90 protein-coding genes and 2 tRNA genes (1 of these 92 running past the window's edge) are annotated in these 115343 nt (G+C 72.1%); 32 read left to right on the forward strand and 60 right to left on the reverse strand.

Annotation, left to right across the window (positions count from 1 at the left end; translation table 11 throughout):
• Positions 1 to 4 precede the first annotated feature (4 nt).
• The 3 genes from AC3EVP_RS18425 to AC3EVP_RS18435 all read right to left on the reverse strand — a co-directional run bounded on the left by AC3EVP_RS18425 (position 5) and on the right by AC3EVP_RS18435 (position 3670).
• Complete coding sequence (locus AC3EVP_RS18425) at positions 5 to 724, reverse strand: transglycosylase family protein (RefSeq protein ID WP_435131162.1); 720 nt, start codon at positions 722 to 724, stop codon at positions 5 to 7.
• 505 nt (positions 725 to 1229) lie between these two features.
• Positions 1230 to 2237 (reverse strand): transglycosylase family protein, encoded by a 1008-nt coding sequence (locus tag AC3EVP_RS18430; RefSeq protein ID WP_488179807.1) that lies wholly within the window; start codon positions 2235 to 2237, stop codon positions 1230 to 1232.
• Positions 2238 to 2407: 170 nt separating this feature from the next.
• Positions 2408 to 3670: a cytochrome P450 family protein gene (locus AC3EVP_RS18435; RefSeq protein ID WP_335971295.1), complete on the reverse strand. Its 1263-nt coding sequence runs from the start codon at positions 3668 to 3670 to the stop codon at positions 2408 to 2410.
• A 190-nt stretch (positions 3671 to 3860) separates the two neighbouring features.
• Here AC3EVP_RS18435 and AC3EVP_RS18440 point away from each other — a divergent pair, with 190 nt between their 5' ends.
• Positions 3861 to 4487 carry a Uma2 family endonuclease gene (locus tag AC3EVP_RS18440; RefSeq protein WP_488179808.1) on the forward strand — a complete coding sequence of 209 codons (627 nt, stop codon included), beginning with the start codon at positions 3861 to 3863 and terminating at the stop codon, positions 4485 to 4487.
• A 10-nt stretch (positions 4488 to 4497) separates the two neighbouring features.
• Here AC3EVP_RS18440 and AC3EVP_RS18445 read toward each other — a convergent pair whose 3' ends face one another.
• The 6 genes from AC3EVP_RS18445 to AC3EVP_RS18470 all read right to left on the reverse strand — a co-directional run bounded on the left by AC3EVP_RS18445 (position 4498) and on the right by AC3EVP_RS18470 (position 10190).
• Positions 4498 to 5202: an endonuclease V gene (locus AC3EVP_RS18445; RefSeq protein ID WP_435131165.1), complete on the reverse strand. Its 705-nt coding sequence runs from the start codon at positions 5200 to 5202 to the stop codon at positions 4498 to 4500.
• 5 nt (positions 5203 to 5207) lie between these two features.
• Positions 5208 to 6203 carry a nucleoside triphosphate pyrophosphohydrolase gene (locus tag AC3EVP_RS18450; protein WP_435131332.1) on the reverse strand — a complete coding sequence of 332 codons (996 nt, stop codon included), beginning with the start codon at positions 6201 to 6203 and terminating at the stop codon, positions 5208 to 5210.
• A 96-nt stretch (positions 6204 to 6299) separates the two neighbouring features.
• Entirely contained in the window at positions 6300 to 6980 is a 681-nt protein-coding gene (locus tag AC3EVP_RS18455) for a SurA N-terminal domain-containing protein (protein ID WP_335971067.1), read from the reverse strand.
• Between the two features lie 205 nt (positions 6981 to 7185).
• A complete protein-coding gene (locus AC3EVP_RS18460; RefSeq protein WP_435131167.1) occupies positions 7186 to 7902 on the reverse strand; it encodes an HNH endonuclease family protein in 717 nt (238 codons plus the stop codon).
• Between the two features lie 54 nt (positions 7903 to 7956).
• Positions 7957 to 9492, reverse strand: coding sequence for a serine/threonine-protein kinase (locus AC3EVP_RS18465; protein ID WP_335971063.1), 1536 nt, complete (start codon positions 9490 to 9492; stop codon positions 7957 to 7959).
• A complete protein-coding gene (locus AC3EVP_RS18470) occupies positions 9489 to 10190 on the reverse strand; it encodes a hypothetical protein (protein WP_435131169.1) in 702 nt (233 codons plus the stop codon). The genes AC3EVP_RS18465 and AC3EVP_RS18470 overlap by 4 nt, the downstream gene beginning before the upstream one ends.
• Positions 10191 to 10474: 284 nt before the next feature.
• Between AC3EVP_RS18470 and AC3EVP_RS18475 the strand changes: the two genes are divergently transcribed.
• A complete protein-coding gene (locus tag AC3EVP_RS18475; RefSeq protein WP_435131171.1) occupies positions 10475 to 12079 on the forward strand; it encodes a DUF2079 domain-containing protein in 1605 nt (534 codons plus the stop codon).
• An 18-nt stretch (positions 12080 to 12097) separates the two neighbouring features.
• On the opposite strand, the gene mfd is transcribed toward AC3EVP_RS18475, so the two are convergent.
• The gene (gene mfd / locus AC3EVP_RS18480; protein ID WP_435131172.1) at positions 12098 to 15688 is read right to left on the reverse strand and encodes a transcription-repair coupling factor; all 3591 of its coding nucleotides are present in this window, start codon (positions 15686 to 15688) and stop codon (positions 12098 to 12100) included.
• Positions 15689 to 15953: 265 nt separating this feature from the next.
• Here mfd and AC3EVP_RS18485 point away from each other — a divergent pair, with 265 nt between their 5' ends.
• A complete protein-coding gene (locus tag AC3EVP_RS18485) occupies positions 15954 to 19148 on the forward strand; it encodes an N-acetylmuramoyl-L-alanine amidase (protein WP_435131173.1) in 3195 nt (1064 codons plus the stop codon).
• A 125-nt stretch (positions 19149 to 19273) separates the two neighbouring features.
• On the opposite strand, the gene AC3EVP_RS18490 is transcribed toward AC3EVP_RS18485, so the two are convergent.
• The 3 genes from AC3EVP_RS18490 to AC3EVP_RS18500 all read right to left on the reverse strand — a co-directional run bounded on the left by AC3EVP_RS18490 (position 19274) and on the right by AC3EVP_RS18500 (position 23585).
• Positions 19274 to 21844 carry an ABC transporter permease gene (locus AC3EVP_RS18490; protein WP_435131175.1) on the reverse strand — a complete coding sequence of 857 codons (2571 nt, stop codon included), beginning with the start codon at positions 21842 to 21844 and terminating at the stop codon, positions 19274 to 19276.
• Positions 21841 to 22629: an ABC transporter ATP-binding protein gene (locus AC3EVP_RS18495; protein ID WP_335971051.1), complete on the reverse strand. Its 789-nt coding sequence runs from the start codon at positions 22627 to 22629 to the stop codon at positions 21841 to 21843. The genes AC3EVP_RS18490 and AC3EVP_RS18495 overlap by 4 nt, the downstream gene beginning before the upstream one ends.
• Before the next feature lie 350 nt (positions 22630 to 22979).
• A complete protein-coding gene (locus tag AC3EVP_RS18500) occupies positions 22980 to 23585 on the reverse strand; it encodes a TetR/AcrR family transcriptional regulator (RefSeq protein WP_435131176.1) in 606 nt (201 codons plus the stop codon).
• Between the two features lie 149 nt (positions 23586 to 23734).
• Between AC3EVP_RS18500 and AC3EVP_RS18505 the strand changes: the two genes are divergently transcribed.
• Positions 23735 to 24490, forward strand: coding sequence for an SDR family NAD(P)-dependent oxidoreductase (locus AC3EVP_RS18505; protein WP_435131178.1), 756 nt, complete (start codon positions 23735 to 23737; stop codon positions 24488 to 24490).
• A 74-nt stretch (positions 24491 to 24564) separates the two neighbouring features.
• Here AC3EVP_RS18505 and AC3EVP_RS18510 read toward each other — a convergent pair whose 3' ends face one another.
• On the reverse strand, positions 24565 to 25026 hold the full coding sequence (locus tag AC3EVP_RS18510; RefSeq protein ID WP_435131334.1) for an SUKH-3 domain-containing protein: 462 nt from the start codon (positions 25024 to 25026) through the stop codon (positions 24565 to 24567).
• Between the two features lie 32 nt (positions 25027 to 25058).
• Positions 25059 to 25568, reverse strand: a complete 510-nt coding sequence (locus AC3EVP_RS18515) for a YwqJ-related putative deaminase (protein WP_435131180.1) — start codon at positions 25566 to 25568, stop codon at positions 25059 to 25061.
• 547 nt (positions 25569 to 26115) lie between these two features.
• On the opposite strand from AC3EVP_RS18515, the gene AC3EVP_RS18520 reads away from it, so the two are divergent.
• From AC3EVP_RS18520 to AC3EVP_RS18535, 4 genes are all read left to right on the forward strand, one after another.
• Positions 26116 to 26787 carry a hypothetical protein gene (locus AC3EVP_RS18520; protein WP_435131182.1) on the forward strand — a complete coding sequence of 224 codons (672 nt, stop codon included), beginning with the start codon at positions 26116 to 26118 and terminating at the stop codon, positions 26785 to 26787.
• A 213-nt stretch (positions 26788 to 27000) separates the two neighbouring features.
• Entirely contained in the window at positions 27001 to 28011 is a 1011-nt protein-coding gene (locus tag AC3EVP_RS18525) for an HNH endonuclease (protein WP_435131184.1), read from the forward strand.
• A gap of 5 nt (positions 28012 to 28016) precedes the next feature.
• Positions 28017 to 30611, forward strand: coding sequence for an SUKH-4 family immunity protein (locus AC3EVP_RS18530; protein WP_435131185.1), 2595 nt, complete (start codon positions 28017 to 28019; stop codon positions 30609 to 30611).
• 224 nt (positions 30612 to 30835) lie between these two features.
• Positions 30836 to 31744, forward strand: coding sequence for a DivIVA domain-containing protein (locus AC3EVP_RS18535; protein WP_335971039.1), 909 nt, complete (start codon positions 30836 to 30838; stop codon positions 31742 to 31744).
• A 125-nt stretch (positions 31745 to 31869) separates the two neighbouring features.
• On the opposite strand, the gene AC3EVP_RS18540 is transcribed toward AC3EVP_RS18535, so the two are convergent.
• A complete protein-coding gene (locus tag AC3EVP_RS18540) occupies positions 31870 to 33189 on the reverse strand; it encodes a sensor histidine kinase (RefSeq protein ID WP_435131187.1) in 1320 nt (439 codons plus the stop codon).
• 200 nt (positions 33190 to 33389) lie between these two features.
• Here AC3EVP_RS18540 and ppc point away from each other — a divergent pair, with 200 nt between their 5' ends.
• A complete protein-coding gene (ppc, locus tag AC3EVP_RS18545) occupies positions 33390 to 36122 on the forward strand; it encodes a phosphoenolpyruvate carboxylase (RefSeq protein ID WP_335971037.1) in 2733 nt (910 codons plus the stop codon).
• Between the two features lie 319 nt (positions 36123 to 36441).
• Positions 36442 to 37236 (forward strand): LuxR C-terminal-related transcriptional regulator, encoded by a 795-nt coding sequence (locus tag AC3EVP_RS18550; RefSeq protein WP_335971035.1) that lies wholly within the window; start codon positions 36442 to 36444, stop codon positions 37234 to 37236.
• Here the strand turns inward: AC3EVP_RS18550 and AC3EVP_RS18555 are convergent.
• Positions 37204 to 37701 carry a MarR family winged helix-turn-helix transcriptional regulator gene (locus AC3EVP_RS18555; RefSeq protein ID WP_335971034.1) on the reverse strand — a complete coding sequence of 166 codons (498 nt, stop codon included), beginning with the start codon at positions 37699 to 37701 and terminating at the stop codon, positions 37204 to 37206. The two genes, AC3EVP_RS18550 and AC3EVP_RS18555, sit on opposite strands and share 33 nt — an antisense overlap.
• A gap of 132 nt (positions 37702 to 37833) precedes the next feature.
• On the opposite strand from AC3EVP_RS18555, the gene AC3EVP_RS18560 reads away from it, so the two are divergent.
• Together AC3EVP_RS18560 and AC3EVP_RS18565 are read left to right on the forward strand one after the other, a co-directional pair.
• The gene (locus AC3EVP_RS18560) at positions 37834 to 38667 is read left to right on the forward strand and encodes a trans-aconitate 2-methyltransferase (protein WP_435131189.1); all 834 of its coding nucleotides are present in this window, start codon (positions 37834 to 37836) and stop codon (positions 38665 to 38667) included.
• A complete protein-coding gene (locus AC3EVP_RS18565; RefSeq protein WP_435131191.1) occupies positions 38664 to 39029 on the forward strand; it encodes a VOC family protein in 366 nt (121 codons plus the stop codon). The genes AC3EVP_RS18560 and AC3EVP_RS18565 overlap by 4 nt, the downstream gene beginning before the upstream one ends.
• 78 nt (positions 39030 to 39107) lie before the next feature.
• Here AC3EVP_RS18565 and pth read toward each other — a convergent pair whose 3' ends face one another.
• The 5 genes from pth to AC3EVP_RS18590 form a co-directional block, all read right to left on the reverse strand.
• On the reverse strand, positions 39108 to 39701 hold the full coding sequence (pth, locus tag AC3EVP_RS18570; RefSeq protein WP_335971027.1) for an aminoacyl-tRNA hydrolase: 594 nt from the start codon (positions 39699 to 39701) through the stop codon (positions 39108 to 39110).
• A gap of 156 nt (positions 39702 to 39857) precedes the next feature.
• Positions 39858 to 40472 (reverse strand): 50S ribosomal protein L25/general stress protein Ctc, encoded by a 615-nt coding sequence (locus AC3EVP_RS18575; protein ID WP_335971025.1) that lies wholly within the window; start codon positions 40470 to 40472, stop codon positions 39858 to 39860.
• Between the two features lie 212 nt (positions 40473 to 40684).
• Positions 40685 to 41662, reverse strand: coding sequence for a ribose-phosphate diphosphokinase (locus AC3EVP_RS18580; protein WP_335971024.1), 978 nt, complete (start codon positions 41660 to 41662; stop codon positions 40685 to 40687).
• 145 nt (positions 41663 to 41807) lie between these two features.
• Positions 41808 to 43271, reverse strand: coding sequence for a bifunctional UDP-N-acetylglucosamine diphosphorylase/glucosamine-1-phosphate N-acetyltransferase GlmU (gene glmU / locus AC3EVP_RS18585; protein WP_335971022.1), 1464 nt, complete (start codon positions 43269 to 43271; stop codon positions 41808 to 41810).
• 79 nt (positions 43272 to 43350) lie between these two features.
• Positions 43351 to 43422: transfer RNA gene (locus AC3EVP_RS18590), tRNA-Gln, on the reverse strand.
• 290 nt (positions 43423 to 43712) lie between these two features.
• Here AC3EVP_RS18590 and AC3EVP_RS18595 point away from each other — a divergent pair.
• Both AC3EVP_RS18595 and AC3EVP_RS18600 read left to right on the forward strand, forming a co-directional pair.
• Positions 43713 to 44717 (forward strand): acyl-CoA desaturase, encoded by a 1005-nt coding sequence (locus AC3EVP_RS18595; protein ID WP_335971020.1) that lies wholly within the window; start codon positions 43713 to 43715, stop codon positions 44715 to 44717.
• A gap of 7 nt (positions 44718 to 44724) precedes the next feature.
• Positions 44725 to 45405, forward strand: a complete 681-nt coding sequence (locus AC3EVP_RS18600; RefSeq protein WP_435131195.1) for a TetR/AcrR family transcriptional regulator — start codon at positions 44725 to 44727, stop codon at positions 45403 to 45405.
• 170 nt (positions 45406 to 45575) lie between these two features.
• Here AC3EVP_RS18600 and galK read toward each other — a convergent pair whose 3' ends face one another.
• The 11 genes from galK to rsmI form a co-directional block, all read right to left on the reverse strand.
• Positions 45576 to 46733: a galactokinase gene (galK, locus tag AC3EVP_RS18605; protein ID WP_335971018.1), complete on the reverse strand. Its 1158-nt coding sequence runs from the start codon at positions 46731 to 46733 to the stop codon at positions 45576 to 45578.
• Positions 46730 to 47728, reverse strand: a complete 999-nt coding sequence (galE, locus tag AC3EVP_RS18610; protein ID WP_435131197.1) for a UDP-glucose 4-epimerase GalE — start codon at positions 47726 to 47728, stop codon at positions 46730 to 46732. Before galE ends, galK begins: the two co-directional genes overlap by 4 nt.
• A complete protein-coding gene (galT, locus tag AC3EVP_RS18615; protein ID WP_435131199.1) occupies positions 47725 to 48768 on the reverse strand; it encodes a galactose-1-phosphate uridylyltransferase in 1044 nt (347 codons plus the stop codon). The genes galE and galT overlap by 4 nt, the downstream gene beginning before the upstream one ends.
• A gap of 328 nt (positions 48769 to 49096) precedes the next feature.
• Entirely contained in the window at positions 49097 to 49774 is a 678-nt protein-coding gene (locus AC3EVP_RS18620) for a helix-turn-helix transcriptional regulator (RefSeq protein ID WP_335971014.1), read from the reverse strand.
• 164 nt (positions 49775 to 49938) lie between these two features.
• Positions 49939 to 51705, reverse strand: coding sequence for an outer membrane protein assembly factor BamB family protein (locus tag AC3EVP_RS18625; RefSeq protein ID WP_435131201.1), 1767 nt, complete (start codon positions 51703 to 51705; stop codon positions 49939 to 49941).
• A gap of 283 nt (positions 51706 to 51988) precedes the next feature.
• Positions 51989 to 53854 (reverse strand): ABC-F family ATP-binding cassette domain-containing protein, encoded by a 1866-nt coding sequence (locus AC3EVP_RS18630; RefSeq protein ID WP_435131202.1) that lies wholly within the window; start codon positions 53852 to 53854, stop codon positions 51989 to 51991.
• Positions 53855 to 54032: 178 nt separating this feature from the next.
• Entirely contained in the window at positions 54033 to 54941 is a 909-nt protein-coding gene (locus AC3EVP_RS18635) for a 4-(cytidine 5'-diphospho)-2-C-methyl-D-erythritol kinase (RefSeq protein WP_435131336.1), read from the reverse strand.
• Between the two features lie 91 nt (positions 54942 to 55032).
• Positions 55033 to 55902 (reverse strand): 16S rRNA (adenine(1518)-N(6)/adenine(1519)-N(6))-dimethyltransferase RsmA, encoded by an 870-nt coding sequence (gene rsmA / locus AC3EVP_RS18640; RefSeq protein WP_335971008.1) that lies wholly within the window; start codon positions 55900 to 55902, stop codon positions 55033 to 55035.
• Between the two features lie 23 nt (positions 55903 to 55925).
• Complete coding sequence (locus AC3EVP_RS18645) at positions 55926 to 56801, reverse strand: TatD family hydrolase (protein WP_435131204.1); 876 nt, start codon at positions 56799 to 56801, stop codon at positions 55926 to 55928.
• A gap of 10 nt (positions 56802 to 56811) precedes the next feature.
• Positions 56812 to 57357, reverse strand: coding sequence for a hypothetical protein (locus tag AC3EVP_RS18650; RefSeq protein WP_435131206.1), 546 nt, complete (start codon positions 57355 to 57357; stop codon positions 56812 to 56814).
• Between the two features lie 310 nt (positions 57358 to 57667).
• Complete coding sequence (rsmI, locus tag AC3EVP_RS18655) at positions 57668 to 58504, reverse strand: 16S rRNA (cytidine(1402)-2'-O)-methyltransferase (protein WP_435131338.1); 837 nt, start codon at positions 58502 to 58504, stop codon at positions 57668 to 57670.
• A 323-nt stretch (positions 58505 to 58827) separates the two neighbouring features.
• On the opposite strand from rsmI, the gene AC3EVP_RS18660 reads away from it, so the two are divergent.
• Positions 58828 to 60537: a dolichyl-phosphate-mannose--protein mannosyltransferase gene (locus AC3EVP_RS18660; RefSeq protein ID WP_435131340.1), complete on the forward strand. Its 1710-nt coding sequence runs from the start codon at positions 58828 to 58830 to the stop codon at positions 60535 to 60537.
• A 114-nt stretch (positions 60538 to 60651) separates the two neighbouring features.
• On the opposite strand, the gene AC3EVP_RS18665 is transcribed toward AC3EVP_RS18660, so the two are convergent.
• The 3 genes from AC3EVP_RS18665 to AC3EVP_RS18675 form a co-directional block, all read right to left on the reverse strand.
• Positions 60652 to 61440 (reverse strand): SDR family NAD(P)-dependent oxidoreductase, encoded by a 789-nt coding sequence (locus AC3EVP_RS18665; protein WP_435131207.1) that lies wholly within the window; start codon positions 61438 to 61440, stop codon positions 60652 to 60654.
• Between the two features lie 4 nt (positions 61441 to 61444).
• Positions 61445 to 62725, reverse strand: coding sequence for a serine hydrolase domain-containing protein (locus AC3EVP_RS18670; protein ID WP_435131209.1), 1281 nt, complete (start codon positions 62723 to 62725; stop codon positions 61445 to 61447).
• A 186-nt stretch (positions 62726 to 62911) separates the two neighbouring features.
• Positions 62912 to 64717, reverse strand: coding sequence for a glycoside hydrolase family 6 protein (locus AC3EVP_RS18675; protein ID WP_435131210.1), 1806 nt, complete (start codon positions 64715 to 64717; stop codon positions 62912 to 62914).
• Between the two features lie 615 nt (positions 64718 to 65332).
• Between AC3EVP_RS18675 and AC3EVP_RS18680 the strand changes: the two genes are divergently transcribed.
• Complete coding sequence (locus AC3EVP_RS18680) at positions 65333 to 67021, forward strand: FAD-binding dehydrogenase (protein WP_435131212.1); 1689 nt, start codon at positions 65333 to 65335, stop codon at positions 67019 to 67021.
• A gap of 133 nt (positions 67022 to 67154) precedes the next feature.
• Positions 67155 to 70763 carry a S41 family peptidase gene (locus AC3EVP_RS18685; RefSeq protein WP_435131214.1) on the forward strand — a complete coding sequence of 1203 codons (3609 nt, stop codon included), beginning with the start codon at positions 67155 to 67157 and terminating at the stop codon, positions 70761 to 70763.
• Positions 70764 to 70861: 98 nt separating this feature from the next.
• Here AC3EVP_RS18685 and AC3EVP_RS18690 read toward each other — a convergent pair whose 3' ends face one another.
• The 4 genes from AC3EVP_RS18690 to AC3EVP_RS18705 form a co-directional block, all read right to left on the reverse strand.
• Positions 70862 to 71086 (reverse strand): hypothetical protein, encoded by a 225-nt coding sequence (locus AC3EVP_RS18690; protein ID WP_335970996.1) that lies wholly within the window; start codon positions 71084 to 71086, stop codon positions 70862 to 70864.
• A 106-nt stretch (positions 71087 to 71192) separates the two neighbouring features.
• The gene (locus tag AC3EVP_RS18695; RefSeq protein WP_435131215.1) at positions 71193 to 72095 is read right to left on the reverse strand and encodes an SDR family oxidoreductase; all 903 of its coding nucleotides are present in this window, start codon (positions 72093 to 72095) and stop codon (positions 71193 to 71195) included.
• Positions 72092 to 73054 (reverse strand): alpha/beta fold hydrolase, encoded by a 963-nt coding sequence (locus AC3EVP_RS18700; RefSeq protein ID WP_435131217.1) that lies wholly within the window; start codon positions 73052 to 73054, stop codon positions 72092 to 72094. Before AC3EVP_RS18700 ends, AC3EVP_RS18695 begins: the two co-directional genes overlap by 4 nt.
• Positions 73051 to 74574, reverse strand: a complete 1524-nt coding sequence (locus tag AC3EVP_RS18705) for a flavin-containing monooxygenase (RefSeq protein WP_435131218.1) — start codon at positions 74572 to 74574, stop codon at positions 73051 to 73053. The genes AC3EVP_RS18700 and AC3EVP_RS18705 overlap by 4 nt, the downstream gene beginning before the upstream one ends.
• A gap of 252 nt (positions 74575 to 74826) precedes the next feature.
• Here AC3EVP_RS18705 and AC3EVP_RS18710 point away from each other — a divergent pair, with 252 nt between their 5' ends.
• The 5 genes from AC3EVP_RS18710 (at position 74827) to AC3EVP_RS18730 (ending at position 78483) form a co-directional block, all read left to right on the forward strand.
• The gene (locus AC3EVP_RS18710) at positions 74827 to 75624 is read left to right on the forward strand and encodes a MerR family transcriptional regulator (RefSeq protein ID WP_435131220.1); all 798 of its coding nucleotides are present in this window, start codon (positions 74827 to 74829) and stop codon (positions 75622 to 75624) included.
• 127 nt (positions 75625 to 75751) lie between these two features.
• Complete coding sequence (locus AC3EVP_RS18715; RefSeq protein ID WP_435131341.1) at positions 75752 to 75961, forward strand: DUF2630 family protein; 210 nt, start codon at positions 75752 to 75754, stop codon at positions 75959 to 75961.
• Positions 75958 to 76278, forward strand: a complete 321-nt coding sequence (locus AC3EVP_RS18720; protein ID WP_435131222.1) for a GNAT family N-acetyltransferase — start codon at positions 75958 to 75960, stop codon at positions 76276 to 76278. The genes AC3EVP_RS18715 and AC3EVP_RS18720 overlap by 4 nt, the downstream gene beginning before the upstream one ends.
• A gap of 135 nt (positions 76279 to 76413) precedes the next feature.
• Positions 76414 to 77937, forward strand: a complete 1524-nt coding sequence (locus AC3EVP_RS18725) for an AlkA N-terminal domain-containing protein (RefSeq protein ID WP_435131224.1) — start codon at positions 76414 to 76416, stop codon at positions 77935 to 77937.
• Between the two features lie 21 nt (positions 77938 to 77958).
• Complete coding sequence (locus tag AC3EVP_RS18730; RefSeq protein ID WP_435131225.1) at positions 77959 to 78483, forward strand: methylated-DNA--[protein]-cysteine S-methyltransferase; 525 nt, start codon at positions 77959 to 77961, stop codon at positions 78481 to 78483.
• Positions 78484 to 78594: 111 nt separating this feature from the next.
• Here AC3EVP_RS18730 and AC3EVP_RS18735 read toward each other — a convergent pair whose 3' ends face one another.
• The 11 genes from AC3EVP_RS18735 to galU all read right to left on the reverse strand — a co-directional run bounded on the left by AC3EVP_RS18735 (position 78595) and on the right by galU (position 89526).
• Positions 78595 to 80811: an MMPL family transporter gene (locus AC3EVP_RS18735; RefSeq protein ID WP_435131227.1), complete on the reverse strand. Its 2217-nt coding sequence runs from the start codon at positions 80809 to 80811 to the stop codon at positions 78595 to 78597.
• Between the two features lie 188 nt (positions 80812 to 80999).
• Complete coding sequence (locus AC3EVP_RS18740) at positions 81000 to 81599, reverse strand: TetR/AcrR family transcriptional regulator (protein ID WP_335970985.1); 600 nt, start codon at positions 81597 to 81599, stop codon at positions 81000 to 81002.
• 264 nt (positions 81600 to 81863) lie between these two features.
• Positions 81864 to 82499 (reverse strand): GTP cyclohydrolase II, encoded by a 636-nt coding sequence (locus tag AC3EVP_RS18745; protein WP_435131229.1) that lies wholly within the window; start codon positions 82497 to 82499, stop codon positions 81864 to 81866.
• A gap of 122 nt (positions 82500 to 82621) precedes the next feature.
• The gene (locus AC3EVP_RS18750; RefSeq protein ID WP_435131342.1) at positions 82622 to 83494 is read right to left on the reverse strand and encodes a putative RNA methyltransferase; all 873 of its coding nucleotides are present in this window, start codon (positions 83492 to 83494) and stop codon (positions 82622 to 82624) included.
• A gap of 687 nt (positions 83495 to 84181) precedes the next feature.
• Positions 84182 to 84255: transfer RNA gene (locus tag AC3EVP_RS18755), tRNA-Ala, on the reverse strand.
• Between the two features lie 70 nt (positions 84256 to 84325).
• A complete protein-coding gene (sepX, locus tag AC3EVP_RS18760) occupies positions 84326 to 85414 on the reverse strand; it encodes a divisome protein SepX/GlpR (RefSeq protein ID WP_435131231.1) in 1089 nt (362 codons plus the stop codon).
• A 128-nt stretch (positions 85415 to 85542) separates the two neighbouring features.
• Positions 85543 to 86163 carry a GNAT family N-acetyltransferase gene (locus AC3EVP_RS18765; protein ID WP_335971279.1) on the reverse strand — a complete coding sequence of 207 codons (621 nt, stop codon included), beginning with the start codon at positions 86161 to 86163 and terminating at the stop codon, positions 85543 to 85545.
• Positions 86160 to 86726, reverse strand: coding sequence for a MogA/MoaB family molybdenum cofactor biosynthesis protein (locus tag AC3EVP_RS18770; protein ID WP_435131233.1), 567 nt, complete (start codon positions 86724 to 86726; stop codon positions 86160 to 86162). The genes AC3EVP_RS18765 and AC3EVP_RS18770 overlap by 4 nt, the downstream gene beginning before the upstream one ends.
• Complete coding sequence (gene moaC, locus AC3EVP_RS18775) at positions 86723 to 87205, reverse strand: cyclic pyranopterin monophosphate synthase MoaC (protein WP_435131235.1); 483 nt, start codon at positions 87203 to 87205, stop codon at positions 86723 to 86725. Before moaC ends, AC3EVP_RS18770 begins: the two co-directional genes overlap by 4 nt.
• Before the next feature lie 87 nt (positions 87206 to 87292).
• Positions 87293 to 88615, reverse strand: a complete 1323-nt coding sequence (glp, locus tag AC3EVP_RS18780) for a molybdotransferase-like divisome protein Glp (RefSeq protein ID WP_435131237.1) — start codon at positions 88613 to 88615, stop codon at positions 87293 to 87295.
• Positions 88612 to 89526, reverse strand: coding sequence for a UTP--glucose-1-phosphate uridylyltransferase GalU (galU, locus tag AC3EVP_RS18785; protein ID WP_435131239.1), 915 nt, complete (start codon positions 89524 to 89526; stop codon positions 88612 to 88614). The genes glp and galU overlap by 4 nt, the downstream gene beginning before the upstream one ends.
• 87 nt (positions 89527 to 89613) lie before the next feature.
• Between galU and AC3EVP_RS18790 the strand changes: the two genes are divergently transcribed.
• Entirely contained in the window at positions 89614 to 90228 is a 615-nt protein-coding gene (locus AC3EVP_RS18790) for a 5-formyltetrahydrofolate cyclo-ligase (protein ID WP_435131240.1), read from the forward strand.
• Here AC3EVP_RS18790 and AC3EVP_RS18795 read toward each other — a convergent pair.
• Positions 90218 to 92959 (reverse strand): penicillin acylase family protein, encoded by a 2742-nt coding sequence (locus tag AC3EVP_RS18795; protein WP_435131242.1) that lies wholly within the window; start codon positions 92957 to 92959, stop codon positions 90218 to 90220. The two genes, AC3EVP_RS18790 and AC3EVP_RS18795, sit on opposite strands and share 11 nt — an antisense overlap.
• Positions 92960 to 93137: 178 nt before the next feature.
• Here AC3EVP_RS18795 and AC3EVP_RS18800 point away from each other — a divergent pair, with 178 nt between their 5' ends.
• From AC3EVP_RS18800 to AC3EVP_RS18815, 4 genes are all read left to right on the forward strand, one after another.
• Positions 93138 to 94634 carry a potassium/proton antiporter gene (locus AC3EVP_RS18800; RefSeq protein WP_435131343.1) on the forward strand — a complete coding sequence of 499 codons (1497 nt, stop codon included), beginning with the start codon at positions 93138 to 93140 and terminating at the stop codon, positions 94632 to 94634.
• A 235-nt stretch (positions 94635 to 94869) separates the two neighbouring features.
• Positions 94870 to 96174 carry an MFS transporter gene (locus tag AC3EVP_RS18805; RefSeq protein ID WP_435131345.1) on the forward strand — a complete coding sequence of 435 codons (1305 nt, stop codon included), beginning with the start codon at positions 94870 to 94872 and terminating at the stop codon, positions 96172 to 96174.
• Positions 96175 to 96240: 66 nt separating this feature from the next.
• Positions 96241 to 96555 carry an FmdB family zinc ribbon protein gene (locus AC3EVP_RS18810; protein WP_435131244.1) on the forward strand — a complete coding sequence of 105 codons (315 nt, stop codon included), beginning with the start codon at positions 96241 to 96243 and terminating at the stop codon, positions 96553 to 96555.
• 102 nt (positions 96556 to 96657) lie between these two features.
• Positions 96658 to 97512, forward strand: a complete 855-nt coding sequence (locus tag AC3EVP_RS18815) for an S-methyl-5'-thioadenosine phosphorylase (protein ID WP_435131246.1) — start codon at positions 96658 to 96660, stop codon at positions 97510 to 97512.
• A gap of 174 nt (positions 97513 to 97686) precedes the next feature.
• Here AC3EVP_RS18815 and AC3EVP_RS18820 read toward each other — a convergent pair whose 3' ends face one another.
• Positions 97687 to 98622 (reverse strand): glycoside hydrolase family 11 protein, encoded by a 936-nt coding sequence (locus tag AC3EVP_RS18820; RefSeq protein ID WP_435131346.1) that lies wholly within the window; start codon positions 98620 to 98622, stop codon positions 97687 to 97689.
• A 667-nt stretch (positions 98623 to 99289) separates the two neighbouring features.
• Here AC3EVP_RS18820 and AC3EVP_RS18825 point away from each other — a divergent pair.
• Positions 99290 to 103690, forward strand: coding sequence for a carboxypeptidase regulatory-like domain-containing protein (locus tag AC3EVP_RS18825; RefSeq protein ID WP_435131248.1), 4401 nt, complete (start codon positions 99290 to 99292; stop codon positions 103688 to 103690).
• Between the two features lie 182 nt (positions 103691 to 103872).
• On the opposite strand, the gene AC3EVP_RS18830 is transcribed toward AC3EVP_RS18825, so the two are convergent.
• Complete coding sequence (locus AC3EVP_RS18830) at positions 103873 to 104886, reverse strand: helix-turn-helix domain-containing protein (RefSeq protein ID WP_435131249.1); 1014 nt, start codon at positions 104884 to 104886, stop codon at positions 103873 to 103875.
• A 1534-nt stretch (positions 104887 to 106420) separates the two neighbouring features.
• The gene (locus AC3EVP_RS18835) at positions 106421 to 106669 is read right to left on the reverse strand and encodes a hypothetical protein (RefSeq protein WP_435131251.1); all 249 of its coding nucleotides are present in this window, start codon (positions 106667 to 106669) and stop codon (positions 106421 to 106423) included.
• Between the two features lie 113 nt (positions 106670 to 106782).
• Between AC3EVP_RS18835 and AC3EVP_RS18840 the strand changes: the two genes are divergently transcribed.
• Positions 106783 to 107964, forward strand: a complete 1182-nt coding sequence (locus AC3EVP_RS18840) for a PLP-dependent cysteine synthase family protein (protein ID WP_435131252.1) — start codon at positions 106783 to 106785, stop codon at positions 107962 to 107964.
• A 76-nt stretch (positions 107965 to 108040) separates the two neighbouring features.
• On the opposite strand, the gene AC3EVP_RS18845 is transcribed toward AC3EVP_RS18840, so the two are convergent.
• Both AC3EVP_RS18845 and AC3EVP_RS18850 read right to left on the reverse strand, forming a co-directional pair.
• Complete coding sequence (locus AC3EVP_RS18845; protein WP_435131254.1) at positions 108041 to 108808, reverse strand: VIT1/CCC1 transporter family protein; 768 nt, start codon at positions 108806 to 108808, stop codon at positions 108041 to 108043.
• 117 nt (positions 108809 to 108925) lie between these two features.
• Positions 108926 to 109921 carry a sigma-70 family RNA polymerase sigma factor gene (locus tag AC3EVP_RS18850; protein ID WP_335970960.1) on the reverse strand — a complete coding sequence of 332 codons (996 nt, stop codon included), beginning with the start codon at positions 109919 to 109921 and terminating at the stop codon, positions 108926 to 108928.
• A gap of 217 nt (positions 109922 to 110138) precedes the next feature.
• On the opposite strand from AC3EVP_RS18850, the gene AC3EVP_RS18855 reads away from it, so the two are divergent.
• Positions 110139 to 110648: a GNAT family N-acetyltransferase gene (locus AC3EVP_RS18855; RefSeq protein WP_435131255.1), complete on the forward strand. Its 510-nt coding sequence runs from the start codon at positions 110139 to 110141 to the stop codon at positions 110646 to 110648.
• Between the two features lie 110 nt (positions 110649 to 110758).
• Positions 110759 to 111544, forward strand: coding sequence for a dioxygenase family protein (locus AC3EVP_RS18860; protein ID WP_435131257.1), 786 nt, complete (start codon positions 110759 to 110761; stop codon positions 111542 to 111544).
• A gap of 136 nt (positions 111545 to 111680) precedes the next feature.
• Here the strand turns inward: AC3EVP_RS18860 and AC3EVP_RS18865 are convergent, their stop codons facing one another.
• Together AC3EVP_RS18865 and AC3EVP_RS18870 are read right to left on the reverse strand one after the other, a co-directional pair.
• Positions 111681 to 113189 carry an MFS transporter gene (locus AC3EVP_RS18865; RefSeq protein ID WP_335970956.1) on the reverse strand — a complete coding sequence of 503 codons (1509 nt, stop codon included), beginning with the start codon at positions 113187 to 113189 and terminating at the stop codon, positions 111681 to 111683.
• A gap of 248 nt (positions 113190 to 113437) precedes the next feature.
• On the reverse strand, positions 113438 to 114097 hold the full coding sequence (locus tag AC3EVP_RS18870) for a TetR/AcrR family transcriptional regulator (protein ID WP_335970955.1): 660 nt from the start codon (positions 114095 to 114097) through the stop codon (positions 113438 to 113440).
• 210 nt (positions 114098 to 114307) lie between these two features.
• On the opposite strand from AC3EVP_RS18870, the gene AC3EVP_RS18875 reads away from it, so the two are divergent.
• Positions 114308 to 114784 (forward strand): MarR family winged helix-turn-helix transcriptional regulator, encoded by a 477-nt coding sequence (locus AC3EVP_RS18875; protein WP_435131259.1) that lies wholly within the window; start codon positions 114308 to 114310, stop codon positions 114782 to 114784.
• An 87-nt stretch (positions 114785 to 114871) separates the two neighbouring features.
• Here AC3EVP_RS18875 and AC3EVP_RS18880 read toward each other — a convergent pair whose 3' ends face one another.
• Positions 114872 to 115343, reverse strand: partial view of an ABC transporter ATP-binding protein gene (locus AC3EVP_RS18880; protein ID WP_335970952.1) — the 3' portion only. The gene runs 353 nt beyond the window's last position; 472 of the gene's 825 nt are visible here — the last part of the coding sequence; its start codon lies off the right edge, out of view; its stop codon occupies positions 114872 to 114874.

Consider the following 115343-nt stretch of genomic DNA (forward strand, 5'->3'; position numbering starts at 1 on the left):
GCGTTCAGCTCAGGTGCAGGTGCTGGCCCGGGTAGATCAGGTCGGCGTCCTTGACGATGTCCTTGTTGAGCGAGAACAGCTTGTGCCAGCCGCCGGACACGTGGTGCGCGGCCGCGATCTTGGCGAGGCTGTCGCCCTTGACCACGGTGTACTCGCCGTCGCCCTTGGGGATGGCGGTCGGCACGGCGTGCCGCGGGGTGCTGCGGGTGCTGTGCGTGGTGCCGGTGTGCGCGGTGGTCGAGGTGCCCGACGTCGACTTCGGGGTGGACGTGCTCGACGAGGACGTGCTCGACGAGGACGTGCTCGACGAGGAGGTCGAGGACGACGACGAGCCGGACGGGTTGATGTCCGGGGACGGGCCGCCGGCGGTCAGGCCGCCGGCCGACGCGCAGGACCAGGCGCTCGGGCCCTGGAGGGCGAGCAGCTTCTCGGCGACGGCTATCTGCTGGTCCTTGGTGGCCAGGTCGGCGCGGGCCGCGTACTGCAGACCGCCGGCGGCCTCCCAGCTGGACTGCGAGAACTGCAGCCCGCCGTAGTAGCCGTTGCCGGTGTTGATGGACCAGTCGCCGCCGGACTCGCACTGGGCGACCTTGTCCCAGGTGGCGACCGAGGCGGCGGAGGCGGACGTGCTGGCGATCAGCGGAACGGTGATCGCGGTGCCGGCGACTCCGGCGAGCGTGGCGATGCGGACAAACCTCTTCGAGGCACGACGGTGCTTACCCATGTTGATATCAGCCCTCACCGACGCCTACGAGGTGAGCTGTCGGGTTCGGACGTGAGTTGCCCGGCCGGGCCGCCCCAGGCGGCGTATCGGCTTCACCCCGAGCCGGACCGTGCTGCCGCAAGGGCCGCGACGGTTGCTGTCCGTCGCCGCGGCGTGCGGCCGGTCCGGCGGAAGACCTTGGGTCCCCCGCTCCTGCCTGCGGCGCTTTCGCGTCGACCGTTCCCGTCGGGCGGCGGCAGGACTCGGCGTTCCGCTCCGGACGGGGCCCGCTGTGGCGAGCGGTAAGACGGTAAGCACACCGCGGCGGGTTCTTCAAACATTCCGATGCTGAGCGCCAACTGTGCCCGCGCGCTCGGCCGGTGGACATCGGCCCAGGTCGGAAGGGTGGCATTCGCGAGTTGACGGACAGCCGCCCGCCGCGGGGCGGGAGACCCTTGTCACATCGACGGCGGCGGCCGGGAGTTGATACGTCCGGTTTGTCTTCCGGCCGCCACGCGCCTTTGCCTCACGCGAGGTTGAGGATCTGTCCCGGTTTGATGAGGTTGGGGTCGTCGCCGATGAGGTCGCGGTTGGCCTCGTACAGCGCCCGCCAGCCGCCCGCGACGTGCTCGGCGGAGGCGATGCCGGAGAGCGACTCGCCGGAGCCGACCCGGTAACCGCCGGCGGTCTTCCCGCCCGACCCGCCCGACCCTGCGTCCCCTGCGTTCCCGGACGACTTGGCGCGGTGGCCGCTCTTGGCGCCGCTGCCGGTCGCGGCGCCGACGGTCGAGAGCACCTCGGTTCGGGTCGCCCGGTCCTTGGCCGCCATTTCCTCGTCGGTCGGGTCGTACGGCTTGCCGTGCCGGCCGGAGCCGGTGGTGGCCGAGCCGTCGGTGGTGGTGGGGGTGGGGCTGGCGCCGGCGCTGGGGGTGCCGGAGCCGGTCGGGTCCGACGGGGTGGCCGGGTCCGAGGGCGTGGCCGGGTCCGAGGGGGCGGTCGAGCCGTCGGTCGTGGTCGGCGCGGGTGTCGCGGTCGCCGTGCCGGAGTCGGTCGGCGCGGTGGTCGAACCGGCGCTGGGCTGGATGCCGGTGGGGCCCGAGGGGTCGGGCGCCGGGGTGGTGCTCGGGTCCACGTCGGGGGTGGAGGTGTCGAGGAGCAGGCCGGTGGTGATCTCGCAGCCCGGCCAGGCGTTGGCGCCGAGGTCGCCGAGGACCTTCTCGGCCACGGTGATCTGCTGGTCGCGGGTGGCGAGGTCGGGCCGGCTGGCGTAGGCGTCGCCGCCGTACTGGTCCCAGGTGGCCTGGGTGATCGCCAGGCCGCCGAAGAAGCCGTTGCCGGTGTTCGCGCTCCACGCCCCGCCCGACTCGCACTGGGCGACCTTGTCCCAGGTGCTCGCGCTGGCCGCCTGGGCGGAGCCCGCGCTGATCAGCGGAAGCGCGATGCCGACACCTGTCGCGGCGGCGGTTGCCACGGTCACCACTGCCGCCGGGGCCTGCCGGGGGCGTCGGTGCCGGCCGTTACCGGACGAGAGCATGCGGTCGCCTTTCGTTCAAGCCGTAGGCCGTTCGCCGCGCCCGGCCACGCGTCGTGCCATGGGCCGCGCCGTGAACGTCCTTGCGTTGACCGCAGAACGTAGCGGCCTTGGCCATGCGTCACAAGTCGATGTAGCGCTCATCACGTCGCGATCACGGCACTGACGCGGCGTCACTTCTCTTGCGGCGCCGCCGGGGTGAACTCCACCGGCAGCGTACGCAGCCCGCGCATGATCAGGCCGCCGCGCCAGCGCAGCTCGGCCGGATCGACGGCGAGCCGCAGGTCGGGCAGCCGGGTCAGCAGCGCGGCGAACGCGGTGCGCGCCTCCAGCCGGGCCAGCGGGGCGCCCAGGCAGTAGTGGATGCCGTGGCCGTAGCCGAGGTGCGGGTTGTCCCGGCGGGCGAGGTCGGGGGTGTCCGGCGCGGTGAACCTGGCCGGGTCGCGGTCGGCCGCCGCCAGCACCACCAGGACCGGGTCGCCCGCCGCCACGGCCCGGCCGCCGATCTCCAGCGGCTCGGTGGCGTACCGCCAGGTGGCCATCTCCACCGGGCCGTCGTAGCGCAGCAGTTCCTCGACCGCGGTCTCCAGCAGGTCGGTCTCGCCGGCGGCCAGCGCGTCCTGGAGGGCGGCGCGCTGGGCGGGGTGGGCGAGCAGGGTGTGCACGCCGTTGCCGATCAGGTTGACGGTGGTCTCGAAGCCCGCGAAGAGCAGGATGAACGCCATTGCGGCGGCCTCGTTCTCCGTCAGGTGCTCGCCGTGGTCGCTCGCCCGGATCAGCGCCGAGATCAGGTCGTCGCCGAGGTCGCCGCGTTTGCGGTGGATCAACTCCACCAGGTAGGCGCGCATCCGCTTCACCGCCCGGGCCACCCCGCCGCGCGGTCCGCCGCCCTGGCCGGGCACGGCGTGACGCACCATCATCCCGGCCCAGTCCCGGAAGTCGTCCTGGTCCTCCCGCGGCACCCCGAGCAGGTCGCAGATGGCGTAGATGGGCAGCGGGAAGGCGAACTCGTGGATGAGGTCGGCCTGTCCGCGGCCGGCGAAGGCGTCGATGAAGCCGTCGGTCAGCTCGCGCACCCGGGGTTCGAAGAGCGCCACGGTGCGCGGGGTGAACGCCTTCGACACCAGCCGGCGCAGCCGGGTGTGGTCGGGCGGGTCGATGTTGAGCAGATGCGTCGTCAGCTCGGCGGTCCGCTCCCCCGGGATGCCGGTCCGGCCCTTCGCCCCGGCCTCCCCGGCGTGGTGCACCGGGTTCTTGCTCAGCCGCCCGTCGGCCAGCGCCTGCCGCGCGTCGGCGTACCGCGTCACCAGCCACGCCTCCACGCCGCTCGGCAGCGTCGTCCAGCGCACCGGCGCGTGCTCCCGCAGCCACGCGTACGCGGGGTAGGGGTCGGTGGCGAACTCCCACGAGAACAGGTCCGGCGACGGCCGCGTCATATCGCTCACCCCCTGACGCTACCGGGGCGCCCCCGCCCCGGTACGACCCGGGCGGACGCCCCTGCCGCGGTCGCGTCATCGCAGGTCAGAGCGGTTCCCCGAGGGGGGATTCACCCTTTCGAGTGATCGATCTTCTTTCCGTCTGGGTACGCTTCTGGTACGCGCCACAATCCGTCGCATGGGAGCGCTGATGAGTACCGCAGCCGAAGGCGATCAGAGCACGGGCTTCACCTGGCCCATGCCTCCGTCCGGTGGGTGGACCGCGGATGACCTGGACAGCATTCCGGGCCTCCCGTCACACACCGAGATGATCGACGGAGGGCTGTTCTTCGCGAGTCCGCAGACCTACTTCCACATGGCCGTGCTCCGGCTCCTGGAGACCACGCTGCTGGACCAGGCGCCTGACGAGTACGACGTGGTCCGGGAGATGACCGTCACGCTGGACGGGCGGGACCGGCCGGAACCCGATCTGATGGTCGTGCCGTACTCCGCGCTGGGCCAGCTGCGGCAGACGTCCTTCGACCCCGCGCAGATCCTGCTGGCGATCGAGGTCGTCTCGCCCGAGTCCGTCGACCGCGACCGCGACATCAAGCCGAGGAAGTACGCGAAGGCCGGCATCCGCCACTTCTGGCGGGTGGAGGAGAACGACGGCGCACCCGTCGTGTACGTCTACGAGATCGACCCCGCCACCGCCTCCTACGCGATCACCGGCATCCACCACGACCGGCTCAAGGTCGCGGTGCCCTTCGTCATCGACGCCGACCTGACCAGGCTCCGGCGCCAGCCCCGCGGCGACGGGACCGGGCAGGGCAACTGAACCGGGCGCGTCAGCCAGCCGTCGCCGCGCGCAGCGCCTCGCGGCTGAGGTGGTCGGCCTGGCGGGTGGTCTCCGGGAGGCGGTAGTGGGGGGCGAGGTCGAGGACGCGGGCGCAGGCGGTGGGCAGGTCGATGAGGTGGCCGGTGGAAACGTAGACCGGCTTGACGCCGGCGCGGGTGCGCAGCGCGCGGCCGACGACCTCGCCGTCGTCGAGCAGGTCGGCGTGGGCGCCGCGGTGCCCGGCGAGGGCGGCGGGGTCGTGGCGGCCGGTGAAGGGGGTCTTGGCGACGCCCGCGGTCGGCAGGCCGGTCAGCACGCCGAGGTGGCAGGCGAGGCCGAAGCGGCGCGGGTGCGCCCGGCCGTGTCCGTCGCACAGCAGCAGGTCGGGGACGGCCGTCAGCTCGCGCAGCGCGGCGACGAGGGCGGGCAGCTCGCGGAAGGCGAACAGGCCCGGCACATAGGGGAAGGTGGTGGCCGCGGTGGCGGTGGCGCGCTCGACCACCTCGAGGGTGGCGCTGTCGACGACCACGACGGCGGCCGCGACGAGGTCGCCGGTGCCGCGCCCGTCGCCCGCGTAGGCGACGTCGAGGCCCGCGACGAGGCGGGGTGCGGCCGGGCCGGGGCCGCGGTGGTCGGCGAGCGGCCGCAGCCGGGCCTGGAGGGCCAGCGCCTCGGCCTCGTCGGCCGGCCAGGCGTAGGGGACGTCTACGCGCACCGGCGTCAGCCGCTCTCGGCGGTACGGTCCCGCGGTCCCGCCGCCTCCTGCGCCGCCCGCGCCGTCTCGGCCTCCTGGGTCGCCGCCCGGTAGCGGCGGGCGGCCTCCCGCAGCGCGCGCTCCGGGTCGAGGCCGGCCGCCTGGGCCGCGGCGGCCAGCGCCAGCAGCTGCGCGCCGAGCGCCTCCTCGCCGTCCGGCACGGGCCCTTCGGGCGCGGCGGGCAGCGGCAGCCGCGCCGCGCCCGCCCGGGCGGCGAGCTTCGCGGCGAGCGCGAGGGCGGGCTGCGCGAGCGGCACGCCCTCGGTGACGGACTCCCGCCCCTTCTCCGCGTGCTTGCGCCGCATCCAGATCTCCCGCACCTCCTGCGGGGTGTGCGCGGTCTCGTCGCCGAAGACGTGCGGGTGGCGGTGGACCAGCTTGGTGATCAGGCCGGCGGCGACGTCGTCGATGTCGTACGGGTCCTCGGGGTCGTCCGCGGCGATGGCCGCGTGGAAGGCGACCTGGAGCAGCACGTCGCCCAACTCCTCGCGGACCGCGGTCCGGTCGCCCTCCTCGATCGCCTCGACGAGTTCGTACACCTCCTCGACGGCGTACGGGGCGAGGTCCTCGTGGGTGCGCACCGAGCTCCACGGGCACTCGGCCCTGATCCGGTCCATCACCTGCACCAGGTCGAGCAGGCGCGCGCCCGGCAGGTCGTACGACCCGGGCAGCAGCTCCAGTTCGGGCATCGCGACGCGGCCGGAGCCGCCCAGCCGGGCCAGTTCGTCGGTGACGGCCCGGTCCGCGCCGGCGTCGGGCGGCAGGTACGCCACGGTGCGGCCGCCCGCGGTGGCGTCCACCAGCTGCTGCCCGGTGGGCGTCGCCGTCTCGACGGCGATCCCGGCCTGCCGCAGGTAGGGCAGTTGGGGGTGCTCCGGGTCGGCGCACAGCACGCGGTCGGCCGCGCGCAGCACCTGCCAGGCGGGCCAGGACAGCAGGCCGGGCGCGACCCGGTGGCTCATGGTGAGCAGCACCAGGCGTCCGGCGGGCACGGCGTGGGGTTCTTCGGTCACCCCACGAACGTACCTCGCGGCGCCGGGCGGACGGCGGGCGGCCCGTCAGGCGAGGCCGGTGGCGGCGGCGGTGTCCTCGGTGCCCGCCACCGGCGTCTTGTCGACCACCCAGGGGTTCTTGACCTTGCCGATGGACGCGCTCTTGCCGTCCCAGGCGCCGTACCGCGGGTTGATGTGCACATGGAGGGACTTGGCGGTCGTCACCATGTAGTCCTCCAGCGCCTTCTCACCGCCGTCGCTGCCGGGTTGGTAGCCGAGCGCCGAGATGATCTTCGTGATGCCGATCTTCTCGCGCAGGTAGCTGTCGATCTGGTCCGGCGGGGTGCCGTACTGCGCGAGCATGCCCGCCTCGTAACTCTTGCGGCTGCCGCCGGCGAGCTGCCGCACCTCCGCGTCGTACTCCCGCTGCACCTCGCCCGCGGTCACCGTCAGGTGCTTGCCGGCGAGCGCCTTGTCGACGACCTGGTTCTGCACCATGACGTTGAGCACCTGGGTGGGCAACTGGGTGGCGGCGGCCACGGCCTGGGCGGCCTGCGGGTCGCCGCTCGCGGCCGTGCGCAGGTCGGCGACGCGCGCCTGCACGCTGGAGACGGCGATCCGCTGGTCGCCGACGACCGCGGCGGCGCCCGTGCGGTTGGGCCCGGACCCGCACGCGGTCAGGGCGGGCGACGCGAGCAGCAGTGCGACTGCGGCGGTGGAGACGGCGGCGGTGCGGCGGCGGACCATGTGTGCCTCCCGGCGGGTGACGGCGGAGCGCCGCGGGGAGGTCGTCCCCGCGTCCCGCGTCTCGCGTTCCTGGCGTGACGGATGATCGGGCACGAGGATATTGACCAACTGCGGCCGATATCCAGCACTGTGCACAACGTGATCCACGCCGGGAGGTCACCGCCTCGCCCGCCGGGCGCCTTGTGCTCCACCGTCCGGCCGCCGCTCAGCCGGCGGGCAGCGCCTCCTTCGGGCAGGTGCCGAGCACCTTGCGCATGGCCGCCTTCTCCGCCGAGCTGACCCACAGCCCGTACTTCTTCTTCACCGCGACCTGGCGGGCCACGTACGGGCAGCGAAAGGCGGTGTTGGGCGGCAGCCAGGTCGCGGTGTCGCCGTCGCTCTTGCGGCGGTTGGTGGACGAGTCGACGGCGAGCAGGTTCAGCGGGTCGTTGGCGAACTGCTCGCGGCGGTCCTTGGACCACTGCTGCGCGCCCTTCTGCCAGGCGTCGGACAGCGCCACCGCGTGGTCGATGTCCACCTTGCTGGCGCCGCGCTTGTAGACGATCCGCGTACCCGTGTACGGGTCGGCGAGGGTGCCGCCGGTCACGATGCAGTCCTTGGTGCCGACCCGGTAGGTCCGCTGGGTGAGGTCGCGGGTCAGTATGTCGTCGCGGGTGTCGCAGTGGTTGTGGTCCACGTCCGCCCAGGCGGGGCCGAACTGCTCGCGGGAGTAACCGGTCTTCGGGGCGCGGCCCTTGACCGTCAGGGCGTCCGCGGCGGCCAGTGCGCTGCCGGGGGCGGCGCTGGTGGCGGCGCTGCCGGTGGCGGTGGTGCCGCCGGTGGGGTCCGCGCCCTGGGCGGTGGCCTTGCATCCGGCGACCGAGAGCGTCGCGGCCGCCACCGCGGTGCAGGCCAGCAGCGCCTGCGTCGTACGTATCCCCATCACACACCTTCGAAGAAGTCGTCGGGACGCCAACCGCCCCTGCCACCATGTCCCTTACCCCTGGACATGCCCCAACCAGGCGAGGGTACGGCGGACTTCCGCCGGGAAGGGGTGGTGGGGGCCGCGCACCCGCTCGGCGTCGTACAGCAGGCGGGTCAGCACGTCGTGAGCCGCCCGCCGGTCGCCGACGGACAGCAGCAGGTGCGCGATCCGCCGCCGGATCTCCAGCGGCGGCCCGGGGTCGGCGGACGCCCAGCTCTCGAAGTACGGCAGCAGGACGCGGTACTCCGACAGCGCGGTGGCCGCCTCGCCCAACTGCTCCAGGCACTGCGCCGCTTCGTAGCGGTACTGCAGGGCGGTGCGGTCCGCGCCGCCGTACTGCGAGGCGAACTCCTGTGACAGGCGGCGCAGTTCGGGCAGCGCGCGGCGGTACTGGCCGTCCTCCATCAAGGTGGCGGCGTACTGCCGGCGCAGGCTGCGCAGCACCGTGGAGTGCTCGCCGTGCTTCTCGGCGGCGGCCGGCAGCAGGGCGCCGAGCACGTCGACGGCCTGGGTGATCCGGCCCGCGGCCAGCAGCCGGCGCACCTCGTCGACGGCGGTGGCCAGGTCCGGGCCCGCGGAGGCCACCGCGGGCGGGTGGGCGGGGCGTTCGGGCAGCGGCGCGGGCGCGGGCCGGTCCGGCCACGGGGCGTGCGGGCGCAGGAACGGCCGGGTCGGGTCCATCGGGCCGAGCGGCGCGGCGCGGTCCCCGCCGGGCGGCGGCACCAGGGCGGCGAGCTGCCGGAAGGCGTCCTGGGCGTCCTGCGGGCGGTCCTGGGGGTCCTTGGCGAGCAGCCGCAGCACGAGGGACTCCAGCGGCTCGGGCACCTGGGAGCGGATGCGGCGCAGCGGCGTCGGGGGCTCGTAGAGGTGGCCGTGCAGCACGCCCAGCGCGGTGGGGGCGTTGAAGGGCACCTCGCCGCTGAGGAGTTCGTGCAGGACCGCGCCGAGCGCGTACAGGTCGGTGCGCGGGCCGACCGCACCGCCCATCGCCTGCTCGGGCGCCATGTAGGCGGGGCTGCCGATCGGGGTGCCGGTGTGGGTCAGCCGGGTGGTGTCGGTGTCCATCACGGAGGCGACACCGAGGTCGAGCACGGTGACGGTGCCGTCGGTCCTGATCATCACGTTCCGCGGTTTGAGGTCGCGGTGCACGATCGGGACGGCGTGCACCGCCGCCAGCGCCGCGCACAGCTGCGCGCCGACGGCGACCGCCCACGGCCACGGGTAGGGCGTGTGCCCGGCCAGGTGCGCGCCGAGGTCGATGCCCTCCACGAACTGCATGACGAGGTACAGCTCGTCGCCGTCGGCGCCGGCGTCATGGACGGTGACCAGGCCCGGGTGGTCGACCTGGGCGGTGACCCGGCACTCGCGGTCGAAGCGCTGCCGCAGCTCGGCCACGTTCTCCCCGCCGGCCACCTTGTCGGGGCGCAGCAGCTTGACCGCGACCCTGCGGTCCAGCCGCCGGTCGTACGCGGTCCACACCTGGCCCATGCCGCCCTGGCCGATGACCGCGGCCAGTTCGTACCGCCCGGCGATGAGCCGACCGGTCATCTGGCCGCCCCGCCCTCACCGCTGTCCTGGCCGGCGTCGCGCTCCTTGCGCAGGAAGTCGCTCAGCTCGTCGAGCTCGGCCCGCACCTGGTCGATGCGGGGCGCGGGCGGCGGCGTGGGGTGCGCCGGGCCCGGGGCGGGCGCCGGCGGCGGGGTCGGGACGTGCGTCGGCACGGGCGTCGGGGGCGGGGTGTTCGGGCGGTTCGTCGGCGGCGGGACGGCCGTGCCGACGGCGGGACCGGGGTACGGCTGGTGGGCCGGGTAGCCCTGCGCGTGCGGGGCCGGTATCGGGCCGGCGCCGCCGAAGCCGGTCGCGTACGGGTGCTGCGGCGGATAGCCGGCCGGGCCGGGCCCGCTGCGGCGGGCGGCGCTGTACCGGACGATGTCGGCGATCAGGAAGTACACCGCGCCGCCGAACATGCAGATCAGGATGAGGGTGGCGCCGAGGTCGGAGGCCATGTCGTCGTCATCCTGGGACACCCCGAAGCAGACGACGGCGAGCACGGCCATGGCGGCCGTCACCGCGAGGACCAGCCAGTCGGCGAAGCGCTTGCGCAGCACCGCCAGATACAGCATCGAGACCCAGGCGAGGAAGCCGAGGGTGATCACGGGCACGGCGGTGAGGATCACCCGCAGCACGACGGCGACCGCGGGGGCGGCGGGCTTGGGCCGCTGCGGCACCGGACCTGGGCCGTACATGTGGCTGCTCCTGGTTCGTCGGGTCACGGACGGCGGGCGGGGTCGCTCGACGTCCGCCGCCGCACGGGCAGCGGTGCGCCCGTGCGCCCACCCTTCCGGCGAACACCCTGTGAGCGTATCGGCCGCGGCGCGCGGCCGTCCCCCGCCGGCCCCGGACCTGTGGACAACTTCCCGCGGCATTGCTCAAGGGCGCGCTCGCGAGCGCGCGGGGCGGCGCCGGCACAGCGTCGTCCCGTATCTTTTCCGGCAGACCCGACCCACCCCGCTGCCGCTGGAGGACGACCATGGACAGGGCCGAGGCGGTCATCCCGGCACAGGGGGCCGACAGCGCCGCGCCCGGCGAGGCGCGGACCGGTGCCGCCGCCCGGCTGCGGCAGCACCTGTCCGGCGGCGGGGCGGACCCGTACGTGCTCGCGGTCGTCTTCTTCGCCGCCTACACCGCGCTGTCGGTGACCCGCTACCGGCAGCTGCTGACCATGTCCTGGGACCTGGGCATCTTCGAGCAGGCCGTCAAGTCCTACGCCCACCTGCACGCGCCGGTCGCCGATCTGAAGGGCCCCGGGTTCAACATCCTCGGCGACCACTTCAGCCCGATCACCGCGCTGCTGGCGCCCTTCTACCGGGTCTTCCCGACCCCGGTGACGCTGCTGGTCGCGCAGGCGCTGCTGTTCGCGGTGTCGGTGATCCCCGTGACGCGGGTCGCGGGGCTGCTGCTCGGGCGCGGCCGCGGGATCGCGGTCGGGGTGGCGTACGCCCTGTCGTGGGGGGTGCAGAAGGCCGTCCAGTTCGACTTCCACGAGATCGCCTTCGCGATGCCGCTGCTGGCGTTCTCCCTGGAGGCGGTGCTGCGTAGGCGGTGGGCGGCGGCGATGTGGTGGGCGGTGCCGCTGGTCTTCGTCAAGGAGGACATGGGGGTGACGGCCGCCGCGATCGGCGTGATCGTGTGGTGGCGCACCAGGAGCGGTGCGCACGCGCCGGACACGGGGTCGGGCACCGCGCCGGGCGGCGTCCCGGAGGCGACGGCGAGCGCGGCCGAGGACGACGGCCGGGACGGCAGCACGGGCGACAGCGGCGCGCAGGGCTCCCACGGGCCGCTGCCCGACTCCCTGCGCTTCGGCCCCTGGGCGCTCGGCCTGGCCGGCTTCGGCGTCGCCATGTCCGCGCTCGCCTTCGCCGTCATCATCCCGGCGTTCAACTCCACCGGCGGCTACGACTACTGGAACAAGCTCAACGGGAACGGCGCCCCGATGCCCGGCCACATCCCGTTCGACACCGCCCTGCACACCCTGCTGTGGATTCTGCTGCCCACCTCCGGGCTGCTGGCGCTGCGCTCCCCGCTGATCCTGGCCGCGCTGCCCACCATCGGCTGGCGGTTCGTCTCCCACGACGACCACTACTGGGGCACCGACTGGCACTACAGCGCCGTGCTGATGCCCGTGGTGATGCTGGCCCTGGTGGACGCCGCCGCCTCCGCCCGGCGCAGCCCGCGCCCCTGGCTTCGCTCCTACGCCTCCGGGCTGCCGGCGGCCGCGGCCGGCGCCGCCCTGGCGCTGACCATGACGCTCCCCCTGGAGTCGCTCGCCCACACCGCCACCTACAAGGTCGACGCCCGCACCAAGGCGATCGAGCACACCCTCGACAAGATCCCCGACGGTGCCACCGTGGAGGCGAACGTCGGCCCGATCAGCCACCTGGTGCACCGCACCACCGTGTACTGGGTGGGCGACACCGAGGGCGTCACCCCGCAGTACATCGCCCTCGACAACACCTCCGGCTGGGCCGGCGACCCGCTGACGTACGCCAAGCAGCTGCACCCGGCCGCGACCTACACCCTGGTCGGCGAGGACCAGGGGTACGTCGTACTGGCGCTGGCCGCGGGCACGAAGTAGCCGCCCCCGCGCGGCCGGTCAGTTGTCGAGCACCGTGGTCAGGAACTCCGCGGTCCACTGGAGCAGTTCGCGGCCCACCACCGGCTTCCCGCCGATCCGGGCGGTCGCCGGGCGGGGCACCAGCACCTGCTTGGTGGCCTGCCGGACGACCGAGCGCGGGTAGACCCGGCTCAGCCGCAGCTCCTGGGACTCGCGCAGCTCCACCGGCCCGAAGCGGATGTTGGCGCCCTGGAGGGTGATGTCGCTGACGCCGACCTTGCGGGCCAGTATCCGCAGCGCGGCGACCAGCAGCAGGTTCTCCACCGGCTCGGGCAGCTTGCCGTAGCGGTCGGTGAGCTCCTCGCGCACCGCCGCGATGTCCGCCTCGCTGGTGGCGGCGGCGATCGAGCGGTACGCCTGGAGGCGCAGCCGCTCGCCCGGCGCGTAGTCGTGCGGGACGTGCGCGTCGACCGGCAGCTCGATCTTCACCTCCAGCAGCTCCTCCTCGGCCGCGCCGCCGTTCTCCATCGCGTTGCGGTAGTCCGCGACCGCCTCGCCGACCATCCGCACGTACAGGTCGAAGCCGACCCCGGCGATGTGCCCGGACTGCTCGCCGCCGAGCAGGTTGCCCGCGCCGCGGATCTCCAGGTCCTTCATCGCGACGTACATGCCCGCGCCCATCTCGGTGTGCTGGGCGATGGTGGCCAGCCGCTCGTGCGCGGTCTCGGTGAGCGGCTTCTCCGGCGGGTACAGGAAGTACGCGTAGCCGCGCTCCCGGGACCGGCCCACCCGGCCGCGCAGCTGGTGCAGCTGGGAGAGCCCGAAGGTGTCGCCGCGCTCCACGATGAGGGTGTTGGCGTTGGCGATGTCGATCCCGGACTCCACGATGGTGGTGGACACCAGGACGTCGAAGCGCTTCTCCCAGAAATCGACCACCACCTGCTCCAGCTGGGACTCCCCCATCTGCCCGTGCGCGGTGGCGATCCGCGCCTCGGGGACGATCTCGCGCAGCCGCGCGGCGGCCCGGTCGATGGACTCCACCCGGTTGTGGATGTAGAACACCTGGCCCTCGCGCAGCAGTTCACGCCGGATGGCGGCGCCGATCTGCTTGTCCTCGTACGGGCCGACGAAGGTGAGCACCGGGTGGCGCTCCTCGGGCGGGGTGGTGATCGTGGACATCTCGCGGATGCCGGTGACCGCCATCTCCAGGGTGCGCGGGATCGGCGTGGCCGACATGGTGAGCACGTCGACATTGGCCCGCAGCTTCTTCAGCTGCTCCTTGTGCTCGACGCCGAACCGCTGCTCCTCGTCCACGATGACCAGGCCGAGGTCCTTGAACTTCGTCTCCGACGAGAACAGCCGGTGGGTGCCGATCACCAGGTCCACGCTGCCGTCCCGCAGCCCCTCCAGCACCGCCTTCGCCTCGGTCTCGCTCTGGAAGCGGGACAGGGCGCGGACGTTGACCGGGAACTGGGAGTAGCGCTCGGTGAAGGTGCCCATGTGCTGCTGCACCAGCAGGGTGGTCGGCACCAGGACCGCCACCTGCTTGCCGTCCTGGACCGCCTTGAACGCGGCCCGCACCGCGATCTCGGTCTTGCCGTAGCCGACGTCGCCGCAGATCAGCCGGTCCATCGGCACGGACTTCTCCATGTCCGACTTGACCTCGGCGATGGTGGTGAGCTGGTCGGGCGTCTCCGCGTACGGGAAGGCGTCCTCCAGCTCGCGCTGCCAGGGCGTGTCGGGGCCGAAGGTGTGGCCGGGGGCGGCCATCCGCGCGGAGTACAGCCGGATCAGGTCGGCGGCGATCTCCTTGACGGCCTTCTTCGCCCGCGCCTTGGTCTTCGTCCAGTCCGCGCCGCCCAGCCGGTGCAGCGAGGGCGCCTCGCCGCCCACGTACTTGGTGACCTGTTCGAGCTGGTCGGTGGGGACGAAGAGCCGGTCGCCGGGCTGGCCGCGCTTGGCCGGGGCGTACTCCACCACCAGATACTCGCGGGTGGCGCCCTGGACGGTGCGCTGCACCATCTCCACGTAGCGGCCGACGCCGTGCTGCTCGTGCACGATGTAGTCGCCGCCGGTGAGGGTGAGCGGGTCGATGGTCTTGCGGCGGCGCGAGGGCATTCGGCCCATGTCCTTGGCGGTGGAGCGCTGCCCGGACAGGTCGGTCTCGGTGAGCACCGCGACCTTCAGCGCGGTGTCCACGAAGCCGTGCTCCAGCGAACCGGTCGCCACGTGCACCACCGAGGGCGCCAGCTGCGCCGGGCCGGCCAGCTCCGGGTCCAGCCGGGCCGCGATGCCCTCGCCGCCCAGCACCTCCACCAGGCGCGCGGCCGGGCCGTGGCCCTCGGTGACGTAGACCGCGCGCCAGCCGTCGGCGAGCCAGCCCTTGGTGTCGGCGAGCGCGCGGGCGGTGTCCCCGCGGTACAGCTCCGGTGCGTGCATGCCCAGCCGCAGGGTGTCGCCGAACTCCGGCTCGGCGCCCCGCGCCGCGTCGCCGTACCCCCCGGCGGCCGCGCCCTCCTCGTCGGCTGCGAAGGGGCTCACCGACCACCACGGGGTGCCGAGCGTACGGGCGTGCTCGCGCAGGTCGGCGATGGACCACAGGGAGGCGGCGCCCAGGTCGATCGGCGCGGCGCCGCCGCCCGCGGAGGCGGCCCAGGACGCCTCCAGGAACTCCCGGGAGGTCGCCACCAGGTCGGCGGCGCGGGTGCGCACCCGCTCCGGGTCGCAGACCACCGCCATCGCGCCGGCCGGCAGCACGTCGAGCAGCAGCTCCATGTCGTCGACCAGCACCGGGGCCAGCGACTCCATACCCTCGACCGCGATGCCCTCGGCGATCTTGCCGAGCAGCTCCTCCAGTTCGGGGTGCTCGGCCGCCAGGTCCGCCGCGCGCGCCCTGACCTCCTCGGTGAGCAGCAGTTCACGGCACGGCGGCGCCCACAGGCCGTGCTCGGCGACTTCCAGGGAGCGCTGGTCGGCGACCTTGAAGTAGCGGATCTCCTCGACCTCGTCGCCCCAGAACTCCACCCGCAGCGGGTGCTCCTCGGTCGGCGGGAAGACGTCCAGGATGCCGCCGCGCACCGCGAACTCGCCGCGCTTCTCGACCAGCTCCACCCGGGCGTAGGCGGCCGCCGCAAGCGCGTCGACCACCTCGTCCAGGTCCGCGGTGCCGCCGCTGCGCAGGGCCACCGGCTCCAGGTCGCCGAGCCCCTTGACCTGCGGCTGGAGCACCGACCTGATGGGTGCGACCACCACCTGGACCGGGCCGGCCGCCACGTCGTCCGCGTCCGGGTGCGCCAGCCGCCGCAGCACCGCCAGCCGGCGGCCCACGGTGTCGCTGCGCGGGGAGAGCCGCTCGTGCGGCAGCGTCTCCCAGGACGGGTACTCCACCACCGTGTCCGGCGGCAGCAGCGAGCGCAGCGCGGCGGCCAAGTCCTCGGCCTCGCGGCCGGTGGCGGTGACCGCGAGCACCGTACGGCGCGCGCGGGCGGCCAGCGCCGCGACCACCAGGGGGCGCGCGGCGGGCGGGCCGACCAGGTCGACCTGCGGCCGGTTGCCCGCGGCGGCGGACTCGACCGCCTCGGCGAGAGCGGTGTCCTCGACGACGACGTCGACCAGACCGTTCAGACTCATCAGGGTTCCGTCCCGAAAGGTGAGCAGAGCAACGCGAAGCGCCCGACACGTCGCACGGGCCGGGGGTCGTTCCAGCGTACGACGTACCGGTGACAGCCACCGCCCGACCGCTGCCGTCGGCGCCGTCCTGAGGGAGGGGCCTGCTACGTTGCGTAGCTTCGGGCCCGGCAGACCGGGCCCGGACAACCGAACACGGTGGGGAGGGACCTTGAGGAAGTCAGATCAGGGACACCGAAGAGGGTCACGGGGGGCACGCAGCGCGGCGGTGGCCGCGCTCGTGGCGGGCGCGCTGTCGCTGTCGCTGTCCGGGGCGGGGGCCGCGCAGGCCGAGCCGGGCGGCGGCAGGGCCGCGGGCAGCACGTCAGGCGCCGCGCACGGGACGCTCCAGGAGGACTTCGCGCGCGCCGCGCAGGAGTTCCACGTACCGCAGGGCCTGCTCATGGCGGTGGCGTACCACCAGTCGCTGTGGGACACGCACGCCGGAGCGCCCAGCACCACGGGCAACTACAACGTCATGGGTCTGACCCATGTGGACACCGCCGCCCTCCAGGCGGCGGGGACCGCGCCGGACACCGACGAGCGCGGCGCGGGCGGCAGCTCCGCCCCGGCCGCCACGCGCGCCAAGGCCGCCACCCAGGAGGCGAGCGGCCCGACGGCCGCCTACCGCACCCTGGATGCGGCGGCGAAGCTGACCGGCACCTCGCAGGCGAAGCTGCGCACCGACGCGGCGCAGAGCGTCCGCGGCGGCGCCGCGCTCCTCGCGCACTACGAGCGGCAGCTCGCCGGCACGCTGCCGGCCGACCCGGGGGCCTGGTACGGCGCCGTGGCGCGCTTCAGCCAGTCCACCGACGCCCAGGGCGCGGGGCAGTACGCCGACCGCGTCTACAGCACACTGCGGGCCGGCGTGACGCGTACCACCGCCGACGGCCAGCAGGTCGCGCTCGCGGCCGAGCCGTCCGTGGCGCCGCAGACCTCAAAGCTGGCGGACCTGGGGCTGCCGTCGGCGACCGCGGAGGCCGCGCAGGAGACCCGGGCCGCCACCAAGGTCGCCGGTGCGCCCGCCGCAGCCGCGGCGAACCCGACGCCTGAGTGCCCGTCCGGCCTGACGTGCAACTACGTGCCGGCCGCCTACGCGCAGACCGACCCGAGCGACAAGTCGAAGTACGGCAGTTACGACCTGGCGAACCGCCCGGCCGACGGCAACACCATCAAGTACATCGTGATCCATGACACCGAGGGCAGCTACAGCAGCGCGCTCGGGATATTCCAGGACCCGAACCAGTACGCCACCCCGCACTACATCGTGCGCTCGTCCGACGGCCTGGTCACCCAGGTCGTGCAGACCAAGAACGTGGCCTGGCACGCGGGCAACTACTACGTCAACGCGCACTCGATCGGCATCGAGCACGAGGGCATCGCGATCTCCGGCGCGTCCTGGTACAGCGAGTCGCTGTACGAGTCGTCGGCCGCGCTGGTGCGCTACCTGGCGAACCGGTTCGGCGTGCCGCTGGACCGCCAGCACATCCTCGGCCACGACGACGTGCCCTCGCCGCAGACCGCCCAGCTGACCAGCATGCACTGGGACCCGGGCCCGTACTGGAACTGGTCGCACTACCTGGACCTGCTGGGCGCGACCCCTGGTGGCGGCGGCACCCCGGTGGTGGGCGGCGAGATCACCATCGACCCGCCGTTCACCTCGGCGAACGAGCCGGCCGTCACCGGGTGCAGCCCCGACCCGTGCACGGCGCAGCCGACCAGCTTCGTCTACCTGCGCACCTCGCCGTCCACGACGGCGGCGCTGATCGGCGACCCGGTGCTGGCGGCCGACAAGGTCGCCAACGGCACCACGCAGGCGGCCGACCTCACGGACAAGGCGGTCGCCGGGCAGTCCTTCGTGGTGGCCGGCGTCCAGGGCGACTGGACGGCGATCTGGTACGGCGGCCAGAAGGCGTGGTTCTACAACCCCGGCGGCCGGTTCGCCGTCGCGAACGGCAGCACCGCGCGGCACGTGGTCACCCCGGCCGGCAGCAGCGCGGTCCCGGTGTACGGGCGGGCCTACCCGGAGGCGTCGGCGTACCCCTCGGTGATCGCCGACGTGGCGAGCCAGGCCACCCAGATCGTGGCGCCGCTGGGCTACACGATCCCGGCCGGGCAGTCCTACGTCGCCGACGACCCGGTGAACGCCGACTACTACTACGCGAAGAACATCGACCAGAGCGCGCCGGGCGACCAGACGCGGGTGGTGGGCAGCACCGTCTACTACCCGATCCGCTTCAACCACCGGCTCGGGTACGTCAAGGCGAGCGACGTCACGGCGTCCTCGGCGGTCACCCCGCCGGCCGGGACGTTCACCCCGGCGGGCCCGACCCGGATCATGGACACCCGCAACGGCACCGGGGTCGCCAAGGGCGCGGTCGGCGCCGGGAAGACGATCAGCCTCCAGGTCGCGGGCAGCGGCGGGGTGCCCAGCAGCGGGGTGACGGCGGTCGTCATGAACGTCACCGCGGTCAGCCCCACCACCACCGGGCACCTGATCGTCTACCCCGACGGCACCACCCAGCCGGGCACCTCAAGCCTCAACTACCCGGCCGGCCGCACGATCGCGAACCTGGTCGTGGTGCCGGTGGCGGACGGCAAGGTGGACTTCTACAACTCGGCCGGCAGCGTGGACGTCCTCGCCGACGTCACCGGCTACTACACCTCGTCGACCGGTGGTTCCCGGTTCGCCCCGGTCGGGCCCGCGCGGCTGATGGACACGCGCAACGGCACCGGCGGGGTGACCGGTCCGGTGGCGGCGGGCAAAACCGTTTCCCTCCAGGTCACCGGCGGCTCCACCGGTATCCCCGCGGACGGGGTGACGGCGGTCGTCATGAACGTCACCGCGGTCAGCCCCACCGCGACCGGGCACCTGATCGTCTACCCCGACGGCACCACCCAGCCGGGCACCTCAAGCCTGAACTTCCCGGCGGGCACCACCATCGCCAACCTGGTGACGGTGCCGGTGGTCGACGGAAAGGTCGACTTCTACAACTCGGCCGGCAGCGTGAACGTCCTCGCCGACATCACCGGCTACTACACCTCGTCGACGGATGGTTCGCTCTTCCACTCCACCGGGCCGACCCGGCTGATGGACACCCGCAACGGCACCGGCGGCACCAAGGGCGCTCTTGCCGGCGGCAAGACCCTCACGCTGCCGCTCGCCGGGCACGGCGGGCTGCCCGCGAGCGGGGTGACGGCGGTGGTCATGAACGTCACCGCGGTCAGCCCGACCACCACCGGGCACATCATCGTCTACCCCGACGGCGCGACCCGGCCGGACACCTCCAGCCTCAACTTCCCCGCCGGGCAGACCATCCCCAACCTGGTGGTGGTCCCGGTGACGGACGGCAAGCTGGACTTCTACAACTCGGCCGGCAGCGTCAACCTGCTGGCCGACATCACCGGCTACTTCACGTCCTGACCGCCCAGACGCGCACAACACGGCGGCCCCGGCCACGCGAGGAAGGTTCGCGTGTCCGGGGCCGCCGCTTGGGGTGCCGGCCGGGGTGCGGGCCGGCGGGTCGCTGCCGGGTCGCCGCGTGTCGCTCAGTCGGTGGCGATCGCGTTCAGCACGTTCATCCGCGCGGCCCGGAAGGCCGGCAGCAGCGCGGCCAGCAGGCCCACCACCGCGGACGCCAGGAAGACGATCACGATGGTGCTCCACGGGATGCGCAGGATGTGCAGCCCCTGGGTGGCCAGCACCTGCTGGGCGGTGGAGCCCCAGCCGAGGCCCAGGCCCAGGCCCACCAGCGCCCCGAAGAGCGAGATGACCACCGACTCCAGTCGGATCATCCGCCGCAGCTGGCGCCTGGAGGTGCCGATCGCCCGCATCAGGCCGATCTCCCGGGTGCGCTCCACCACCGACAGCGCCAGGGTGTTGACCACGCCGAGTACCGCCACGATGATCGCCAGCGCCAGCAACGCGTAGATCATGTAGAGCAGCTGGTTGACCTGGCTCTTGATCAGGTGCTTGTAGTCGGCCTGGTCGCGCACGTCGATCTGCGGGTAGGCGTGCGTCTTCGCCTTCAAGGACGCGTACGCCTCCTTCTCCTTGCCGGAGACGGCCTTGCCGAACATCATGAAGTCGCCGGGCATCTTGTCGGCGGGCAGGTAGGCGCGCGCGGTGTCGATGCTGGTGAACAGGCTGCCGTGTTCCAGGGCGGTGTCGTCGCTGGTGACGGCGGCGACCTTCAGGTGCGCGGTGCGGCCGCCGACCAGGGCGACGGTCAGCACGTCGCCGACCTTGACGTGGTTGTCCTTGGCGAAGCCCTCCGGCACGGACATCGCGTCCTTGCCGTAGGCGTCCTGGAGCTTGCCCTGGGTGGTGGCGAGTTGTACGTCCTGCGGGTAGGTCGGGTCCGCGGCGCTGAGCTTCTCCTTGACCTGCTTGCCGGAAGGCGTGGTGAGGGTGGCGCTGACGAGGGTGTACTCGGTGATGTGGTCGAGGTCCTTCGCCGATTTGATCGCCTTGGCGGCGGCCGGGGTGATGGGCTGCGAGGCGCCGCCCCCGACCTCGACGATGAAGTCCGCGCCGACCGACTTGTCGAGCTGGTCGGTGGCGGAGGCCACCATGGAGGAGCCGACCACCGACATCCCGGCCACCAGTGCCAGTCCGATCATCAGCGCGGAGGCGGTGGCGCCGGTACGGCGCGGGTTGCGCAGCGCGTTGCGCTCGGCGAGCCGCCCCATCGGGCCGAAGAAGCGCAGCACCACCGCGCTGACGGCGCGCACCACCACGCCGGCCAGCAGCGGGCCGACGACCACGAAGCCGACCAGGGACAGCAGCACGCCGATCCCGAGCAGGCCGCCGCCGGAGGACGCCTTGTCCGTGTGCGCGGCGGCGACCAGGGCGAACGCGCCCGCGGCGCACACCAGTACGCCGAGCGCGGCCCGGACCTTCCCGGCCCGGCCGTCGGCCGGGGTCCCGGCGTCGCGCAGCGCGGCCATCGGGGAGATCTTCCCGGCGCGGCGGGCCGGGATGTAGGCCGAGACCACCGTCACGACGACGCCGACGACCAGGCCGACGACAGGGGTGGTGGCCTTGATGGTCAGCTCCGAACTGTCCAGCTTCAGGCCGGCCTTGCCCATGAGCTTCATCAGCCCGACGGCCAAGCCGATGCCGCCGCCGATGCCGGCCACGGAGCCGACGGTGCCGAGCATCACCGCCTCGATCAGCACCGACCGGTTGACCTGGCGGCGGCTGGAGCCGAGCGCCCGCATCAGGCCGATCTCCCGGGTGCGCTGGGCGACCAGCATGGAGAAGGTGTTGACGATCAGGAAGACGCCGACCAGGACCGCGATCCCGGCGAAGCCGAGCATCGCGTACTTCATGAAGTTCAGGAAGCCGCCGACCTGGTCCTTCTCCTTCTTGGCGGTCTCGGCCGCGGTGTCGATCGTGTAGTTGGGCCCGATCGCGGCCTTCACGTTCGCCTTGAGCTGGTCGTTGGTGACGCCCTTGGCGGCGGTCAGGCCGTACCCGGTGTAGGCGTCGGTGCGGCCGAGCAGCTTGGCCTGCGCGACGGCGGTGTCCGTGTAGACCACCGCGGCGCCCGGGTTGGTCTCCTTGAAGGAGACGATGCCGGTGATGGTGACTTTGAACTCGCCGGGCTGCGCGATGACGCGCAGGGTGTCGCCGATCCTCAGGTGCTTGGCCTTGGCGGTGTCGGCGTCGATCACCGCGTCGTGGTCGGTGGCCGGCAGGTGGCCGGAGCTGAGTTCGACCGCCTTGGTCTCGGTGGTGTCCCAGTTGCTGACGATCGTCGGGGCGCCGGACGACGGGCTGATCTTGTTGTTGTGCGCATCGGCGACGGTGACTTCCTCGCTGGTCACGTCGGGCACCGCGGCGGCGACCCCGGTCACGTGCGCGAGCCTGGCCTGGAGGGAGGCCGGCAGGGTGTCCGGGATACCGGTGTCCTGCGCGTTCTTGACCTCCTTGGCGCTGACGGTGACGTCGGAGGCGGAGTTGCCGAAGAGCTTGTCGAAGGTGGCGGTCATGGTGTCGGTGAAGACCAGGGTGCCGCAGATGAACGCCACCGACAGCAGCACCGCGACACCGGACAGGGCCATCCGGCCCTTGTGCGCGAAGAAGTTGCGCACCGATGTCCTGAAGACGGTCACGAGGTCCTCCCGCGACCGTCGAAGGACTTCATCCGCTCCAGCACCGAGTCGGCGGTCGGGTCGGCCATCTCGTCGACGATCCGGCCGTCGGCGAGGTAGAGCACGCGGTCGGCGTAGGAGGCGGCGACCGGGTCGTGGGTGACCATCACGATGGTCTGGCCGAGGTCGTCGACCGAGCGGCGCAGGAAGCCGAGCACCTCGGCGCCGGCCCGGGAGTCCAGGTTGCCGGTCGGCTCGTCGCCGAAGATGATCTCCGGCCGCGCGGCCAGCGCCCTGGCCACCGCGACGCGCTGCTGCTGGCCGCCGGACAGCTGGGTCGGGCGGTGCTTGAGCCGCCCGGCCAGGCCGACGGTCTCCACCACCCGGTCCATCCACTCGCGGTCGACCTTGCGGCCGGCGATGTCCATCGGCAGCGTGATGTTCTCCGCCGCGTTCAGCGTCGGCAGCAGGTTGAACGACTGGAAGATGAAGCCGATCTTGTCCCGGCGCAGCCGGGTGAGCTTCTTGTCCTTCAGGTCGGTGATCTCGGTCCCGCCGATCCAGATGCGGCCCTCGCTGACCGTGTCGAGCCCGGCCAGGCAGTGCATGAGGGTGGACTTGCCGGAGCCGGAGGGGCCCATGATCGCGGTGAAGCGGCCGCGGGCGATGTCCACGTCCACCGCGTCCAGCGCGACCACGCGGGTCTCACCGGAGCCGTACGCCTTCGTCACTGCCCGGCCCGCGGCGGCAACGGCCGTGCGTTCTCCGCTGCCCCCGGCTGTGGGAACCGTCGTAGCCGTCGTCACTTCTGTCTCCCGTTGTTTGTTCTCGCTGGTGCGCGCGGCCGGCGTGGTCCGCGCGGCCGTCGGTCGCGGTGCGCCGGGCACCGGTCGCCTGATGCCCTTGAGCCTGCCGGAGCCGGTGTCGGCGGACAATGGTGGAACTATCCGTTCGCGGGGTGGGGTTATCCCCACCCCGCCGCGACGGCGAGGGGGTTCCAGCCCGCCCTTCGACGGTAGACAGCGCGGACGGCGCGATCGTCATCCGGCGGTACGAACCGGCGGGCGCCGCAAGTAGGTGTGTCCCCCTAGGGGTCTGCTACCCGAGGGGGACATGCGGCTCAGGGTCGGTGGCGCGGACCTGCTCCGACGGCCCGTCAGGAGTCGGCGCGCAGGGCCGAGACGCCCAGCTCGAGGGCGGCTTCGAGATGGGTGGTCCGGCCGGTCTGGAGCAGGATCGCCACGCCGCCCTGGACGCCTGCGAGCAGCGCCGCGGCGGCCTGTTCGGGGTCGGTGCCGGGCGCGGTCGCGCCCTGTTCGCGCATCGCCCGGATGCCGTCGGCGAGCCTGCGCTGCCACTGCTGGAGCAGCCGTGCGGTGACCTCGCGGGAGGCGGGCGTGGTCCGGGTCAGCTGCGTCATCAGCGTGCCCAGCGGGCAGGTCATGCCCTGCTCGCGGTAGCGGGCCAGCACCGCCTCGCGCCAGGCGTCCCATGCCGCCCAGGACGTCAGGTCGCTCAGGAACGGCTCCTGGTCGTGCAGCACCCGGTCCGCCTCGTACTGCGCGACGGCGTACATCAACTGCTCACGGCCGTCGGGGAAGTAGTGGAAGAGCTGGCTCTTGCTGGTCGCGGTCGCCCGGCACACGTCCTCCAGGGTGGTGGCGACCACGCCCCGGGCGCGGATCTCGGCGGCGGCGCCCTCGACGATGCGCTGCCGGGTGGCCCGGCCCTTCGCGGTGAGTTTCACCGGCTGCTGCGTCATGCCTCCAGCGTCGCACAGCACGGCGCCATTTGTGGACTTGCTGGTCCATTTTCTGGGTGCCACTCTCGACCACGCCGCCAGGGGGCACCGCCGGACACCGCGGAGCCCCGGGCGCGCCACACGACAGCGGCACCCAGGAGGAGAAGGTCATGGAACGGCGATTCGACGGCAGGACCGCCCTGGTCACGGGCTCGACCTCGGGCATCGGAGCAGAGGTGGCCCGCACGCTGGCCGCGCAGGGCGCGCTGGTCGTGCTCAGCGGGCGGCGGGCCGAGCGCGGCGAGGCGGTGGTGGAGGAGATCGAGGCGGCCGGCGGCCGGGCGGTGTTCGTGGCAGCCGACCTCGCCGCCGGCGGCGCGGCCGTACGGGGCCTGGCCGACGCGGCACTGGAGGCGGCCGGCGGCCGGCTGGACATCCTGGTCAACAACGCGGCGCAGCTGCTGGGCCTGCTCCCCACCGAGCAGACCGACGAGGCGACCCTGGACACCGCCTTCGCCGTCAGCGTGAAGGCCCCCTTCCAGCTCACCGGGCTGCTGGTGCCGGCGATGGCCGAGCGCGGCAGCGGCGCGGTGGTCAACATGGGCTCCATCAACGGCTCGGTCGGCATGGCCGACTCCGCCCTGTACAGCATGACCAAGGCAGCGGTGCACTCGCTGACCAAGTCCTGGGCGGCGGAGTACGGTCCGCGCGGCGTACGGGTCAACGCGGTCGCCCCGGGCCCCACCGAGACCGAGGGCAACGCCGCCCACGCGGACGTCATCGCACCCCTGCTGGCGGCGAGCCCGGCCCGCCGGATGGGCCGCCTGGACGAGGTGGCCGCCGCGGTGGCCTTCCTCGCCAGTGACGAGGCGACGCACATCCACGGGGCGATCCTGCCGGTGGACGGCGGCTTCACCGCGGTGTGAGCGGTGCGGGAGGCGCCGACAGCACGGGAGGTGCCGGCGGTGCGGGCCGCACGCGGGGCCGGGTCGTACGGGTTTCAGCCCATCGTCAGGCGCACCGGGCGTACCCCGCCGAGCAGGGCGGCCAGCGCCCGGTCGACGTCCGGGCCGACGTACCAGTCACCGGTGTGGTCCACCGCGTAGACCCGCCCGTCGGGGTCGATGGCCAGCAGCGCGCCGGACCCCGGCTCCTCGCCGAGCGGGCTGATCTCGGTCTCCAGCGCCCGCCCGAGGTCGCCGAAGGTACGGGCCAGGTGCAGGCCGCGCAGCGGGTCGACGACGACGGCGGAAGGCGCCACCTGGCGGCCGGCACCGGCCGCGGGCGGGATCTCCAGACCGCCGAACTCCGCCCACGCCTCGACCGCCGCCGGGAAGACGGCGTGCCGGTGGCCGCCCGGCGAGAGGTGCCCGCGCAGCCGGTCCGCCCACACCTCGGCCTGCTTGATGTCCCAGCGCCCCGGCTGCCAGCCGGCCGTGCGCAGCGCGGCGTCGACGCCCATCGGGAAGCGGGCGCCGCCCGCCGTGCCCGCGCTCACGCGCCCGCCGCCGCGGGATCGAAGGGCCGCACCCCGAAGTGCGCGAGCAGGGGCGCGCAGGAGCGGCACGGCGGTGCGTAGCTGCCGTGCGCGGGGTCGCCGTCCTCGCGTATGCGGCGCGCGGTGAGCTTGGCGCCGCGCAGCGCCTTGCGCGCCTCGCCCTGGGTCAGCGGCCGGCGCGAGGCCCGCTTGCCGCGGTTCGCCTCGACCGCCGTCAAGTGCCGTGAAAGGAGCACCGGTTCCGGGCAGCGGCCGGTGAACCGTTCACGCTGGGCGACCGGGAGCGCGTCCAGGAAGTCCTGCACGATCGGGTGGAGCACGGGCGGCTGCTCGCCCTTGGCGCCGGTGCAGGTGAGCACCTCGTCCCGGATGGACAGCGCGGCCGCGATCGCGGGCAGGATGCCGTCCCGGCGGTGCCGCAGCACCGGGGCCGCCATCCCGTCGCGGGCAGCGCTCCAGCTCAGCCTGGGGTCGGCGGTGTCCGCCGCTGGTAGCCGAGTTGTCATATCCTGCCCCGTTCCGTCGTTCACCCGCCCCAAGGCGGCAGCTCCCCCGTCTGCCGGATCAGAGTGCCAAAGACGCCATCCGGGAGGGAAGCGGATCACGATGTGGCGACCCTTCTGTGTGGGCCATGTCACCGTCCTGTGACGTCACCGCCGTGCTTCGAACACGGAGCGCACACATCCGCCGCCGCGCCGTCGCCGCCGCGGGGAGGTCCGTACGGCGGGCACGGGTGCGCCGCCGCGGGGAGGTCCGCACGGCGCCGCGGGCGCGGGGCGGTTCACGCGGCGCCGGGCTGACGGGGCTTCATCGTGACCGTGCGGTGACCGTGTTGTGAGCAGCGCCATAGGCGGCGGGGCGGGCCCGGTGCCGTAGAGTCGCGCGGCAGCGGGCGGACGCCCGCGAGGGCCGGGCCGGGACGCCACGGACCGGACGCGGCGCGCGGGCAAGGGCGGCGCCGCGGCGCCGGGCCCGCACACGACACAGGGGAAGCCATAGATGCGGATACGCCCACGCCGTCGCCTACTGACCGGTAGCCGCAGGGTGCTGCCCGTGGCCGTCCTGGTGCCCGCGCTGGCGCTCACCGCGGCCTGCGGCGGCGGCAAGAGCAAGGACAGCGGCAGCGCGGCGTCCAAGAAGCTCACCGGCTCGGTGATCACCGCGAAGGACGTGGACCATCTCAAGGTGGTGCCCGCGACCGATGACAGCCAGCTGCTGGGCGCCGAGCAGACCACCGATCCCGCGGCGTGCCAGCCGGTGGCCGACCAGTGGAGCCTGGAGCCGAAGCTCGCCAGGACCGTCTACACCGGCGCGCTGGTCACCGACACCGCGGCCGCGGAGGCGGGCGCGAAGACGATCTCGCTGGAGGTCGTGGCCTCCTACCGGGCCGGGCGCGCGAAGCAGGTGCTCGACCAGTTGTCGGCCGCGGTCGCCCACTGCTCCGGCTACAAGGTCACCCGCAACGGCCGGACGTCGACCTTCACGGTCAAGAGCGTCGCCGCGTCCGCGGCGGTCGGCGGCACCTTCGGCGACCAGCAGGTGACCTACACCGTCTCCGACCCCGCGCTCGGCGCCTCCGGGATGGCGCTGGTCACCGTGGTCCGGGTCGGCGACTTCGTGGCGGCCTTCGAGACGGTGCGCGCGGACCACAAGACCGCGGCGCTGCGGGCGGAGATCGCGAGCAAGCAGGTCGACAAGCTGCGGGCGGCGGCCGACACGAAGTGACCCCGGGCCGGGGCGGACAGGCCGCGCAGGCAGCCTCGCGGCCACCCCGGTCCTCCCCGGTCCGCCCCAGCTGGCTGCGCCGAAGCGGGCGATCGGGGCGAACCGGGCCGCGGGGAGCGAGTTATCCACAGGCGCGAGGACGGGACCCGCGGGGCTCTTGCACGACCCCCTAGGCTGTCGTCATCAGCTCAGACGCAGCAGGGGGCAATCGCCATGACCACAGGCCCGCAAGGGCTGGGATCACCTCCCGGACCCGCAGCCGCCGCGCGCACCGCGCCGCCCAACGCGGCCTACGCCGGACAGGTCGTGCACTTTCCCGACCCGATCCGGGCCGCCCGCCACCCGCAAGGCGTGTGGGTGGACGACGCGGGCTACCCCGACTTCTCGCCGTACGCCCGCGCGGCGGCCGAGATAGCCGAGCCGCCCGAGGGCTTCGGCGTGGACGAACTGCGCCTGACGGACTACGTGTCGGCCAACGCGGCGCTGCACGCCTCCGGCCACGAACTGTGGGGCAGCCTGTCGCCGGTCGCCACCCCGCACGGCTGGACCTGGCACCACGTCCACGGCAGCCGCCGGCTCGAACTGGTGCCGGTGGAGGTCAAGGCGCTGCTGCGGCACCACGGCGGCCTGGCCGCCTCCGTGGCCGACCACGCCAAGCGCGGCACCCGTCCGCTCCAGGAGACCCGCCCGGTGCACTTCGGGCTGCCCAAGGAGCCGGTCGCGGTCACCGAGCAGCAAGTGCGGGACGTCGAGGAGGAGTTGGGGTACCGCCTGCCCGGCTCCTACCGCACCTTCCTCAAGGCGGCCGGCGGCTGCGCCCCCAAGGGCGTCGCCCTCGACCCCGACCTCGGCCTGCTGCTCGACCAGCCGTTCTTCACCGTCCGCGACGAGGCGGCGACCAACGACCTGGTGTACGTGAACAAGTGCCTGCGCGACCACCTCACCAAGGACTACCTGGCGATCGGCTACATCCAGGGCGGCCTGCTCGCGGTGCGGGTGAAGGGCGAGGGCGCCGGCTCGGTCTGGTTCCTCGGTTACGACGACGCGCGCGACGGCGACCGCTGGGCCACCCCGGCCGAGCGGGTGGCCGAGCTGCTGCTGCCCTGCGGCGACTCGCTCGACGCCTTCCTGCTGAGACTGGTCGGCAATCCGCCCGAGTTGGACACGGTCGCGAATCTGATGGTCGACGGCGGCTTCGCCAGCGCCGCGGCCGTGGAGGGGTGAGACACATGGTCACTTTCGCGCAGGCACAGGAGCGCGCCGAGCGCTGGGTCAACGCGGACGTCCCCGCGTACGCGGCCCGCGAGGTCCACGTCCGCGAGTTCGACCTCGGCTTCGTGGTCTGGTCCGAGGCCCGGGAGGACGGCCCGTCCTCCGACGACGGAGCGGTCCGCGTGGTGATCGCCCGGGACAGCGGCGAGGCCACCTTGTGGCCGGCCCTGCCCATCGGCGAAGTCATCCGCCGCTACGAGGAGGAGTACGGCCAGGTGGCCAACGACGCGGTGCCCGAGCCGCCCCAGCGAGTCGACCTCGAGGCGACCTCGTTCCTGCTCAGCCCACCGCAGTGGCTCCAGGACGCCGCCGACCGGATGGGCATCCCCGACCGCCGGACGTCCGGGTCCGAATCCGGGTCCGGGTCCGGCTCCGCCAGCGGTGCCTCGGCCGACCCGGCACCGGCGCCCGCCGACGCCGCCCCCGCGGCGGGTGAACCCGAGCCCGCGTCCGTGCCCGCGCCTGCTCCGTCATCGGGTGGCCGCGTCGACTACCGCCGCCCCGACGACAGCGGTGCTCCGAACACCGGTTCCGCGGCCGACGCCCCGGCTCCGGCCCCGGTGCCCGCGCAGAGCTCGGGCGGCGGCAGTTGGGCCGGCAAGACGGTCAGCGACTCCGGTGAGGGCCAGTCCGTCCCGGTCCCCGAGACCGTCTTCGCGCCGCCGATCAGCGACGCCGACCTGCCCGACCGCGAGCCGGCTGCTGCGGAGGCCAGGACGGAGCTGCTGCCCGGCGGGAGCGGGCTGCCGCGCACCATGCTCGCCCCCCAGCAGCAGGAGCCGCCCGCGCCGCCCCGGCCGGGAGTGCCGCACACCATCGGTGGTTCCGAGTTCCCGCCGCCCGGCGGCCCGTCGGTGCCGCTGCCGCCGCCGAGCGGGCTGGCGGGCCCGGCCGGCCCCGCCCCACTGAGTCCCGGCGCCGCCGACATCGCCGACCTGGAGACGTCGCGGGCCATGCCGCCCGGCCGCGGCCCCGCGCCGAGCCAGGGCACGCCGCCCCCGCCCCCCGCGCCGGCTCACAGCACCCCGCCCCCGCCGCCGTACTCCGGTCCCCCCGCGCCGGGCCAGGGCACCCCGCCGCCCCCGCCGTACTCCGGTCCCCCGGCGCCAGGTCAGGGCACCCCGCCGCCCCCCGCGGGTGGCAACCCGCACTACGCGGCCACGATGCTCGCCGGCCCCGGGACGCCCCCGCCCGGCATGGGCACCCCGCCCCCGCCGCCCGGCGCCGGCACTCCGCCGCCCGCCCCCGGCGCCGGCACTCCCCCGCCCGCGAGCAGCGACCCGCACTACGCGGCCACCATGCTCGCCGGCCCCACCCTGCCCCCGCCCGGCGCCGGCGCGCCGCCCCCGCCGCCCCCCGGCGCGGGCGCACCGCCGCCCGCGCCCGGCCCGGCCGCCCCACCGCCCCCGGCGGGCAACGACCCGCACTACGCGGCCACGATGCTCGCCGGCCCCGGCATGCCGCCGCCCGGCATGGGCACCCCGCCCCCGCCGCCGCCCGGCATGGGCGGCCCTGCGATGGGCCCGCCCGCACCGCCCGGATACGGCTATCCGCAGCAGGGCGCGGTGCCCACGGTCGGCCCCGGCTACATGGCGGTGCTGCGCTACCGCGGCCAGGACGGCAGCGAGCAGCAGCTCATCCGGCGCTCGGCACCGGGCACCCCGCACCCGGAGTGGCAGATCCTGCACGAGCTGCGGTCGTTGGGCATCCGTCCCGAGCAGGTGCTCGAACTCCACACCGAGTTGGAGTCCTGCGACCTGCCGGGGGGCTACTGCACCCGGATGATCCGGGAGACCTGGCCGCAGGTGCGGATCAGCCACACCGCGCCGTACGGGCGGGACCACGCGAGCCGCCGCCAGGGTGTGCAGCACCTCCTCACCCACCAGGGCGAGCTGCATCAGGTGGCCGGCGCGCCCGCCCGCCCGCAGCCGCAGCGGGTGCCGATGCCCGACCCGCACAGTGTGCTGCGGGTGCCGCCGGTGGGTCTGGACGTGATCGGCCAGGAGGTGGCGGGCGCGTTCGGCCCGCAGGGCGTGTTCCGGTTCGACCAGCGCGCGGTCTCCCGGCAGGGCGTGCCGGACATCGTGGCCCAGACGCTGGTGTGGGCCGGGCTGCCGACGGACTTCTCGCCGTTCTTCTGGGCGCAGGCCCAGCCCGGCCAGCCGGTGCCGACGCTCGCCGAGCTGGCCGCGCAGCGCGGGGTGCAGCCGGCCGCCGACGCCGGCTCGTACCTGGTGATGGGCAACGACTTCGGCCGCCAGCTGTGTGTGCAGTACGGTACCGCGCACATCGTCGCGGTGCCGTTGGAGGCGGGCCCGGGCGGGCAGCCGGCGCCGCCGCAGTTCGTCAACTCCAGCCTGCCGGAGTTCGCCCGCTGCATGGCGCTGCTCGGGCGGATGTGGCGGCTGCGGATCGGCCTGACGCCGGAGCAGGCCGGGCACTGGACGGTGGACTTCCAGGCGCAGTTGGCCGCGCAGGACCCGGCGGCGATCGCCTCGCCGGACAACTGGTGGTCGGTGCTGATCGAGCAGATGTGGGACGGGCTGCTGTAGGGGCCGTTCGCGCAGGGCGGGGAGCGGGTCGCTGAGGTGGCCCGTTCGCGGCCGTTTCGTGCGGGCCGGGTGGAAGGTGCGCCTTCCACCCGGCCCGTCCGTGTTTCCGGGGTAGAAGACAGTCCGGGCGGCGGAGACCGTCGGAGTGTCGAGGACCGTACAATTCGGTCATAAGCGATAAATGGGAACACGGGAACGGCCCGACGTCGCGAGGGGCAGTGGCCATGAGCAGTGATACGTCCGCATCGACGCAGAGTCCGGCGCGACCGCGCGAGCGGGAGGGGTTCGCGGCCGCGCGCGGCCGGGGCTACCGGCCGGACCAGGTGGACCGGTTCCTGGACGAGTTGTCGGAGGACCGCGACGCCGCGTGGGAGCGGGCGGCCCGGCTGACCGTCCTCGCCAACGAGATGGAGGCCGAGTGCGAGGCCCTGCGCCGCCAGGTCGCCGCGCTCGGGCCGACCGACTTCACCCGGCTCGGCGCCGGCGCGCAGGAACTGCTCCAGATGGTCGAGGAGGAGGCCGCCGCGGTGCGCGAACGCGCCGAGGTCGAGGCGCAGTACGCGAAGGACGCCGCCGACACCGCCCGCCGCACCCTCCAGGACGAGGCCCGCGCGGCCGCGTCCGCCCGGCTGGCCGCCGCCGAGGACCAGGCCCAGCAGGTCCTGGACGAGGCGTGCGGGCGCGCCGCGGAGATCCTGGGCGCCGCCCGCGCCGAGGCCGACGCCGTACGGGGCGAGGCCGGTGCGGCGCTCGACGCGATGCGGCAGCAGGTGGACCGGGACCGGGCGGCCGCCGAAGCGGAGCAGCGCGAGCGGACGGCGGGCATGGAGCAGGACCTCGCCGAGCAGCAGGCCGTGATCGACAGCCGGCTGTCCGGCCTGCTCGCCGACGCCGAACGGCGGCTGGCGCAGGCGCAGCAGGAGCGGGCCGACGCGGAGGCGGCGCTGCGGACGCAGCAGGCCGAGGCGGAGGCCCGGGCCGAGACGCTGATCGCGGAGGCCCGCAGCCATGAGGAGCGGGTGCGCCGGGACGCGGAGCGGGTGCTGCGGGAGCACGAACTGCACCGCGACGAGGTACGCGCGCACCTCGCGCACATCCGCGCGACCCTCTCGGACCTCACCGGCCGCCCCTGACGCGCACCACGGCCCGCCGTTCCCGACCCGCACCGCGGTCCACCTGTTCGCGCCCCCGCCCGGGTGCCGCGGGGAAACGCCATACGAACCGCCGCACGAGCCGCCGCACCAACCGCCGTGCCGCGTCAGCCCGCCGTCGGGACCATCGCGGAGACGCGGAAGCCGCCGTCGGGCGTGGGGCCCGCGGCGAAGCCGCCCCCGTGGGCGGTGACCCGCTCCCGCATGCCGGTCAGCCCGTGCCCGCCGCCGGGGATCGCCGCGGCGGCCTGCTCGGCCGGGCCGTTGACGATGAGGACGGCCACCTCGGCCTCGCGGTAGGCGAGCCGCACCTGCGCCGTCGCCCCGGCCGCGTGCTTGCGCACATTGGTGAGCGCCTCCTGCACCACGCGGTACACCGTCGCCTCGATCCGCCGCCCGCACGGCCGCTGCTCGCCCTCGACCGCCAGCTCGACGCCCATCCCGGCCGCCCTCGACTCCTGGACGAGCTGCGCGAGTTCCGCCAGGCTCGGCCCGGTGTCGGCCTCGTGGTCGGCGCCGGCATCCACACCGGCCACCGCACCGGCCACGGGCGGCGCGGCGGGGGGCGCCGCGGACGGCCCCGGCTCCGAGCGCAGCACCCCGAGCATCTGCCGCAGCTCGGTCAGCGCCTGCCGCCCCATCTCCCCCACCAGCTCCGCGCTCTCCGACGCCTTCCGGCCGTCCTTGAGCGCCACCGACTTCCATGCGGTCGCGTGCACCACCATCAGGCTCACCCGGTGCGCGACCACGTCGTGCATCTCCCGGGCGATCCGGGCCCGCTCGGCGGCGCGGGCCCGCTCGGCCCGCTCTGCGGCCTTCTCGGCCAGCAGCTCCAGCTCGCGTTCCAGGCCGTCGGCCCGGTCCCGCAGGCTCTCCACCAGCCGGCGGCGGGCCCGTACGTACAGGCCGAAGAGCACCGGCGGCGCGATGAGGCCGGCCGCGACCAGGATCGAGATGGCCAGCACCAGCGGCAGCCCAAGCCGGCTGCTGGAGTGCCGGACGCTGGACTCGATGCTCACGAACGCGACGAGCATGGTGCCCAGGCCGCACATGCCGGCCAGCAGGGCCGTCAGCCGGCGCGGCACCTCGGACGCGGCCAGGGTGTAGAAGCCGACCAGCGACAGGATCAGGCCGGTCTGCGCGGGGGTGACCGCGATCGCCACCAGCACCACCGCGATCGGCCAGCGGCGGCGCAGCACCAGCGTGGCGCCCACCAGCAGCCCGACCAGCGCGCCCAGTCCGGTGGGGATGCCGACCTTCGCGGTGAACTCGGCGCCCTCGAAGGCGGACTCCAGGGCCGAGGCCGCCGCCAGCGACACGTCCAGCACGACGCTGCGCCGCCTGGTCCACCACCACAGGCCGGACCAGGCCCGTGCCTGTCCCGGCTCGGCCTCCTCGCCCGGTACGCGCGCCCCCGTCGTACTCATGGCGTCCAGCGTAGGCGGTGAGCGGGCGGTGGAGCCCGGGCGCCCCGAGTGTCCGCCTGATGGGCCGGGCGTCTCGCCGAGCGCCCCGAGACCTATCCTGGAGCGGTCGGACAGCGCGGTCCGCGAGTCCCCGTACCCCGAGTTCGTACCCACTCGTATCCCAAGCCGTCGCCCATTCCACTGCACAAGGAGCCGCACCTGTGAGCAGCGCCGACACCCCACCGGCCAGCAGCACCGCCCTGCGCGCCGACATCCGACGCCTGGGCGAGCTGCTGGGCGGCACGCTCGTCCGGCAGGAGGGCCAGGAACTTCTCGACCTGGTCGAGAAGGTACGCGCACTGACCCGCAGCGACGGCGAGGCCGCCGCCGCCCTGCTGGGCGAGACCGATCTGGAGACCGCGGCCAAGCTGGTCCGCGCCTTCTCCACCTACTTCCACCTGGCCAACGTCACCGAGCAGGTGCACCGCGGCCGCGACCTGCGCGCCCGCCGGGCCAACGAGGGCAGCCTGCTCGCCCAGACCGCCGACCTGCTCAAGGACGGCGACCCGGAGCACGTGCGCGAGAGCGTGCGCAACCTCAACGTGCGGCCGGTCTTCACCGCGCACCCCACCGAGGCCGCCCGCCGCTCGGTGCTCAACAAGCTGCGCCGGATCGCGGAGCTGCTGGACGAGGCCCCGGTCTCCTCCGGCGACCGGCGGCGCGCGGACCTGCGGCTGGCCGAGAACATCGACCTGCTGTGGCAGACCGACGAGCTGCGGGTGGTCCGCCCTGAGCCGGCCGACGAGGCCCGCAACGCGATCTACTACCTCGACGAGCTGCACGCCGTCGCGGTCGGCGACGTGCTGGAGGACCTGGCCGCGGAGCTGGAGCGGGTCGGTGTGCCGCTGCCGCCGCAGACCCGCCCGCTGACCTTCGGCACCTGGATCGGCGGCGACCGGGACGGCAACCCGAACGTCACGCCCGAGGTGACGTGGGACGTGCTGATCCTCCAGCACGAGCACGGCATCACCGACGCGCTGGAGCTGGTCGACTTCCTGCGCGGCGCGCTGTCGAACTCCATCCGCAACTCCGGCGCCAGCCAGGAACTGCTGGACTCGCTCTCCAACGACCTGGTGGCCCTGCCGGAGATCAGCCCGCGCTACAAGCGGCTGAACGCCGAGGAGCCCTACCGGCTCAAGGCCACCTGCATCCGGCAGAAGCTCGTCAACACCCGCGAGCGGCTGGCCGGCGGCACCGCCCACGTGCCCGGGCGGGACTACCTGGGCAGCACCGAGCTGCTGACCGACCTGCAACTGATCCAGGACTCGCTGCGCGCCCACCGCGGCGGCCTGATCGCCGACGGCCGCACCGACCGGACGATCCGCACGCTGGCCGCGTTCGGCCTCCAGCTGGCCACCATGGACGTGCGCGAGCACGCCGAGGCGCACCACCACGCGCTCGGCCAGCTCTTCGACCGGCTGGGCGAGGAGTCCTGGCGGTACGCCGACATGCCGCGCGACTACCGCCGCAAGCTGCTCGCCAAGGAGCTGCGCTCGCGCCGCCCGCTGGCGCCGAGCCCGGCACCGCTGGACGCGGCGGGCGCGAAGACGCTGGGCGTCTTCCACACCATCCGCGAGGCGTTCGAGCGGTTCGGCCCGGAGGTCGTGGAGTCGTACATCATCTCCATGTGCCTTGGCTCGGACGACGTGTTCGCCGCCGCGGTGCTGGCCCGCGAGGCCGGGCTGATCGACCTGCACGCCGGGGTCGCCAAGATCGGCATCGTGCCGCTGCTGGAGACCACAGACGAGCTGAAGATCGCCGACAAGCTGCTCGACGAGATGCTCTCCGACCCCTCCTACCGGCGGCTGGTGTCGCTGCGCGGCGACGTGCAGGAGGTCATGCTCGGCTACTCCGACTCCTCGAAGTTCGGCGGCATCACCACCTCGCAGTGGGAGATCCACCGCGCGCAGCGCCGGCTGCGCGACGTCGCGCACCGGCACGGGGTGCGGCTGCGGCTCTTCCACGGCCGCGGCGGCACCGTCGGCCGCGGCGGCGGCCCCTCGCACACCGCGATCCTCGCCCAGCCGTGGGGCACCTTGGAGGGCGAGATCAAGGTGACCGAGCAGGGCGAGGTGATCTCGGACAAGTACCTGATCCCCTCGCTCGCCCGGGAGAACCTCGAACTGACGGTCGCGGCCACCCTCCAGGCGTCGGCGCTGCACACCGCGCCGCGGCAGTCCGACGAGGCGCTGGCGCGGTGGGACGCGGCGATGGACATCGTCTCCGACGCCGCGCACACCGCCTACCGCGAGCTGGTCGAGGACCCGGACCTGCCGCCGTACTTCTTCGCCTCCACCCCGGTCGACCAGCTCGGCGAGCTGCACCTGGGCTCGCGCCCGTCCCGCCGGCCGGACTCCGGCGCGGGGCTGGACGGGCTGCGGGCCATCCCGTGGGTCTTCGGCTGGACCCAGTCCCGGCAGATCGTGCCGGGCTGGTTCGGTGTCGGCTCCGGCCTGAAGGCGGCGCGCGAGGCGGGCCTGGACGCGGTGCTGGAGGAGGCCCACGGCCAGTGGCACTTCTTCCGCAACTTCCTGTCCAACGTCGAAATGACGCTGGCCAAGACGGACCTGCGGATCGCCCGCCACTACGTCGACACCCTGGTGCCCGACGAGCTGAAGCACGTGTTCGCCACGATCGAGGCGGAGCACGAGCTGACGGTGCGCGAGGTGCTGCGGCTCACCGGCGAGTCCGAACTGCTCGCCGGGAGCCCGGAGCTGGCGCAGACGTTCCACATCCGCGACCAGTACCTGGACCCGATCTCCTACCTCCAGGTGACCCTGCTGGCCCGCCAGCGCGCGGCGGCCGCCCGCGGTGAGGAGCCGGACCCGCTGCTGGCCCGCGCCCTGCTGCTGACGGTCAACGGTGTGGCAGCGGGGCTGCGCAACACCGGCTGACCGCCCGGCGCGCGGCCTCGCCCCGCACCGGCCCGGACGGCGGGCGGGGCGGGGCCGCGACCAGCGGCACTCCGCCTTTCCCGGGTGACGCGCGTAGCTAAAAATGCCGACCGGTAACTTCGGTCAAGGCGGCTCCATAACCCGGATGAGCCCCTACGCTTTTCAACAACGCCGGTGGGGGCCGGCGGGTATCAGGGGGCGAGACGCACGGGGTCCGGCGCCCGGGCAGGGACGGCGGTCCATGCCCGGGCGCCGGGCTCCACGCGAGGCGGTTGCCCACCGCCACTTGGGGGAGCGCCGTGAATCGGGAGTGGTGTCCGTGGGTCGTATCCGGGTCCTCGTCGTCGACGACCATCGTATTTTCGCCGAGTCGCTCGCAGCCGCGCTCGCGGCCGAGCCCGACGTCGATGTGTCCGCCGCCGGCAGCGGTGCCGCGGCACAGCGCTGCCTGGACCGGGCGGCCGCCGACGGGCGGCGCTACGACGTCCTGCTGGTCGACGCGGACCTCGGCGCGGGTCAGCCCCCGCCGGTGACGCTGGCGGCGGTGCCGCCGGCCGTGCCGTCGCAGCCGCGGCCGCTGGAGCCGCGTGATCCGGTGCTCGACGGCCTCGCGCTGGTGGAGCGGATCAGGGCCGCCTACCCGGGGACCCGTACCGTGGTGCTCGCCGAGCGGGACGACCCGGTGCGCGCCGCGCGGGCGCTCCAGTCCGGCGCGTCCGGCTGGGTGGCGAAGGACTGCTCGCTGTCGCGGCTGCTCGCAGTGGTCCGCGGGGTGCTGCGCGACGAGACGCACCTGCCGCCGGCGCTGCTGACCGGGGTGCTGCGGGAGCTGACCGCGGCGCGCCGGCACCGTACCGAGAGCGAGCAGCTGGTGGAGTCGCTGACGCCGCGCGAGCAGGAGGTGCTGCGCTGCATGGTGGCGGGGCTGGGGCGCAAGGCGGTCGCCGAGCGGCTGTTCCTGTCCCCGCACACGGTCCGCACCCATATGCAGAACGTGCTGGGCAAGCTCGGGGTGCACTCCACGCTCGCCGCGGTCGCGCTGGCCCGGCGGGCCGGGGTGGGGCCGGTGGAGCTGCTGCCGTCAGCCGGGGACGTTGTCGAACGGCGCGGTTAGCTGCCGCAGCAGCCCGGCGAGTTCCACGCGCTGCCGGTCGGTGAGGTCGCCCAGGATCGCGCGCTCCTGGGTGAGCAGTCCGGCCAGCGAGCGGTCGGCGCGGTCCTGGCCCTGCGGGGTGAGCCGGACCAGCACGCCGCGCCGGTCGTTGGGGTCGGGCCGCCGCTCGACCAGCTGCTTCTTGGCGAGCCGGTCGATCCGGTTGGTCATGGTGCCGGAGGTGACGAGGGTCTGGGTCAGCAGCTGCCCCGGCGAGAGCTGATACGGCTCGCCGGCCCGGCGCAGGGCGGTCAGCACGTCGAACTCCCACGGCTCCAGCCCGTGTTCGGCGAAGGCGATCCGCCGGGCGCGGTCCAGGTGCCGGGCGAGCCGGCTGACCCGGCTGAGCACCTCGAGCGGCTCCACGTCGAGGTCGGGGCGCTCTCGGCGCCATGCAGCGACCAGCCGGTCGACCTCGTCCTCCATGCGCTCAGTGTAGTAGGTCTGTCGACATGAAGTCTCTTGACATCAAGATATCTCTGGGAGCAGTCTGAAGGTGAAGGGCAGAACCTTGCTCTCCGTTTTCGCCGGCTCCGCACCATCCAGGGAGTACGAACGATGCCAGCAGCTCCGACGTGGGACCCGTACCAGTATCTCCGGCACTCCACCCATCGCACCCGCCCCTTCCTCGATCTTCTCGCCCGGATCACCGACGTGCCCGGCGGCGACGCGCCCCGGATCGCCGACATCGGCTGCGGGCCGGGCAACGTGACGGCACTGCTCGCCGACCGCTGGCCCGGCGCGCACATCACCGGCTTCGACAGCTCGCCCGACATGCTCGAAGCCGCACGTGAACACGCCGGCCCGACCCCCGGCGGCGGCGCACTCGACTTCCGGCGGGCCGACGCGGCGGTGTGGACACCCGAGGAGCCGTTCGACCTGATCGTGTCCAACGCGGCGCTTCAGTGGGTGCCCGGGCACGCCGACCGCTTCCCCTCCTGGCTCGCGCACCTCACCCCCGGCGGCGTGCTCGCCTTCCAGGTGCCCGGCAACTTCACCGCGCCCAGCCACGCCCTGCTCGCCGAGCTGTGCGACACCCCGCGCTGGCGCGCCCGCCTCGAAGGACACGGCCGCCGCTACGTGCACATCCTCTCCCCCGCGGAGTACCTGGAGCGCCTGACCGAGATCGGCTGCACCGACGTGGACGCCTGGGAGTCCACCTACGTCCAGCTGCTCCAGGGCGAGGACCCGGTGCTGGACTGGACGAAGGGCACCGCGCTGCGCCCGGTGCTCACCGCGCTGGAGGACGACCCGGCCGCCGCCCGCGAGTTCGTCGCCCAGTACCGCGACCTGCTGCGCAAGGCGTACCCGGCCGGCCCGCACGGCACGGTCTTCCCGTTCCGCCGGATCTTCGCCATCGCCCGCGCCGGCGCCCCGGAGGCCACCCGGTGATCGTCGGCCTCGACCACGTCCAACTGGCCGCGCCGCCCGGCAGCGAACCGCGGCTGCGCGCCTTCTACACCGGCGTCCTCGGCATGACCGAACTGGCCAAGCCCCCCGTGCTCGCCGGGCGCGGCGGCTGCTGGTTCTCGGCGGGCGGCGCGGTGCTGCACCTGGGCATCGAGGAGGAGTTCCGGCCGGCCCGCAAGGCGCACCCCGGCCTGCGCGTCGACCGCATCCACGACCTCGCCGCCACCCTCAAGGAGCACGGCGCGCCGGTCGTATGGGACTACGACCTGCCCGGACACCTGCGGTTCCACACCGAGGACCCGGTCGGCAACCGGCTGGAGTTCCTGGAGCCGACCACCGTCTGAACCCTGACCGCTCCCCCTCCGGTCCGGCCCGGGCCGCCGCCGTGCGCGACGGCGGCCGGGCCGGGGCCGGTACGGGGGTCAGTTGTTGTAGCGGCTCTGCGCGCGCTCCAGCCCCTCGGTCACGAGCTCCTCGACCGCGTCGGCGGCCCGGTCCACGAACCAGTCCAGCTCCTTGCGCTCGGCCGAGGAGAAGTCCTTGAGGACGAAGGCCGCCACGTCCATCCGCCCGGGCGGACGGCCGATCCCGGCCCGCACCCGCAGGTAGTTCGCGCCGAGCGACTTCGTGATGGACTTCAGGCCGTTGTGCCCGTTGTCACCGCCGCCGAGCTTGAGCCGCAGCGTGGGGTAGTCGATGTCCAGCTCGTCGTGGACCGCGATGATGCGGTCGGTCGGCACCTTGTAGAACTCCTTGAGCGCGGTGACCGGCCCGCCGGACAGGTTCATGTACGACATGGGCTTGGCCAGCACCACCCGCGCGCTCGCCGGGCCGGGCGGCCCGATCCTGCCCTCGACCACCTGCGCCTGCGCCTTGTGGGCCCGCTTGAACTTCCCGCCCATCCGCTCGGCGAGCAGGTCCGCCACCATGAAGCCGATGTTGTGCCGGTTGCCGGCGTACTCCGGCCCCGGGTTGCCCAGGCCCACCACCATCCAGGGCCCTGTGCTGTCGCTCATCCACATCTCCGAAAGCAGTCGCCGTACACCGTAGAACCGTAAGGGGCGCGCACCCTGGCCGGCGGTCCTTACACACCGCATGGACGCCGCATGGACACCGCACGCAAACGGCCGCCGCCGCACCCGGAGGTACGACGGCGGCCGACGCGATCTGGTTCAGCTCTCGTCCGCGGCGGGCGCCTCGGCGGCACCCTCGCCCTCGGCCTCGGTCTCGCCCTCGGCGGGCGCCTCGGCCTGCGCGGAGACGACCTGGATCACCACGGCGTCCTCCTCGGTGACCAGCGAGGTGCCCTTCGGCAGCGCCACGTCCTTCGCCAGGATGGACGCGCCCGCCTCCAGACCCTCGACGGAGACGGTGAACGCCTCGGGGATGTGGGTCGCCTCGGCCTCGACCGACAGCGTGTTGAGCACGTGCTCCAGCAGGTTGCCGCCCGGGGCCGGCTCGCCCTCGGCGGTGACCGGCACCTCGACGGTGACCTTCTCGCCGCGCTTGACGGCCAGCAGGTCGACGTGCTCGATGAAGCCCTTCAGCGGGTCGCGCTGCACGGCCTTGGGGATGACCAGCTCGGAGGAGCCGTCGATGTCCAGCGCGATCAGGACGTTCGGGGTGCGCAGCGCGAGCAGCAGCTCGTGGCCGGGGACCGTGACGTGCCGCGGGTCGGCGCCGTGGCCGTAGACGACCGCGGGGACCTGGTTGGCGCGGCGCACCCGGCGGGCGGCGCCCTTGCCGAACTCGGTACGCACCTGGGCGGGGATCTTCACTTCAGCCATGGGAATCGGCTCCTCGTAAGGGCGGGCAGTACGGTCGCCCGGCCGCGACGGGCCGATCCTGCACGAGGAGCGCGTCGATAACGGAGGTGCGGCGGACATGCGTCCGGGCCCTTCCCTCGCCGAGCAACCTCGACAGCGTAACGGTGGGAAGGGCCCGGAGCGAAATCCGCGGGCGCCCGGCAGGCGGGACGACGCTGTGCAGCGGCGACGGACTAGTGCGCGTCCTCGAAGAGCTTGGTGACCGAGCCGTCCTCGAAGACCTCGCGCACCGCGTTGGCGATGGTCGGCGCCATCGACAGCACGGTGATCTTGTCGAGGTCGGTCTCCGCCGGCGTCGGCAGCGTGTCGGTGAAGATGAACTCGCTGACCTTGGAGTTCTTCAGCCGGTCCGCGGCCGGACCGGACAGCACCCCGTGCGTGGCGGTGACGATGACGTCCTCCGCGCCGTTGGCGAACAGCGCGTCCGCGGCGGCGCAGATGGTGCCGCCGGTGTCGATCATGTCGTCGACCAGCACACACACCCGGCCCTTGACGTCGCCGACCACCTCGTGGACCTTCACCTGGTTGGCGACGTCCGGGTCGCGGCGCTTGTGCACGATCGCCAGCGGCGCGCCCAGCCGGTCGCACCAGCGGTCGGCGACCCGCACCCGGCCGGCGTCCGGGGAGACCACGGTGAGCTTGGCACGGTCGACCTTCGCGCCGACGTAGTCCGCCAGCACCGGCAGCGCCATCATGTGGTCCACCGGGCCGTCGAAGAAGCCCTGGATCTGGTCGGTGTGCAGGTCCACGGTGAGGATGCGCTCGGCGCCCGCGGTCTTGAACAGGTCGGCCATCAGCCGGGCCGAGATCGGCTCGCGGCCGCGGTGCTTCTTGTCCTGCCGGGCGTAACCGTAGAAGGGCACGATCACGGTGATGCTCCGGGCGGAGGCGCGCTTGAGCGCGTCCACCATGATGAGCTGCTCCATGATCCACTGGTTGATCGGGCTGGTGTGGCTCTGCATCAGGAAGCAGTCGGCGCCGCGGGCCGACTCCTCGAACCGCACGTAGATCTCGCCGTTGGCGAAGTCGAAAGCCCGGGTGGGCACGAGCTCGACCCCCAGCTCGTGTGCCACCGCCTCCGCCAGATCGGGGTGGGCGCGGCCGGAGAAGAGCATCAGCTTCTTCTCACCGGTCGTCTTGATCCCGGTCACTGCACCGTCTCCTTGGTGTTCGACTGGTGTTCGGCACAGCGCCGCCCAGTGTCGGACGGGCTGGCGGAATTGTGTGCACCACACACGGTACGCCCCATCCGGCGCACCTGTGCACCTCACGTCCGGCCGATGAGACGACCCTCACTCAGTCCTGTGCGCCGGGCTCCTCGCCCTGCTGCTGTGCGCGTTCGGCCGCCTGCGCAGCGGCACTGCCAGGGCGCTTGCGGGCCACCCAGCCCTCGATGTTGCGCTGCTGGCCGCGGGCGACGGCCAGCGAACCGGAGGGCACGTCCTTGGTGATCACCGAGCCGGCCGCGGTGTAGACGCCGTCGCCGATCACCCGGGGGGCGACGAACATGTTGTCCGCGCCGGTCTTGCAGTAACTGCCGATGACGGTGTGGTGCTTGTGCTCGCCGTCGTAGTTCACGAAGACGGTGGCGGCGCCGATGTTGGTGTGGTCGCCGATGGTCGCGTCGCCCACGTAGCTCAGGTGCGGCACCTTGGTGCCCTCGCCGATGGAGGCGTTCTTCATCTCGACGTACGTGCCCGCCTTGGCCTTCGCGCCCAGCTTCGCGCCCGGCCGCAGGTAGGCGTACGGGCCGACGGACGCCCCGGCGCCGATCTCGGCGTGGTCGGCGACCGCGTGGGTGACCCTCGCACCCGGCCCCACCGACGTGTCGGTGAGCGTGCACTCCGGGCCGACCTCGGCGCCCGCCGCGATGCTGGTGGCGCCCAGCAGTTGCGTGTTGGGGTGCACCAGCGCGTCGGGCTCCAGGGTGACGGTGACGTCGATCCAGGTGCTGGCGGGGTCCACGACGGTGGCCCCGGCGCGCATGGCCGCCTCCAGCAGGCGGTCGTTGAGCGCCCGGCGGGCCCGCGCGAGCTGCACCCGGTCGTTGACCCCGGCGATCTCGTGGTGGTCCGCGGCGACGTAGGCGCCGACCCGGTGGCCGGCGTCGCGCAGGATCGCCAGGGTGTCGGTGAGGTATTCCTCACCCTGCGCGTTGTCGGTGGTGAGCTTGCCCAGCGCCTCCGCGAGCAGCCGCCCGTCGTAGGCGTACACACCGGAGTTGATCTCCTTGACCGTGCGCAGCGCCTCGGTGGCGTCCTTCTGCTCGACGATCGCGGTGACCTGGCCGTCCGAGCCGCGCACGATCCGCCCGTAGCCGGTCGGGTCGGGCACCTGGGCGGTCAGCACGGTGACGGCGTTGCCCTCGGCGCGGTGCGCGGCGGTGAAGTCGGCCAGCGTCTCGGCGGTCAGCAGCGGCACGTCGCCGTAGGTCACCACCACGGTGCCGTCCACGGCGCCGCCGCCGCGGGTGAGTTCGGCCAGGCCCACGCGCACCGCGTGGCCGGTGCCGAGCTGCTCCTCCTGCACGGCGGTCAGCGCCTGCGGGTCCTGCTCGGCGAGGTGCGCGGTGACCTGCTCGCGCCCGTGGCCGACGACGACCACCAGGTGCTCGGGGTCCAGCGCGCGGGCTGCGGCGACGGCGTGCCCGATCAGCGAACGGCCGCAGATCGAGTGCAGGATCTTGGGGGTGGCCGACTTCATGCGGGTGCCCTCACCCGCGGCGAGGATGACGACGGCAGCCGGGCGGTTGGGGCTCACGCGGAGACTCCTCGGCTTGTGGGCTTCGGGTGGCGGACAACCGCAGCTTACCGAGGGGTGGGGGACTTCTCCCGATCCGCTCCGCCGCCAGGACTCGAACCCGGACTTAAGGCACCAAAAGCCCCAGTGCTGCCAATTACACCACGGCGGATCAACTCGACGCGGCAGCCCCGCAGTCGGGGCCCACCGGGCCGTACCGCACCCATCATGCCGTACGACACGGGGTGGACGCGACGCCGTTGTGGGGTAAAGATCCATTCTCAGGACCCCGCGAGGGAAGGTAACCCTTACCCGACCGGTCCTGTCGCCCGCCGGGCGCCGCTGCAATACTTACGGCGGCGTAGGTTGTGCGGCACGCGGCCCCCGCGCCGTGCAAGCGACTTTCCGACAACCTCTCCCACCAGCCCCTTTCAGTCCCCCTCCTCTGCACAAGGGACGCATATGACCACACAGACGGACGTGATCACCGAGGCCCGGGAACCCGGGCCCGCAGGACAGGGATCGCCGCTGCCCAGTGCCACCCGCGGCGGCGAGAGCAAGCGGTCCATCGAGCAGATCACCCTGCTGCTCTTCATCTGCATCCCCTTCGTGGCGCTCGCCGCGGCGGTCCCCCTGGCGTGGGGACGGGGGATGAGCTGGCTGGACGTCGGGCTGATGGTCGTCATGTACTTCCTCGGCTGCCACGGCATCACCATCGGCTTCCACCGGCACTTCACCCACGGCTCGTTCAAGGCCAAGCGCCCGCTGAAGGTGGCGCTGGCCATCGCCGGCTCGATGGCCGTCGAGGGCCCGATCGTGCGCTGGGTCGCCGACCACCGCCGGCACCACAGGTTCAGCGACGCCGAGGGCGACCCGCACAGCCCGTGGCGGTACGGCGAGACCGTCCCCGCGCTGCTCAAGGGCCTGTGGTGGGCGCACATGGGCTGGCTCTTCGACGAGGAGCAGACCCCGCAGCAGAAGTACGCGCCCGACCTGATCAAGGACCCGGCGATCCGCCGGATCTCCCGCGACTTCTGGCTGTGGACGGCGATCTCGCTGCTGCTGCCGCCGCTGGTCGGCGGGCTGGCCACCATGTCGTGGTACGGCGCGTTCACCGCGTTCTTCTGGGGGTCACTCGTCCGGGTGGCTCTGCTGCACCACGTCACCTGGTCGATCAACTCCATCTGCCACGCGGTCGGCAAGCGCCCGTTCAAGTCCCGCGACCGCTCGGGCAACGTGTGGTGGCTGGCCGTGCTGTCCTGCGGCGAGTCGTGGCACAACCTGCACCACGCCGACCCCACCTCCGCCCGGCACGGCGTGCTGCGCGGCCAGGTCGACTCCAGCGCCCGGCTGATCCGGTGGTTCGAACTCGCCGGCTGGGCCTCCGACGTCCGATGGCCGGACGCCGCCAGGATCGCCGCCCGCCGCCAGGAGCCGGACCGCCAGGACGTCGACGCAGCGGCATGATGACCAGGTGAGCGACGGCGAGGACGGAAGAACGGCCCGGCACCCGGGTGCGGCGGCGGGGGCACGGCGCGCCCGGCGGGTGCGGATGACCGCGAAGGAGCGGCGCGAGCAGCTCCTCAGCGTGGGTCGGACGCTCTTCGCCGAACGGGGGTACGAGGGCACCTCGGTGGAGGAGATCGCGCACCAGGCGGGGGTCTCCAAGCCGGTCGTCTACGAGCACTTCGGCGGCAAGGAGGGGCTGTACGCGGTCGTGGTCGACCGCGAGATGCGCCGCCTGCTCGACATGGTGACCGGCGCCCTCACCGGCGGGCACCCCCGCGAACTCCTGGAACAGGCCGCGTTCGCCCTGCTCGACTACATCGAGCAGCACACCGACGGGTTCCGGGTGCTGGTCCGGGACTCCCCCGTCGCGCAGTCCACCGGCACCTTCGCCTCCCTGATCAGCGACATCGCCACGCAGGTGGAGGACATCCTCGGCCAGGAGTTCGACCAGCGCGGCTTCGACCCCAGCCTCGCCCCGCTGTACGCGCAGGCCCTGGTCGGCATGGTCGCGCTGACCGGCCAGTGGTGGCTGGACGCGCGCCGCCCGCCGAAGGCCGAGGTGGCCGCGCACCTGGTGAACCTCAGCTGGAACGGCCTGTCCGGCCTGGAGCAGCGGCCGCGGCTGATCGGCCACCGCAAGAGCTGACCGCCCGCCGGTCCGGGCGGCGCGCACGGGCGGGCGGCGCCGTCAGCCGACGGTGCCGCCCGCCCGTGCGCGCGGTCCACGTGTCAGGGCGTGTCCCGCGTGCTCTGTGTTCCCGGGTGCTCTGTGTTCCCGGGTTCCCCGCGCTCCCCCGGGTTCCGCGCGTTCCCCCGCTACCAGAGGCGGCGGGCCCCCGCCGACGGGGAGATGGCGAAGTGCCGCGACTGCGGGAGCGCCGCCGCCACCGCGTCGGTGACCCGCTCAAGGTCGCCCGCTTCGAGCAGCACGATCGCCGAGCCGCCGAAGCCGCCGCCGGTCATCCGGGCGCCGAGCGCGCCCGCGGCCAGCGCGGTGTCCACCACGAGGTCGAGTTCCGGGCAGGAGACCTGGAAGTCGTCGCGCAGCGAGACATGGCCGGCGGTGAGCACCGGGCCGATCTCGCGCACCCGGCCGGCGTCGCACAGCGCGAGCACCTCCTCGACCCGCTGGTTCTCGGTGACCACGTGCCGGGTCAGCCGGCGCAGCCGGTCGTCGGGCAGCGCCGCGAGCGCGTCGGCCAGGCCCTCGAAGGGCACGTCGCGCAGCGCGGGCAGGCCGAGCGCCGCGGCGGCGGCCTCGCACCCGGCGCGGCGCTCGCCGTAGGCGCCGTCGGCGTGCGCGTGCTTGACGCGCGTGTCCACCGCCACCATGGCCAGGCCCGCGGCAGCCAGGTCCAGCGGCACCTGCCGCTGGCCGAGGCCGCGCACGTCCAGGTGGAGCGCGTGGCCGTCGGTGCAGCAGGCCGAGGCGGTTTGGTCCATCACGCCGACGGGCGCGCCCACGTAGGTGTTCTCCGAGGACTGGCACAGCAGCGCCAGGTCCTGCCGGGACATGCCCCGCACCCCGTGCAGTTCGGTGAGCGCCAGGGCGGTGACGACCTGGAGCGCCGCGGAGGAGGACAGGCCGCCGCCGACCGGGACGTTGCTGTCGTAGAGCAGGTCGGCGCCGCCGACGTCGTGGCCGGCCTGGCGCAGCGACCACAGCACGGCGGCCGGGTAGCGGACCCAGCCGGGGGTGGTGCCGGGGGCGAGGTCGGCGACGGCGAGTTCGACGACGCCGTCCTCCATGTCCGCCGAGCGCAGCCGCAGCAGGCCGTCGTCGCGGCGGGCGACCGCGGCGCGGGTGATGTGCGGCAGCGCGAACGGCATGGCGAGGCCGTCGTTGTAGTCGGTGTGCTCGCCGATCAGGTTGACCCGGCCGGGCGCCGCCCACCCGCCTTCGGGGGCGCGCCCGAAGGTGTCCTTGAACGCGGCCTCGAACGCGGCGGCGTCCGGCAGTGCGGAGTCGGTCATCGTATGTCGCCCTCCCCGAGCGATTGAGCGAAGTTCCATGCGTCGCGGACGATGCCGGCCAGGTCGGCGCGGCTCGGCTGCCAGCCCAGGCGCTCGCGGGCGCGGTCGGCCGAGGCGACCAGCACCGCCGGGTCGCCGGGGCGGCGCGGCTGCGAGACGGCCGGGATCGGGTGGCCGGTGACCTGGCGGACGGTCTCGATGACCTCGCGGACGGAGAACCCGTTGCCGTTGCCGAGGTTGCAGATCAGGTGCTCGCCGGCCGGTGCCTTGTCCAGCGCCAGCAGGTGGGCCTCGGCGAGGTCGGCGACGTGGATGTAGTCGCGCAGGCAGGTGCCGTCGGGCGTCGGGTAGTCCTCGCCGTAGATGGCGACGGACTCGCGGCGACCCTGGGCGACCTGGAGCACCAGCGGGATGAGGTGCGACTCGGGGTCGTGGCGCTCGCCCTGCCGGCCGTAGGCGCCGGCCACGTTGAAGTACCGCAGCGAGACCGCGGACAGCCCGTGGGCGGCGCACTCACCGGTGATCATGTGGTCGACGGCGAGCTTGGTGGCGCCGTAGGGGTTGGTCGGGGCGGTCGGCGCGTCCTCGGTGATCGGCACCGTCTGCGGCTCGCCGTAGGTGGCGGCGGTGGAGGAGAAGACGAGCTTGCGGACCCCGGCGGTGCGCATGGCGGCGAGCAGTTCGAGGGTGCCGGCCACGTTGTTGCGCCAGTACTTCTCCGGGTTGGCGACGGACTCGCCGACCTGGGAGGAGGCGGCGAAGTGCAGCACCGCGTCATAGGAGCCGTCGAGCACCTTGCCCGCGTCCTGGATGCGGCCCTCGACGAACTCCGCTCCCTGCGGCACGCCCTCGCGTACGCCGGTGGACAGGTCGTCCAGCACCGTCACCTGGTGGCCGGCGTCGAGCAGGTAGGCGCCCACGACCCCGCCGACGTAGCCGGCGCCTCCGGTGACCAGCAGCTTCTTGGGGCGCGGGGTCCCGGTGGATTCGGTCACTTGGTGGCCACCTCTCGCAGTCGCTGGGCCGCGGCCTCCGGCGGCACGTCGTTGACGAACGCGCTCATGCCGGACTCGGAGCCCGCCAGGAACTTCAGCTTGCCCGAAGTCCGCCGGATGGTGAAAAGCTCCAGGTGGAGCGCGAACTCCCGGCGGTCGGGCGCGCTGAACGGCGCCTGGTGCCAGCCGGCGATGTACGGGGTGGGCGGCTGGTCGGGGCCGAAGATCCGGTCGAAGCGGCGCAGCAGCTCCAGGTACACGTACGGGAACTCCGCGCGCGCGTCCTCCTCGAGGCCGAGCAGGTCCGGCACCCGGCGGTTGGGGTAGAGGTGCACCTCGTACGGCCAGTGCGCCGCGTAGGGGACGAAGGCCGTCCAGTGCTCGCCGGCCAGCACGATCCGGCTGCCGTCGGCCCGCTCGTCGGCGAGCACGTCGTCGAAGAGGTTGCGGCCGGTCTCGGCGCGGTGCTCGGCCAGCGAGCGCAGCATGAGCGCGGTGCGCGGGGTGACGGACGGGTAGCCGTAGATCTGCCCGTGCGGGTGGGCGAGGGTGACGCCTATCTCCTCGCCGCGGTTCTCGAACGGGAAGACCTGCTCGACGCCGGGGTGCTGGGACAGGTCGCTGGTGCGGTCGGTCCACGCGTCGAGCACCAGGCGGGCGGCCTCGGGGGTGAGCTTGGAGAACGACGAGTCGTGGTCGGAGGTGAAGCACACCACCTCGCAGCGGCCCTTGTCGCCGGCGAGCGACGGGAAGCGGTTCTCGAAGACCGCGACCTCGTAGTCGCTGTCGGGGATCTCGGTCTGCCGTCCCTCGCGCGAGGGGCACAGCGGGCACTGGTCGGCCGGCGGGTGGTACGTGCGGCCCTGCCGGTGCGAGGCGATAGCCACGGTGTCGCCGAGCAGCCGGTCGAACCGGGTCTCGGAGGTGGTGGCCACCGGGTCGAGCGGGCGGTGGTCGACGGCGTCGCGGACCACGGCGTCGGTCGAGTCGTAATAGATCAGCTCACGGCCGTCCGCGAGCCTGGTCGACGTCTTCTTCACCTACGGCACCTCTTGCCACGATCACTCAACGCTTCCAACAGAACCGAACACAATGAATCACAACACAACAGCACAGTCAATGCCAGGGGCCGATGAACTCACACAGGTTCGTCTTCATGGGCGCGTGGGCTCGGGGCGGGGCACCGCGGGGCACAACCAAACAAAGCCGAACAGATCACGACGCAAAACGGCGAAACGACCGACGGGCAGGGGGCGTTCGACGCCGGTCCGTACGGGTTTCCGGGCGTGACGGGCTGCGCGGGCGTTCTGCGTGCGGGCCTTTCGGGTACGGGAGCTGCGGGCGCCGGTGCTCAGGCGCCGGGCGCGCTCAACGCGCGGGGTCGTCCGCCGCGCGCTCCAGCAGCCCGGTCCGCGCCGCCAGCGCCGCCGCCTCCAGCCGGGAGCCCACGCCCAGCTTCATCAGCACCCGCTGCACATGCGTGCGGGCGGTGCTCGGCGCGATCCGCATGCCCGCCGCGATCACCCGGGTGTCCTCGCCCTCGGCGACGCGCACCAGCACCTCGACCTCGCGCGGGGTGAGCATCTCCAGCAGCCGGGCGCCCTCGTCGTCGGGCTGCCGGGCCGGGTTGAGCAGTTCGGCGAACGCGCCCTGGAGCAGCTGCTGCGCCACCGCCACCTCGCCGGTCCTGGCCTTGGCCATGGCCCGCTCGACGCCCTCGATCCGCTCGTCGTGCCGGACGTAGCCGGACGCGCCGGCGGCGAAGGCCGCGGCGATGCCGCGCGGGTCGGGCACCGGGCCCAGCACCACCACGGCCACCGTCGGCCGCTCCCGCTTGATCCGCGCGACCGTGTCGAAGGCACCCGGCTCCGCGGGCGCCGCGGTGCCGAACAGGCAGACCTCGGGCGTCCTGCTGAGCACCAGGTCGGCAGCGCCCGCGGCCGGCGCCGCGGCGGCCAGCACGCGGTGCCCGCGCAGCCTCAGCGCCGAGGCCAGCGCCTCGGCCAGCAGCCGGTGGTCGTCGACCACGACGAGCCGTACACCCATCTCGGGTCTCCCCCATCCCCCGCGGCCCCCACGGCCGCCGGTACCGGTCCCCAGTCCATACCGCGACCGGGCCGGTCCCAACCGCACCCCGTGGTGCGGAAGCACGGGCCGCCGCGGGAACACCCGGTCGGCCGGCGCGCCCGGACGAGCCGGGCGCGCGTCGGTCAGCTGTACGTCACCAGGTATTTCTGGCCGGACTCGCCGGCGTAGACGGTCTTCGAGGCGAGGTAGAGGACGCCGTCGTGCCACACCAGGTAGCGGGAGTCGCCGACGGACTCCAGCCGCTGGTAGGCGTCGCTGCCGAGCGTGGCGTAGGTGCTGATCGCGCCGCTCGACGGGTCGAGGGTGACGAGCCGGCCCGCCTTGTCGTACTGCGGCTCCTCGTAGCCGAGGACCTTGCCGTCCTGGAAGCCGATGCCGGTGATGTCGTAGTTGCCGGTCGGCTTGGCGGCCCACTTCTGCTTGCCGTCCGACAGGTTGAACGCCGCGATGCCGCTGAGCACGTTGCCGGAGCCGGAGGTGGCGCCGTCGAGCGTCAGGTAGACGGTGTCCTTGTCGACGAGCACGTTGTGCACGGACTGCACCTCGATGCCGTCGTCGTCGACGTGGTACTTCTTCGTGCCGAGCGAGACCCGCGACTGGAGCTTGCCGTCGACGAGCGAGGCCACGTCGGTGTAGGTGGTGTCCTCGGTGCCGAGCAGCACCACCACCGGGTCGGTGGAGACGACCGCGCTCACCCGCAGCCCGTCGGGCGCGTTCCAGGTCCACTTCGGGGCGCCGGACTTGGCCGGGTCGACGACCTGCACCTTGTACGCGGCGTCGTAGTCGCAGTCGAGGACCGCGACGAACTGCGCGCCGCCGGCGTACCCGGAGTCGCGGCAGTTGTCGCCGCTGTCGCCGTCGCCGGCCTGCCACAGCTTCGTCTGGTCGCTGAGCTTGTAGCCGACGGAGCCCTCGCCCCAGGTGATGCCGACCGCGTCGCCGCTGACGGCCATCTCGGCGTAGGTGAACGTCGAGGTGGTGCCGGGCAGCGTCGCCGTCCAGAGCGACTTGCCGGTGGCGAGGTCGATCGCCATGATCTTGTCGCACTTGGCGCCGTACTGGATGGCGGTCATGTCCTGGTAGGAGTCACGCGCCGCGGTGCAGTCCGAGCCGCCCGCCGCGGGGATCGTCCACGCCTGGGCGCCGGTGGTGGCGTCGTAGCCGACCACCTTGCCGATCTGGTTCTTCACCACGTACTTGTCGGTGAACCAGATGCCCAGCGAGTCCTTGAGGTTGTCCTTCTCCGCGACGGTGTCGGCGTCCTTGTCCCACTTGAAGTCCAGTTCGGACTTGTGCGCCGCGGTGGTCGGACCGCCGCTGGGGCCGCTGGAACTGGCCTGCGGGTCCGGGTTGTCCTTGCCGCCGCCCCTGGTCGCGAGGTACACGCCGCCGCCGATCACCAGCACCGCGGCCACCACGGCCGCCACGATGACGAACAGCTTGTTCTTCGACCCGCCGGTGCCGGGGCCGCCCGGCTGCATGCCGTACGGGGGCTGCCCGCCGTAGGGCTGCTGGCCGTACTGCGGCGGCGGGGCCTGCTGCGGGTAGCCGTACGGGCCCGGCGGGGGCTGCTGGCCGTAGCCGGGCTGGCCGGGCGGGGGCTGCTGGCCGTAACCGGGCTGGCCGTAGCCCTGGCCGGCGGCGGGCTGCTGCGGCGGCGGGCCGGGGTAGCCGTAGCCCGGGGCGGGCGCCGCCGGGGGCGGCGGGGGCGGGGGTTGAGGCGCCTGCTGCTGGGGGAACGCGGGCTGGGTCGGCGCCGCGTACGGGTTCTGGCCCGGGGGCGGCGGCGACGCGTAGGGGTTGTCCGGCTGCGAAGGGGGCGGCGGCACTGCCCCGCCGGAACTCCCGTACGGGGGCGGGTTGCCGGGGGGCGGGGGCGGCTGCGACATCAGCAGGTCCTTCTTCGGGCCGGGCGAAAGGGCGTGCGGGCTGCGGGCGTGCGGGGCGCGAAGCGCGGGCCATCCGCTCCGGTGCGGTCCGGACGGACACGGCGGCGACGGCCGCGGTCCGGGCGGACGCACTTCGGGCGAATGCGCTTCGGAGGAGCGGAAACTCTTTCTATCACCCGGCCCACTTGACGCCGCGGGCCGCCGCTGTTCCGTTATCAGCCCGCTACACGTCCCCCACCGATGCGGCAACTCCGGCCCGCTCCCGGGCACCCCGCGCGCCCGGCTACGCGTCCTCGGCCAGCTCCAGCCAGCGCGTCTCCAGGTCCTCCCGCTCCTCGCGCAGCGCGCGCAGTTCCGCGTCGAGCGCGGCGACCTTCTCGAAGTCGGTGGCGTGCTCGGCGATCTGGGCGTGCAGTTCGCCCTCGCGCTCGCCGACCTTGTCCAACCGCCGCTCCACGCGCTGGAGTTCCTTCTTCGCCGCGCGGGTGTCGCGGGCGGTGGCGCCCGCACCGGCGGCCGCGCCGGAACCGGCGGCGGCACCCGGCGCCGAACCGGCGCCGCCCGAGGGCCGGTTCGCCTGCTTCTGCCCGGCGGGCGGCGGCGCCGCGGCCGCCAGCAGGGCCTGCCGACGCTCCAGGTACTCGTCCACACCGCGCGGCAGCATCCGCAGCGTACGGTCGCCGAGCAGCGCGAACACCCGGTCGGTGGTGCGCTCCAGGAAGTACCGGTCGTGGCTGATCACCAGCATCGAGCCGGGCCAGCCGTCGAGCAGGTCCTCCAGCTGGGTCAGCGTCTCGATGTCGAGGTCGTTGGTCGGCTCGTCGAGGAAGAGCACGTTCGGCTCGTCCATCAGCAGCCGCAGGATCTGCAGCCGGCGCCGTTCACCGCCGGACAGGTCGCCGACCGGCGTCCACTGCTTCTCCTTGCCGAAGCCGAACCGCTCGCACAGCTGGCCCGCGGTCATCTCCCGGCCCTTGCCGAGGTCGACCCGCTGCCGTACCGACTCCACCGACTGCAGCACCCGCTGCGCGGGGTCGAGTTCGGCCACCTCCTGGGAGAGGTAGGCGAGTTTGACGGTGCGGCCCACCACGACCCGGCCGCGGGCCGGCTGCCGCTCACCGTCGCTGGCCGCCGCCTCGGCAAGGGCGCGCAGCAGCGAGGTCTTGCCCGCGCCGTTCACCCCGACCAGGCCGATCCGGTCGCCCGGACCGAGCTGCCAGGTGATGTGCTCCAGCAGCGTCTTGGGGCCCGCGGTGATCGTCGCGTCCTCCAGCTCGAACACGGTCTTGCCGAGCCGGGAGTTGGCGAACCGCATCAGCTCGGCGCTGTCGCGCGGCGGCGGCACGTCCTCGATCAGCGCGTTGGCCGCCTCGATCCTGAACCGCGGCTTGGAGGTGCGCGCGGGGGCGCCGCGGCGCAGCCACGCCAGCTCCTTGCGCATCAGGTTCTGCCGCTTGGCCTCCTCGGTCGCGGCGATCCGCTCCCGCTCGGCGCGCGCGAACACGTAGTCGCTGTAGCCGCCCTCGTACTCGTAGACGCTGCCGCGCTGCACGTCCCACATCCGGGTGCAGACCTGGTCCAGGAACCAGCGGTCGTGGGTGACGCAGACCAGTGCGGCGCGGCGGGCCCGCAGGTGGCCGGCGAGCCACGCGATGCCCTCCACGTCCAGGTGGTTGGTGGGCTCGTCGAGGACGATCAGGTCCTGCTCGCCGATGAGCAGCTTCGCCAGGGCGATCCGGCGCCGCTCGCCGCCGGACAGCGGGCCGATCACGGTGTCCAGGCCGTCCTGGAAGCCGGGCAGGTCCAGCGCGCCGAACAGTCCGGTGAGCACGTCCCTGATCCGCGCGTCCCCGGCCCAGTCGTGGTCCGGGCGGTCCCCGACGATCTCCTGGCGCACGGTCGCGGCCGGGTCCAGCGAGTCGTTCTGCGTGAGCACGCCCAGCCGCAGGCCGCCCTGCTGCGTCACGCGCCCCGAGTCCGGGTCCTCCAGGCGCGCCAGCATGCGCACCAGCGTCGTCTTCCCGTCGCCATTGCGGCCGACCACCCCGATCCGGTCCCCCTCGGAGACCCCGAGCGACACCCCTTCGAGCAGCATGCGCGTCCCGTAGGTCTTGCTGACGCTTTCGACATTGACGAGGTTGACGGCCACGGACGGCTCTTCCTTGGGGGACGGTACGGGGGGTCTATGGGTGCGGGGCGGTGAGAGGCGGGGGTTACGGGGGGGTCTATGGGTGCGGGGGGCTCAGAGGCGGGGGATGCGAGGGTCTATGGGTGCGGGGACAGCGGAGTCAAGGGTAATGCGGGTGAGGGGCATGCCCCCGGGCCGGTCACGGGAGGACGGTGGCGCCCGGAGCCGGAGCGGCGGCGATCCGCGCGGACGTGCCGAGCGCGTCGGCGATCTTCACCGCGCCCGCCTCGTCCGCGGCGAGGAAGGCCACGGTCGGCCCGGACCCGGAGACGATCCCGGCCAGCGCCCCGGCCCCGCGCCCTGCGGCGATCGTGTCGGCCAGTGCCGGACGCAGGGACAGCGCCGCGTCCTGGAGGTCGTTGACCAGCACCCGGGCGAGAGCGTGCGGGTCCCCCGCGGCCAGCGCGGCCACGAGTGCCGGGTCCACGGCGGGCTCGGCCACCTCGCCGGCCAGGTCCCCGCTGCCGCCCGCCCGGCGCAGCCGGTCGCACTCCCGGTACACCTCGGGCGTCGACAGCCCGCCGTCGGCCAGCGCGAACACCCAGTGGAACGTCCCGCTGACCTCCAGCGCGGTCAGCCGCTCCCCGCGCCCGACCCCGAGCGCGGCGCCGCCGAGCAGCGGGAACGGCACGTCGCTGCCGAGTTCCCCCGCGATCCGCAGCAGCTGCGGGGTCGGCGTGTCCAGCCCCCACAGCGCGTCGCAGGCCAGCAGCGCGCCCGCCCCGTCGGCGCTGCCCCCGGCCATCCCCCCGGCCACCGGGATGTCCTTGGCGATGTGCAGATGGACGTCCGGCTCGATGCCGTGCAGCTCGGCGAGCGCGATCGCGGCCCGCGCGGCGAGGTTCGTACGGTCCAGCGGGATGCCCTCGACGTCCCGCCCCTGCGCGGTGACCGTCAGCCCGTCCGCGGGCGCGGCGGTCACCTCGTCGTACAGGCCCACCGCGAGGAACACGTTCGCCAGGTCATGGAAGCCGTCCGGCCGCCGCCCGCCGACGGCGAGCTGCACGTTGACCTTGGCGGGCACACGGACGGTCACGGCGGTCACGATCAGATTCTCCTCGGTTCGTACGACATTCGAAGTTCGCGTCGGGCGGGGCGGGTCGGGTCGGGTCCGGGGCAGGTCCGGGGGCGCGGGGCCGTCACACCGCGCGGTGCTCGGCGATCGCCGCGAACTCCTCCACCGTCAGCGCCTCGCCGCGCGCCTGCGGCGGCACCCCCGCGGCGACCAGGGCCGCCTCCGCGGCCGCCGCCGACCCGGCCCACCCGGACAGCGCGGCCCGCAGCGTCTTGCGGCGCTGCGCGAAGGCCGCGTCCACCACGGCGAACACCTCCGCCCGGGTCGCCGTGGTCTTCGGCGGGTCGCGCCGCACCAGGGACACCAGGCCGGAGTCGACGTTCGGCGCGGGCCAGAAGACGTTGCGCCCGATCGAGCCCGCGCGCCGTACCTCCGCGTACCAGTTCGCCTTCACCGACGGCACCCCGTACACCTTGTTGCCGGGCGTCGCCGCGAGCCGGTCGGCGACCTCGGCCTGCACCATCACCAGCGTCCTGCGGATGCTCGGGAAGGTGGCGAGCATGTGCAGCAGCACCGGCACCGCCACGTTGTAGGGGAGGTTCGCCACCAGCGCGGTCGGCGGCGGGCCGGGCAGCTCGGCGAGGGCCATCGCGTCGCTGTGCACCAGCGTGAAGTCCCCGGCCCGCGCCGGCAGCCGCGCGGCGACGGTCGCGGGCAGCGCGCCCGCCAGCACGTCATCGATCTCGACGGCGGTGACCTTGCCCGCGGTCTCCAGCAGTGCCAGCGTGAGCGACCCGAGCCCCGGCCCGACCTCCGCCACCACGTCGTCCGGCCCGACCTCCGCGGTGCGCACGATCCGCCGTACGGTGTTCGCGTCGATCACGAAGTTCTGGCCGCGCTGCTTGGTCGGCCGCACCCCCAGCGCGGTGGCCAGCGCGCGCACGTCGGCCGGTCCGAGCAGGGCGCCGGGCGCTTCGGGGTCTGTCGTACTCACACCCGCAAGGCTATCCGCAGCCGTCAGTACCCGAAGACCCGCGCCGTGTTCCGGGCCACCGCCGCCGCCACCGTGTCCTCGTCCTCGCCCCTGGCCGCGGCCATCGCGCGCAGGGTGACCGGGATCAGGTAGGGCGCGTTGGGCCGCCCGCGGTGCGGCACCGGGGTGAGGAACGGCGCGTCGGTCTCCACCAGCAGCAGGTCCAGCGGTGCGGCGGCCACCGCGTCCCGCAGGTTCTGCGCCGACTTGTAGCTGACGTTCCCGGCGAAGGACATGTAGTAGCCGCGCTCGGCGCACAGCCGCGCCATGGCCGCGTCGCCGGAGAAGCAGTGGAAGAGCACCGTGTCGGGGGCGCCCTCCTCCTGGAGGATGCGCAGTACGTCGTCGTGCGCCTCCCGGTCGTGGATGACCAGCGCCTTGCGGTGCCGTTTGGCGATCGCGATGTGCCGGCGGAAGGAGTGCGCCTGGGCCTGCGCGCCGTCGGGCCCGGTGCGGAAGTAGTCGAGCCCGGTCTCGCCCACGCCCCGCACCTGCGGCAGCGCGGCCAGGGTGTCGATCTCGTCGAGCGCCGCTTCCAGGGCCGCCGTCCCGCCCGGCTCCCGGTCGCCCTGGCGCGACCAGTGGTCGGGGTCGCCGTGCACGATCCGGGGCGCCTCGTTGGGGTGCAGCGCCACCGCCGCCCAGATCTGCTCGTACTGCGCCGCGGTGCGCGCCGCCCAGCGCGAGCCCTCCAGGTCGCAGCCGACCTGGATCAGGGTCCGCACCCCTACCGCGGCGGCCGCCTCGAGTGCCTCCTCCACGGTGCCCGACTGCATGTCCAGGTGCGTGTGGGAGTCGGCGACCGGGACGCGCAGCGGCTCGGGGGCGGGCGCGGGCTCGGCGTTGTTCTTCGTCGGCATGCGTCCGATCCTAGGGAGCCGCGCGGCGGGCGGTCCGCGGCGGGGCGGCGTGCCCGCGGTGCAGCAGCGCGAGCAGCGACCAGTGGCGTACGTGCGGTGCGGCGGGCGGCTGCTCCTGCTTCGCTTGCGGGTGCGCGGCGCCCGGCGTGTGCGGGGCGCTCGACGTGTGCGGGACGCTCGACGAGCGCGCGGAGCTCGGCGTGTGCGTGTGCGCGTGCGCGTGCCAGCGCGACACCGCCTCGTCGACCTGGCCGGCGCGCATGATGCGCACCAGGTGGCCGCCGCAGTTCCCGCAGCTGGGCCGGGTCAGCGGCGAGGGGACCGCGGCGCCGTCGGCCAGGTACGTCACGTAGGGGCGGCCCGAGGTGTCGACATGGTGCTCGATCTCGTACGCCTGCTCCCAGCCGTGCCCGCAGCGCATGCACGCGAAGGAGTACGCCTCCCTGACGTTGGCCGGGTCCGTGCGCCCGGCAGCCCACCCGGCCGTACGCCCGTCTGCGGGCCCGCTTCCGATTCCGCTTCCGATTCCGCTTCCGCTTCCGCCGGTGTCGCTCATGGCCACTCCTGGGCCCGCCGGACACCCTGCCCGACCGGGACTTCCCACCTACCAGCGAACGCCCGGCCGGGCCCGACCGCAGCACTCCGAGACGAGACTTGGGTCAGATTTGGCGTGTTTGTGGGAGATCGGCGGGGTCGTCTTGCCCGGCCCTTCGTGTCAGCCGGGCCGCACGCCGGGTAAGCGCCGTATACGTCACCGGCGTGCTCGTACCCGCAGGTTCTTTAAGAGGCGGACCCGTGTCCGCGGGTTCTTTAAGGAGGCGGGCTCGTATCCGCAGGTTCTTTAAGGAGGCGGACTCCGCCCGCCTTCACGTCTTCGCGTGCTTGGCCGCCACCACCGCGTCGAACACGTCCCGCTTCGGCACGCCCGCCTCCACGGCGACCGCCGCGATCGCCTCCTTGCGGCGCTCCCCGGCCGCCTCCCTGGCCGCGACCCGCCGTACGAGCTCTTCGGGTGCCACGTCGCCCGGTTCCGGGGCGGGGGCGCCCTCGACCACCACGGTGATCTCGCCCCTCACCCGTTCGGCGGCCCAGCGCGCCAGCTCCGCGAGCGGGCCGCGCCGCACCTCCTCGTACGTCTTGGTCAGCTCCCGGCACACCGCGGCGCGCCGCTCGGCGCCGAACACCTCCGCCATGGCCGCCAGGGTGTCGTCGATCCGGTGCGGCGCCTCGAAGTACACGAGCGTGCGGCGGTCGGCCGCGACCTCCTTGAGCCTGGCCAGCCGCTCCCCCGGCTTGCGCGGCAGGAAGCCCTCGAAGCAGAACCGGTCCACCGGCAGGCCCGAGACCGCCAGCGCGGTCAGCACCGCCGACGGCCCCGGCACCGCCGTCACCCGCACCCCGCGCTCCACGGCGGCGGCCACCAGCCGGTAGCCCGGGTCGGACACCGACGGCATGCCCGCGTCCGTCACCAGCACCACCCGCGCACCACCCTCCAGCGCGTCGGCCAGTTCGCCGGTACGGGCCGCCTCGTTCCCCTCGAAGTACGACACCACGCGGCCGGCCGGTTCCACGCCGAGCGCCTGGGTCAGCCGGCGCAGCCGCCGGGTGTCCTCGGCCGCCACGACGTCGGCCGCGGCGAGTTCGGCGGCCAGCCGGGGCGGGGCGTCCGCGACGTCGCCGATCGGCGTGCCGGCCAGGACCAGGAGGCCCTGCCCGGGGGCGGCCTCGGGCCGGACGACGGGGTGGGCCGGGCCTTCGGACGGGTCTTCGGCCCGGTCTTCGGACGGGCCTTCGGAGGGATCTTGGGACGAATCTTCGGAGGAGCTGGTCACGGACCGAGTCTAGGTGCGGCCTCGTACGCGGCCCGGCCCGCCGGCCCGCCCCGCGGACCCGGCAGACGGACCGGCGCGCGGATCACGCACACGGATCGCGCGCTCGGATTACCGGACAAAGCCGCCTCCCGGTGCGTACAGCTCATCGCAATCTCAGACGCTTTCCCTACGATGGCCCGGTGACGAGTGAGACCGTGGCGCAGGACCGTGCGCAAAAGGGCGTCCGGGCAACGGCGGAGCCGAGCGCGTGGGCGCGGCGGCTGCGGGGGTTCGGGCACGTCGGAACGCCCCGGACCGACACCCGCGAGCGCCTGGTCCCCCCGTTCCCCGAACCCGGGACCAGGATCTGGCAACGGCTCGGGCTGAGCCCGCGCCTGGCCCACCTGGCGGCGAAGTGGTCCGGCTGGCTCGGCCCCCTCCTGGTCGCGGTCCTCGCCGGCGGCCTCCGCTTCTGGCACCTCGGCAGCCCGCGCGCAGTCGTCTTCGACGAGACGTACTACGCCAAGGACGGCTGGTCGATGATCAAGTACGGCTACGAGGGCACGTGGCCGGACGGCAAGGTCTCCAACCCGCAGATCCTCGCGCACCCGCAGGTCATCCCGCTGTCCAAGATCGGCAGCTATGTGGTGCACCCGCCCGCCGGCAAGTGGCTGATCGGCGCGGGCGAGTGGGTGTTCGGCCTGAACCCCTTCGGCTGGCGCTTCATGACGGCCGTGGTCGGCACCCTGGCGGTGCTCCTGCTCTGCCGGATCGGTCGGCGGCTGTTCCGTTCCACCGCGCTCGGCTGCATCGCGGGCACCTTGATGGCGGTCGACGGGCTCGAGTTCGTGATGAGCCGCACCGCGCTGCTCGACCTGTTCATCATGTTCTTCGCGCTGGCCGCGTTCGGCTGCCTGCTGGTCGACCGCGACTGGTCCCGCGCCCGCCTGGCCGCGGCCCTCCCGGTGGACGGTGACGGCTTCGCCGGGCCCGACGACGCCGTCGGCTCCCGCCAGGGCATGGGCTGGCGCCCCTGGCGCGTCGCCGCGGCCGTGCTCCTCGGCCTCGCCGCTTCCAGCAAGTGGAACGGCATGTACTTCCTCGCCTTCTTCATGATCCTCACGCTGCTGTGGGACGTCGGCTCACGGCGCGTCGCCGGCTCCCGCAGCCCGTACCTGGCCGTCCTGCGCAAGGACTTCGGCTGGTCGGTGCTCACGATGCTGCCGATCGCCGTGGTCACCTACCTGCTCACCTGGACCGGCTGGTTCCTGTCCAGCGACGGCTACGACCGGCACTGGGCCGACGGCCGCGGCGGACTCTGGTCCTTCATCCCGGCCCCGCTGCGCAGCCTGTGGCACTACGAGCACGACGTGTACAAGTTCAACGTCGGCCTGCACACCTACCACCCCTACCAGTCCAACCCCTGGAGCTGGCTGGTCCTGGGCCGGCCGGTCTCGTACTACTTCGAGTCCCCGAAGATCGGGCAGGACGGCTGCACCGCCACCGAAGGCTGCGCCCGCGAGATCCTCGCCCTCGGCACCCCGCTGCTGTGGTGGTCGGCCTGCTTCGCCCTCGTCTACCTGCTCTACCGCTGGATCGCCCGCCGCGACTGGCGCGCCGGCGCGATCCTCTGCGCCGCGGGCGCCGGCCTGCTCCCCTGGTTCCACTACCAGGACCGCACCATCTTCTACTTCTACGCCGTCGCCTTCGTGCCCTACCTCTGCCTCGCGGTCACCATGATGATCGGCGCCTTCCTCGGCCCACGCGAAGCCACCGAGACCAGACGCATGTGGGGCGCCGTCGGCGCCGGCACCCTCGTACTCCTCATCATCTGGAACTTCATCTACTTCTTCCCGATCTACACGGGCATGACGATCCCCTACCACTCCTGGCAGGCCAGGATGTGGCTGGACTCCTGGATCTGACCGGCATCAGGTCATGACCTCTTCTCCTTTGGTCCTCAAGTCATCTTGAGGACCAAAGGAGAAGAGGTGCTGAGGTGCTCAGCTGCCGAGGTGCTGAAGTGCCGAGGTGCTGCCCTACTCGTCCGCGAGGGCGTTCGTGAAACCGGGGTTGCTGGGCAGGATGCCGCCGTCCACCGGGAGGGTGACTCCGGTGATCCAGGAGGCGTCCCGCGACGCGAGGAACGCGACGGCCGCGGCGATGTCGGCCGGCTCACCGATCCGCCCCAGCGGATACACCTCCGCGGCCTTGGCGAGCGACGCCTCGCGCCCCGCCCACGCCGGGGTGCGGATCGTGCCGGGCGCCACGAGGTTGACCCGCACCCCGTCCGGCGCCGCATGCACCGCGAGGGTGCGGGTCAGTGACACCAGGCCGGCCTTGGCCGCGCTGTAGGAGTGGTTGCCGAAGTACGACAAGCCATTGACGGAACCGATGTTGACGATCGCGCCGCGCCGCCGGGGCGCGTTCATGAGGTGCGGAAGAGCGGCGCGCGAGCATCTCATCGCACCGCTGAGGGTGACATTGAGGTCGTGCTGCCACGACTCGTCAGTCTCAAGGGTGAAGTCATCATGGTGCTCACCGCACGAATAGGCGTTGTTCACCAGGACATCCAGGGTGCCGAACACGTCGACCGCGCGGGTGATCGCCGCGTCCACCGAGGCGCGTTCCGCGACGTCGCAGCGCACCGCCTCCGCCCGGCCGCCGTCCGCCCGGATCGCGGCGGCCGTACGCGACGCCGCCACGCCGTCCAGGTCGGCGATGAGCACCCCCGCTCCCTCGTCGGCGAATCTGCGCGCCGTCGCCTCACCGATGCCGCGAGCCGCCCCGGTCACCACCACGCCGTACCCGTCAAAGCGTCCAGTCACCCGTTCAGCGTAGGCACTGGCGAACCGCCCTGGCCAGAGCCTGGGCCCGGGGGTCCGCGGTGACGTTGCGCTGCAGCCCGTTGGTGACATACGCGAAGCCGATCCCGCTCTCCGGGTCCGCGAAACCGAGCGACCCTCCGCGCCCCGGGTGCCCGAACGACCCCGCGGCCAGCAGCGGCGAGGCTGGCCCGTGCAGCATGAAGCCCAGCCCGAAACGGGTGTTGACGACCAGCACCCGGTCCGGCCCGTCTGCCTCCATGGTGCGCGCCGCCGCCAGGGTGTCAGGGTCGAACAGCCGCCGCCCCACGCCCGTGGCCAAGCCGCCGCCGGCCCCGCCGTCCGCCACTTCGGTTGTCGCTTCGGCCGTCACGTCGCCGAGCAGCGCCGCGTAGCAGCGCGCCAGCGACCGCGCCGTGGTGATGGTGCCCGACGCCGCCAGCTCGCCGGCCCGGTAGCCGGGGTCGTTCTCGTCCGGCGGCGGCGTGATCGCGGCGAACGCCCGGCTGGTGAGCGACTCGGGGTCGCCGTAGGCGTCCTTGACGCTGCGCTTCGGGCGGGCGCGCAGCCCGCCGGACGCGGGCGGCTCGGGAGTGCTGACGGGGCCGATCCGGCCGACGCGGTGCGCCTGGTCGTCGGGCAGTCCCATCCACAGGTCGAGGCCGAGCGGCCCGGCCAGTTCCTCGGCGACGTACCGGCCGATGCTCCGGCCGCTGACCCGCAGCACCAGTTCCCCGACCAGCCAACTGAACGTCTGCGCGTGGTATCCGTGCTCGCGCCCCACCGAGAACAGCGGCGCCTGGGCGGCGACCGCCCGCGGCCCCGACACCCCGTCGACCGCCTCCTGCGGCGTGAGCGGCGTGTCCAGCGCGGGGACCCCGGCCCGGTGCGCCAGCACGTCCCGCACCGTCACCCGGTCCTTGCCCGCCGCCTTGAACTCGGGCCAGTACGTGTACACGGGCGCGTCGAGGTCCAACTGCCCGCGCTGGTGGAGCAGCAGCAGGCACACCGCCCCGACCCCCTTGCCCGCCGACCTGACGACCTGCACGGTATCGCGCCGCCACGGCCCGCCGCCGTCGAAGCCCGTACGCCCGGCCCACAGGTCCACCACCGGCCGGCCGTCGTGGTAGAGCGCCACGGCGGCCCCGACGTCCCCGCGCCGCCCGAAGTTCTCCGCGAAGGTCTCCCGCACCGGCTCCCAGCCGTCCGCGACCGCCCCATGCACCGTCGTGGCGCCGTCCGCGCCTTCGTGCCCGCCGTACGCGTCCTGCGCGCCCTCGCTGCTCATCCTCCGTGCCCTCCCGGAACACACCCCCGCCCACCTGCCCCGTACCCCCCGATCGTACGAACCGGCGGCGGGCGGCACGCGACGGGCCCGCGGCGGGGCCGTCCCGGTCGTGGTGACCCGGGAGCGGCCCCACCGCGGGCCTGGTGGGGGGATTCGCCGCCTTACCTGCCGAGGACGGTCAGGAGGCTACGACAGCGGCGGGTACGCGTTCTGCAGGAGCTGGTGGAACTGTGCCGAGAACCAGTGGCCCGCGAGCGGCGAGTCCGGCAGGGCGCCGGTCGGGTTGTTGCCGTTGCGCGCGTTGCCGCCGTAGGTCGGGTCGCACATCTGGTCGAAGCCCTTGCCCTCGTCGTTGGCGATGGCCTTGCTCGAACCGTCCGACTCACCCGGGGGCTTGATCCACACGTAGGCGTCCAGCCCTGCGGCCGGGGCCGCGGTCGGGCGCTCGCCGATGCCGGCGCCGGACTGGTTGCACCAGTTGCCGGCGTGGATGCGCCGGTCGATCCGGCCGCCGTCCACATAGGTGTCGACGCTGGTGGTGGCACCCGGACCGGTGGGCCGCGCCGATCCGCCCCAGCCATTGCGGCCGGTGTCGATCAGCATCCCTATATTGCTGTCGAAGCCGACGCTGACCAGTTCGGTGCGCAGGGCGGTGGCGTACGACTGCTCGTCGACGTAGTTGTTCCAGTCGACCCACTTGGACTGCCGCACGGTCGTGCCGTTGACGCTGTCGGTCACCTTGAAGTTGGGCTCCACGGTGGCGCTGTAGTTCGCCGTGTTGGTGATGAAGCCCTGCACGTCGTGGACGGTCGCGCCACTGGTGGTGGCGGCCTTCAGGAACTCCTGCGCGGCGGGGACGAAGTTGCTGTCCCAGCCGAGCCACGCGTGGTGGCCGGCGTCGATGTAGTTGTAGGTGTTCGGCAGCGCGCCGAGCTTGGCGAGCGCGTAGCCGACGCCCTTCTCGTAGTTGCCGTTGGCCTTCATGGTGGCGCAGGCGGCCGTCGAGCCCGCCTCACCGCTGGCGTTGGTGACGATGTTCGGCAGCGAGTCCGGCTCGATGATGTTGACGATCCGGAGGTTCGCGTACGCCGGGTCCGACATGATCGACGTGATCGGGTCGATGTACTGCGTCTCGTACGTCGACAGGTCGTCCGGGCCCAGCTCGCCGTTGGAGGCGAGCGCGGAGCAGTCGCGGCCGGGCAGGTCGTAGATGACGAACTCGACCGTCAGCGGCTGGCCGCCCGCCTGCGCGACCGCCTCGTCGAGGTGGTCCTTGAGGCCCATGGCGCCGTCGGCACCGTCGATCGCGGCGATCCGGTCCAGCCAGACCGCGGTCGACTGGCCGGCGATCGCCGAGCCGCCGTCGGCGGACGCCTCCGCCGACCACTCCGGGTTGACGTACCCCTTCGCACCCACGTACGGGTTGTCCACCCGCTGGCCGTCGCCGCCCGTCGGCGGGGGGGTCGTGCTGCCGCCAGTGGTGCTGCCGCCGGTGGTGGTACCGCTGGTGGTACTACCGCCAGTGGTACTGCCTCCAGTGGTGCTGCCGGTGGTGCCGCCGCTGCCGGTGCCGCACGCGACGCCGTTCAGCGTGAACGCGGTGGGCACCGCGTTGGTGCCGCTGTACGACCCGTTGAAGCCGAAGCTGACCGTGCCGTTGGCGGCCAGTGCGCCGTTGTACGACAGGTTCGACGCGGTGACGGCCGCGCCGCTCTGGCTGATGTCCGCGCTCCAGCCCTGCGTCACCTTTTGGTTGCCGGCGAACGACCAGCCGACCTTCCAGCTCGTGGCCGCCGCGCCGTTGTTGGTGACCGTCACGGATGCGGTGAAGCCGCTGTCCCACTGGGACGACACGGTGTAGTCGACCGAGCAGGCGCTGGACGCCGCCTGGGCAGTGGTGCTGCTCAACGCCGCCGCCACAGCGCCGGAGGCGACGACGAGCGCCCCTGCGGCCAGTGCGGCCGTTCTCCTTCGAATGATCGGAACTGCCATGCGAACGACCCTCCATTGGGGGGATGGACCCTCGACACTCCGTCGAAAGGTCATGGGAGGTGCTGCCGTTGGTGCGTGGTGCAGTTACACGCTCTTAACGTGGGAGCGCTCCCATAGTGAGGAGCCTCCCTATCCCTGTCAATGCTTGAAACACAACCCGGGCACAGGCTCCGCAAGACCCCCAGCTCAGGGTCGCGTTGCTGCGGCGGGCGCGCGCGGGCGATGTCGCGCACTTCGACCACCTGCCGTTGACATGCCGTCAAGTGATGTACAGAACCGCTTATTGACGTGCCATGGTGCTTCGACTGCTCGTACGGGTGACTGCTGGGGCCGTACAGGTGAGGTCGCAGACGCTGAGCAGCGGGCACCGGGCGGCGAGGCGCAGTCACCTGAACGGGTGAGGTCACATCGGGTGCGGGGCGCGGCAGTGCGAAGAGGGCGGGAGGTGAACGCACATTCACCTGCTGTCGAGGCGGCCGTCCGCCGCCTTGGTGCTGCTCGCCGGGGAGGCCGGGGAACCGGTTCGTACGCAACCCCTTGCCGCGCCGACACGGTCGCGTAACGTGCTCCCCTGAGGTTCTACCGGCGAGTAAGGATGACCGAGGGAGCGGGCCGATGGCGCTGGACGCGGACGTCGTGGTGGTGGGCGCGGGGCTGGCCGGACTCGTGGCCACGGTGGAACTGGCCGAGGCGGGCCGCAAGGTGATCCTCCTCGACCAGGAGCCGGAAGCGTCCCTGGGCGGGCAGGCCTTCTGGTCGTTCGGCGGGCTGTTCTTCGTCGACTCCCCCGAGCAGCGCCGGATGCGCATCAAGGACAGCGCGGACCTCGCCTGGCAGGACTGGCTCGGCACCGCGGGCTTCGACCGCCCCGAGGACCACTGGCCGCGCCGCTGGGCGGAGGCCTACGTGCACTTCGCCGCCGGCGAGAAGCGCGCCTGGCTGCACGACCGCGGCCTGCGGGTCTTCCCGGTGGTCGGCTGGGCCGAACGCGGCGGCTTCCTGGCGACCGGCCCCGGCAACTCTGTGCCGCGCTTCCACATCACCTGGGGCACCGGCCCGGGTGTCGTCGCGCCCTTCGAGCAGCGGGTGCGCGACGCGGTCGCCCGCGGCCGTGTCGAGTTGCGCTTCCGGCACCGGGTGACGTCCCTGACGAAGACCGACGGCGCCGTGGACGGCGTGGCGGGCGAGGTGCTGGCGCCGAGCGGCGTGGCCCGCGGCGTGGCCAGTTCCCGCGAGGTCGTGGACGACTTCGAACTCCGCGCCCAGGCCGTGGTGGTCACATCCGGAGGCATCGGCGGCAACCACGACCTGGTGCGCGCCGCCTGGCCGAAGCGTCTGGGCACCGCACCCACCAAGCTGCTGTCCGGCGTCCCCGCGCACGTCGACGGCCTGATGCTCGGCATCACCGAGACCGCGGGCGGCCGCCTCATCAACGGCGACCGCATGTGGCACTACACCGAGGGCATCGAGAACTGGAACCCGATCTGGGCCCGGCACGGCATCCGCATCCTGCCCGGCCCGTCCTCCCTGTGGCTGGATGCGACCGGCAAGCGCCTGCCGGTGCCGTATTTTCCCGGCTTCGACACCCTGGGCACCTTGGAACACATCATGAGCACCGGGCACGAGTACACGTGGTTCGTCCTCACCCAGAAGATCATCGAGAAGGAGTTCGCGCTGTCGGGCTCCGAGCAGAACCCGGACCTGACCGGAAAGAGCGTGCGCGAGGTGTTCAAGCGGGCGCTGCCCGGCGCCCCGGGGCCGGTCGAGGCGTTCAAGCAGCACGGTGTCGACTTCGTCGTCGAACGCGACCTGGGCGCCTTGGTGCGCGGCATGAACGCGATCACGGGCGGCGGCCTCATCGACGAGGCCGCGCTGCGCGGCGAGATCGAGGCCCGCGACCGGGAGATCGCCAACACCTACACCAAGGACCTCCAGGTCACCGCGATCCGCGGTGCCCGCAACTACATCGGCGACAAGCTGGTGCGCACCGCCGCCCCGCACCGCCTGCTCGACCCGAAGGCCGGCCCGCTCATCGCGGTCCGGCTCAACATCCTCACCCGCAAGTCGCTGGGCGGCCTGGAAACCGATCTGGACGGCCGTGTGCTGGCCGGAGCCGCCCCCGGCGGCGAAGAGGGCGCGGCGGGCCGCGGCGAGCCTCTGGCGGGCCTGTACGCGGCCGGCGAGGCGGCCGGGTTCGGCGGCGGCGGGATGCACGGCTACCGGTCCCTGGAGGGCACGTTCCTCGGCGGCTGCCTGTTCTCGGGGCGTACGGCGGGGCGCGCGGCGGCTCGCGCCACGGCGTGAGCGCAAGTGCGTCCGGGCGCCGGGCGCGAGGCGACCCGCGCCCGGGCGCGCGGTATCCGTGTGGGGCGTACTGGTGCAGGGCGGGGGCGCGCGGCGGCGTGAAAAGTTGCCCGCCCCGCGGGCGCCCCGAACCATGGGAGGGGTGAGCGACGGCGCGTACCTCCGGTTCCCCCACCTGCACGGCGACCTGCTCAGTTTCGCCGCGGAGGACGACATCTGGGTGGCCCCGCTCGGGCCGCCGGGCAGCGCTCCCGGGCGCGCGTGGCGGGTGACCGCCGACCGCACCCGGGTCGGCGTGCCCCGCATCTCACCCGACGGCGCCTCCATCGCCTTCACCACCTGGCGCAGCCTGGACCCCGAGGTGTACGTCGTCCCCGTGGACGGGGGCTCCCCGCGCCGCCTCACCTACTGGGGCAGTTCCGACACCCGGGTGTGCTCCTGGACGCCTGACGGCCACATCCTCGCGGTCTCCTCACACGGCCAGCCGTTCGCCTATCACACCTGGGCGCACAGCGTGCCGACAGAGCACGAGCCCGGTGCCCCGCTGCCCTGGGGGCCGGTCTCCGACATCGCCGTGCACGACTGCGAGGACGGGGAGCGGCGCACCCTGCTGCTCACCGGCACCCCGCCGCACGAACCGCACGCCTGGAAGCGCTACCGCGGCGGCGCCACCGGCCGCCTGTGGTTGCACGGCGAGCGCCTGGTGGCCGAACTCGACGGTCACCTGTCGTCCCCGATGTTCGTCGCCGGACGCATCGCGTTCCTCTCCGACCACGAGGGCATCGGCAACCTGTACTCCTGCCGCCCCGACGGCAGCGACCTGCGCCGCCACACCGACCACGCGGACTTCTACGCCCGGTCCGCCGCCACGGACGGCAGCCGCGTCGTCTACCAGTGCGCGGGCGCCCTGTGGCTGGTCGACGACCTGTCCGCCGACGCCGCCCCCCGCCGCCTGGATGTGCGCCTGGGCGGGCCGCGCAGCGGCCGCCGCCCCTACCAGGTGCCGGCCGCCTCCAACCTCGACGGCCTCGCCATGGACCGCACCGGGCGCGCCAGCGCCGTCTGCGTGCGCGGCAGCCTGTACTGGCTCACCCACCGCGACGGCCCCGCCCGCACCATCAGCGACGTCCCCGGCGCCCGGGTGCGGCTGCCGGAGATGCTCGGCGACACCGGCCTGGTCGCCTACGTCACCGACATCGAGGGCGAGGACGGCATCGAACTCGCCCACCTGCCGGGGCACGCCTCCCGCGCCCTCACCCGCGGCCCCGAGAGCGTCGGCGACATCCCCGGCGACTATGCGGCCGACCTCGTCTTCGCCCCGCGCAACGGCGTCAGTGGCGACATCGCCGCCGATGTCGTCCCGGTCGGCGGCCCGGCCGTCACCGGAGCGGTCCGCTGGACCAGCGACCTCACCCGTGCGGGTGGGTCGGCGGGCGCGAAGGTGACGCCGGGCGAAGTCACCCGCCCGGGTGATGCGGGCCCCCTGTCCTACGCCCCCGCCGGCGGCGACGGCGACCGGGGCGACGGCGCCACAGGCCCGAGCCCCTTCGGCGACGCGCCCGACACCCCGCACGCGCGCTTGGCGGTCGGCCGCCTGGGGCGCGTCACGGAACTGGTCTCCTCGCCCGACGGCGCCGTCCTCGCCGTCGCCGCCCACGACGGGCGGCTGCTGCTGGTGGCGACCGGAGAGGGCGACCCCGACGACGAGTACGGTCCGCCCCGCCCGCCCGTCGCGACAGGCACCGTCGACGAACTCGTCCGCTCCACCAACGGCCCGGTCCGCGACCTCGCCTTCTCCCCCGACTCCGCGTGGCTGACCTGGTCGCATCCAGGCGTCGGGCGCTCGCTGCGCTCCATCAAGATCGCCCGGCTCACCGACCACACCATCATCGACGTGACCAACGGCCGCTTCGAGGACGAGCAGCCGGTCTTCACCCGGGACGGCCGCTACCTGGCCTTCTTGTCGTGGCGCGGCTTCGACCCGGTGTACGACGTGCACACCGGCGACCTGTCCTTCCCCCTGGGCTGCCGCCCCTACCTGGTGCCGCTGAACTCCGCGACGCCCTCGCCGTTCGCGCTGCGGGTCGACGGCAGCCCCGTCGGCAGCGGCCTGGACCCGGGCGAGGGCGGCAGCGACGGACCGGTCGTGGTGGAGGCTGAGGGGCTTCCCAGCCGGGTGACGCCCTTCCCGGTCCCCGCGTCGAAGTACAGCGCTCTGGAGCCCGTCCAGGGCGGTCTGGTGTGGCTTCGGTGGCCGATCTCGGGTGCGCTCGGCGAGACGTTCGTCAATCCGACCGACCCGTCGGCCCGCCCAAGCCTGGAGTACTTCAACCTCGGGAAGTCCAAGCGCGTCGAGCTGGTCCGCCACATGGACTGGTACGCCGTCAGCGGCGACGGCCAGCGCCTGGCCGTCTTCGACGAGGGCGAACTCGCCGTGCTGCCCGCCAACGAACGGGGCGACGACGACTCCACCGTCTACGTCGACATGCGCCGCATCCTGCACGAGGTGGAGCCGACCGCCGAGTGGCGCCAGTCGTACGCGGAGGCCGGCCGCCTCATCCGCGACTTCTTCTGGGCACCGGACATGTGCGGCGTCGACTGGCCCTCGGTCCTCGACCAGTACCGGCCACTGGTCGAACGCGTCGCCACACCGGACGAGTTCGCCGACCTGCTGCGCGAGGTGCTCGGCGAGCTGGGCACCTCGCACGCCTACGTGCAGCCCGCCCGCCGCAACGAAGGCCCCCCGCACTACCAGCGGCCCATCGGGCTGCTCGGCGCCGACTTCCAGCGCACCAAGGAAGGCGACTGGGCGGTCGCCCGCATCCTGCCGGGCGAGTCGTCGGACTCCAAGGCGCGCTCGCCGCTGGCCGGCACGGGCATCCGCGAGGGTGCCGTCCTCACCCACGTCGACGGCCGCCGCGTCGACCCCCAAGCGGGCCCGTACCCCCTGCTGTCGGGCGCGGGCGGCACCAGCGTGGAACTCACCTTCTCCCCGCCCGGCGGCCGCGGCGCGCCCCGCCGCATCGCCGTGGTGCCGCTCGTGGACGACCGTCCGCTGCGCTACCAGCACTGGGTGGCCAAACGGCGCAGCGTCGTCCGGCACCTCAGCGGCGGCCGCTGCGGCTACCTGCACATCCCCGACATGGGCGGCTCGGGCTGGGCACAGTTCAACCGCGACCTGCGCAAGGAAGTCGCCTACGACGCCCTGCTGGTGGACGTACGCGGCAACGCAGGCGGCAACATCAGCGAACTGGTCATCGAGAAGCTCACCCGCACGGTGCTCGGCTGGGACGTCACCCGCAACGCCCAACCGGTGTCCTACGCGGGCAACGCCCCGCGCGGCCCGGTCGTCGCGGTCGCCGACGAAGCCACGTCGTCCGACGGCGACATGATCACCGCCGCGTTCAAACTGCTGCGGCTCGGCCCGGTCGTCGGCCTGCGCACCTGGGGTGGCGTCGTCGGAATGACCGGCCGCCACCGCCTAGGTGACAACACCGTCATCACCGTCCCGATGAACGCCGCCTGGTTCGACGCCTACGGCTGGTCCATCGAGAACCATGGCGTCGCACCCGACATCGAGTGCCTGCGCACCCCGCTGGACTGGGCGGAAGGCAGGCACGGCCAACTCGCCGTCGCCGTCCGCGAGGCACTGTCGCTGCTCGGCGAACACCCAGCGGCGGTACCGCCCGACCTGTCGTCCCGCCCCAACCGCGCCCGCCCGCCGCTGCCCCCGCGCTCCTAGGGTGCGAACCGGCAACGCAGAAGGGGCGCCCGCAGGGGGCGCCCCTTCCGTGTCACGGCGTCCGCGCGCTGCGCGACGCCGGCGTCAGCTCAAGAACGTCAGGCCTGGTCGTCCTGGCTGCCGTCCTCGGACTCGCGGCCCATGCGACGCGACACCTGGTCCTCGAGGTCGGAACGGCGCTCCTGCGCCTCCTGGCGCATGCCGCGCTGGGCCTGCTCGGGGTTCTGGGCATCGGCGGACTTGTCCCGCCGGTCGCCACGCGCGCCCTTGGCCTGCTCGGCGTAGTCCTCAGCCTTGTCCTTGAACTGATCGAAAGCACCCATGGTGACTCCTCCTGTGGAGTTGGGGAATGGGGCCTCGACAAGAGTTACATGACCGGACAACCCTCGCATCCTGGACAAATAACCTCAGGTCAGCGCGCGGTTACAGCTACGGAGCGGTATGGGCGGACGTCCTCGCCGACTCGTCCGCGGCGCCTCCCTTGCCGACCAGTCCGCGCCGTGCCCCCGGCGCGCGGTCCAGCGCCGCGCCGGCCCGGCGCATCTCCCGCTGCCCCAGCGCGCCGCCGATCACCGACGGAAGATAGCCGCGCACCGGTTGCATACCGCGCAGCCACCACTGCGCGTACACGTGAGGCGAGCGCCGTACGATCCCGGCGACCAGCCGGTCAACCGCCGGTTCCAGGGGATACGTTCGGTTCGTCGGCCAGGGAAGCCGCGCACGCATGGTGCGCAGGGCGTCGTCCTCGTCGGCACCGCGCACCATGTCGGTGTCGGTCCAACTCAGGTACCCGACTCCGACCTTGACACCCTTGGGGCCCATCTCGGCGCGCAGGCTGTGCGCGAACGCCTCGACCCCCGACTTGCTCGCGCAGTAGGCGGCCATCAAGGGTGCGGGGGTGATCGCCGCGAGTGATGCGATCTGCAGAAAATAGCCGTGCGAGTCGACGAGCGCCGGCAGGAACGCCCGCGCGGTCGAGATGCTGCCCAGCAGGTTGACCTGGATCACCCGATCGAAGGCATCGGGGTCGGACTCGAGGAACGGCCCTCCGGTGGCGACGCCCGCGTTGGCGACGGCGATGTCGATCCGCCCGAAGTGGGCGCGAACCTCCGCGGCCACTTCGGCCATCGCCGCCCGGTCGGTGACGTCGGCGGTCCAACTGGCGGCCCCTCCTCCCAGTGACGCGGCGACGTTCTTCAGTTCGTCGGGCTCCAGGCCGACCAGCGCCAGCCGGGCGCCGCGCGCGGCGAGTTTGCGGGCGAGCAGTTCACCGACGCCGCGCGCCGCGCCGGTGACCACCACCACCCGGCCGTTCAACGACGTTGCGCTCATGCGCTCTTCTCCTCCACGCCGTCGGCCGCCATCCGGCCGGCCACACCTTCGGGCGCCGCGGCGCCCGTCAGGTGATCGGACGCCATGCCGCGTATCGCCGCTTCCACGCTGCTCGCGTCCTCCAGCGGCGTCATGTGGCCGCGGCCGGGCAGTTCGGTCACCCCGACGCAGTGCGGCAGCGCGGCGGCGATGCGGTACGTGTGCACCTTGGGAGTCAGTTTGTCGACAGTTCCGACGATGACGGCGGTGGGCGCGGTCAACTTGGGCACCTGGGTGTCCAGGTCCAGCGCGGCCAGCACCTTGCCCCACTCGGAACGCTGCCGCGGCCGGCAGGCGTGCACCATGCGCGCACAGGACGCCACCTGTTCGGGTGACGACCCCGGGCCCATCACCCCGTACTTCAGCGCCGCCTTGGCAGCCGGCGTCACCGGGCCCAGAGGCAGCCTGGAGACGAGGATCTGGCGGTGCAGTACGTCACGCAGCCAGCGGGCGCTCAGTCGCGGCGGCAGCACCTGCGTCGTGCGGACCAGCCGGCTGCCGCCGGTGCTCACCAGCAGCACCGCGGCGGCGTGCTCGCGCACGGCGGGACGGTCGGAGGCCGCCATGATCGTCATGCCGCCCATGGAGTGGCCGACGAGCAGCGCGCGCTCGCCCTTCGACAAAGTCGTCTCCAGTACGGCTTCCAGGTCGTCGGCCAGCATGCTCGTGTCGTAGCCCTCGCGCACCGCGGACGAGCCGCTGAGGCCGTGGCCTCGCTGGTCGTAGGCGATCAGCCGGAAGTCCGACGCCAGGGCGCGCACGACCGGCGCCCACAGCAGTGTCGAGCACGTCCACCCGTGCGCCAGCACCACCGGGGGCGCGTCGCTGCGGCCGTACTCCTCGACGTTCAGGCGGGTCCCGTCCGCGGATACCGCGGTCAGGGTCCTGCGCGGCTGGACCGCCTCGTACAGCGTCGTCATGACGCCACCTCCACAGCTCGCCCGGACGCGGGCCCGGCGATCGGCCGGCCCGCGGGTGCCAGTAGGTCGTACTCGGAGAGTTTCAACTGCTTGGTGGCGCGCCGGAACTCCGCCGTGGTGCCCGGCCAGGCCGTCGTGTTGCGGCCGTTGGCGTCCAGGTACCAGCTCTTGCAGCCACCGGTGTTCCACACGGTGCGCGCCGCACGGCGCTGCATCTCCTCGTTCCACGCGGCGACCGCCGCCGGTTTCGCATCCAGGGCGGCGGCGCCCGAACGCTCCAGCGTGCGCATGTAGTCGGCGACGTAGTTGAGGGACGACTCGATCATCAGGATCATCGAACTGTTCCCCAGGCCGGTGTTCGGCCCGATGATGAACAGGAAGTTCGGGAAGCCGTCGACGGTGCAGCCGCGCAGGGCGGCCATGCCGTTCTTCCAGTGCTCCTTCAGGCTGAGGCCGTCCGCGCCGATGACGCGGTCGCCGATCGGCATGTCGGTGACGTGGAACCCGGTCCCGAAGATGATCGCGTCGACCTCGCGCTCGGTGCCGTCGGCCGTGACCACCGACGACCCCCGCACCTCGGCGAGCGCCGAGGTGACCACCTCGGTGTTGGGCTGCGCGAGCGCCGGATAGTAGGCGTTGGACAGCAGGATGCGCTTGCATCCGATGGTGTAGTCCGGGGTGAGGCGAGCGCGCAGCCCAGGGTCCTTGACGGACCGCCTCAGGTGTCCGCGCGCGATCCGCTCGGCAGCCTTCATCAGCTTCGGCTGCTTCACGAACGCGCCGACCTGGAACTCCCGGATCAGCCACAGCACCGCCCGGCGCATCTTGGCGGTGCCGGGCACCGTGCCGTGCAGCCACCGCTCCGCCGCACCGATCGGACGGTCCACCCGCGGCATCACCCACGGCGGGGTGCGCTGGATGACAGTCAGTTTCCCTACTTCCGGCTGGATCGACGGCACGATCTGGATCGCCGAAGCACCGGTGCCGACCATGGCGACGCGCTTGCCCTTGAGGTCGAAGTCGTGGTCCCAGCGCGAGGAGTGGAACACGTTCCCGGGGAAGCTCTCGATGCCGGGCACATCGGGGATCTTCGGGTCGGACAGCGGGCCGGTCGCGGAGACCACGACATCGGCGGTCAACTCGCCGCGGGCCGTCTTCAGGTGCCAGTGCCGCGCCTCGGCGTTCCAGCGCGCCAGCTGCACCTCCGCGCCGAAGCGCAGGTGCTGCCGCAACCCGAAGGTGTCGGTGACCCGTTCGAGGTAGGCGCGGATGTGCTCCTGACCGGAGAAGGCCCGTGGCCAGTCGGGGTTCGGGGCGAAGGAGAACGAGTACAGGTGCGACGGTACGTCGCAGGCGCAGCCCGGGTAGCTGTTGTCGCGCCAGGTGCCGCCCACCGCGTCCGCGCGCTCGAGGATCACGAAGTCGGTGATCCCCTCCCGACGCAACCTGACCGCGGCCCCCAGGCCGCCGAAGCCGGACCCGATCACCGCCACCCGCACGTGCTCGATGTCGTCGTCCATGGCACCGCCTCCCACGTCGCCAATCGCGCCAGCAATCACTGGCACAGTTGGACTGTAGGGCACCTACCGTTACCTCCGGTAGGGGTAGGTCCGGATTTCGCCCGCCCGGATCGCCGCGGAAAACCCCCGAAGCGCGCCTTGAACGCCGACTGGACGCCGGCAGGGCGTCATCCCGTCCAGGAACACCGCCGCCGGGCAACAGAAGGCGAGAGGGCTGCTCAGGGCGTTTTCCGCGCACCCTAGGCTGACCACGTGGACGACAACGAGACCGGGCCGCGCGAGTACCGCGTCGAGGAACTGGCCGAAGCAGCCGGCATCCCCGTCAGGACGCTGCGGTTCTACCGCGAGCGGCGCCTTCTTCCACCCCCGCGCCGCGAAGGGCGGATCGCCTGGTACTCCGAGGACCACCTCGCGAGGCTGCGCACCATCTCCGCCCTCCTGGAACGCGGCCACACCCTGGGCGGCATCGCCGAACTGATCGCCGCCTGGGAGCAGGGCCGCACCCTAGACGGGGTCGCCGAACGCCTCGGGCTGGAAGGCGCGCTCACCTCCCCCTGGTCGGAGGAGACACCGGTAAGGCTCAGCCCCCAGGAACTCGCCGATTACTTCGGCGAAGACATCAGCCCGGAGAACCTGACCAACTCCCTGGAGATCGGATACATCGCGGTCGACGGCGAGTACGTCGTGCATGTCAGCCGCCGCCTGCTGGACGCCTCGGCCGCACTCGTCCGCGAAGGGGTGCCCCTATCGGCGGTGCTGGCCGCCGGCCGCGAGGTACGCAGCCACGTCGACGCCATGGCCGACCTGTTCACGCAGGTGATCAAAACGCACGTCATCGGCGACCTGGGCGCCTTGACACCTGACGACGCCCACCGCATCACCGAGTCCTTGCACCGCCTTCGCCCGCTGGCCAAGAACATCGTCGACGCGGAGATGTCGCTCGCCATGGACCGCAGGGTGCGCGCGGAGATCGACGCCTGGATGCGCAGCCACCCCGATCCGGCGATCGGCGAGCGTCCCGACCCCGACCCCGCCGGCCAGGAGGCCTGACCCGGCCCCGCGAGCGTCGTACCGTACGACCTGAGAGAGTGGATAGGGCCCATCAATCAGGAGGTGCCCCGTGCAACAGCCTCATGACGCCAATGCCGAGCAGGCCATCCTGGGCCGCATCAGCAAGATGGTCTCCGATGAGAAGGCCCTGCGGGACCTGCTCGCGGAAGAAGGCGACGAGGGCGGGGACCAGCGCGAGCGGCTCGCCTCCCTGGAGCGCGAACTCGACCAGTGCTGGGACCTGCTGCGCCAGCGCCGCGCCCTGACCGAGGCCGGCGAGGACCCTGGGGGCGCCCGCGTACGGCCCTCCTCGACCGTGGAGGGCTACCGCTCATGAGCCGGGCCGCCGACAGCGACCTCACCGTCATCGACGTCCCCGCCGCCCACCGCTATGAGGCCCGCGTCGGCGACAACCTCGCCGGCGTCGCCTCCTATCTGCGCGGCGACTCGGTGATCGCGTTCGTCCACACCGAGGTGCAGGAAGGGTACGAAGGCCGCGGCGTCGGCTCGGCGCTGGCCCGGGCAGCCCTGGACGACGCGCGCGCCCGCGGGCTCGGCGTCCTGGCGATCTGTCCGTTCATCGACGGCTGGATCGGCAAGCATCCCGAGTACGAGGACCTGCGCCACACACCTGAGAGCAAGGTGGCGGACTAGCCACTCCAGGGGCGCGGTCCGCCTCCTGGGACTGGGATACGCGGGCCGCATACGGGGCCGTGCCGGTCGACCGCACGAAGGTCAGTGTCGGATTTCCGCCAGACCGACGCCCTGACGAGGGGCGACACTGGTCGTGTGCATACGGACTTCGACGCCTGCGTCCGCGCCGTGCAGTCGAAGGACTCCCGTTTCGACGGGTGGTTCTTCACCGCGGTGCTGACCACGCGTATCTACTGCCGGCCGAGCTGCCCCGCCGTACCGCCGAAGGCCGAGAACATGACCTTCTACCCCAGTGCGGCGGCCGCCCAGCAAGACGGGTTCCGCGCCTGCAAGCGCTGCCGCCCTGACGCGAGCCCCGGCTCGCCGCAATGGAACGAGCGAGCCGACCTCGTGGCCCGCGCCATGCGACTGATCAGCGACGGAGTCGTCGACCGGGAGGGTGTGCCGGGCCTCGCGACCCGCCTCGGCTACAGCGCACGGCAGGTCGAGCGCCAACTGCTCGCCGAACTGGGCGCGGGCCCCTTGGCGCTGGCCAGGGCGCAGCGCGCGCAGACCGCTCGGCTGCTCATCGAGACGACGGCCATGCCGATGGGCGACGTGGCGTTCGCGGCAGGCTTCGCCAGTATCCGCACTTTCAACGACACCGTGCGGGAGGTGTTCGCCCTGTCCCCCGGCGAGTTGCGTGCCAGGGTCGCCAAGGGCCGGCCGGCCGCCACCGCGGGCTCGATCTCCCTACGGCTGCCGTTCCGCCGACCGCTCAACCCGGACAACCTCTTCGGCCACCTCGCGGCCACCGCGGTCCCCGGTGTCGAGGAGTGGCGCGGGGGCGCGTACCGGCGCACTCTGCGGTTGCCGCACGGTCCCGGTACGGTCGCGCTGCGGCCCCACCCCGACCACATCGGCTGCCTGCTGTCCCTCACCGACTGGCGCGATCTGGGCCAGGCGATCAGCCGCTGCCGCCGACTGCTCGACCTGGACGCCGACCCCCTCGCCGTGGACGCGCTGCTCTCCTCCGACCCGCTCCTTGCGCCCCTGGTCGCCAAGGCGCCCGGCCGCAGGGTGCCGCGTGTCGCCGACGGACCGGAGTTCGCGGTGCGCGCAGTGCTCGGCCAGCAGATCTCGACGTCGGCGGCGCGCACCCACGCGGGGCGCCTCGTGATGGCGTACGGGGAGCCCGTGGCGGACCCCGGCGGCGGCCTGACCCACCTGTTCCCGTCACCCGAGACGCTCATCGAGCGCGCTCCCGAGTCCCTGGCGATGCCGCGGACCCGGAAAGACACCCTCACAGCCTTGCTACGGGCCCTTGTGGACGGCGAGCTCGACCTGGACGTGGGCAGCGACTGGCAGCGGGCCAGAGCCCGTCTCACGGCCCTTCCCGGCTTCGGGCCATGGACGGTGGAGAGTATCGCCATGCGCGCGCTCGGGGACCCGGACGCGTTCCTCCCGACCGACCTCGGCATCAGGAACGCGGCCCGCAACCTCGGCCTGCCGACCACCCCCGCCGCACTGACACGCCACGCCGCCGCATGGCAACCATGGCGCGCATACGCGACGCAGTACCTGTGGGCGACGGGCAACCACCCGATCAACATCCTCCCCGCCGACGACCACCCGACCATCGCAGTTTCCGCAAACCCACCCGCCGTTCGCAGCGCTTGAGTCACAGAAGGCACCACACCAATGAGTACCGCGACCACAAAACCGACAGCATCCACCGTTCACACCGTGGTGGACAGCCCCTGCGGTCTGCTGACGCTCGTCGCCCGAGAGGGTGAACTCAGCGGCCTGTACATGACCGACCAACGGCACCGCCCACCGTCGGAGAGCTTCGGCCCGCGCGCCGACCTGCCGGCGTTCGACCGTGTCGAGGAGCAGCTCGCCGCCTACTTCGACGGCGACCTCAGCGCCTTCGACCTCCCACTGAACATGGCAGGCACGCCCTTCCAGAAGCGCGTGTGGGCAGCGTTGTGCGACATCCCGTACGGCCAGACCGCCACTTACGGCGAGCTGGCCGCGGCGATGGGTAACCCCACCGCCTCCCGCGCGGTCGGCCTGGCCAACGGCAAGAACCCGATCAGCATCATCGTGCCCTGCCACCGCGTCGTGGGTTCCGACGGCAGCCTCACCGGCTACGGCGGCGGCCTCACCCGCAAGCGGTGGCTGCTGGACCTCGAACGCGGCACGCAGCAGCCGACCCTGACGTGAAGTCACCCGCGCGGGTGACATGACGCCATCGTCCCCGCGCACAAGCATGGGCCCGGTCGGCCGTATCGACCTACCGGGCCCATGGCTCAGTGCACTACGGCGGCAAGGCCGTCAGACCCGCACGCCCTCCAGGTCCTCGTCGTCGTCCGAGGACGCGACAAGGCTCGGGCGCTCGGCGAGGTTCTTGCGCAACTGCTCACCTTCGACGTCGACGTTGGGCAGCGCGCGCTCGAGCCAGCCGGGCAGCCACCAAGCCCACCGGCCCAGCAGCGCGAGCACCGCGGGCACGATCGTCATCCGCACGATGAAAGCGTCGAACGCGACCGCGATCGCCAACCCGAAGCCCATCATCTTGATCATCGATTCCGACGATCCGATGAACCCGGCGAACACACTGATCATGATGACCGCGGCCGCCGACACCACCCGCGCACCATGGGTGAAGCCCGTGACGACCGCCTGCCGCGGCGACTCGCCGTGCACATACGCCTCGCGCATCCGGGTGACCAGGAACACCTCGTAGTCCATGGCCAGCCCGAAGACCACGCCGACCATGAAGATCGGCATCATGCTCATGATCGGTCCGGTCTGTTGAACACCCAGGAGACCGGACAGCCAGCCCCACTGGAAGACGGCCACCACCGCACCGAGCGCGGCGAGCACCGACAGCAGGAAGCCGAGGGCCGCCTTCAACGGCACGAGCACCGACCGGAACACGATCATCAGCAGCAGGAACGCCAACCCCACGACCAGCGCCAGATACGGCACCAGTGCGTCGTTCAGCCGCTGCGAGACGTCGATGTTCATCGCGGTGGTACCGGTGACGAGCACCTTGGCGCCCGTGGAGTCGGCAAAGTCCTCCGCATGACCGCGGATGGTGTGCACCAGGTCCTCGGTCTGCGTGCTGCTCGGCTTCGACGCGGGCACCACGGTGAGCGTCGCCGTGTCCTTCTGCTTGTTGAACCCCGGTTCCGTGACCGTCTTGACGTCGGCGAAGCCCTCGATGGTCCGCTTGATCTCCTGCGCGGCGGACTCCGGCTGCTTGCTGTGCGCGGCGTCGACGACCACGGTCAGCGGCCCGTTGAAGCCCGGCCCGAAGCCCTCCGACAGCATGTCGTACGCCTTGCGCTGAGTCGTGCTCACCGGCTGTGAACCGTCGTCCGGGAGCCCCAGTTCCATCCGGCTCATCGGAATGGCCGCGAGGCCCAGTGCCACCACCGCTGCGACCAGGAACGGCACTCGGCGCCGCACGACCAGCCGCGCCCAGCGCGTGCCCATGTTCGGCTTGTCGCTCGCGCTGGCACGGCCCTTGCGCACCTTGCGGGTGAGCACCTTGGTGCCGGCGAAGCCGAGCAGCGCGGGGATGAGGGTGAGCGCGATGAGCACGGCAAGCGCGACAGTGGCGGCCGCCGCCAGCCCCATCTTGGTGAGCATCGGGATGTTGACCACCGCGAGGCCGGCCAATGCGATCAGCACCGTGAGCCCGGCGAACACCACGGCGGAACCCGCCGTACCGACCGCCCGGCCGGCCGCTTCCTCGCCGTCCCGGCCTTCCATGAGTTCATGGCGGTGACGCGAGACGATGAACAGCGCGTAGTCGATGCCGACCGCCAGGCCGATCATCGACGCGAGTGTCGACGAGGTGCTCGACAGGCCGAGCGTCGTCGCCAAGGCAGTGATGGACGCGATACCGACCCCGACACCCATGATGGCGGTCAGAAGCGGCAGCCCGGCGGCGACCAGAGAACTGAACGTGATCAAAAGCACGACCGCCGCTATGCCGATGCCTATGACTTCGCTGTTTCCGGTCTCCGGCGATGCCTGGAGCGCGGTACCGCCCGTCTCGACGGTCAGCCCGGCGTCACGACCGTGCTGCGCCGCGTCCTCGATCGCGGTGTGGGTCGCGTCGGTGATCTCTGTCGACTTGGCGACATAGGTGACGGACGCGTAGGCCGTGGTGCCGTCCTTGCTGACGGCGTTCGCGGTGAACGGGTCCGCGACGGTCGCCTTCTGCGGGCTGTTCTTCAGATCCTCGACGACCTTCTCGACCGCCGCCTTGTTCGGTCCCGCGGTGATCTTCTGGCCGTTCGGCGCCTGGAAGACCATCCGTGCGGACGCACCGTCGGCATTGGTACCCGGGAAACGCTCGTGAAGCAGGTCGAAGGCCTGCTGCGCCTCGGTGCCCGGGACGGTGAAGTTGTCGGCAGGCGCGGACTTCGCGGTCACTGCTCCGACGCCGGCCAGGGCGAGCAGCGCCACCCACAGCAGGACGACGTAGCGCCGCTGCCGGAAGGAGAACCGGCCCAGTTTGTAGAGGAATGTGGCCATGGAGGCATGAGCTCCCGTCAGGAGGAGGGCAGACTTGGGCGTGTGGAACCAGCCCGACGACGAGAGCGGCGTGTCAGGTGGAGCGTGGCAAGTCGGTATGGAGGTACGAATAATTCGGTTGTGCGGATGCGGTCACGTCAGGTCAGCGGCCGGACGGACTTCACCGGCCGCCCATCGTGCCGCTCGGCTCAGGACAGGCCGAGCGCGGGGACGACCACCGCGTCGATGTATCTGTGGCTGTACTCCGGGTCGGGGTCGACGCCTTCGATGATGGCGCGGGTCAGCGCTCCCCCGAACAGCATGTGCGGCACGAAGTCGCGCGCCGGGTTGTTCGCGTCCAGCTCGCCGCGGTCCACCGCGCGCTGCACCAGTTCGGCGAAGCTGGCCAGCTCCGGTTCGATCAGCAGCTCGCGCAGGGCGCGGAAAAGCTCGATGTTCTGGAACGCCGCGTGCGACAGCCCTCGCATCAGTTCCTGGTCGCGCTTGACCTCGCCCTCGTCGTGCAGCCGCACGAGTTCGTGGAGGTCGCCCGCAAGGGAACCGGTGTCGATATCCGCGAGGGATACCGGCTTGCACTGCCGAAGCGCGGTCGCGACCAGTTCCGGCTTGCCCTTCCACTGGCGGTAGAGGGTCGCCTTGCTAGAGCGGGTACGGGCCGCGACGGCGTCCATGGTCAGCGCCTCGTAGCCGACCTCGCGCAACAGGTCGACCACAGCCTCGTACAACTCCTGCTCACGTTCGGGAGTCAAGCGGCTGCGCCGCGTAGAGGCGCCGGCTTCCGGCGACATGCCCTCTCCTCCCTGCGTGGTCGGTCGCGCCGATCATACGGACTCGCCGCACGGAACGAACGCGCTTCGAAACGATGTCGTACACCTAAGAGGGTAGACGGCCCGCAATCGAAACGCCACCGTTTCGATCGTGGGCCGTATCACGTCCCCTCCAGGCAACCGTCAAGCCCCCATCAGGCTGTTTCTTCGCGGAATGCCGACACATGAGCGCGCCATGCACGCATTCCGGTCGTTCACACCCCGTCGTCGACTCGTGCCCGACCGTCACGCCGGCAACGCGATCGTGTGCCCGGTGTGCTCGACCTTCGCGCGCAGATACCTGACGTTGGAGACCGAGACGTGGGCAGCGGTCGGGATCTGCTCGACGATCTCGACACCCAGGGTTGCGAGCTGCCGCGCCTTGTCGGGATTGTTGCTCAGCAGCCTGATGCCCCCGACTTCCAAGGCCGCGAGCATCTGCGCGGCAGCGGAGTAGTCACGTTCGTCCTCGGCCCGCCCGAGCGCGAGGTTCGCCTCATAGGTGTCGAGTCCGCCATCCTGCAGGGCATAGGCATCGAGCTTCGCGTAGAGCCCGATACCGCGCCCTTCCTGCCGCAGGTAGAGCAAGTAGCCGCCAGTAGCGGCGATCCGTTCCACCGACTCCCTCAACTGCGGCCCGCAGTCACAGCGCTCCGAGCCGAACACGTCTCCCGTCATGCACTCCGAGTGCGGACGCACCAAGGGCACCTCGGCAGTGCGGTAATCACCCAAGCCCAGCGCGAGATGCTCCTTGCCGTCGACCAGACCGGTGAACGTGTACACATCGGCGCCCGTCGCCCACCCGTCCGAGAACCGCAGCGGAATCCGCACCTTGGTACGGATGGTGGCGGCGGCCACTGCCGCGCCAGCATTGACCGTCATCGCCACTCCCTCGCAAGATCTTGAACTCTCAAGCTCCCGCCTGGCGCTGAATATTTCCCCCGCCCGACGTGGCTCGGGTCACACCGCGAAGCCGCCGCCGTCTGGGGCCATGCCGCCACCGGTCACCGCGGTCGGTAGACGGCCACCGCGAAGGAAGCCGTCGTCTCGACGGCGTCACCCATGGCCGCGATACGGCCGGCCAGTTCCTCAGGCCGCACGTGGTGGGCCGAAGGACCCATGGAGACGAGGTCGTGTGCTTCCTGGGCGGTCAGGCTCAGGCGGTACTCCAGTTCCTGCGCGCCGCCACCCTCGAACGTGAAGTGGGCGTCGAGCGTACGCGCGAGACGGTCCTCCTTCGACGCGTCGACCTCCAGCAGACCCGCCGCGCCGCGGAGTTCGGCCAGGTGCCGAGACGTCGGGGTGACCACCACCAGCGCGCCCTCCGGACGCAGAACACGCCGGAACTCGGAACCGTTGCGCGGCGCGAAGACATTGAGCACCACATCCGCCGCCCCGGAGCGCACCGGAAGCTCACGCCACACGTCCCACACGGCGGCCGCCGCCCGCGGGTGTGCACGAGCAGCCCGCCGCAACGCGAACTTGGAAGCGTCCAGACCGAGCCCCACCGTCTCCGCGGCGGCGTCCAGAACAGCGGCGAGGTAGTAGCCGGTTCCCGCGCCCGCATCCAGGACGGTGCCGTGTGTGCCGCACCACCGGGAAGCGACGTCGGCCACGGCGCGGGCCAGCGGCGCATAGTGCCCTGCCCCGAGGAACGCTTCCCGGGCGCCGACCATCGGCCCGGTGTCCGCCGTGCCGGCGCGCATGTCTCCCGTCAGGAGGCTGACGTAGCCCTGCCGCGCGATGTCGAACGTGTGCCGCCGGCCGCACCGCAAAGCGCCCGCCGACAGATGGAGCCCACCGCCGCAAAGGGGGCAGCGCAGTACACCCAGGAGCCTGCGGCGCGGATCTCCGTCTTCGAACGCGCTCGGGGGCATGCTCTGTTCCTCGGCATCGGTCGTCATCAGTCAACGTTCTGTCGGCTGAGCCACGTGCTCGGCACGAGCCCGCGACAGCGACGGCGATACAGCCAAAACCACCGAGCCGGCTCCTGCGGGCCTCGCGAACCGACATCGGGGATTTTCCCATGCGGACCCCGTGCGGCCGTCAGGGGGCCGCCTGAGGCTCCGGACGGGGGCTCGACGGAGATCGTCCAAGGTGACTCTCGGTCGATCACCGTGCGCAAGATCGCCGATACGGTACGCGAACACGTAAGGCCGAACTCCGGCGTGTCCACGAAGCTGCGGCCCTGCGAGCCCCGCCCCGGACGTCCGTGTGGCGCGTGGACATCCTGACGACGGAGCACATCAACGCCTGCCCAACGACTCGAAAGCCGCAAGCCGCGAGTCACGAGCGGACAAAAGCCCGTGGCCAAGCGACGGTTCACCACGGTGCAACTGCGGTCCCGCCCCCAGGGGGTATTCCTCGCCATGCCCCGAAGAGCGGCGGTTCGGGTGTTGCTCGGCAGTCGGCGCTGGACACATCCACCACCTCGGCAGAGCCGTCAACGGGGTTGAGAGCCTGCCCGCAATAACCCGGAAACGATGAAATCCCGACCGATCGTCATGATCGGTCGGGATCTCTCCAACCACTCCCAAGTCAGCCCGAGAGCAGCTGTGTTGTTGTGGACCTGAGGGGATTCGAACCCCTGACCCCCTCGATGCGAACGAGGTGCGCTACCGGACTGCGCCACAGGCCCTTGCAACGAGGAAAACTCTAGCACCCCGCAGAGGGTGGTCGTGAACCGGTTATCGGCTGGTCCACGACGTTCACTCGTTGGCGGCGCGCGGGCGGTCGGGATCGGCGTACTGGTCGAACAGCGGCGTCCGGGAGCTGCGCGGGCGGCGCACCGGAGGCTGCTGGGGGCGGGGCTCAGCCGTCCCCTTGGGCTGCTGGCCTTCGCGGCGCTCGTGGGGCTCCCGGGCAGCCGCGGCGTCGCCAGGCGTCGTACCGGAACGGGCCGAACTCCAGGTGCCGGGAGCACCGAGGTCGACACCCTCCGACGTACGGGGAGCGACAGGAGCGGTCACGTAGGTCGGCAACGGCACCGGAACGGGCGCCCAACCGTCCTCACCGGACTGCTGGGCGCGCTGCTGGTCGACCCACTCGGCGTGGTCGGTCTGCTCCACCAGGGCGCGGCGGTCGGCGGAACGGGGCGAGGGCGCAGGGGCGGGCGCCGGCGGCGGAGCCGGACGGGCCGCTTTGGGCGCGGGCACGGGGCGCTCGTCGCTTTCGAGGCCGCGGTCCGTCACCTGGGCGGCAGGTCGCGGTGCCCTGAGGCGTCGCGCAGCCTCGGCAGCCCGCCGCTGGTCGAGGCGCACCTCGTAGCGGCGGCGCTCCTGGCGGCGCATCTGGCCGATGTAGACGGTCAGCAGGACCGCCGGAATCGCCGGGACCCACAGCAGCTCGACGCCGCCGACGGCAGCGGCGATGGCGCCGGCCGTGAAGGCGAGGAAGAGCGAGGTGGTGATGCGGCGGCGGCGTGCGAGCAGTTGGGCGCGCTTGTCCTTCCCGCCGCCCGGGCCGGCCACCGGGCCTGCCTGCGGTGCGGAACGGGCAACCGGGCGTCGCACCTCGGTCGCAGGCACGGCCAGCCCCCGGACGTCGACCGACACGTCCGGCTCATCCGGGTCGGCGTCGTCGTCCGGCGCATCGGCGTCGGGCTCGACGTTCTCACCGCGCGCCCTGGCGACGCGCCGCTCCATCGCCGCACGCCCGGACAGCAGCCGGATGGCGGTGCTGAAGCGTTCCGTCGGACGCGCTTCGTTGAGCTCGTCCTGCCTACGGAGCCACATCGGCACCAGGTAGGCAGCCCAGGCCCCGACGATGACTGCGTAGATGAGGCCACTACTGCTCACGAGCTACACCGTAGGGGCGATCGAGACACGCCATTGGCAATTCGGCCCGGTGTGTCGCACGATCTGGCTGATAGATCGAGATTTTTGTGCGATCAGCGCCCCATCGCCTTTACTTTCGAACATTAGTCTTATTTTTGGGATGTGCTCGGCCTTGCTTGCCGCCACCGGTTGAGGAGGCCGTCGGGCACCTCTTCGGCAGTGAGCGCGTAGACGAGGTGGTCGCGCCATCCGCCGTCGATATGCAGATAGCGCGGACGCAGGCCCTCCTCCCGGAAACCGAGCTTTTCGGCGACTCGGCGGCTGGGGCCGTTCTCGGGCCGGATGCACACCTCCACCCGGTGCAGTCCGACCCGCCGGAAGCAGTGGTCGACGGCAAGGGCGACGGACGTCGGCATCACACCGCGACCGGCGACCGCCTCGTCCACCCAGTAGCCGATGTGCGCCGAGCACATGGAGCCCCAGGTGATTCCGGCGACGGTCAGTTGACCCGCGAGCCGCCCCTGATAGTCGATGACGAACGGCAGCATGCGCCCCGCGTTCGCCTCACGGCGAAGGTGTCTGACCATCTGACGGTACGTGGGGCGCTGCACGACCTGCCCCGGCGGTGCGGGCGGCACGGTGGCCTCCCAGGGGCGCAACCAGTCGCGGTTGCGCCGGTTGACCTCACGCCATGCGCGCTGGTCGCGCATCCGGATCGGGCGGAGGGTGATGTCACCGTCCACCAACTCGGCCGGCCAGGACCCGTTCAGCTCGGTCTCCCAGTGACGGAATGCGGATCGTCGCCTGAGTGGCGATCCGGCTGCTCTTGAGGGTGATCGCCGCCGCGGATCTGGTCGACGGCATGTGCGACAAGCGGTGCGAGGACGGTGAGCCCGTCCTTCACCCCGCCGGTGGAGCCGGGAAGGTTCACCACCAGGGTGCGCCCTGCGACCCCTGCGACGCCACGTGAGAGCGCCGCGGTGGGCACTTTGCGCGTACCAGCGGCACGGATCGCCTCGGCGATGCCCGGCACCTCGTAGTCGAGCAGTGTCTTTGTGGCCTCGGGGGTGCGGTCGGTCGGCGAGAGCCCGGTGCCGCCGGTGGTGATCACCACGTCGTAACCGGCTTCCACTGCGGCGGCAAGCGCCTCACGCACGGGTTCCCCGTCGGGCACGACCCGGGGGCCCTCCGCGGCGAAACCCCACTCGGTCAGTGCCGCGACGATCAAGGGGCCGCCCCGGTCCTCGTACACGCCCGCTGCGGCGCGGTTCGACGCGGTGACGGCCAAGGCGCGCGGGCGGCCACTTGGCCGGTCGGCACCGTGTGCACTCATGACCGCCGCCAGTCACCGGACTTGCCGCCGGTCTTCTCCTCGACGCGGACATCAGTGACAACGGCGCCCTTGTCGACGGCCTTGACCATGTCGACGATGGTGAGCGCGGTGACCGTGACAGCGGTCAGCGCCTCCATCTCGACACCTGTGCGGTCGGTCGTCCTGACCGTCGCGGTGATCTCGACCGCCTGGTCGGTCACCTCCAGGTCGATCGTCACAGCGGACAGCGACAGCGGGTGACACAACGGGATGAGGTCGGGGGTGCGTTTGGCACCCATGATGCCGGCGACCCGTGCGACGGCGAGCGCATCGCCTTTCGGCAGCCCGTCGGCACGCAGGAGTTCGACAACCCGGGGCGCAACCAGGACGCGTCCCGTGGCACGCGCGGTACGTGCGGTGACGTCCTTCGCGGAGACGTCGACCATACGGGCTGCGCCTGCCTCGTCGACGTGGCTGAGGTGCTGCTGAGCGCTGCTCATCGTTCTCCTGGTGCGGTCGCTTGCGCAGACACCGTATCGGCCTGCTGCCGGGCACGGCGCGTTGGCCCGCAAGCCAGGATGCCAGTGCTAGTCGAGGACGACCACGTCGACTTCGCTGCCCGCGGCGAGCGAGGTGACCTCTTCCGGTACGACGATCAGCGCATCGGCGTACGCGAGTGCCTTGACCAGGTGGGACGCCGCACCACCCACAGGAGTGACGGTCCCGGACCGCTTGTCGTACTGCGCCCTCAGGAACTGCCGCCTACCGTCCGGCGAGTCCTCGATCGCGGTGGTGCAAGCCGCTTGTACGACCCGGCGGTGAACGTCAACCGCGCCCATGAGAGTGCGGATCACCGGTCGCGCGAACATCTCGAACGACACATAGGCGCTCACCGGGTTGCCCGGCAGCGCAAGGAGAGGAGTGCGTTCGGGACCGATCCGGCCGAACCCCTGCGGCTTACCCGGCTGCATGGCGAGCCTTCGGAAGTCGACGTGCCCGGCGGCATCGTCCGCGTCGTCGCCGAAAGAACCTCCCAATGACGTCAGCGCTTCCTTGACTACGTCGTAGGCGCCGACACTGACGCCACCACTGGTGACGATGACGTCGGCGCGGATGAGCTGGTCCTCGATGGTGGCGCGCAGCGTCTCGACCTCGTCGGCGACGGCCCCGACCCGGTACGCGATGGCACCGGCGGCCCTGGCGGCGGCGGTGAGCGCGAAGCTGTTGGAGTCGTGGATACGGCCCGGGGTCAACTCCTCACCCGGTTGGACCAATTCGCTGCCTGTGGAGACGATCACGACCCTGGGGCGCGGCCGGACGGTGACCGTTCCGCGGCCGATCGCCGCCAGGAGCCCGATCTGAGGTGCTCCGAGGACCGTGCCCGCCGCGAGCGCCAACTCGCCGGCTGTGACATCACTGCCGCGGGCCCGCACGAACTGACCCGCTTCCGGAGCCCTGTGCACGCGGACCTCGCCGCTGGCGCCTCCCGGGTCGTCGCCGAAGGCCGTCATGGAGTCGACCGGTCCGCCGCCTGTGCCGCCGTCGGTCCACTCGACGGGGACGACGGCCTCGGCTCCCTCGGGCAGCGGGGCGCCGGTCATGATGCGGGCCGCCTGTCCCGGGCCCACGGCGGGCGGCTCACCGCTGCCCGCGGCGATGTCGCCGATCACCTCGAGCACGGCAGGGTGCTCCCGGGTCGCCGCCTTGGTGTCGGCCACCCGTACGGCGTAACCGTCCATGGAGCTGTTCGGGAACGGTGGCAGCGACGTGGGCACCGTCACGTCCTCGACCAGTACGCACCCTTGGGCGTCGAGGAGTTGCAAGTCGATCGGGTCCAGCGGTGAGAGCTGCCCCAGGATGTTGTCCAGGTGCTCCGCGACGGACCACAGACGATCGACTCCGTGACTCACTCTTGCATCTCCTCATTGACGTACGAACGCAACCAGGCCCTGAAGTCGGGGCCCAGGTCTTCACGTTCGCATGCCAGTCGGACAATCGCACGCAGATAGTCACCTCGGTCGCCGGTGTCGTAACGGCGGCCGGTGAAGACGACGCCGTGCACAGGGCCGGCAACCGTCTCCTGGTGGGCCAACTCGCGAAGGGCGTCGGTGAGCTGGATCTCGCCGCCCTGGCCGGGCTGGGTCTTCTTGAGGACCTCGAAAACACCGGGGTCGAGTACGTACCGTCCGATCACGGCGTAGTTCGACGGCGCGTGTGCGGCTTTCGGCTTCTCCACCAGGTCGGTGACACGCACCACGTCGGAGTGAGCGGTCGGCACTATGGCGGCCGACCCGTACAGGTGAATGCTGCTCGGGTCGACTTCCATGAGCGCGACGACGCTCCCGCCGTACTGCTCCTGGACGTCGATCATCCGAGGCAGCAGCGGGTCGCGCGGGTCGATGAGGTCGTCGCCGAGCAGCACCGCGAACGGCTGGTCCCCTACGTGTGGCTCCGCGCACAGCACCGCGTGTCCCAGACCCCGCGGGTCGCCCTGGCGTACGTAGTGCATGGTGGCGAGGTCGCTGGACTCGCGCACCCTGGCGAGCCGGGAATCGTCGCCCTTGCGGCTGAGCGCCTCTTCGAGTTCGTAGTTGCGGTCGAAGTGGTCCTCCAGCGGCCGTTTGTTGCGACCGGTGACCATCAGCACATCGGAGAGCTGTGCCGCGACCGCCTCCTCCACGACGTACTGGATCGCCGGCTTGTCCACCACCGGCAGCATCTCCTTGGGGGTGGCCTTGGTGGCAGGCAGGAACCTGGTGCCGAGTCCGGCCGCCGGGATGACAGCCTTGGAGATCCGGGTCCGCGTACGTGTACTCGTCATGCCGTGCACCATAGCGACGAAGAATGTGGAGAAGATGAAGAAAGAGTTGATTGCGGTTGATGGCCTTACCCAGAATTCGGTCACAGTATGACCGGCGTTCCGATGCACAAGGCCGAGTTGCGCGCACGAATCCTGGAAGCCAGGCGCGCATTGACCGCGAGTGAACGCCGGGCGGCAGGCGCGGCGCTTGCCCAGAGGGTACGGGACTGGGCACCACTGGCAAGCCCCGGGACGATCGCCGCCTACGTCTCCACCGGCACCGAGCCCGGAACACATGATCTGATCAACGCCCTCCATGCCGATGGCACACGCGTGCTACTCCCGGTGCTCCAGCCCGACAACGACCTCGACTGGGCCTGCTACGAGGGCCGGGACAGCCTTGCGAGGGCCTCACGGGGTCTTCTGGAGCCCACCGGAGACCTTCTGGGCCCCCAGGCCATCACCGCGGCGAACGCGGTGCTGCTGCCCGGACTCGCCGTGGACCGGCGCGGGGTGCGCCTGGGCCGCGGCGGCGGATCATACGACCGGGTGCTGCAGCGCTTGGCCGCGGCTGACGTCCACCCCGCGCTCGCAGTGCTGCTGTACGCGCACGAGGTGGTCGACACGGTTCCTTTCGAGCCGCACGACCACCTCGTCGACGCTGCCATCACCCCTGAGGGTGTCTCCCGGTTCCGTCACCCCGGCAGCGCGGCTACGGCGTGAGCGCCATCTTCGCCTTGGCAGCCTTGTCGACGCGCTTGTCGGAGTAGTACCAGGGCAGCAGCTTCCCGGCCGCCCACAGACTCGTCTGGTCGGTGTAGTGGGCGTTGAAGGCGTGGCCCGAGGCTCCTGTGAGGTTGATCCACCGGGACTTGTCGAAGTCCTGGAGGTTGACGATCATCCGCATGGAGGGCACCCACTCGACGTCGTACCCGCCGGCCGCGTTCCAGCCGGTGGCGTCGACGGCGGCCTCACCGCCGCTGAGCTGCCAGGGTCCGCGGTTCAGTATCGTCTTCAGGATGCCGGGGCCGTCGGTGCCCAGCGTCTGGTTCTTCAGCTCCAGCTTGTGCAGCCGGCCCCAGCTCCAGGTGTCTATGTCCTTGCCGAGCTTGGCGGTCAGTTCGTAGCGGGCGTCCTTCATGGCCTGCTGCAGCAGCTGGTCGCGGTCGCTGCGGTGCGACGCGTCCTGGTCGACGCCGTAGAACGCGGTGGTCGACATCGTCCACCACTGGCTGTTCGGCTCCTGGAGGATGTTGCGGACCACCTCGAACCAGCGGTCGCCGCCATCGGGCTGCGCCTCGTCGGCGTCCCGCTCGCCGCACTCCTCGACCGTCTTCGGCTTGCCGTCGAGGTCGTCGACGGGCCCCGTCGCCCCGACGGGAGGCACTCTCAGGCACTGCCCCTTGGGCCGCAGCTCCTTGGGCAGCTTGTTGCCGAAGGCCAGCTTCAGGACGTTGCGCCACACCGCGTTGAAGTAGGCGGCGGCAGCCGAGTCGGAGTCCTGGTTGTAGTCCCATCCCTCGAGCAGCTTCTGTGCGTCGCGCACATAGCTGCCCTTGTCGTTCTTTATGTTGATCTTCAGCAGGTAGGGCACGAGCAGCTTGGCGATCTCGCTGCTGTCGTCGTTCTGCATGGACTGCATGTCGTCCATGGAGATCTTGCCGCCGTCCTTGATCTTGGACGCGATGAGGTCGTTGATGCGCTGACTGCGCGTGCCGTAGTCCCAGTCGTCCGTCAGCAGGTAGGGGTACTTGCTCTGGTCGATGACAGCCTGGTTCGCGGTGACGATGTAACCGCTCGGCGGGTTGTACTCGTACGGCATCGCCTTGGTCGGGATGTATCCCTTCCAGTCGTAGTGCGAGTCCCAGCCGGGCACCGGGTAGGTGCCGTCGTCACCGGAGGCGCGCACAGGGACCTTGCCCGGCGCCTGGTAGCCGATGTTGCCCTTGGTGTCGGCGTAGATGAGGTTCTGCGACGGTACGGCGAAGTCCGCGGCCGCCGCACGGAACTGGGTGAAGTTCGTCGCCCTGTCGAGCTCGAACACCGCGTCCATGGTCTTCGAGGGCTGCAGCGCGGTCCAGTTCAAAGCGACCGCATAGCCGCTGTTGACGCCGCCTGGGGGGTCCGTGACGGGCGCGGTCTCACCGACCGTACGCAGTTCGTCGCTGCGGTCGGAGATCACCGGACCGTTGTTCGTCTCCCGGACGGTGATCGTGCGCGACTTGCCGCCGGCGACCTTGATCGTCTCGCGCCGCGTCGTGAACGGCACCTGCTTGCCGTCGAACAGGTACGTCTTGGCGGTGACCTTCTCCAGGTAGAGGTCGGTCACGTCGGCACCCAGGTTGGTCATGCCCCACGCTATGTCCTGGTTGTGGCCGATGATCACACCGGGCATTCCGGAGAACGTGAAGCCGGTGACGTCGTAGGGGCACGACTTGCTCAATGTGCGGCAGTGCAGCCCCATCTGGTACCAGACGGACGGCAGCTGCGGCGCAAGGTGCGGGTCGTTCGCAAGCAGCGGTTTGCCCGTCGTCGTGTACTTGCCGGACACCACCCAGGAGTTCGAACCGATGCCGCTGCCGGTCGGGCCGAGCAACGTAGGCATCTGGTCGATGATCTGGGAAATACCGGCGAGCTGGGTGTCGACCGAGCTGCTGATGTTCTGGGGGCTGCTGGAACTCGTGGAGTCCTGCGAGCCGGCCGAATCCGCCGGGGTGTACGTCTTGGTGGTCGGGTCGACCGTCCCCGCCTCGACGATCGGCTGGTTACGGCTGTAAGGGTAATCCGGGTAGAGCTGCTTGATCTGCGCCTGGCTGAGGCGGCTCGTCATCAGGGTGCGGTCGATCTCGTCCTGCATGTTGCCGCGCAGGTCCCACGCCATGGCCTTCAACCACGCCACGGAGTCGATTGGCGTCCAGGGCTCCGGCTTGTAGTTGTTGCTCAACGACAGCGCGGCGTACTCCAGGGACAGCGAGGCGCCGCTGTGGTCCGCCAGGTAGGCGTTGACACCGTCGGTGTACGCCTGCAGGTACTCCTTGGTGGTGGCGTCGAGTTCGGTGTCGTACTCCTTCTGCGCGACACCGCGCCAGTCCAAGGTGCGCAGGAAGGCGTCGGTCTCGACCTCGCTCTTGCCGAACATCTCCGACAACCGCCCCGAGGTGAGGTGACGGCGTACGTCCATCTCGTAGAAGCGGTCCTGCGCCTGTACGTAACCCTGGGCGCGGAACAGGTCGTCGGGGGTGTCCGCGTACAGCTGCGGAATGCCGTTGGCGTCCCGGTCGACGTCGACGGGTGCGGACAGGCCCTTGAGCTTCAGGGAACCCGACGTCTGCGGGAAGGAGGCGCGCACTGTGCTGACGCTCCAGTACGACCCGTAGCCAAGGCCCGCCACGAGCAGGAGCACGACCGCAATCACGATGATGCGTAGGCGGCGGGACTTCTTCCGTGCGGGCATCGCTGTCCTTCGAGGGCAGGGTGGACCGGATGATCAAGTGCTGGTTGTGCAAGGGCAACCATAGGCGCACGGGCTGTGGCCGGGAGACCGGGCGTCCGGGTGACCATACAGCGGACCAGGGAATGTCAAGGGAGGGTAAATTATTAGGTAAGGCAACGAAGTTGAAAGGACCGGGCCCCTGACTGTCCACCACCTGAACGAGATCCTGCTGATCGGCGCCGCGGTCCTGCTGGTCGCCGTGGTCGCCGTGCGGCTGGCCTCACGAAGCGGCCTGCCGACGCTGCTCGTCTACCTCGGCATCGGCGTGATCATCGGACAGGACGGCCTGTTCGGCTTCACCTTCGACAATGTCCAGCTCACCCAAGTGCTGGGCTACGCGGCACTGGTGGTGATCCTTGCCGAGGGCGGTCTCGGCACCAAGTGGCAGGAGATCAAGCCCGCGGTCCCGGCAGCATCCGTCCTGGCCACCGTCGGATTGCTGGCGAGCGTGTTCGTCACCGCGACCGCCGCGCACTACCTGGTCGGACTGGGCTGGCGACAGGCGCTGATCGTCGGCGCCGTGGTGTCGTCGACGGATGCCGCGGCGGTGTTCTCCGTCCTGCGCAACATCTCGCTTCCCACTCGGGTGACCGGCGTCCTGGAGGCCGAGTCCGGCTTCAACGACGCCCCCGTGGTGATCCTTGTGGTGGCGTTCTCCTCAACCAGCCCCGTCGAGCACTGGTACCGGTTGCTCGGCGAGATAGCGCTGGAGCTGGCGATCGGTGCTGCCATCGGCTTCGCGGTGGGCTGGATCGGCGCGTACGGCCTCAAGCGCGTCGCCCTGCCGGCGTCCGGCCTCTACCCCATCGCCGTCATGGCCATCGCGGTGGCCGCGTACGCCGCCGGCGCCATGGTGCACGGGTCGGGCTTCCTCGCCGTCTACATCGCTTCGCTCGTCCTGGGCAACTCCAAGCTGCCGCACCGCCCCGCCACGAGGGGCTTCGCCGAGGGACTCGGCTGGATCGCGCAGATCGGATTGTTCGTCCTGCTCGGGCTTCTGGTGACACCGCACGAACTGGGTGACGACATCGTGCCCGCGATCATCATCGGGCTGTTCCTGACGCTGGTGGCGCGGCCTGCCTCGGTGGCCGTCAGCCTCCTGCCGTTCGGTGTCTCCTGGCGTGATCAGGTGCTGATGTCATGGGCCGGCCTGAGAGGCGCCGTGCCCATCGTCCTGGCGACCATCCCGATGGTCGCCGACGTCGCGGACAGCGAACGGATCTTCAACATCGTCTTCGTCCTCGTGATCATCTACACCCTGGTGCAGGGACCGACGCTGCCCTGGGTCGCCCGGCATTTGCACCTCGGCGACACCGACGGAGCCGACGCCGCCGATCTCGGCATCGAATCCGCACCCCTTGAACGTCTGCAAGGGCACCTGTTGTCGGTCGCGATCCCCGGCGGCTCGAAGATGCACGGCGTCGAAGTCGGCGAGCTGCGGCTGCCGCAGGGCGCCGCCGTGACGCTGGTGGTGCGCGACGGCAAAAGCTTCGTTCCGCAGCCGGCGACCATATTGCGCAGGGGTGACGAGCTGCTCGTCGTAGCCACCGACCCGGTGCGCGATGCGACAGAGGACCGCCTTCGCGCCGTCGGACGCGGCGGCAAGCTGGCGGGTTGGCTGAGCGGCGGCGGGTGACCTCGAGGCACAGGAGGACAGGTCGCGGCTACGTATGATGAGGAGGTATTTGTCGAGTACGACCCCTGCCTGACGCAGGACCGGCGCGGGGTGCCCGCGCTGAGCGGACGGTCCTCGGCGCGAGCGCCTCCTATGGTGCGCACGCGCTACCAGGCGGCAGAAAGTCCGGAACGTGGCATCCAAGGTGCCGACATCTTCGTCGTCCCCCCTGCCTTCCTCGCCTTCCCTGAAGCCCCTGGCCACAGCTGCGCGGACGACGCCCGATGCGCGGACCGCGCAGAAGGCTCGCAGCACCGGGTACCGCGGGCTGCTTCGCACTCCTGGAGCATGGGCGTTCGTCCTGCCGGGATTCGCCGCACGGCAGCCGTTCGCGATGCTGACCATCAGCATGGTGCTGCTCGTCCGGCACGCGACCGGCTCCTACGGGATGGCGGGCGCCGCAGCAGCCATCACCGGAGCCGCGAGCGCCCTGTGCGCGCCTCAGGGCGGCCGTCTCGCGGACCGCTACGGCCAGCGCGCGGTCCTGCTGCCCGGGGCCGCCCTGCACACGCTGTCCGTGCTCGCCGTGGTCGTACTCGCGGTGTCCGGGGCGCCCGCCTGGGCGCTGCTCCTTACCGCCGTGCCCGCAGGCGCCACGGTCCCGCAGATCGGGCCAATGGTGCGGTCCCGCTGGTCCGTCGCCCTGGATGACCCCGCGTCGCCCCTGATGCAGACTGCGGCGGCCTTCGAGTCCGTGACGGACGAGCTCACCTTCGTGGTGGGGCCGGTCATCGCGACCGCGCTGTGCACCTCCGTCCACCCGGCGGCCTGCCTGGTCGCCGAAGCAGGGTTGACCCTGGTCGGTGGCGCGCTCTTCGCCGCCCAGCGCCGCTCCGAGCCGCAGCCGCACCGGTCGTCGGCGGACGGCGGCGTCAAGCACGCCTCCGCATTGTCACTCCCTGGGGTGCAGGCGTTGGCGATCGCCTTCCTAGGTGTCGGGGCAGTGTTCGGGGGCATGCAGGTGTCGCTCGCCGCATTCACCCAGGAGATCGATCGGCCGGGCCTGAACGGTGTGCTCTACGGCGCCTTCGCGGCAGGCAACATGGTGTCCGGGGCGATCTACGGTGCCGTGTCCTGGCGCCGTACACCCCGCGCTCGGCTCCTCGCCGCCTATATGGGTCTCGCGGCGGCCTGTGCCCCTCTTTGGGCCACCCACTCCCTGGCGCCGCTGAGTGTGCTGCCCTTGATCGCGGGTCTGTTCATCGCGCCCACAATCGTGACGGCGTACTCACTCGTCGACACCTTGGTGCCCCGGTCGGCGCGGACCGAGGCGTTCACGTGGCTCACCGGGGCGGTCGCTTTCGGACAGGCGATCGCGGTGACCGTCGCAGGCCTGCTGACGGACGCACACGGTTCGTCGGCCGGCTTCGCGGTGCCACTGGTGGGCACGGTGACCGCGCTCGCGGTGCTGATCGGGCTGCGCGGGCGCCTGGCCCCTCCCCCCGCAGGGGCGAAGGCGACGGGTGGGATCGGTCACCGTCCGCCGGTCTCAGTGGACTGACGGCGGGAAATACTGCACTATTGAGCGTCGTTAGCACTCAACAAGTGAGAGTGCCAGGAGGAGCAAGTGCCGACGTACCAGTACCAGTGCACCGAGTGTGGCGAGGGCCTTGAGGCGGTGCAGAAGTTCAGCGACGACGCGCTGACCGAGTGCCCCAACTGCGGCGGACGGCTGCGCAAGGTCTTCTCGGCAGTGGGCGTGGTCTTCAAGGGCTCCGGGTTCTATCGGACCGACAGCCGCGGCTCCTCGTCGAGCAGCACCCCGGCGCCCAAGAGCAGCACCTCGGACACCAAGTCCACCGACAGCAGCAAGCCGTCCACTCCGAGCAGCACGCCTGCCTCCGGCTCCTCCTCGTCATCGAGCAGCGCGTCGGTCGCCTGACCGGCGCCCCGGCACGAGCGCGGCACTCGTAAGACTCCGACGGCCCCCGCTGTCCACACAGCGGGGGTTCGTTGCGTCTTCGGCCCGATTAGGCTGCTCCCCATGGTCGAAAACAGCGGCGCGCAGACTCTGGCGGAGATCGGCGTCATCGGGGGATCAGGGTTTTACTCGTTCCTCGATGATGTGACGGAAGTCACTATTGATACGCCCTATGGTGCGCCGAGCGACTCACTGTTCGTCGGCGAGGTCGCCGGACGCCGGGTCGCGTTCCTGCCCCGGCACGGCCGCAAGCACCACCTGCCGCCGCACCGCATCAACTACCGCGCCAACCTGTGGGCCCTGGCGTCGGTCGGCGTACGCCAGGTACTCGGGCCCTGCGCGGTAGGGGGCCTGCGGACCGAGTACGGGCCCGGCACACTCCTCGTCCCCGACCAACTGGTCGACCGGACCAAGAGCCGGCTTCAGACGTACTTCGACGGCGAGACCCGTGCCGACGGCCGGACACCCAACGTGGTGCACGTGACCTTCGCCGACCCGTACTGCCCTGTCGGCCGGCGCGCCTCGATCGCCACCGCGAGGGCCGGCGGTTGGGAGGCCGTGGACGGGGGAACACTGGTCGTCGTCGAAGGCCCGCGGTTCTCCACGCGCGCGGAGTCCCGGTGGCATGCTGCGCAGGGCTGGTCGGTCGTGGGGATGACGGGGCATCCCGAAGCGGTCCTCGCCCGAGAACTCGGTCTGTGTTACACCTCGTTGACGCTGGTCACGGACCTGGACGCGGGTGCGGACACCGGCGAGGGCGTCTCGCACGAGGAGGTCCTCGAAGTGTTCGCGGCGAATGTCGGGCGGATGCGTGACGTCCTCTTCGACGTGGTCGGGGCGCTGCCGGAAAGCAGCGAGCGGGACTGCCTGTGCGTCGATCCCCTCGGCGGGCAGGACGCCGGCATCGAGCTTCCCTGACTCCGTCCGCCGGACGAGCGCGCGGGCGTCCGCGCGGGCGTCTGAGCACCGACGGCCGGTCCACGGTTCCTGGGCCCGCTCGAACTCCCGCGCCCGTTCGCCGGTTCCTCCCCCACCCGTGGAATCCAGGCGGGGGAGGCGGAGTTGCCGGGGCCCGACAGGGTTCGGCAGCGGTCAGGCGGTGGTGCAGGTGGCGGTGGGCCAGGTCCAGGTGCCGTTGGTCTGGAGTGTGATGCCCCAGGTGTTGCCGTTGCCGTTGGGGGTGGCGACGAGGGTTTGGGCGTCAGGGTAGGAGGCGCTGATGTTCCAGGTGGCAATGATCTTCTCGGGGGTGGGGACGTTCACGGTGACGCGCCAGGCGGAGGAGCCGCTGACAGCGATGCTGAGGTTGTAGCGGTCGCTCCACTGCTCGCCCGCCGTGAACTGTACGGTGCAGCCGCTGCCGCCGCCCCCGCCGGTGGTGCCGCCGGTGGTGCCGCCGGTGCTCGTACCGCCGGAAGTGGTGCCGCCGCCGCTGTCCACCGTGATGCTGGAGTTGCCGCTGCTCTGGTAGCCCTCGGTGGCGAGGATCATGTAGTTGAAGGTGCCGAGGTTCATGCCGTGGCTCGCCCAGGCGTCAAAGTGGTTGCCGGTGGTGATGGTGCCGCCGGTGCGCTTGGACTGCCGGACGCTCCAGTACTGGTTGAAGGTCGCGGTGCCGATGATGGAGGGGGCGTTGACCCGCTGGGTCTCGTAGATGTCGTACGTGCCCCCGTCGCTGGTGACGGTGCCCTTGTAGGTGCCGGTGGGCCGGTAGGTGCCGTAGTTGTCGACGATGTAGTACTCGACGAGCGGGTTGGTGGTCCACCCGTACAGGGACAGGTAGGCGTTGCCCGAGGGGTTGAAGCTGCCGGAGTAGTCGACGGCGCGGCGGCTTCCGGTGGCCCAGCCCTTGCCGGCCACGAAGTTGCCACTGTTGCTCCAGGAGGTGCCGTAGGAGCCGCCGGCGCCGAGGTTCATCGAGGTGGAGCCGCCGCCGTCGGTCCAGAACGAGTAGTAGTAGCCGTTGTTGGTGCCGGTCTGGCTGGTAGTGATGATCGTGTCGGCGTTGGCGGTGCCCGGCAGGATCATCGCGGCCGCGGCGACGAGCGCGGCGGCGCACAGTGTGCCGAGCAGCAGGCGGAACAGGCCCGCTCTGCGGCCGTCCGGGCGGGGCGCGACGGCGCCGCCCGCGGGGGCTTCATGTGTCCGGTTCATCATGTGCGTGCTTCCTCCTTGTGAAGGCGTGGGGGTCAGGCAGCACGGCCCCGACGGAGCGACGGGCGCCCCGCGGTGACGGCGAACAGTGTTGAACCGGCCCATCGGACTGTCAACACTTTCGGCATGATTTACGAAAGAGTCGCCGCCAGTTCGGCGGCGCGGCCACGCCAATGTCCCTGATCAATGGCCGGATTGGACAGACGAGCCACGGCGGACGCGATCCATGGTTCGCGAATGACGCACTCGGTGTCGGGATAAATTCTCGAAACTTTCGCCTATCTTCACGAAGATGCGACGATGCGACGGCACACCCCCGAGGCGGTTCCCCGGACGCCCTCCCGTCCACGCGGCCAACCGGCCGCGCGGCGCGCGTCCAGTCGTGGGAGCGCTCCCGGCGCGAACACGACACGGCGGCAAGCCGCCAAGGACCCGCATTGACCGGCGGATCACCCGCGCTGGATTTTTGTGCTGGCCACTCCCCCCACACCTCCCCCTCCGACAACGTTGCCGGCTTCCCCCGCCACCTCCGGGAGTCCCCTTGCCAGTCAGACCCATACCCGACCGGCCGGCCACCGCCCGGCCGCGCCCCGCCGCCGCGGCAGCGGCCGCCGCGCTCCTCGCCGTCCTCGCAGTCCTGGCGGTGCTGCTCCCCCAGCAGGCCGTCGCCGTTCCGGCCTCCGCCGGGAGTGGCACCGCCGGCGGTTCCAGCGCCGGCTCCGGTTCCAGCGCCGGCTCCGGCTCCAGCTCCGGCTCCGGCTCCGGCACGGGCGCCGGCTCGGTCGGCGCCGAACCGGCCTGCGGCACCCCGCAGCCGGGCCACTTCAGCTGCTTCGCGCTGCGGCGTACCGACCGCACCCCCTCCCTCGGCGTGCGGCGCGACAGTTCGGGTGCCGCCGCGGCCCCGGACGGCTTCGCACCGGCCGACCTGCGCGACGCGTACGACCTGCCGGCCGACGGCGGCGCGGGCGCGACCATCGCGGTGGTCGACGCCTACGACAACCCCGACGCCGAGTCGGACCTCGCGGTCTACCGGGCGCAGTACGGCCTGCCCGCCTGCACCAGCACCGACGGCTGCTTCCGCAAGGTGGACGAGTACGGCGGCGCCGGCTACCCCGCCTCCGACGAGGGCTGGGCGTCCGAGATCGCGCTCGACCTCGACATGATCTCCGCGGTCGCCCCGCAGGCCCACATCCTGCTGGTGGAGGCCGACTCGGCCGGCTCGGACGACCTGGGCACCGCGGAGAACACCGCGGTCGGGCTCGGCGCGCAGTACGTCTCCAACTCCTGGGGCGGCTACGGCGACAGCACCGACGATCTGGCGTACGACTCCGCGTACTTCGACCACCCCGGCGTCGCGGTGGTCTTCAGCTCGGGCGACGACGGCTACGGCGTCAGCTACCCGGCGTCCTCGCCGTACGTGACCGCGGTCGGCGGCACCTCCCTGGTGCGCGACTCCAGCTCCCGCGGCTGGGACGAGTCGGTGTGGAACGGCGTCACGCAGGGCGCGGACGGCCCGCACTGGGGCGCGGGCGGCTCCGGCTGCTCCGCGGTCGAGCCCAAGCCGCCGGCCCAGTCGGCGGTCGACTGCGCCGGCCGCTCGGTCGCCGACGTCAGCGCGGTGGCCGACCCGGCCACCGGCGTCGCGGTCTACAACTCCTTCTCCGACGTGGGCTGGAACGTCTACGGCGGCACCAGCGCCTCCGCGCCGATCATCGCCGGGGTGTACGCACTGGCCGGCACCCCTGTCACTGGCACGTACCCGTCGTCGTACCCGTACGAGCGGTCCGGGTCGCTCAACGACGTGACCCGCGGCGACAACGCCAGTTGCGCGGACAGTTCACTGTGCGGCTACGGCACCACCCCGCAGTGCACGCCCGCTTACACCTGCCAGGCGCAGCCCGGGTACGACGGGCCGACCGGACTCGGTACGCCCGAGGGCACCGCGGCCTTCCGGCCCGGCCCACACGGCACGGTGGGCGGCACCGTCACCGACTCGGCCACCAAGGACCCGATCTCCGGGGCCACGGTCTCGCTCGGGCAGTACAAGGCGACCACCGACGCCAAGGGCCGCTGGACGCTGGACATCCCGGCCGGCTCCTACCCGCTGACGGTCACCGCGTTCGGCTACGCCGACGACGACGGCGGGACGGTGGACCTCGTTGACGGGGACGTGCTCACCAAGGACGCGGCGCTGACCGCGGTGCCCTCGCAGGCGCTGTCCGGCACGGTCAAGGACGGCGGCGGGCACGGCTGGGGCGTGTACGCGAAGGTCACCCTCGACGGGGTCCCCGGCACGGTCTTCACCGACCCGGCCACCGGGCACTACACGGTGAAGGTCCCCATGAACCGGACCTACACCCTGCACGCGACTGCCCTCTACCCCGGCTACAAGACCGCCGACGCCACCGTGGCGGTCGGCGCGGGGCCGAAGACCGCGGACCTGTCGCTGCCCCTGAACACGACCGGCGCGCTGCCACCGGGCTACCAGGTCGCGTACCACGGCGGCGGGCTCCAGTCCTTCGCCAACTCCACGACCCCTGACGGCTGGACGGTGAAGAACAACACCGACGCGGGCGGCTGGCAGTTCGACGACCCGCTCAACCGCGGCAACCAGACGGGCGGCACCGGGCGGTTCGCCGAGGTCGACGACTACGCCCTGGGCTGGAAGGACGCCGACACCGAACTGATCAGCCCTTCGTACGACTTCAGTGCGGAGAAGAACCCGCAGTTGCAGTTCGACACCGCGCTGCCCGCGCTGTACCGGGTGGCGGGCCTCACCGCGTCGGTGGACGCGAGCACCGACGGCGGGTCGACGTGGACCACGCTGTGGCAGCACACCGATGTCGTGGGCGGGCCCGCGCACGAGACGGTGCCGCTCACCGCGTACGCCGGGAAGTCCTCGGTGCGGCTGCGGTTCCACTTCACCGGCTCGCTGACCGGCATCTGGCAGATCGACAACGTGGCTGTCGGCACCCCGACGCTGGTCACCCGCCCCGGCGGGCTGCTGGCCGGGCAGGTCACCGACGCCAACACCGGTGACGGCGTGGTCGGCGCGACCGTCTCGTCCGCGGACGCGCCCTCGGACGCCGTGCACACCGTCGCCTCCCCCGGCGACCCTGCCGTCCCGGACGGCGTGTACTGGCTGTTCGCCGCCGCGGGCAAGCAGCAACTCACGGCGGGGCTACCGGGCTTCGGCTACCCGGATGTCACCGCGAAGGCCAAGGTGACCGCGAACGCCGTCACCACCGCGGACTTCGCACTGCACCCGGCCCAACTGCGCTACTCGGTCTCGTCGGTGGCCGCCGACGTGTCGTGGGGAGCCAGCCGGACCGTGCGGGTCCAGGTGAAGAACACCGGCGGCTCGCCGGCCACCTTCTCGCTCGGCGAGCAGGACCTCGGCACGGCGAAGCCGGCCGCCGCCGGGCCCGCCGTGCGCCGCACGGCGTCGGCGCTGACCCCCAACGGGCTGTTCACGGCAGCGCCTTCGAAGGCCGGAGCGGAGAACGGCACGAAGGACGGTACGAAGGCGGGCACGACGGCCGGAGCGAGCGGCGGTGCGGGCCCGTCCGCCACCGCGCCTGCCGCGGACCAGGCGTGGCAGCCGCTCGCCGACCTGCCCACGGCCGTCTACGGCGGGCTCACCGCCGTGGACCAGGGCGTGCTCTACACCGGGCTCGGCGAGACGGCCGACGGCCGCTGGAGCAAGGACTTCTCCTCCTACGACCCGGCCACCGGCACCTGGAAGGCGCTCAGCAGCCCGACCACCGGCCGGATCTACCCCGCCTACGGCGTCATCCGCGGCAAGCTCTACGTCACCGGCGGCCGCGACGCCTCAGGCGCGGCCATCGCTGGCGGCGAGGTCTACGACCCCGCCACCGACACCTGGTCGCAGATCGCCGACCTGCCGCACCCCTACGGCGCACCCGGCTCGCTGGTGATCGGCGACAAGCTCTACCTCGTCGGCGGCTGCGACCTGCTCGGCTGCGGCTACAACGACGTGCAGGTCTACAACCCGGCCACCGACACCTGGTCGGCCGGCGCCCCCTACCCCGAGCCGATCTCCTTCTCCTCCTGCGGCACCGCCGACGGCATCGCGTACTGCGCCGGCGGCGCCTACCAGCCGGCCGACGGGGCGCCCACCGACACCGCCCACACCTACAAACTCGACCCCGGCACCGGCTCCTGGCAGCGGGTCGCCGACGCCCCGTTCGACTTCTGGGGCGGCACCGGCACCGCGGCGGGCGGCAACCTGCTGACGGCCGGCGGCCAGGTGATCAGCGCCTCGGCACTCACCAACGAGGTGCACCTGTACGACCCGGCCGACGACTCCTGGTCCGCGCTGCCGAACCTGGCGCAGCCACTGCTGGGCGCATCGTCCGCGCCGGGCTGGTACGTGACCGGCGGCGTGGTCGCGGGCAACATCCCGCAGGCGACCGTGCAGGAGCTGGCCGGCTACGGCCAGGCACACGGCGACGTGCCGTGGCTGGCGGCCTCGGCGAAGAAGCTGACGGTCAAGGCCGGCGGCTCGGTCACCGTCAAACTCACCCTGGACGCCAGTGCGCTGACCTCCGCGGACCTCGGCGACCACCGGGCGGCGCTGCTGGTCGACAGCGACACGCCGTACGGGTCGCCGTCGTTGCCGGTCACCATGTCCGTGGTGGCTCCGGCCGGTTGGGGGCTGCTCGACGGCACGGTCACCGGCCGCGCTGCCGACGGCACGACCGCGCCGCTGGCCGGCGCGGTGGTCGAAGTGGACTCCGCGCAGGGCGACTTCACCCTCACCACGGGCACGGACGGCAGGTACGCACTGTGGCTGCCGGCCAAGGACAACCCGCTCACGGTGATCGTGGCCGCCGCCGGCTACCGGCCCGCGACCAGCACCGTACGGGTGGTGGCGCAGGGGGCGGTGAGCGCGGACTTCACCTTGCCGCACCTGTGAGCGCGCCGGTCGGCTGAGCGCTCAGGTCCGCTGAAAGCTCAGGTCCGCTGAGCGCTCGGGCACCTTTGAACGCCCGGTCCGTCGAGCGCTCGGGCCTCGGAACACTCGGGTCCGTCGGGCGTTCCCGATCATGCAACACCCGCCCGGCCACGGGCGGTTCGCGGGGCCCGGACGGCTGCTGCTCAGCCGGCCGGGTCCCGCGGCGCTCCCGGCGGGTCCGGCCGCCACCACCCGCGGCTGGCGGCCAGCACCCCGGCCTGGAAGCGGCTCGCCGCGCCGAGCCGGGTGAGCAGCGCCTGCACCCGGCGCTGCACCGTGCGGTGGCCGATGCCCAGATGGCGGGCGATAGTCTCGTCGGCCATCCCCATCGCCAGCATCGAGATGATCCGCCGCTCCTCCTCCGTGACGAACTCGTTCGGCCCGACCGACGCCGGCCGGTCCGGCATGTACGGCTGGGCCTGCGCCCACAGCGACTCGAAGAGCGCCGAAAGCGCGTCGAGCAGCGCCGAGGGGTGCACCAGGATGCAGGAGTCCAGCACCTGCGGGGTGGCCAGCAGCGGGATCAGCGCGGCCTGGTCGTCGGCGATGATCAGCTTCATCGGCGCCTGCGGCAGGAAGCGCACCTCCTCGCCCGCGGCGATGTCCAGTTCCACCCGCTCCATCGCGCCGGGCACGTCCAACGCGTCGCGGCCGTGCAGGAAGCGGCTGCGCACGCTGCGGCCGCCGATCACCGTCGCGGAGTTCACCCGGGTGCCGTCGCGGGTCTCGGCGTAGGGCGGCGCGTCGATGCCGCGCAGCTCGCGCTCGGCGCGGTGGAACAACTGCTGGCCGCAGCGGGCCACGCCGTCGCGACCGGTGATCACCTCGATCAGCGAGGCGGAGTCCCGGTCGCGCCGGGCGTCGCGGTGCCGCTCGGCGAGCCGCTCGATCAGCGCCCGCACCTGCTGGATGTCCCGCTCCCTGGCCAGCAGCAGCACCTCCAGCGCGTGGCCGGGCGGAAGCGCGGTGTACCCGGTCGGGGTGCCCGGCAGCCGGGAGATCAGCCCGCCGTCCTCCAGCCGGACCAGCGCCCCGGCGACCACGTCGGGCTCCAGCCCGGTCCTGCGGGCCAGTTCCTCGATCGGCAGGGGCGGGTTGTCGACCAGGGCGAAGTACAGCGCTTCGGCCGGCTGATCGAGTCCGAGAACTTCGAGCATGGCCACCTCCGCCCAAAAAGTAGCCCCAGCGCGCGACATGGTTGAACCCGGTACCTCAGCATCCCCGGCCCGTACCCGGTGTACCCGGTGCTCCTGGCCTGTGTCGGGCTGTGCCGGCCTGCGCCCGTGCGGAACATGGACCGGGACCGGGCAGACCTCGCCGCGTACGGCGGCGCCCCGATCCCGCAGTCGTCGCTCTTCATCGGCGGCAAGCTGGAAGACGTCACGAAGTCGGTTTTCCACCGGACACCGGTTGTCCACAGGGGCCGAAACAGCGCTGCGGGAAATGCGTCATCGTGGAGGGGCCGGCTCGATTCGGTCGGCGCCCTCTTTCCACGTAGGACGGTGTCGAGCGTGCCTTTCCCCAACTCTCCCACGGATTCCCCCGCATGCGTTCCCGACGAGCCATATGCCAAGCCCTCGTCGGATACGCCTCGACCGTACGCGCCACCGCGCATCGTTGTGCCGGACTTTCCTCCGGTCTGCGCCGGCGGACGCGGTGGAGGAAGGTTCGGCGCGGCATTGCGCCGCATGCGCCGGCACCTTGCCACGGGGTTGGGTGTGCTGGCGGTGTTGGCCGCCGTGCTCTCGACTCACGGCACCTCCCCGCGACACGAGCGGGCCGCGCCACGCGGCACTCCGTCGGCTCCGTCGACCGCGACCGGCTCACCTCCAAGGCCCGCTGAGCAACTGGTGCGGGCGCCCGTACGGATCGCCGACTCGGAGGCGGCCGCCCTTCTGCGCCCTGGCGCGCGCGTGGACGTGCTCGCCGGTGCCCGGGTGGTGGCGTCACGTGTGACGGTCGTAGCGGTACCGCCCAGTCCGGCTCAGTCGCGGCAGACGGCTTCCGCCCCGCCTGAGAGCGCCGGTGCGGGCAACGGCGCGCTGATCGTGCTGGCCGTGTCCCGCCGTACGGCAGCGGCACTGTCAGGAGCAGCCGCGGCGTCTCCGTTGGGGGTGGCTCTGTGCTGAATCTGTTCGCGAAGGACCGTCGTACCGCTTCTTTCGCTGGCGCTCTCCATGACGCGTGTCGGTTCTCCACAGCGGCGCGAGAGGAGCACCCTGGCGCTTCCGCTCGGGTTCAGGGTGATCGGCATTCTCCGACGCATGGACGTGATCACCGTCGCCCCGGCCGGCTCGCCCGCCTTCAGAACTGTCGCGAACTGAGTGGCAGGCGGGCCCGTCGATCGCCTCGTCGAAGCATTCGATATGAGGGACCGCGCTGGGTCCTGGTCCTTTCACAGAAGACCGTACGGGACAGCGGCCGTGCACACCTCGACCGTCCGCACCTCGACCGCACCGAAAAGGCCGCTGTTCCCACGGCAGACGCCCAGGCACTTCGGACCGGCGCGCTCACCGAAACGCAATGCGACGAGGCTGCCCCGGATGTCGCTCAGCACACCCACAGCCGCACACCGACGTCCGCTGAGCGCGTCAACCAGACCGCGCGGTGGCATGGACGCCTGTCCGGCGCGGCCGGCGCGGCCGGCGCGGCCGGGGAGATCGGCACCTCCGGCAGCGGGTCAGGGCTGGCTCAGATGTGGTGCGGCGGCTTCTCGTTGAGGAACCGGGTGAAGTCGTCGTCTGCCGTGTCCGCGGGTGCATCGCCCCAGCCGCGGTCGGTGTCGTCGGCCGATGGCCGGTCGAGCGGATCGTCGAAGACGAAGCCGGCACCTGCAGGCGTTGGCGCGCCACCGGAAGAGGGGCCGTCCGAGGAGGAGCCGACTTCCGGCCGGGAGCCCGACGGCAACGGCTCGCTTCCGGTCTCGTCGCCTGTGGTCATGGCACCAGGATACGGCTCTGCGCGGGACTCACGTGAGCAGCGCCCACCCAAGAGGGCGCGTAGAGATACCCCAAGTGTCCGTTTGGGGCATTCGGACGGATATACCTGGCCTCATGGACACTCCGAAGCAGAATCCGGCTCCGCCCGCAGCGTTCCCGCCCCGAAGCGGGCCCGCGCAGGTGCTGGACATCGACCGAAGCGACCACCAGTACCGTCGCTGGTTGAGCACTGCTGTGGCGAAAGTCCATGCCGACGCCAACAGGTCCGCCGATACCCATTTGCTGTCAGTTCCGCTCCCGGCGGACTGGGGCGTCGACCTCTATCTGAAGGACGAGTCGACTCATCCGACGGGCTCACTCAAGCACCGGCTGGCCCGGTCCCTGTTCCTCTACGCCCTGTGCAACGGCTGGATCAGGCCGGGGCGCCCGGTGATCGAGGCTTCGAGCGGCTCGACGGCGGTCTCGGAGGCGTACTTCGCCCGTCTGATCGGTGTCCCCTTTGTGGCCGTTATGGCCCGCGGGACAGTACGGGCGAAGGTGGACCTGATCGAGTTCCAGGGGGGCAAGTGCCACCTGGTGGACAACCCGAGCGAGGTGTACGAGGTAGCCGCCCGGCTGGCCAAGGAGACCGGCGGCCACTACATGGACCAGTTCACCTACGCGGAGCGGGCGACCGACTGGCGGGGCAACAACAACATCGCGGAGTCGATCTTCAGGCAGATGGCGTCGGAACGCCATCCGATCCCGACCTGGATCGTGGCGACGGCGGGGACGGGGGGAACTTCGGCGACGCTGGCCCGCTACGTGAGGTACGCGCAGGCGACGACGGGCATCTGCGTGGCTGATCCTGAGAACTCGGCCTTCTTCCCAGGTTGGCGGGACAGCGATCCGGACGTGACGACCGCGGCCGGCTCGCGGATCGAGGGGATCGGCAGGCAGCGGGTGGAGCCGAGTTTCGTGCCGGGCGCGATCGACCGGATGATGCGGGTTCCGGACGCGGCCTCGGTCGCTGCTGTCCGCGTCCTGGAGAGGCTCCTGGGGCGGCGCGCGGGGGCGTCGACGGGAACCGGTCTGTGGGCCGCGTTCCGGATCATCTCCCAGATGCGTGAGCGCGGCGAGCGCGGAAGCGTCGTCGGGCTGCTGTGCGATCCGGGAGAACGCTACGTGGAGAAGTACTACGCCGATGCGTGGCTGCTGGAGCAGGGCATGGATATCTCGCCGTATCTGGAGTGCCTGGAGAACTTCCTGCGTACCGGGCAGCTGGACAGTCCCGGCGCGGATGGCTCACGCGGCTGAACTTCCTTTCGGCCCGCGGTGGCCGCGTCGGTAGGTGGCGTACCGACACGCGCGCACGCCCACGTCTGGGTGGGTGTCAGACTCCCGTGGCGCCGAGGAGTGTGCCGACGGCGTAGGTGACGGCCATGGCGATGACACCGCCCGCGACATTGCGGAGGACAGCGGGTCGCGCCGGAGCGCCACCGAGGTCCGCGCTGATCCTGCCGCACGCGACCAGCGCGATGACCACGGACACGACGGTGACGGCCAGGCGCCAGCCCTGCGGGGGCAGCACGATGGCGAGCAGGGGCAGCAGGGCACCGACGGTGAAGGACACGAAGCTCGCCCATGCCGCATGCCAGGGGTTGGCGAGTTCGTCGGGGTTGATGCCCAGCTCGACGCGGGCGTGGGCGCCCAGCGCGTCGCGGGCGGTGAGCTGTTCGGCGACCTCTTGGGCGAGGTCGTGAGTGATACCGCGTTCTTCGAGCAGGCCGGTGAGTTCGGCGAGTTCGGCCTGGGGAGTCGTCGCGAGCTCTTCGCGTTCGACGGCGAGGGCCGCCCGTTCGGAGTCGCGCTGGGTGCTGACGGAGACGTACTCGCCGGCTGCCATCGACAGCGAGCCGGCGAGCAGCCCAGCGAGGCCCGCGGTCAGCAGCGCGGAACGGGAGTCGGTGGCTCCGGCGACGCCGACGACGATGCCGGCGGTGGAGACCACGCCGTCGTTGGCGCCGAGGACGGCGGCTCTCAGCCAGTTCAGGCGGGTTCCGAGACCGGTGTGGTGCGGCTCACCGGGGTGTTCACCACGGTGGCCGGACTTTTCCGGTGCGTCGGGTTCTTCGTCGTTGCCGGCGCGGTCGTCGCTCATGGCAGGCAGCGTCTCATTCAGGGCCCGCCCGTGGGCAGCAGGACAGGCCGAACCCCGGCGCGGGGGGGATGCACCGGGGTCCGGGTCTGTGGGTCACGCGGTGCGTGACGGTGGTGGTTACGCCGCTTCGTAGTCCAGTCCGGTGGCGCGGGCCATGCGCTTCAGGTCGGCCAGGGCGTGCTTCTCGATCTGGCGGATGCGCTCGCGGGTGAGGCCGTGTTCCTTGCCGACCTCGGTGAGGGTGCGCTCGCGGCCGTCCACGATGCCGTAGCGGGCCCGGATGATGGACGCGGTGCGGTCGTCGAGGCGGTCGATGAGGCCGTCGAGTTCCTCGCGGCGCAGCATGACGAGGACGGAGTCCTCGGGCGAGGGCGCGGCGCCGTCCTCGACGAGGTCGCCGAATTCGGTCTCGCCCTCGGCATCGACCGACATGTTCAGCGATACCGGGTCGCGTGCCCAGTCGAGGACGTCGGAGACCCGCTCGGGGGTGGAGCCGAGTTCCGTGGCGATCTCGGCGGGTTCGGCGTCGCGGCCGTTCTCGCGGTTGAATTCGCGCTGCACGCGCCGGATGCGGCCGAGTTCCTCGACGAGGTGGACGGGCAGCCGGATGGTGCGGGACTGGTCGGCGATGGAGCGGGTGATGGCCTGGCGAATCCACCAGGTCGCGTAGGTGGAGAACTTGAAGCCCTTTGCGTAGTCGAACTTCTCGACCGCGCGGACCAGGCCGGCGTTCCCCTCCTGGATCAGGTCGAGCAGGGGCAGGCCGCTGCGCGGGTAGCGGCGGGCCACGGCGACGACGAGGCGCAGGTTGGAGCGGATGAAGATGTCCTTGGCGCGTTCGCCTGCGGCGACGAGCGCTTCGAGTTCCTCCCGCTTGGCGTCGCTGCCCGCGGACGCGGGAAGGTCGGCGTCGGCGGCGAGTATGCGCTCGGCGTAGACGCCCGCTTCGATGTCGCGGGAGAGTTCGACCTCCCGGGCGGCGTCGAGCAGCGGGGTGCGCGCGATCTCGTCGAGGTACATGCCGACGAGGTCGCGGTCGGCGACTTCCCCGCCTGCGGCGCGAACGCTGCTGGTCCCACCTGCTTGACGACGGGCGACGGCACGGGTTGCCATGCGTGCTCCCTTTCGAAGGTGCGGTCGGTCTGTTTGTCGGATGGGCTCAGCCGCCTCGCCGGTTTCCGCGTCGCGCGGCTTCCTCAGTTCTGCGACTGCCCCGTCCACTCTGGATAACGACTGGAATACGGACACAATTCCCATGTCGCCACCCGTTTTTTATGATCATGCAGTATCCTGTTTCGCCACACAGAGAGGCCGCACGGTGGCAGATCGTATGGACGTGCAGGTCGGGCCAGGCGGCGAGGCCGATCTGACGGCTCTGACGGACATCTACAACCACTACGTCCGCGAGACGGCCGTCACGTTCGATGTCACTCCCGTCACACCCGGCGAGCGCCGCCCGTGGTTGCTCTCCCATCCGGAAGACGGCCCTCATCGGCTGATGGTTGCTCGGCTACCCGGTTCGGGCGGACGGATTCTCGGTTACGCGACCAGTAGCGCGTTCCGGCCGAAGGCGGCGTATGCGACGTCGGTGGAGACGAGCATCTATCTGGCGCGGGATGCGTGCGGGCGCGGTATCGGGACGTTGCTCTACAGGCGCCTTTTCGAGGCGCTGGCGGGCGAGGACGTGCACCGGGCGTACGCGGGCATCGCCCTTCCGAACGACGCCTCGTTGCGCATCCACGAGCGGTTCGGCTTCCGGCAGGTCGGCGTGTACGAGGAGGTGGGCCGCAAGTTCGGCGTCTATCACGACGTGGCGTGGTTCGAGAAGCGGCTCACCTGACCGCTCGCCCCCGGCGCCCGGCCTCCGGGGTGCCAGCCGACGAGATTCTTTGAACTCTCAACCGCATCGGATATCGTCGAGGCAGACGCTTGAAACTTCAAGGAGGCGCGATGACCACGGCGACCCCCGAGCGCATGCCCGCGCTCTACCTCTCGCACGGCGCGCCGCCGCTGGCGGACGACACGGTGTGGCCGGGCCAACTCGCCGCTTGGGCGGCCGATCTGCCCCGGCCGAAGGCCATCCTCATGGTTTCGGCGCACTGGGAGGAGGCGCCGCTGGCGATCGGCGCGATCAGCCGCGTGCCCCTGGTGTACGACTTCTGGGGCTTCCCCGAGCACTACTACCAGGTGACGTACGACGCCCCTGGCGCCCCGGCGCTCGCCGACGATGTGCGCAAGCTGCTGCGTGGCGCCGGCCGGCCGGTGCAGGACGTGCCGGACCGCGGACTCGACCACGGGGCGTACGTGCCTCTGGTGGAGATGTTCCCGGAAGCCGACATCCCGGTGCTCCAGGTGTCGATGCCGACCCTGGAGCCGGAGAAGCTGATGGAGGTCGGGCGCCGGCTGGCGCCGCTGCGGGACGAGGGCGTGCTGATCGTCGGCAGCGGCTTCTTCACGCACAATCTGGCCGCGCTGCGGCATGCGGGCAGCGGACCGCCGAGTTGGTCGGCCGAGTTCGACGACTGGGGGCACCGGGCGCTCGGCGCCCAGGACGTCGATGCGCTGCTGGACTTCGAACGCACCTCCCCCTCCGGGCGGCTGGCGCACCCCCGGACCGAGCACTTCGCGCCGCTGTTCGTCACCCTGGGCGCCGCGGAGGCCGAACTCGGCAGCCAGCGCAGCGTCATCGACGGCTTCTGGATGGGGCTCGCCAAGCGTTCCGTCCAGTTCGGCTGAGCACGAGGACGCCCCGCCTACGCCGTCGGCGTCCTCCTTGCGCACGACGAACGGCAGGTCCCCACAGCTTCCGGAAATCCGGGGCTGCGGGGACCTGCCGTTCGTGGTTCGGCACCCTAGGGTGCCTGGTCGGGCGTCAGTGTGCGACGACCGGGATGGGGATGTCCTCGACGGAGTCGTCGCTGCCGGCACGGGTGCCCGTGTTCTGGACCCCGGCGTTCAGGAAGGTGAACGCGATCGCGGAGGCCGCCAGCAGGATGCCCATCGCCACGTAGATGGCGACCGAGTAGCCGTGCACCGCGCCTTCGTTGATCAGCAGCGGGTTCTTACGGTCGGCAGCCGTGTGGATGTGGCTGGTGGCCCAGGAGGTGGTCGCGCTGGCCGCCAGGGTGTTCAGCAGCGCGGTGCCGATGGAACCGCCGACCTGCTGCGAGGTGTTGACCATGGCGGACGCCACGCCGGCGTCCTCCGGCCGCACGCCGTAGGTCGCCAGGCTCATGGCCGGCATGAACGCCGTACCCATGCCCAGGCCCATGAGGACCAGACCGGGCAGCAGCACCTCGGCGTAGCTGGAGTCGACCTTGATCTGGGCGAGGATCGCCATGCCGATCGCGGCGACCAGGAAGCCGGGCGCCATCAGCAGCCGCGGGCGCACCCGCAGCATCAGGCGCGCGCCGATCTGGGTGGAGCCCACGATCATGCCCGCCACCATCGGCAGGAAGGCGAAGCCCGACTTGAGCGCCGAGTATCCCTGGACCTGCTGGAGGTAGTAGGTCAGGAAGAGGAACAGGCCGAACATGCCGATAACAGCCAGGCCGAGCGACAGGTAGATGCCGCCGCGGTTGCGGTCGGTGACGACGCGCAGCGGCAGCAGCGGCGCCTTGACGCGCCCCTCGAGGTAGGCGAAGCCGGCCAGCAGCACGACGGCTGCCACGAACAGGCCCAGCGTCACAGCTGAGGTCCAGCCGTCGGTTTCGGCACGGCTGAAGCCGTAGACCAGGGAGATCAGGCCGGCGCTCGCGAGGACGACGCCCGGGATGTCGAGCCGGTTGCGGTTGCGCCCGGTGGCGGGCTCGTGGACGTACAGCACGGCACCGATGACGGCGACGATGGCGAACGCGATGTTGACGAAGAGCACCCAGCGCCAGTTCAGGTACTGGGTCAGGACGCCGCCGAGGATAAGGCCGACCGCCGCGCCGGCACCGGCGATGGCGCCGTAGACGCCGAACGCCTTGGCGCGCTCCTTGGCGTCGGTGAACATCACCGCGAGCAGCGACAGGGCGGCGGGCGCCAGGAGCGCGCCGAAGGCGCCCTGAAGGGCGCGGGCACCGTAGAGCATGGCCGGGTTGACCGCGGCGCCGCCGATGGCGGAGGCGGCCGCGAAGCCGAGCAGGCCGACGACGAAGGCGTTCTTGCGTCCCCACAGGTCGGCGATACGGCCGCCGAAGAGGAGCAGACCGCCGAAGGCGAGGGTGTACGCGGTGATGACCCACTGGCGGTCGCCGTTGGAGATGCCGAGCGCCTTCTGGGCGGACGGCAGCGCGATGTTCACGACGGTCGCGTCGAGCACCACCATCAGCTGGGCGAGCGCGATGAATATGAGCGCTGTCCAGCGCTTCGGATCGGGTTGGAGCTGTTCAGACATGAGTGGTCTCACAAAACGAGTTGCGGAGTGACAGGACGTGGGGACGTTTGTCAGCAAGCGGTCCGGGGCCGGATCGGCATCCAGGGGCCCGGGTCCGGCGTACAAGGGTGTTCATGCGGGGACGAGCGGTCTTCTTCGACGCCCGGTCGGCCGCCGTGCTGTCGGCCGTTGGTTGATGCGATCCACGAAGCGATCGGCAGGAGGCGAAGTCGCCAACGGTAGTGCCCGCTGTGGGCGCGTGCGAACGGTTAATGGCAGCCTTGCAGGTCCTCCAGGGTCGCGGCGGTGCCCTCGAGCGTCGAGCGCGCCGGAGCACGCAGTCCGTCGAGGAAGAGTTGCAGGTGGCGTCGGACGAAGCGGTCGAAGCCGACGCAACCGCTGCCCGGCAGCGGCCGGGTCAGCTGCGTCAGCGCGACCGTCAGGTCGCCGACCGCGATGTCGCCGCGCACCTGGCCCGAGCGCTGGGCCCGGTCCAGGATCTCGGTGATCGCGTGCTCCATGCGCAGCGCTTCGGGCTCCACCGCGGGATCTTTGCGGTCGAACGCGGACGACAGCATGGGACACAGGGCGCCTATGCGCTCCTCGGCCGCTTCGAAGGCGAAGCGCTGGAGTGCCGAGAGCGCGTCGGACTCCTCGGCGAGGGCGTCCTCGGCGCGCCGCGCGATACGGGCCATCACCGCCAGGGCGACCTGGCGGACGAGTTCGGCGCGGTCCGTGAAGTGGCGGTAGAGCGTGGCGTTGCCGACGCCGGCGCGGCGCGCCACCTCGTCCAGGGGTACGTCGGGGCCGAACTCCACGATCGCCTCGCGGGCGGCGTTCACGATCCGCTCGCGGTTGCGGGTGGCGTCGGCACGCAGCCTCGCGGCGCGCGGCTTGGCAGCGGCGGTGGTGGTGAGGTCGAGCGTCACGGCCAAGCTCCTTCCGGCGATCCGGTCCTGGTGTTGCACGGTGTACGCCGGTCCGAGCGGTCCGACGCCGAAACGGAGGCTGTCCCCGTTTGCGTACGCCTGGTTAAACGGGGAGTTGATCCCCGGATATTTCCCGCGCCAAAGTGACGCGCATCACATTGATCGAGTTATTTTATTGAACATTCAACGAAGCTCCCCTATGATGCGTCCATGGAGTGGCTGACCGAAGACGAGCAGGCGACCTGGCGGGCGTTCCTGCAGGCGACGACCCTGCTGGAGGATCATCTCGACCGGCAGCTCCAGCGGGACGCGGGCATGCCGCACATGTACTACGCGCTTCTCGCCACACTCTCCGAGACGCCCGAGCGCCGGATGAGGATGACCGAGCTCGCCGAGCGGACCAAGATCACCCGCTCCAGGCTGTCGCACGCGGTCTCGCGCCTGGAGGGCAACGGCTGGCTGCGGCGCGAGGACTGCCCATCCGACCGCAGGGGCCAGCTCGCCGTACTGACCGACGCCGGCCACGAGGAGCTGGTGCGGACCGCCCCCGGCCATGTCGCGGCGGTCCGCGCGGCGATCTTCGACCGGCTGAGCCCGGAGCAGGTGGAGCAGCTCGGCGAGATCTCCCGGATCATCGCGGACGGACTGCACCACCCGCCGGGCGCCGACCTGCCCTGGCGGCGCTGAAAGGCCGTCAGAAAGCGCCTGAGCGGGCTCCTGCGGCTCTTTCGTCCCGAAAGGGGACGGGGATGCCTCTCGGGGCCGTACAAGCCGTCAGCGGCGCCCTGAGCGGGCCAGCCACCGGCCCTCGTGGCGGCTGACCTCGATCGGGCGGCCGAAGCACTCGGTCATCCGCTCGGCGGTGAGGACCTGCTCGGCGTCGCCGGAGGTGAGCACACGACCCTCCTTGAGGAGCAGCACGTGGCCGATCGCCGGCGACAGCTCCTCCAGGTGGTGGGTCACGGTGATCGTGGCCAGCGAGGTGCGTGTGGCCGCCAGGCGGTGCATGGCGTCGATCAGGTCCTCGCGGGAGGGCAGGTCGAGCGCGTTGAACGGTTCGTCGAGCAGCAGCAGCGACGGGTCGGCCATCAGGGCCCGGGCCACCAGGATGCGCGCCCGCTGGCCGCCCGAGCACACTCCGTAGGCGCGGTCGGCGAGTTCCTTGATCTCCAGTTCCGACAGCAGGGTGTGCGCGCGTTCGCGCACCTCGTCGTCGTACTTGCGCCACAGCGGCTGAACGGTGCCG

This window comes from Actinacidiphila sp. bgisy144 (genome assembly GCF_057708105.1).

Bases quoted from the DNA above. Each gene is read 5' to 3' on its own strand.
- AC3EVP_RS18425 (WP_435131162.1), bottom strand. From the start codon at position 724: ATGGGTAAGCACCGTCGTGCCTCGAAGAGGTTTGTCCGCATCGCCACG.
- AC3EVP_RS18430 (WP_488179807.1), bottom strand. From the start codon at position 2,237: ATGCTCTCGTCCGGTAACGGCCGGCACCGACGCCCCCGGCAGGCCCCG.
- AC3EVP_RS18435 (WP_335971295.1), bottom strand. From the start codon at position 3,670: ATGACGCGGCCGTCGCCGGACCTGTTCTCGTGGGAGTTCGCCACCGAC.
- AC3EVP_RS18440 (WP_488179808.1), top strand. From the start codon at position 3,861: ATGAGTACCGCAGCCGAAGGCGATCAGAGCACGGGCTTCACCTGGCCC.
- AC3EVP_RS18450 (WP_435131332.1), bottom strand. From the start codon at position 6,203: ATGAGCCACCGGGTCGCGCCCGGCCTGCTGTCCTGGCCCGCCTGGCAG.
- AC3EVP_RS18455 (WP_335971067.1), bottom strand. From the start codon at position 6,980: ATGGTCCGCCGCCGCACCGCCGCCGTCTCCACCGCCGCAGTCGCACTG.
- AC3EVP_RS18460 (WP_435131167.1), bottom strand. From the start codon at position 7,902: ATGGGGATACGTACGACGCAGGCGCTGCTGGCCTGCACCGCGGTGGCG.
- AC3EVP_RS18465 (WP_335971063.1), bottom strand. From the start codon at position 9,492: ATGACCGGTCGGCTCATCGCCGGGCGGTACGAACTGGCCGCGGTCATC.
- AC3EVP_RS18470 (WP_435131169.1), bottom strand. From the start codon at position 10,190: ATGTACGGCCCAGGTCCGGTGCCGCAGCGGCCCAAGCCCGCCGCCCCC.
- AC3EVP_RS18475 (WP_435131171.1), top strand. From the start codon at position 10,475: ATGGACAGGGCCGAGGCGGTCATCCCGGCACAGGGGGCCGACAGCGCC.
- mfd (WP_435131172.1), bottom strand. From the start codon at position 15,688: ATGAGTCTGAACGGTCTGGTCGACGTCGTCGTCGAGGACACCGCTCTC.
- AC3EVP_RS18500 (WP_435131176.1), bottom strand. From the start codon at position 23,585: ATGACGCAGCAGCCGGTGAAACTCACCGCGAAGGGCCGGGCCACCCGG.
- AC3EVP_RS18505 (WP_435131178.1), top strand. From the start codon at position 23,735: ATGGAACGGCGATTCGACGGCAGGACCGCCCTGGTCACGGGCTCGACC.
- AC3EVP_RS18510 (WP_435131334.1), bottom strand. From the start codon at position 25,026: ATGGGCGTCGACGCCGCGCTGCGCACGGCCGGCTGGCAGCCGGGGCGC.
- AC3EVP_RS18515 (WP_435131180.1), bottom strand. From the start codon at position 25,568: ATGACAACTCGGCTACCAGCGGCGGACACCGCCGACCCCAGGCTGAGC.
- AC3EVP_RS18525 (WP_435131184.1), top strand. From the start codon at position 27,001: ATGACCACAGGCCCGCAAGGGCTGGGATCACCTCCCGGACCCGCAGCC.
- AC3EVP_RS18530 (WP_435131185.1), top strand. From the start codon at position 28,017: ATGGTCACTTTCGCGCAGGCACAGGAGCGCGCCGAGCGCTGGGTCAAC.
- AC3EVP_RS18535 (WP_335971039.1), top strand. From the start codon at position 30,836: ATGAGCAGTGATACGTCCGCATCGACGCAGAGTCCGGCGCGACCGCGC.
- AC3EVP_RS18540 (WP_435131187.1), bottom strand. From the start codon at position 33,189: ATGAGTACGACGGGGGCGCGCGTACCGGGCGAGGAGGCCGAGCCGGGA.
- AC3EVP_RS18555 (WP_335971034.1), bottom strand. From the start codon at position 37,701: ATGGAGGACGAGGTCGACCGGCTGGTCGCTGCATGGCGCCGAGAGCGC.
- AC3EVP_RS18560 (WP_435131189.1), top strand. From the start codon at position 37,834: ATGCCAGCAGCTCCGACGTGGGACCCGTACCAGTATCTCCGGCACTCC.
- pth (WP_335971027.1), bottom strand. From the start codon at position 39,701: ATGAGCGACAGCACAGGGCCCTGGATGGTGGTGGGCCTGGGCAACCCG.
- AC3EVP_RS18575 (WP_335971025.1), bottom strand. From the start codon at position 40,472: ATGGCTGAAGTGAAGATCCCCGCCCAGGTGCGTACCGAGTTCGGCAAG.
- AC3EVP_RS18595 (WP_335971020.1), top strand. From the start codon at position 43,713: ATGACCACACAGACGGACGTGATCACCGAGGCCCGGGAACCCGGGCCC.
- galK (WP_335971018.1), bottom strand. From the start codon at position 46,733: ATGACCGACTCCGCACTGCCGGACGCCGCCGCGTTCGAGGCCGCGTTC.
- AC3EVP_RS18620 (WP_335971014.1), bottom strand. From the start codon at position 49,774: ATGGGTGTACGGCTCGTCGTGGTCGACGACCACCGGCTGCTGGCCGAG.
- AC3EVP_RS18625 (WP_435131201.1), bottom strand. From the start codon at position 51,705: ATGTCGCAGCCGCCCCCGCCCCCCGGCAACCCGCCCCCGTACGGGAGT.
- AC3EVP_RS18645 (WP_435131204.1), bottom strand. From the start codon at position 56,801: ATGCCGACGAAGAACAACGCCGAGCCCGCGCCCGCCCCCGAGCCGCTG.
- AC3EVP_RS18650 (WP_435131206.1), bottom strand. From the start codon at position 57,357: ATGAGCGACACCGGCGGAAGCGGAAGCGGAATCGGAAGCGGAATCGGA.
- AC3EVP_RS18670 (WP_435131209.1), bottom strand. From the start codon at position 62,725: ATGAGCAGCGAGGGCGCGCAGGACGCGTACGGCGGGCACGAAGGCGCG.
- AC3EVP_RS18675 (WP_435131210.1), bottom strand. From the start codon at position 64,717: ATGGCAGTTCCGATCATTCGAAGGAGAACGGCCGCACTGGCCGCAGGG.
- AC3EVP_RS18680 (WP_435131212.1), top strand. From the start codon at position 65,333: ATGGCGCTGGACGCGGACGTCGTGGTGGTGGGCGCGGGGCTGGCCGGA.
- AC3EVP_RS18685 (WP_435131214.1), top strand. From the start codon at position 67,155: ATGGGAGGGGTGAGCGACGGCGCGTACCTCCGGTTCCCCCACCTGCAC.
- AC3EVP_RS18690 (WP_335970996.1), bottom strand. From the start codon at position 71,086: ATGGGTGCTTTCGATCAGTTCAAGGACAAGGCTGAGGACTACGCCGAG.
- AC3EVP_RS18695 (WP_435131215.1), bottom strand. From the start codon at position 72,095: ATGAGCGCAACGTCGTTGAACGGCCGGGTGGTGGTGGTCACCGGCGCG.
- AC3EVP_RS18700 (WP_435131217.1), bottom strand. From the start codon at position 73,054: ATGACGACGCTGTACGAGGCGGTCCAGCCGCGCAGGACCCTGACCGCG.
- AC3EVP_RS18705 (WP_435131218.1), bottom strand. From the start codon at position 74,574: ATGGACGACGACATCGAGCACGTGCGGGTGGCGGTGATCGGGTCCGGC.
- AC3EVP_RS18715 (WP_435131341.1), top strand. From the start codon at position 75,752: ATGGTCTCCGATGAGAAGGCCCTGCGGGACCTGCTCGCGGAAGAAGGC.
- AC3EVP_RS18720 (WP_435131222.1), top strand. From the start codon at position 75,958: ATGAGCCGGGCCGCCGACAGCGACCTCACCGTCATCGACGTCCCCGCC.
- AC3EVP_RS18730 (WP_435131225.1), top strand. From the start codon at position 77,959: ATGAGTACCGCGACCACAAAACCGACAGCATCCACCGTTCACACCGTG.
- AC3EVP_RS18735 (WP_435131227.1), bottom strand. From the start codon at position 80,811: ATGGCCACATTCCTCTACAAACTGGGCCGGTTCTCCTTCCGGCAGCGG.
- AC3EVP_RS18740 (WP_335970985.1), bottom strand. From the start codon at position 81,599: ATGTCGCCGGAAGCCGGCGCCTCTACGCGGCGCAGCCGCTTGACTCCC.
- AC3EVP_RS18745 (WP_435131229.1), bottom strand. From the start codon at position 82,499: ATGACGGTCAATGCTGGCGCGGCAGTGGCCGCCGCCACCATCCGTACC.
- AC3EVP_RS18750 (WP_435131342.1), bottom strand. From the start codon at position 83,494: ATGCCCCCGAGCGCGTTCGAAGACGGAGATCCGCGCCGCAGGCTCCTG.
- AC3EVP_RS18770 (WP_435131233.1), bottom strand. From the start codon at position 86,726: ATGAGTGCACACGGTGCCGACCGGCCAAGTGGCCGCCCGCGCGCCTTG.
- moaC (WP_435131235.1), bottom strand. From the start codon at position 87,205: ATGAGCAGCGCTCAGCAGCACCTCAGCCACGTCGACGAGGCAGGCGCA.
- galU (WP_435131239.1), bottom strand. From the start codon at position 89,526: ATGACGAGTACACGTACGCGGACCCGGATCTCCAAGGCTGTCATCCCG.
- AC3EVP_RS18790 (WP_435131240.1), top strand. From the start codon at position 89,614: ATGACCGGCGTTCCGATGCACAAGGCCGAGTTGCGCGCACGAATCCTG.
- AC3EVP_RS18795 (WP_435131242.1), bottom strand. From the start codon at position 92,959: ATGCCCGCACGGAAGAAGTCCCGCCGCCTACGCATCATCGTGATTGCG.
- AC3EVP_RS18815 (WP_435131246.1), top strand. From the start codon at position 96,658: ATGGTCGAAAACAGCGGCGCGCAGACTCTGGCGGAGATCGGCGTCATC.
- AC3EVP_RS18820 (WP_435131346.1), bottom strand. From the start codon at position 98,622: ATGATCCTGCCGGGCACCGCCAACGCCGACACGATCATCACTACCAGC.
- AC3EVP_RS18830 (WP_435131249.1), bottom strand. From the start codon at position 104,886: ATGCTCGAAGTTCTCGGACTCGATCAGCCGGCCGAAGCGCTGTACTTC.
- AC3EVP_RS18835 (WP_435131251.1), bottom strand. From the start codon at position 106,669: ATGACCACAGGCGACGAGACCGGAAGCGAGCCGTTGCCGTCGGGCTCC.
- AC3EVP_RS18840 (WP_435131252.1), top strand. From the start codon at position 106,783: ATGGACACTCCGAAGCAGAATCCGGCTCCGCCCGCAGCGTTCCCGCCC.
- AC3EVP_RS18845 (WP_435131254.1), bottom strand. From the start codon at position 108,808: ATGAGCGACGACCGCGCCGGCAACGACGAAGAACCCGACGCACCGGAA.
- AC3EVP_RS18850 (WP_335970960.1), bottom strand. From the start codon at position 109,921: ATGGCAACCCGTGCCGTCGCCCGTCGTCAAGCAGGTGGGACCAGCAGC.
- AC3EVP_RS18855 (WP_435131255.1), top strand. From the start codon at position 110,139: ATGGACGTGCAGGTCGGGCCAGGCGGCGAGGCCGATCTGACGGCTCTG.
- AC3EVP_RS18860 (WP_435131257.1), top strand. From the start codon at position 110,759: ATGACCACGGCGACCCCCGAGCGCATGCCCGCGCTCTACCTCTCGCAC.
- AC3EVP_RS18865 (WP_335970956.1), bottom strand. From the start codon at position 113,189: ATGTCTGAACAGCTCCAACCCGATCCGAAGCGCTGGACAGCGCTCATA.
- AC3EVP_RS18875 (WP_435131259.1), top strand. From the start codon at position 114,308: ATGGAGTGGCTGACCGAAGACGAGCAGGCGACCTGGCGGGCGTTCCTG.